Annotated in this window: 99 protein-coding genes and 1 pseudogene (2 of these 100 only partly in view); 53 read left to right on the top strand and 47 right to left on the bottom strand. The window is 59.0% G+C overall.

All coding sequences use genetic code 11. The annotated features are described in order from the left end of the window. The 3 genes in view from pqqD to ACYZT6_RS29965 are tightly spaced (at most 4 nt apart) and all read left to right on the top strand, a layout consistent with a single transcriptional unit that may run on beyond the window. Positions 1 to 53, top strand: the end of a protein-coding gene (gene pqqD / locus ACYZT6_RS29975) for a pyrroloquinoline quinone biosynthesis peptide chaperone PqqD (protein ID WP_462029763.1). 223 nt of this gene lie to the left of the window's left edge; the window shows 53 of its 276 coding nt (coding positions 224-276); its start codon lies beyond the left edge, outside the window; its stop codon occupies positions 51 to 53. A gap of 4 nt (positions 54 to 57) precedes the next feature. Further along, positions 58 to 1,200, top strand: coding sequence for a pyrroloquinoline quinone biosynthesis protein PqqE (gene pqqE / locus ACYZT6_RS29970; RefSeq protein ID WP_462030035.1), 1,143 nt, complete (start codon positions 58 to 60; stop codon positions 1,198 to 1,200). After that, a complete protein-coding gene (locus ACYZT6_RS29965) occupies positions 1,166 to 2,992 on the top strand; it encodes a S9 family peptidase (RefSeq protein WP_462029762.1) in 1,827 nt (608 codons plus the stop codon). The genes pqqE and ACYZT6_RS29965 overlap by 35 nt, the downstream gene beginning before the upstream one ends. Positions 2,993 to 3,098: 106 nt before the next feature. On the opposite strand, the gene ACYZT6_RS29960 is transcribed toward ACYZT6_RS29965, so the two are convergent. The 4 genes from ACYZT6_RS29960 to ACYZT6_RS29945 form a co-directional block, all read right to left on the bottom strand. Further along, positions 3,099 to 3,257 (bottom strand): YqaE/Pmp3 family membrane protein, encoded by a 159-nt coding sequence (locus ACYZT6_RS29960; RefSeq protein WP_003211049.1) that lies wholly within the window; start codon positions 3,255 to 3,257, stop codon positions 3,099 to 3,101. Between the two features lie 83 nt (positions 3,258 to 3,340). Then, complete coding sequence (locus ACYZT6_RS29955; RefSeq protein ID WP_462029761.1) at positions 3,341 to 3,661, bottom strand: helix-turn-helix domain-containing protein; 321 nt, start codon at positions 3,659 to 3,661, stop codon at positions 3,341 to 3,343. After that, positions 3,658 to 4,011 (bottom strand): type II toxin-antitoxin system RelE/ParE family toxin, encoded by a 354-nt coding sequence (locus ACYZT6_RS29950; protein ID WP_462030034.1) that lies wholly within the window; start codon positions 4,009 to 4,011, stop codon positions 3,658 to 3,660. Before ACYZT6_RS29950 ends, ACYZT6_RS29955 begins: the two co-directional genes overlap by 4 nt. 253 nt (positions 4,012 to 4,264) lie before the next feature. After that, complete coding sequence (locus tag ACYZT6_RS29945; RefSeq protein ID WP_462029760.1) at positions 4,265 to 5,506, bottom strand: aspartate aminotransferase family protein; 1,242 nt, start codon at positions 5,504 to 5,506, stop codon at positions 4,265 to 4,267. Between the two features lie 169 nt (positions 5,507 to 5,675). Between ACYZT6_RS29945 and ACYZT6_RS29940 the strand changes: the two genes are divergently transcribed. Continuing rightward, complete coding sequence (locus tag ACYZT6_RS29940; RefSeq protein WP_462029759.1) at positions 5,676 to 6,590, top strand: LysR family transcriptional regulator; 915 nt, start codon at positions 5,676 to 5,678, stop codon at positions 6,588 to 6,590. Between the two features lie 232 nt (positions 6,591 to 6,822). On the opposite strand, the gene ACYZT6_RS29935 is transcribed toward ACYZT6_RS29940, so the two are convergent. From ACYZT6_RS29935 to bioB, 10 genes are all read right to left on the bottom strand, one after another. Further along, entirely contained in the window at positions 6,823 to 8,601 is a 1,779-nt protein-coding gene (locus tag ACYZT6_RS29935; protein WP_462029758.1) for an acyl-CoA dehydrogenase C-terminal domain-containing protein, read from the bottom strand. Between the two features lie 267 nt (positions 8,602 to 8,868). Further along, complete coding sequence (locus ACYZT6_RS29930; protein WP_462029757.1) at positions 8,869 to 10,665, bottom strand: acyl-CoA dehydrogenase C-terminal domain-containing protein; 1,797 nt, start codon at positions 10,663 to 10,665, stop codon at positions 8,869 to 8,871. A 90-nt stretch (positions 10,666 to 10,755) separates the two neighbouring features. Then, entirely contained in the window at positions 10,756 to 12,045 is a 1,290-nt protein-coding gene (locus ACYZT6_RS29925; protein ID WP_462029756.1) for a GGDEF domain-containing protein, read from the bottom strand. Positions 12,046 to 12,286: 241 nt separating this feature from the next. Continuing rightward, positions 12,287 to 14,092: a phenylacyl-CoA dehydrogenase gene (locus ACYZT6_RS29920; protein WP_462029755.1), complete on the bottom strand. Its 1,806-nt coding sequence runs from the start codon at positions 14,090 to 14,092 to the stop codon at positions 12,287 to 12,289. A gap of 279 nt (positions 14,093 to 14,371) precedes the next feature. Beyond that, entirely contained in the window at positions 14,372 to 14,668 is a 297-nt protein-coding gene (locus ACYZT6_RS29915) for a pyrroloquinoline quinone biosynthesis protein PqqE (RefSeq protein WP_461956011.1), read from the bottom strand. A 107-nt stretch (positions 14,669 to 14,775) separates the two neighbouring features. Next, positions 14,776 to 15,456 carry a dethiobiotin synthase gene (bioD, locus tag ACYZT6_RS29910; RefSeq protein WP_462029754.1) on the bottom strand — a complete coding sequence of 227 codons (681 nt, stop codon included), beginning with the start codon at positions 15,454 to 15,456 and terminating at the stop codon, positions 14,776 to 14,778. Next, the gene (gene bioC / locus ACYZT6_RS29905) at positions 15,453 to 16,265 is read right to left on the bottom strand and encodes a malonyl-ACP O-methyltransferase BioC (RefSeq protein ID WP_462029753.1); all 813 of its coding nucleotides are present in this window, start codon (positions 16,263 to 16,265) and stop codon (positions 15,453 to 15,455) included. The genes bioD and bioC overlap by 4 nt, the downstream gene beginning before the upstream one ends. After that, positions 16,258 to 16,989 (bottom strand): alpha/beta fold hydrolase, encoded by a 732-nt coding sequence (locus ACYZT6_RS29900; RefSeq protein ID WP_462029752.1) that lies wholly within the window; start codon positions 16,987 to 16,989, stop codon positions 16,258 to 16,260. Before ACYZT6_RS29900 ends, bioC begins: the two co-directional genes overlap by 8 nt. Then, positions 16,982 to 18,160: an 8-amino-7-oxononanoate synthase gene (gene bioF / locus ACYZT6_RS29895; protein ID WP_462029751.1), complete on the bottom strand. Its 1,179-nt coding sequence runs from the start codon at positions 18,158 to 18,160 to the stop codon at positions 16,982 to 16,984. The genes ACYZT6_RS29900 and bioF overlap by 8 nt, the downstream gene beginning before the upstream one ends. A gap of 137 nt (positions 18,161 to 18,297) precedes the next feature. Continuing rightward, the gene (gene bioB / locus ACYZT6_RS29890; RefSeq protein WP_462029750.1) at positions 18,298 to 19,353 is read right to left on the bottom strand and encodes a biotin synthase BioB; all 1,056 of its coding nucleotides are present in this window, start codon (positions 19,351 to 19,353) and stop codon (positions 18,298 to 18,300) included. Positions 19,354 to 19,445: 92 nt separating this feature from the next. Between bioB and ACYZT6_RS29885 the strand changes: the two genes are divergently transcribed. The 5 genes from ACYZT6_RS29885 to rarD all read left to right on the top strand — a co-directional run bounded on the left by ACYZT6_RS29885 (position 19,446) and on the right by rarD (position 25,305). Continuing rightward, positions 19,446 to 20,186, top strand: a complete 741-nt coding sequence (locus tag ACYZT6_RS29885) for a ComF family protein (protein WP_462029749.1) — start codon at positions 19,446 to 19,448, stop codon at positions 20,184 to 20,186. A gap of 187 nt (positions 20,187 to 20,373) precedes the next feature. After that, positions 20,374 to 21,138, top strand: coding sequence for a TOBE domain-containing protein (locus ACYZT6_RS29880; protein WP_462029748.1), 765 nt, complete (start codon positions 20,374 to 20,376; stop codon positions 21,136 to 21,138). 58 nt (positions 21,139 to 21,196) lie between these two features. Beyond that, positions 21,197 to 23,098 carry a PhoX family protein gene (locus ACYZT6_RS29875; RefSeq protein ID WP_462029747.1) on the top strand — a complete coding sequence of 634 codons (1,902 nt, stop codon included), beginning with the start codon at positions 21,197 to 21,199 and terminating at the stop codon, positions 23,096 to 23,098. Between the two features lie 181 nt (positions 23,099 to 23,279). Continuing rightward, entirely contained in the window at positions 23,280 to 24,254 is a 975-nt protein-coding gene (locus ACYZT6_RS29870; RefSeq protein WP_462029746.1) for a serine/threonine protein kinase, read from the top strand. Between the two features lie 163 nt (positions 24,255 to 24,417). Then, on the top strand, positions 24,418 to 25,305 hold the full coding sequence (rarD, locus tag ACYZT6_RS29865) for an EamA family transporter RarD (protein ID WP_462029745.1): 888 nt from the start codon (positions 24,418 to 24,420) through the stop codon (positions 25,303 to 25,305). Between the two features lie 215 nt (positions 25,306 to 25,520). Here rarD and ACYZT6_RS29860 read toward each other — a convergent pair whose 3' ends face one another. Then, on the bottom strand, positions 25,521 to 26,039 hold the full coding sequence (locus ACYZT6_RS29860) for a glycine cleavage system transcriptional repressor (RefSeq protein ID WP_462029744.1): 519 nt from the start codon (positions 26,037 to 26,039) through the stop codon (positions 25,521 to 25,523). Between the two features lie 602 nt (positions 26,040 to 26,641). Between ACYZT6_RS29860 and ACYZT6_RS29855 the strand changes: the two genes are divergently transcribed. Next, a complete protein-coding gene (locus ACYZT6_RS29855; RefSeq protein WP_462029743.1) occupies positions 26,642 to 28,834 on the top strand; it encodes a malate synthase G in 2,193 nt (730 codons plus the stop codon). A gap of 190 nt (positions 28,835 to 29,024) precedes the next feature. On the opposite strand, the gene ACYZT6_RS29850 is transcribed toward ACYZT6_RS29855, so the two are convergent. Beyond that, positions 29,025 to 29,471, bottom strand: a complete 447-nt coding sequence (locus ACYZT6_RS29850; RefSeq protein WP_462029742.1) for a response regulator — start codon at positions 29,469 to 29,471, stop codon at positions 29,025 to 29,027. 254 nt (positions 29,472 to 29,725) lie between these two features. Here ACYZT6_RS29850 and ACYZT6_RS29845 point away from each other — a divergent pair, with 254 nt between their 5' ends. The 8 genes from ACYZT6_RS29845 (at position 29,726) to ACYZT6_RS29810 (ending at position 39,145) form a co-directional block, all read left to right on the top strand. Further along, positions 29,726 to 31,666, top strand: coding sequence for a putative nucleotidyltransferase substrate binding domain-containing protein (locus ACYZT6_RS29845; protein ID WP_462030033.1), 1,941 nt, complete (start codon positions 29,726 to 29,728; stop codon positions 31,664 to 31,666). Further along, a complete protein-coding gene (locus ACYZT6_RS29840) occupies positions 31,663 to 32,370 on the top strand; it encodes a 3'-5' exonuclease (protein WP_462029741.1) in 708 nt (235 codons plus the stop codon). Before ACYZT6_RS29845 ends, ACYZT6_RS29840 begins: the two co-directional genes overlap by 4 nt. A gap of 241 nt (positions 32,371 to 32,611) precedes the next feature. Then, positions 32,612 to 33,130 (top strand): RNA polymerase sigma factor, encoded by a 519-nt coding sequence (locus tag ACYZT6_RS29835; RefSeq protein ID WP_462029740.1) that lies wholly within the window; start codon positions 32,612 to 32,614, stop codon positions 33,128 to 33,130. Further along, the gene (locus tag ACYZT6_RS29830; protein WP_462029739.1) at positions 33,127 to 34,098 is read left to right on the top strand and encodes a FecR domain-containing protein; all 972 of its coding nucleotides are present in this window, start codon (positions 33,127 to 33,129) and stop codon (positions 34,096 to 34,098) included. The genes ACYZT6_RS29835 and ACYZT6_RS29830 overlap by 4 nt, the downstream gene beginning before the upstream one ends. 249 nt (positions 34,099 to 34,347) lie before the next feature. Continuing rightward, positions 34,348 to 36,774, top strand: a complete 2,427-nt coding sequence (locus ACYZT6_RS29825) for a TonB-dependent siderophore receptor (RefSeq protein ID WP_462029738.1) — start codon at positions 34,348 to 34,350, stop codon at positions 36,772 to 36,774. Positions 36,775 to 36,846: 72 nt separating this feature from the next. Beyond that, the gene (locus tag ACYZT6_RS29820; protein WP_462029737.1) at positions 36,847 to 37,977 is read left to right on the top strand and encodes a PepSY-associated TM helix domain-containing protein; all 1,131 of its coding nucleotides are present in this window, start codon (positions 36,847 to 36,849) and stop codon (positions 37,975 to 37,977) included. After that, positions 37,974 to 38,153 carry a hypothetical protein gene (locus ACYZT6_RS29815; protein WP_462029736.1) on the top strand — a complete coding sequence of 60 codons (180 nt, stop codon included), beginning with the start codon at positions 37,974 to 37,976 and terminating at the stop codon, positions 38,151 to 38,153. The genes ACYZT6_RS29820 and ACYZT6_RS29815 overlap by 4 nt, the downstream gene beginning before the upstream one ends. Before the next feature lie 362 nt (positions 38,154 to 38,515). Further along, positions 38,516 to 39,145: a glutathione S-transferase gene (locus ACYZT6_RS29810; protein WP_462029735.1), complete on the top strand. Its 630-nt coding sequence runs from the start codon at positions 38,516 to 38,518 to the stop codon at positions 39,143 to 39,145. A gap of 210 nt (positions 39,146 to 39,355) precedes the next feature. Here the strand turns inward: ACYZT6_RS29810 and creD are convergent, their stop codons facing one another. From creD to rloA2, 4 genes are all read right to left on the bottom strand, one after another. Then, a complete protein-coding gene (creD, locus tag ACYZT6_RS29805; RefSeq protein WP_462029734.1) occupies positions 39,356 to 40,726 on the bottom strand; it encodes a cell envelope integrity protein CreD in 1,371 nt (456 codons plus the stop codon). 218 nt (positions 40,727 to 40,944) lie between these two features. Then, positions 40,945 to 42,363, bottom strand: a complete 1,419-nt coding sequence (gene creC, locus ACYZT6_RS29800; protein ID WP_462029733.1) for a two-component system sensor histidine kinase CreC — start codon at positions 42,361 to 42,363, stop codon at positions 40,945 to 40,947. Next, positions 42,363 to 43,043, bottom strand: a complete 681-nt coding sequence (creB, locus tag ACYZT6_RS29795) for a two-component system response regulator CreB (RefSeq protein WP_462029732.1) — start codon at positions 43,041 to 43,043, stop codon at positions 42,363 to 42,365. The genes creC and creB overlap by 1 nt, the downstream gene beginning before the upstream one ends. A 59-nt stretch (positions 43,044 to 43,102) precedes the next feature. After that, entirely contained in the window at positions 43,103 to 43,609 is a 507-nt protein-coding gene (gene rloA2, locus ACYZT6_RS29790) for a retropepsin-like aspartic peptidase RloA2 (RefSeq protein WP_165557454.1), read from the bottom strand. A 316-nt stretch (positions 43,610 to 43,925) separates the two neighbouring features. Here rloA2 and ACYZT6_RS29785 point away from each other — a divergent pair, with 316 nt between their 5' ends. After that, the gene (locus ACYZT6_RS29785; RefSeq protein ID WP_462029731.1) at positions 43,926 to 44,813 is read left to right on the top strand and encodes an acyltransferase; all 888 of its coding nucleotides are present in this window, start codon (positions 43,926 to 43,928) and stop codon (positions 44,811 to 44,813) included. 1 nt (position 44,814) lies between these two features. On the opposite strand, the gene ACYZT6_RS29780 is transcribed toward ACYZT6_RS29785, so the two are convergent. After that, entirely contained in the window at positions 44,815 to 45,372 is a 558-nt protein-coding gene (locus tag ACYZT6_RS29780) for a DUF2780 domain-containing protein (protein WP_131060664.1), read from the bottom strand. Between the two features lie 325 nt (positions 45,373 to 45,697). Between ACYZT6_RS29780 and ACYZT6_RS29775 the strand changes: the two genes are divergently transcribed. Further along, positions 45,698 to 45,907 carry a cold-shock protein gene (locus ACYZT6_RS29775; protein ID WP_462029730.1) on the top strand — a complete coding sequence of 70 codons (210 nt, stop codon included), beginning with the start codon at positions 45,698 to 45,700 and terminating at the stop codon, positions 45,905 to 45,907. Between the two features lie 159 nt (positions 45,908 to 46,066). Further along, positions 46,067 to 46,594, top strand: a complete 528-nt coding sequence (locus ACYZT6_RS29770) for a hypothetical protein (RefSeq protein ID WP_462029729.1) — start codon at positions 46,067 to 46,069, stop codon at positions 46,592 to 46,594. Between the two features lie 55 nt (positions 46,595 to 46,649). Here ACYZT6_RS29770 and ACYZT6_RS29765 read toward each other — a convergent pair. Next, a pseudogene (locus ACYZT6_RS29765) lies at positions 46,650 to 46,820 on the bottom strand (formaldehyde dehydrogenase, glutathione-independent); the annotation flags it as partial. A gap of 198 nt (positions 46,821 to 47,018) precedes the next feature. Here ACYZT6_RS29765 and ACYZT6_RS29760 point away from each other — a divergent pair. After that, a complete protein-coding gene (locus ACYZT6_RS29760; protein ID WP_462029728.1) occupies positions 47,019 to 47,369 on the top strand; it encodes a hypothetical protein in 351 nt (116 codons plus the stop codon). Positions 47,370 to 47,428: 59 nt separating this feature from the next. Here the strand turns inward: ACYZT6_RS29760 and fdhA are convergent, their stop codons facing one another. The 8 genes from fdhA to ACYZT6_RS29720 form a co-directional block, all read right to left on the bottom strand. After that, positions 47,429 to 48,628, bottom strand: coding sequence for a formaldehyde dehydrogenase, glutathione-independent (gene fdhA, locus ACYZT6_RS29755; RefSeq protein ID WP_007947729.1), 1,200 nt, complete (start codon positions 48,626 to 48,628; stop codon positions 47,429 to 47,431). Between the two features lie 203 nt (positions 48,629 to 48,831). Then, complete coding sequence (gene purU / locus ACYZT6_RS29750; protein WP_462029727.1) at positions 48,832 to 49,689, bottom strand: formyltetrahydrofolate deformylase; 858 nt, start codon at positions 49,687 to 49,689, stop codon at positions 48,832 to 48,834. Between the two features lie 139 nt (positions 49,690 to 49,828). Beyond that, positions 49,829 to 50,461 (bottom strand): sarcosine oxidase subunit gamma, encoded by a 633-nt coding sequence (locus ACYZT6_RS29745; RefSeq protein ID WP_462029726.1) that lies wholly within the window; start codon positions 50,459 to 50,461, stop codon positions 49,829 to 49,831. 145 nt (positions 50,462 to 50,606) lie between these two features. Further along, positions 50,607 to 53,624, bottom strand: coding sequence for a sarcosine oxidase subunit alpha (locus tag ACYZT6_RS29740; protein WP_462029725.1), 3,018 nt, complete (start codon positions 53,622 to 53,624; stop codon positions 50,607 to 50,609). Further along, the gene (locus tag ACYZT6_RS29735; RefSeq protein ID WP_109635425.1) at positions 53,621 to 53,950 is read right to left on the bottom strand and encodes a sarcosine oxidase subunit delta; all 330 of its coding nucleotides are present in this window, start codon (positions 53,948 to 53,950) and stop codon (positions 53,621 to 53,623) included. The genes ACYZT6_RS29740 and ACYZT6_RS29735 overlap by 4 nt, the downstream gene beginning before the upstream one ends. Before the next feature lie 14 nt (positions 53,951 to 53,964). Next, a complete protein-coding gene (locus ACYZT6_RS29730) occupies positions 53,965 to 55,215 on the bottom strand; it encodes a sarcosine oxidase subunit beta (RefSeq protein WP_007947735.1) in 1,251 nt (416 codons plus the stop codon). A 23-nt stretch (positions 55,216 to 55,238) separates the two neighbouring features. Further along, positions 55,239 to 56,492 carry a serine hydroxymethyltransferase gene (gene glyA / locus ACYZT6_RS29725; RefSeq protein ID WP_462029724.1) on the bottom strand — a complete coding sequence of 418 codons (1,254 nt, stop codon included), beginning with the start codon at positions 56,490 to 56,492 and terminating at the stop codon, positions 55,239 to 55,241. 282 nt (positions 56,493 to 56,774) lie between these two features. Further along, positions 56,775 to 57,491 carry a TraX family protein gene (locus tag ACYZT6_RS29720; protein ID WP_462029723.1) on the bottom strand — a complete coding sequence of 239 codons (717 nt, stop codon included), beginning with the start codon at positions 57,489 to 57,491 and terminating at the stop codon, positions 56,775 to 56,777. Between the two features lie 133 nt (positions 57,492 to 57,624). Between ACYZT6_RS29720 and ACYZT6_RS29715 the strand changes: the two genes are divergently transcribed. Together ACYZT6_RS29715 and ACYZT6_RS29710 are read left to right on the top strand one after the other, a co-directional pair. Beyond that, complete coding sequence (locus tag ACYZT6_RS29715) at positions 57,625 to 58,665, top strand: threonine aldolase family protein (RefSeq protein WP_462029722.1); 1,041 nt, start codon at positions 57,625 to 57,627, stop codon at positions 58,663 to 58,665. Positions 58,666 to 58,906: 241 nt separating this feature from the next. Continuing rightward, positions 58,907 to 59,731, top strand: coding sequence for an SDR family oxidoreductase (locus tag ACYZT6_RS29710; RefSeq protein WP_462029721.1), 825 nt, complete (start codon positions 58,907 to 58,909; stop codon positions 59,729 to 59,731). A gap of 127 nt (positions 59,732 to 59,858) precedes the next feature. Here the strand turns inward: ACYZT6_RS29710 and gbcB are convergent, their stop codons facing one another. Next, positions 59,859 to 60,959 (bottom strand): glycine-betaine demethylase subunit GbcB, encoded by a 1,101-nt coding sequence (gbcB, locus tag ACYZT6_RS29705; protein WP_462029720.1) that lies wholly within the window; start codon positions 60,957 to 60,959, stop codon positions 59,859 to 59,861. 283 nt (positions 60,960 to 61,242) lie between these two features. Here gbcB and gbcA point away from each other — a divergent pair, with 283 nt between their 5' ends. Next, entirely contained in the window at positions 61,243 to 62,538 is a 1,296-nt protein-coding gene (gbcA, locus tag ACYZT6_RS29700; RefSeq protein WP_462029719.1) for a glycine-betaine demethylase subunit GbcA, read from the top strand. 786 nt (positions 62,539 to 63,324) lie between these two features. On the opposite strand, the gene ACYZT6_RS29695 is transcribed toward gbcA, so the two are convergent. The 8 genes from ACYZT6_RS29695 to ACYZT6_RS29660 all read right to left on the bottom strand — a co-directional run bounded on the left by ACYZT6_RS29695 (position 63,325) and on the right by ACYZT6_RS29660 (position 73,178). Further along, positions 63,325 to 64,497, bottom strand: a complete 1,173-nt coding sequence (locus ACYZT6_RS29695) for a retroviral-like aspartic protease family protein (RefSeq protein WP_462029718.1) — start codon at positions 64,495 to 64,497, stop codon at positions 63,325 to 63,327. A 79-nt stretch (positions 64,498 to 64,576) separates the two neighbouring features. After that, positions 64,577 to 65,143, bottom strand: a complete 567-nt coding sequence (locus ACYZT6_RS29690; RefSeq protein WP_462029717.1) for a GNAT family N-acetyltransferase — start codon at positions 65,141 to 65,143, stop codon at positions 64,577 to 64,579. 152 nt (positions 65,144 to 65,295) lie between these two features. Next, a complete protein-coding gene (gene etfB, locus ACYZT6_RS29685; RefSeq protein ID WP_462029716.1) occupies positions 65,296 to 66,066 on the bottom strand; it encodes an electron transfer flavoprotein subunit beta in 771 nt (256 codons plus the stop codon). Positions 66,067 to 66,081: 15 nt separating this feature from the next. Next, positions 66,082 to 67,302 carry an electron transfer flavoprotein subunit alpha gene (etfA, locus tag ACYZT6_RS29680; protein WP_462029715.1) on the bottom strand — a complete coding sequence of 407 codons (1,221 nt, stop codon included), beginning with the start codon at positions 67,300 to 67,302 and terminating at the stop codon, positions 66,082 to 66,084. Beyond that, positions 67,302 to 69,251, bottom strand: coding sequence for a dimethylglycine demethylation protein DgcB (gene dgcB, locus ACYZT6_RS29675; RefSeq protein WP_462029714.1), 1,950 nt, complete (start codon positions 69,249 to 69,251; stop codon positions 67,302 to 67,304). The genes etfA and dgcB overlap by 1 nt, the downstream gene beginning before the upstream one ends. A gap of 175 nt (positions 69,252 to 69,426) precedes the next feature. Then, complete coding sequence (gene dgcA, locus ACYZT6_RS29670) at positions 69,427 to 71,487, bottom strand: dimethylglycine demethylation protein DgcA (protein WP_309675375.1); 2,061 nt, start codon at positions 71,485 to 71,487, stop codon at positions 69,427 to 69,429. Positions 71,488 to 71,502: 15 nt separating this feature from the next. After that, positions 71,503 to 72,033: a DUF5943 domain-containing protein gene (locus ACYZT6_RS29665; protein WP_007947752.1), complete on the bottom strand. Its 531-nt coding sequence runs from the start codon at positions 72,031 to 72,033 to the stop codon at positions 71,503 to 71,505. A 167-nt stretch (positions 72,034 to 72,200) separates the two neighbouring features. Beyond that, positions 72,201 to 73,178, bottom strand: a complete 978-nt coding sequence (locus ACYZT6_RS29660) for a dipeptidase (protein WP_008033250.1) — start codon at positions 73,176 to 73,178, stop codon at positions 72,201 to 72,203. Between the two features lie 236 nt (positions 73,179 to 73,414). Between ACYZT6_RS29660 and ACYZT6_RS29655 the strand changes: the two genes are divergently transcribed. The 4 genes from ACYZT6_RS29655 to ACYZT6_RS29640 all read left to right on the top strand — a co-directional run bounded on the left by ACYZT6_RS29655 (position 73,415) and on the right by ACYZT6_RS29640 (position 76,833). After that, positions 73,415 to 73,816 (top strand): lysozyme inhibitor LprI family protein, encoded by a 402-nt coding sequence (locus tag ACYZT6_RS29655; protein ID WP_462029713.1) that lies wholly within the window; start codon positions 73,415 to 73,417, stop codon positions 73,814 to 73,816. A gap of 37 nt (positions 73,817 to 73,853) precedes the next feature. Beyond that, positions 73,854 to 75,344: an AAA family ATPase gene (locus ACYZT6_RS29650; RefSeq protein WP_462029712.1), complete on the top strand. Its 1,491-nt coding sequence runs from the start codon at positions 73,854 to 73,856 to the stop codon at positions 75,342 to 75,344. Beyond that, positions 75,334 to 76,311, top strand: coding sequence for a hypothetical protein (locus ACYZT6_RS29645; protein ID WP_462029711.1), 978 nt, complete (start codon positions 75,334 to 75,336; stop codon positions 76,309 to 76,311). Before ACYZT6_RS29650 ends, ACYZT6_RS29645 begins: the two co-directional genes overlap by 11 nt. A 105-nt stretch (positions 76,312 to 76,416) precedes the next feature. Beyond that, entirely contained in the window at positions 76,417 to 76,833 is a 417-nt protein-coding gene (locus ACYZT6_RS29640; protein ID WP_462030032.1) for a DUF3010 family protein, read from the top strand. A 132-nt stretch (positions 76,834 to 76,965) separates the two neighbouring features. Here the strand turns inward: ACYZT6_RS29640 and ACYZT6_RS29635 are convergent, their stop codons facing one another. Then, entirely contained in the window at positions 76,966 to 77,910 is a 945-nt protein-coding gene (locus ACYZT6_RS29635) for a GlxA family transcriptional regulator (protein WP_461977382.1), read from the bottom strand. 209 nt (positions 77,911 to 78,119) lie between these two features. Here ACYZT6_RS29635 and choX point away from each other — a divergent pair, with 209 nt between their 5' ends. The 6 genes from choX to ACYZT6_RS29605 all read left to right on the top strand — a co-directional run bounded on the left by choX (position 78,120) and on the right by ACYZT6_RS29605 (position 83,557). Beyond that, the gene (gene choX / locus ACYZT6_RS29630) at positions 78,120 to 79,064 is read left to right on the top strand and encodes a choline ABC transporter substrate-binding protein (protein WP_462029710.1); all 945 of its coding nucleotides are present in this window, start codon (positions 78,120 to 78,122) and stop codon (positions 79,062 to 79,064) included. A 75-nt stretch (positions 79,065 to 79,139) separates the two neighbouring features. Then, on the top strand, positions 79,140 to 80,027 hold the full coding sequence (locus tag ACYZT6_RS29625; RefSeq protein WP_462029709.1) for a beta-keto acid cleavage family enzyme: 888 nt from the start codon (positions 79,140 to 79,142) through the stop codon (positions 80,025 to 80,027). 142 nt (positions 80,028 to 80,169) lie between these two features. Beyond that, on the top strand, positions 80,170 to 81,135 hold the full coding sequence (locus tag ACYZT6_RS29620; protein WP_462029708.1) for an L-carnitine dehydrogenase: 966 nt from the start codon (positions 80,170 to 80,172) through the stop codon (positions 81,133 to 81,135). A gap of 134 nt (positions 81,136 to 81,269) precedes the next feature. Next, positions 81,270 to 81,746 (top strand): thioesterase family protein, encoded by a 477-nt coding sequence (locus tag ACYZT6_RS29615; protein WP_462029707.1) that lies wholly within the window; start codon positions 81,270 to 81,272, stop codon positions 81,744 to 81,746. Positions 81,747 to 81,760: 14 nt separating this feature from the next. Beyond that, on the top strand, positions 81,761 to 82,921 hold the full coding sequence (locus ACYZT6_RS29610) for a gamma-butyrobetaine dioxygenase (protein WP_462029706.1): 1,161 nt from the start codon (positions 81,761 to 81,763) through the stop codon (positions 82,919 to 82,921). A gap of 372 nt (positions 82,922 to 83,293) precedes the next feature. After that, a complete protein-coding gene (locus tag ACYZT6_RS29605; RefSeq protein WP_462029705.1) occupies positions 83,294 to 83,557 on the top strand; it encodes a hypothetical protein in 264 nt (87 codons plus the stop codon). A 97-nt stretch (positions 83,558 to 83,654) separates the two neighbouring features. Here ACYZT6_RS29605 and gbdR read toward each other — a convergent pair whose 3' ends face one another. Both gbdR and ACYZT6_RS29595 read right to left on the bottom strand, forming a co-directional pair. After that, complete coding sequence (gene gbdR, locus ACYZT6_RS29600; RefSeq protein ID WP_109635472.1) at positions 83,655 to 84,758, bottom strand: choline metabolism transcriptional regulator GbdR; 1,104 nt, start codon at positions 84,756 to 84,758, stop codon at positions 83,655 to 83,657. A gap of 540 nt (positions 84,759 to 85,298) precedes the next feature. Continuing rightward, on the bottom strand, positions 85,299 to 86,675 hold the full coding sequence (locus ACYZT6_RS29595; RefSeq protein ID WP_462029704.1) for an L-serine ammonia-lyase: 1,377 nt from the start codon (positions 86,673 to 86,675) through the stop codon (positions 85,299 to 85,301). 435 nt (positions 86,676 to 87,110) lie between these two features. Here ACYZT6_RS29595 and ACYZT6_RS29590 point away from each other — a divergent pair, with 435 nt between their 5' ends. The 3 genes from ACYZT6_RS29590 to choV all read left to right on the top strand — a co-directional run bounded on the left by ACYZT6_RS29590 (position 87,111) and on the right by choV (position 90,159). Beyond that, positions 87,111 to 88,061 carry a choline ABC transporter substrate-binding protein gene (locus ACYZT6_RS29590; protein ID WP_462029703.1) on the top strand — a complete coding sequence of 317 codons (951 nt, stop codon included), beginning with the start codon at positions 87,111 to 87,113 and terminating at the stop codon, positions 88,059 to 88,061. Between the two features lie 77 nt (positions 88,062 to 88,138). Further along, positions 88,139 to 88,984: a choline ABC transporter permease subunit gene (choW, locus tag ACYZT6_RS29585; RefSeq protein WP_133835662.1), complete on the top strand. Its 846-nt coding sequence runs from the start codon at positions 88,139 to 88,141 to the stop codon at positions 88,982 to 88,984. Then, complete coding sequence (choV, locus tag ACYZT6_RS29580) at positions 88,981 to 90,159, top strand: choline ABC transporter ATP-binding protein (RefSeq protein WP_462029702.1); 1,179 nt, start codon at positions 88,981 to 88,983, stop codon at positions 90,157 to 90,159. Before choW ends, choV begins: the two co-directional genes overlap by 4 nt. 197 nt (positions 90,160 to 90,356) lie before the next feature. Here choV and ACYZT6_RS29575 read toward each other — a convergent pair whose 3' ends face one another. After that, positions 90,357 to 92,306 (bottom strand): BCCT family transporter, encoded by a 1,950-nt coding sequence (locus ACYZT6_RS29575; RefSeq protein WP_462030031.1) that lies wholly within the window; start codon positions 92,304 to 92,306, stop codon positions 90,357 to 90,359. A gap of 379 nt (positions 92,307 to 92,685) precedes the next feature. On the opposite strand from ACYZT6_RS29575, the gene betI reads away from it, so the two are divergent. From betI to yccS, 9 genes are all read left to right on the top strand, one after another. Then, on the top strand, positions 92,686 to 93,279 hold the full coding sequence (gene betI / locus ACYZT6_RS29570) for a transcriptional regulator BetI (protein WP_462029701.1): 594 nt from the start codon (positions 92,686 to 92,688) through the stop codon (positions 93,277 to 93,279). A 108-nt stretch (positions 93,280 to 93,387) separates the two neighbouring features. Further along, complete coding sequence (gene betB / locus ACYZT6_RS29565; protein WP_462029700.1) at positions 93,388 to 94,860, top strand: betaine-aldehyde dehydrogenase; 1,473 nt, start codon at positions 93,388 to 93,390, stop codon at positions 94,858 to 94,860. Positions 94,861 to 95,016: 156 nt separating this feature from the next. Beyond that, positions 95,017 to 96,720: a choline dehydrogenase gene (betA, locus tag ACYZT6_RS29560; RefSeq protein ID WP_462029699.1), complete on the top strand. Its 1,704-nt coding sequence runs from the start codon at positions 95,017 to 95,019 to the stop codon at positions 96,718 to 96,720. Positions 96,721 to 96,967: 247 nt separating this feature from the next. After that, positions 96,968 to 98,410 carry a TldD/PmbA family protein gene (locus ACYZT6_RS29555; protein WP_462029698.1) on the top strand — a complete coding sequence of 481 codons (1,443 nt, stop codon included), beginning with the start codon at positions 96,968 to 96,970 and terminating at the stop codon, positions 98,408 to 98,410. Then, entirely contained in the window at positions 98,410 to 99,747 is a 1,338-nt protein-coding gene (locus ACYZT6_RS29550; protein ID WP_462029697.1) for a TldD/PmbA family protein, read from the top strand. The genes ACYZT6_RS29555 and ACYZT6_RS29550 overlap by 1 nt, the downstream gene beginning before the upstream one ends. A gap of 159 nt (positions 99,748 to 99,906) precedes the next feature. Beyond that, positions 99,907 to 101,334, top strand: a complete 1,428-nt coding sequence (gene mdtD, locus ACYZT6_RS29545; RefSeq protein ID WP_462029696.1) for a multidrug transporter subunit MdtD — start codon at positions 99,907 to 99,909, stop codon at positions 101,332 to 101,334. A gap of 191 nt (positions 101,335 to 101,525) precedes the next feature. Further along, the gene (dbpA, locus tag ACYZT6_RS29540; protein ID WP_462029695.1) at positions 101,526 to 102,911 is read left to right on the top strand and encodes an ATP-dependent RNA helicase DbpA; all 1,386 of its coding nucleotides are present in this window, start codon (positions 101,526 to 101,528) and stop codon (positions 102,909 to 102,911) included. A 145-nt stretch (positions 102,912 to 103,056) separates the two neighbouring features. Then, a complete protein-coding gene (locus ACYZT6_RS29535; RefSeq protein WP_462029694.1) occupies positions 103,057 to 104,235 on the top strand; it encodes a BaiN/RdsA family NAD(P)/FAD-dependent oxidoreductase in 1,179 nt (392 codons plus the stop codon). A 243-nt stretch (positions 104,236 to 104,478) separates the two neighbouring features. Further along, positions 104,479 to 106,662, top strand: coding sequence for a YccS family putative transporter (yccS, locus tag ACYZT6_RS29530; RefSeq protein WP_462029693.1), 2,184 nt, complete (start codon positions 104,479 to 104,481; stop codon positions 106,660 to 106,662). A 123-nt stretch (positions 106,663 to 106,785) separates the two neighbouring features. Here yccS and ACYZT6_RS29525 read toward each other — a convergent pair whose 3' ends face one another. Continuing rightward, positions 106,786 to 107,523, bottom strand: a complete 738-nt coding sequence (locus ACYZT6_RS29525; RefSeq protein ID WP_462029692.1) for a substrate-binding periplasmic protein — start codon at positions 107,521 to 107,523, stop codon at positions 106,786 to 106,788. A gap of 257 nt (positions 107,524 to 107,780) precedes the next feature. Here ACYZT6_RS29525 and ACYZT6_RS29520 point away from each other — a divergent pair, with 257 nt between their 5' ends. Next, positions 107,781 to 108,233, top strand: a complete 453-nt coding sequence (locus ACYZT6_RS29520) for a GNAT family N-acetyltransferase (RefSeq protein ID WP_462029691.1) — start codon at positions 107,781 to 107,783, stop codon at positions 108,231 to 108,233. A gap of 98 nt (positions 108,234 to 108,331) precedes the next feature. Here the strand turns inward: ACYZT6_RS29520 and ACYZT6_RS29515 are convergent, their stop codons facing one another. Genes ACYZT6_RS29515 through ACYZT6_RS29505 form a run of 3 tightly spaced genes read right to left on the bottom strand, consistent with a single transcriptional unit; the run spans position 108,332 to position 111,311 of the window. Beyond that, entirely contained in the window at positions 108,332 to 108,628 is a 297-nt protein-coding gene (locus ACYZT6_RS29515; protein ID WP_462029690.1) for a winged helix-turn-helix domain-containing protein, read from the bottom strand. Positions 108,629 to 108,648: 20 nt separating this feature from the next. Further along, positions 108,649 to 109,140, bottom strand: coding sequence for a M48 metallopeptidase family protein (locus tag ACYZT6_RS29510; protein ID WP_462029689.1), 492 nt, complete (start codon positions 109,138 to 109,140; stop codon positions 108,649 to 108,651). A gap of 47 nt (positions 109,141 to 109,187) precedes the next feature. Next, a complete protein-coding gene (locus ACYZT6_RS29505) occupies positions 109,188 to 111,311 on the bottom strand; it encodes a putative bifunctional diguanylate cyclase/phosphodiesterase (protein ID WP_462029688.1) in 2,124 nt (707 codons plus the stop codon). Positions 111,312 to 111,634: 323 nt separating this feature from the next. On the opposite strand from ACYZT6_RS29505, the gene ACYZT6_RS29500 reads away from it, so the two are divergent. From ACYZT6_RS29500 to ACYZT6_RS29480, 5 genes are all read left to right on the top strand, one after another. Then, a complete protein-coding gene (locus tag ACYZT6_RS29500) occupies positions 111,635 to 112,303 on the top strand; it encodes a polysaccharide lyase family 7 protein (protein WP_462029687.1) in 669 nt (222 codons plus the stop codon). A 714-nt stretch (positions 112,304 to 113,017) separates the two neighbouring features. Next, positions 113,018 to 113,305, top strand: a complete 288-nt coding sequence (locus tag ACYZT6_RS29495) for a fructose-bisphosphate aldolase (RefSeq protein ID WP_462029686.1) — start codon at positions 113,018 to 113,020, stop codon at positions 113,303 to 113,305. A 235-nt stretch (positions 113,306 to 113,540) separates the two neighbouring features. Then, the gene (locus ACYZT6_RS29490) at positions 113,541 to 113,801 is read left to right on the top strand and encodes a hypothetical protein (protein ID WP_462029685.1); all 261 of its coding nucleotides are present in this window, start codon (positions 113,541 to 113,543) and stop codon (positions 113,799 to 113,801) included. Positions 113,802 to 113,809: 8 nt separating this feature from the next. Next, the gene (locus ACYZT6_RS29485; protein ID WP_462029684.1) at positions 113,810 to 114,508 is read left to right on the top strand and encodes a transposase; all 699 of its coding nucleotides are present in this window, start codon (positions 113,810 to 113,812) and stop codon (positions 114,506 to 114,508) included. A gap of 501 nt (positions 114,509 to 115,009) precedes the next feature. Continuing rightward, positions 115,010 to 115,343: the 5' portion of a hypothetical protein gene (locus ACYZT6_RS29480; RefSeq protein ID WP_462029683.1), read on the top strand. 11 nt of this gene lie beyond the right edge of the window; the window shows 334 of its 345 coding nt (coding positions 1-334); the start codon lies at positions 115,010 to 115,012; the stop codon falls past the right edge of the window.

Below are 115,343 nucleotides of genomic sequence, written 5' to 3'. Positions count from 1 at the left end.
TCGAGCAGTTCATGGAGGTTGCCCGTGCTCAGCACTGGATCGAACTTGCCTGATTCCGTGTCAGACAAGTTACCGCCCAAACCGGAAATCGGCCTGCCGCTGTGGCTGCTGGCCGAGCTGACGTATCGCTGCCCGCTGCAATGCCCGTACTGCTCCAATCCGCTGGACTTTGCCGAGCAAGGCAAAGAACTGAGCACCGAACAGTGGATCAAAGTGTTCCGCGAAGCGCGAGAAATGGGCGCTGCGCAGTTGGGCTTTTCCGGTGGTGAGCCGCTGGTGCGCCAGGACCTCGCCGAGCTGATCACCGAGGCGCGCAAGTTGGGTTTTTACACCAATCTGATCACCTCCGGCATTGGCCTCACCGAGCAGAAAATCAGCGACTTCAAGAAGGCCGGTCTGGACCACATCCAGATCAGTTTTCAGGCCAGCGACGAGCAAGTGAATAACTTGTTGGCCGGTTCGAAAAAGGCCTTTGCGCAGAAGCTTGAAATGGCTCGCGCGGTGAAAGCCCACGGTTATCCGATGGTGCTGAACTTCGTGACCCATCGGCACAACATCGACAAGATCGACCGGATCATCGAGTTGTGCATCGCCCTGGAGGCTGACTTCGTCGAACTCGCGACGTGTCAGTTTTACGGTTGGGCGCAGCTCAATCGGGTCGGTTTGTTGCCGACCAGGGAACAACTGGTCCGTGCCGAACGCATCACCAATGAATACCGCGCCAAACTGGAAGCCGAAGGGCATCCATGCAAGCTGATTTTCGTCACGCCGGACTACTACGAAGAACGCCCGAAAGCCTGCATGAACGGCTGGGGCAGCATTTTTCTTACGGTCACGCCGGACGGAACCGCACTGCCCTGTCACGGCGCCCGACAGATGCAGGTGCAATTTCCCAACGTGCGCGACCACAGCATGCAGCACATCTGGTATGACTCGTTCGGCTTCAACCGTTTTCGCGGTTACGACTGGATGCCCGAGCCGTGCCGCTCCTGCGACGAGAAAGAAAAAGACTTCGGCGGCTGCCGCTGCCAGGCGTTCATGCTCACGGGTGACGCGAGCAATGCCGACCCTGTGTGCAGCAAGTCGGAACATCACGGCGTGATTCTCAAGGCCCGCGAAGAAGCCGAGCACGCAACCCAGACCATCGAACAACTGGCCTTTCGCAATGAACGAAATTCACGACTCATCGCTAAAAGCTGAACCCTTCAGCGCCTCCCGAGCCGTCGCGGCCGGTATCGACTTCGCCGAGTTGCTGGTCGGCAAGCATGGCCTGTTCTGGAACGAATACCGACCCGAGGATGCCGCCTGCAGGATCTGGCATTGGCGCGACGACCAGGCCCGTTGTCTGACGCCGGCAGGTTTCAGCGTGCGCAGCCGAGTGTACGAATATGGCGGTGGGGCGTTTTGTCTGATCGATGACGGGATTGTTTTCGTCAACGAAGCGGACCAACAGCTCTATCGGCAATCGCTGGCGGGCGGGACGCCTGAGGTGCTGACCTCAGGCGAATGCCGTTACGGCGATCTGCAGTTTGCCAATGGCCAGGTGCTCGCGGTTGAAGAGAACCGCGACCGACATCGTCTGGTTGCCATCGATGTGGCTGACGGCAAGCGTCATCTGTTGGCTGAAGGCGCCGATTTCTATGCCGCGCCGACGTTGAGTCCTGACTCGCAACGACTGGCGTGGATCGAATGGAGCCGCCCGGATCAGCCCTGGACCGCGACTCGCCTGATGGTTACCGAACGCCAGAGCGATGGAGGCTTTGCTCGACCGCGTTGTGTGGCGGGTGAGGATGTTCAGGAGTCGCTGCAACAACCTCGTTTCGATGGCGACGGCCATCTGTTTTGCCTGACGGACCGCGGCGGCTACTGGCAGCCTTGGGTGGAATCCGCAGAGGGCCTGAGCCCGTTGCCGAGCGCCGCCGCTGATCACGGGCCGGCGCCGTGGCAGCTGGGTGGCAGCACCTGGTTGCCGCTGAGCGAAGGCAGCTACCTGGCCAGTTGGACCGAAGGCGGGTTTGGCAAGTTGGGACTCTGTGGTGACGCCGCTGAAGATTTCACCGGTGATTACAGCCGTTTTCGCCATCTCGCACTGGATGAGCAATTTATCTACTGCATCGCGGCATCTCCCGTCAGTTCTTCGGCAGTAATCGCGATCGAGCGTGATACCCGGCAAGTCAAAATCCTCGCCGGCGGTATTGCCCCGCTACCCGCCGAGCACATCAGCGTCCCGCAAACACTGCGCTACCCGAGCGGTTCGGGCGAGGCCCATGGTTTCTTTTATCCGGCGATGACCGGTGAGGCGAAACCGCCGCTGGTGGTGTTCATCCACGGCGGCCCGACTTCGGCCTGCTACCCGATGCTTGATCCACGCATTCAATACTGGGCGCAACGCGGCTTCGCCGTGGCCGATCTCAACTACCGCGGCAGCAGTGGTTATGGCCGGGCCTATCGCCAGGCGCTACATTTGAGTTGGGGTGAAGTCGACGTGAAGGACGCCTGCGCAGTCGTCGCGCATCTCGCCGAACGGGGCTTGATCGATGGCGACAAGGCGTTTATTCGCGGTGGCAGTGCCGGTGGTTACACCACCCTTTGTGCGCTGGCCTTCCACCAGGTCTTCCGCGCCGGCGCCAGCCTTTACGGTGTCAGCGATCCCATTGCACTGGGCCGGGCGACCCATAAGTTCGAAGGCGATTATCTGGATTGGCTGATTGGCGATCCGCTACAAGACGCCGATCGCTACGCCGCGCGCACACCGTTGCTGCATGCGAGCAACATCAGTGTTCCGGTGATTTTCTTTCAGGGCGAGCTGGATGCCGTGGTGGTGCCGCAACAGACTCGCGACATGGTCAAGGCGCTACAGGACAACGGCATTCTGGTCGACGCGCATTACTACGCGGACGAACGTCATGGCTTTCGCAAGGCCGGTAACCAGGCCCATGCGCTGGAGCAGGAGTGGTTGTTTTATCGGCGGGTGATGGAGCTCGCCAGCTGAAACCGCGTCGCACCCTTCGCGGGCAAGCCTCGCTCCTACAGGTACGGTGTTATCCCCGTAGGAGCGAGGCTTGCCCGCGAAAGGGATTTATCTGACGCCGCAGAACTCAGCGCTTGGCGATGATGTACACCGCATGCACGATCCCCGGAATGTAACCGCACAACGTCAGCAGAATATTCAGCCAGAACGCGCCGGCAAAACCGACTTGCAGAAACACACCCAGTGGCGGCAACAGAATGGCAATGATGATGCGAATGATATCCATGGGGCAGCTCCTGATTTGAAGTGGACTCGTGTGAGCCTACAGTTAATCGACCCGCGCCGTTCGTCAGGGTTCAGCGCGGTTCTTCAAGTCAGTATCTCTAAACCGTGTTTCTGTACGATGCTCAGCAACTTGAGCGCCATGCCGCTGGGATGTTTGTCACCGGCCTCCCATTTTTTAACCGTCGAAGCGCTGGTGTTCAGATAACGCGCGAAAACCGGTTGGCTGACATTGTTGCGCTCACGCAGCTGTTTGATCTGCTCCGCATGAATGGCCACCGGTACAGGAGCCAGACAAAGTTCCTCGAACTCGCGCAAGGTAGTCTTGCTAATTGCACCGATTGAAAACAAGGCACTGGCAGACTCGTATACAGATTCCGATGCCTCACTTCTAAATTTCTTACTCATAGGGGGATCTCCACAAACTCCTTGATATCCAGGAAGTACTGGACTTGCACATCCGACAGTCCTTCGTAGGTCTTCGCCATTTTCCGAAAAGCGATCAGGTCTGTCTGACAAATATTGCTTTGGTCCTTCTTCGCATAGAGAAACTGATAAACCCAGTAACTGGCCCCTCTAGCCAAGACAATGGAACGATGGCGATTGGCATTCAAACGCTTCTTCCAAACCCCTCCTCCGAGATTTGTAGCTTGGCCATCGAGCATCTCAGTAAATGCCTCCCGAAGCTCTTCGTCACTGATCCACGCTTTTGCAGCCTGCATCGCAAAGCGTTTTGCCTTGAACAACCTTGGTGACATCGGCATCCCTTCCAAAAAACATACCACTCAGTGGTATAGATTTCAAAGCCAGTTATCCAACAATGTTGTTTCTCTGGCACCGGCACTCCTTGCCGGCTCGCTCTAAAAAGCCACTGATCCAGCAGTCGCTCAAGCGCTGATTGCATTTGGCAAAACGCAGAGACAAAAAAACGCCCCACGCGAAAAGAATCAAACGTGGGGCGATGCGTTATTACCGCGAGACGGTTCTGGAATTCGTGCGGGAAAGGTCTGATCAGACCGCAATCCCTTTGCGGCACTGCAGTTGTGCGGTGCGTACGCGGGAAAAGGCGCGGGACAGGCGCAGGAGCATTTCGTCGATGTTGGCTTTGCTGACGGTGAGCGCCGGAGTAAAGCGCAGGCAATCGGGTTGTGGGGCGTTGAGCAGCAAGCCTTCGTACAACGCTGATTTGACGACGGCATCAGCCGAATCGTCGGACAGGGTCAGTCCCCAGAGCAGCCCTTGTCCGCGCAACTCGCCGTGGCCATAGCGATGGGTCAAACGACTCAGGCCTTCGCGCAGGTACTGGCCGGTTTCGCCCACATGCTCGAGAAAACCCTTGTCCTGAATAGTGTTGAGCACGGCAAGACCGGCAGCCGTCATCAGCGCATTGCCGTGATGAGTTCCCGTCAGTTCACCCACCTCGAAACAGCAGGCCTTGCCTCGCGCCAACAACGCGGCCAATGGCACGCCACCGCCGAGCCCTTTGCCGAGGACGACGATATCGGCTCGAACGCCACTGGACTGTTCGGCAAGCAAGGTGCCGCAGCGACCGATGCCGGTTTGCACTTCGTCAAGGATCAACAAAATGCCCAGTTCCCGGCACAGGCGTTCGACACCCTTGAGGTAGGACTCGGTGGCCGGAATCACCCCGGCTTCGCTCTGGATCGGCTCAAGCATGATTGCCACGGTCCGGGCATCGACTGATGCGTGCATCGCTGCAAGATCATTGAAGGGAACGTGGTGGAAGTCCGACATTGAATTCGTCCCAAGACTACGGCCATGGCAGCCGTTACTTGCAACGATGATCCGTGAAGCCCCGCCGCGATGTCGGTGCCCCCATTTACGAGCCAGTTTGATCGCTGCTTCACAAGCTTCGGTGCCACTGTTGAGCAGGTACGCCTGATCACTGCCGGTGCTGGTGCTGAGCCGCTCGGCAAGGTTGAGCATCCCGCGGTTATGCAGACCAAAACCGGAGTTGATCAGCGACTGAGCCTGTTCCGAGATCGCATTGACCAGCACCGAAGGGCTGTGGCCGAGGCTATTGGCGCCGCCACCCTGTGAGAAATCCAGGTAAGCGCGGTCATCGCTGTCCCATAACCATGAACCTTGGCCGCGGACGAAAATCTGTTTCGGCCGCTCGACACTGGGCATCAGGCACTCACTGGAAAGGTTGTCGCTTCTGGACGGCTGCAAAGTGTCCACGGCCAAGTCATCGAAGCTCGGTGGATTACGACGCAAGTTGAACAAATTCATCGGGACAAACCTCGTTTGAGGTTTTTTGCCTTACCTATGTAAACAGCATCGACGTAAACGGTATTCATCGCGAGCTCTGGCCCTGTAAGCCTTGTGAATGCGGTTAGACTAGGCTCAGGCAAGGCGTTGAGCCATTTCGATTTCCCAGCATTTTCGATAAGCGCACCTTATGGATTTCAAGCAACTGCGTTATTTCGTCGCGGTCTACGAAGAAGGCCATGTAGGCCGGGCAGCCGAGCGACTGTCAATCTCCCAACCGGCACTGTCCCAGCAGATCCGCCAGCTCGAACAAAACCTCGATGTGAGCCTGTTCGAACGCAGCAGTAAACGCCTGCTGCCCACTCTGGCCGCCCACACTTTGTACAACCACGCCCTGCTCTTGCTCGATGGCCTGCAACGGGCACGCGAGGCGTTGGGTAACTTCAAGGGCCAGGCTTTACGCACCCTGGCCATTGGCGTGTTGCAGACGGTTCACACCAGCCTGGTGCCTCAGATGCTTGAGCGCGTGCGCAAGGCGCAGCCGCACCTGGTGGTGCAGATCTATGAACTGACCGGCCTGGAAATCGAACGACGGCTGCTCAATGGTTCACTCGACATCGGCATCAGCTACTTGCCGCCCCGTCAGCCCGGTTTGCATGGCGTCATGCTGTACGAAGATGAACTGACCCTGGTCATCCCGGCGGACCATCCGTTGCGTGAATTCAAGAAAGTCTCGATGAGTCAGGCCGCCGAGTTGCCCATGCTGTTGCTGGGTGAAGAATTCCAGGTACGGCAGATCTGGCAGACGCAACTGGCCAATCTGGGACGACGCCCGCAGGTGCAGGCGGAACTGAACAACATGGCGGGGATTCTCGACAGCCTGCCTCACACCCGGCTGGCCACTGTCTTGCCCGGGCGCTCGCAAAAGGCGCTCGACAACAATGAATTGCTTTGGAAACCGCTGACCGAACCGCGAGTGCCGCTGAAAGTCGGGTTGGTGTGCCGGGATGTGCAACGGCAACAAGCCTCGCTGGCCTTGTTACGCACGCTGTTGGAAGAAGTGATGAGCAGGCCGGACGACCGCTTGAACAGCTCGACGGTCTGAGCTGAATACTTTTCTCGAGGCAAAAGAAAACCCCGCCGAAGCGGGGCTTTGCAGACTGTTTCCCTGACATCCATTTCACTCCGCCGTCCTGGCAGAATCCTACGTGTCCGTGTTGTTGCTTTGCGCTTCCTGCGCGACGTCCATGTGAAGTAGATTAGCTCTGGATCCAATCGACGCCTATGGGAAAACAGCAGCACGTCATGTAAGAGAATGCTTACATGACGCGACTTCGTCAGAACTGTGCAGCGTCCAGCAGGAACAGCGACTCGCTACCCGCCTTCACCGACGCACTCAACGAGTGAATACGCGGCAGCAGACGGGCGAAATAGAACCGCGCCGTGCCCAACTTGCTCGCGTAGAAATCGTCCTGCGCTTCTTTGCCGAACGCTGCCTTGGCCATCAGTGCCCACATGTAGGCGTACGCCACGTAACCGAAGGCTTGCAGATACTCGACCGAGGCAGCGCCGATTTCGTTCGGGTTGTTTTTCGCCCGGTCCAGCAGCCACGAGGTCAGTTCGTCGAGGGTGGTGACGGCATCGTTCAGCGGCTTGGTGAACTCCGCCAGGTCAGCACTGGCGGTCGCGGTGAATTGACGGATCTCGTCAGCGAACAGGTTGTAGAACGCGCCGCCAGTACCGACGATTTTGCGGCCTACAAGGTCCAGCGCCTGAATACCGTTGGTGCCTTCGTAGATCTGGGTGATGCGCACATCGCGAACCAGTTGCTCCTGACCCCACTCACGGATGTAACCGTGGCCACCGAAAATCTGCTGACCGTGAACGGTGGTTTCCAGACCGAGGTCGGTCAGGAAGGCCTTGGCCACTGGGGTCAGCAAGGCAACCAGATCTTCCGCACGTTTGCGGGTGGTCGCGTCTTCGCTGAACTTGGCGGTGTCCAGTTGCATCGCCACGTACGTGGAGAATGCTCGGCCGCCTTCGTTCGAGGCTTTCATGGTCAGCAGCATACGACGCACGTCCGGGTGGACGATGATCGGATCGGCAACCTTGTCCTTGTTCTGCGCGCCGGTCGGCGAACGGCTTTGCAGGCGGTCGCGGGCGTATTCGACGGCATTCTGGTACGAGCGCTCGCCGGTGGCCAGGCCTTGGATACCGACGCCCAGACGCTCGTAGTTCATCATGGTGAACATCGCCGCCAGGCCTTTGTTCGGCTCGCCGACCAGGTAACCCACGGCTTCGTCGAAGTTCATCACGCACGTCGCGGACGCCTGGATGCCCATTTTGTGTTCGATCGAACCGCAGTTGGCCGGGTTGCGCGCGCCCAGGCTGCCATCGGCATTGACCATGAACTTCGGCACCAGGAACAACGAAATGCCTTTCGGCCCAGCCGGCGCGTCCGGCAGTTTGGCCAGCACCAAGTGGATGATGTTCTCGGTCAGGTCGTGTTCGCCGCCGGTGATGAAGATCTTGGTGCCGCTGACCTTGTAGGAACCGTCGGCCTGAGGGTCGGCCTTGGTGCGGATGATCCCCAGGTCCGTACCGGCGTGGGGCTCGGTCAGGCACATGGAACCGGCCCAGACCCCGGCGTACATGTTTGGCAGGTACGCGGCTTTCAGCTCTTCGCTGGCATGGGCGTTGATCGACAGGCAGGCGCCGGCGGTCAGCATCGGGTACAGACCGAACGACAGGCTGGCGGAGTTGACCATTTCTTCGACTTGCGCCGAAACGGCCTTGGGCATGCCCATGCCGCCGTAGGTCGGATCGCCACCGACACCGACCCAACCGCCTTCGGCGTAAGTCTGATAAGCCTGTGGGAAACCTGTCGGCGTGGTGACAGCACCGTCCGCCCAATGGCAACCTTCTTCGTCAGCCGCACGGCTCAGGGGCGCGATGCTTTTGCTGGTGACTTTGCCGGCCTCTTCGAGAATGGCTTCGACCGTTTCCGCATCGACGGTCTCGGCCAGCGCAGGCAGCTCGGCCCAGAGTTTGGCGACCTCGAACACTTCATTGAGGACGAAGCGCATATCGCGCAGGGGCGCTTTGTAGTCAGCCATGGCAAACCTCGCAGATCTAAACAGGTGATTCGTGGGAATGGTGTTTTCGTTGGGTTCGAGTGTAACCCAACAACTTTTACGACACATAGGGTCAGCTCATGACCCTTTTGTAATTTTTAGTCATCAGAATTTCAGCTGAGATAGTTCTCGCCTGCCAGAACGCATTCGCGGGCAAGCCTCGCTCCTACAGGCCGGTGTCGATCACGCAAATTGCGGATGGCGATGACCTGTAGGAGCGAGGCTTGCCCGCGAAGCTTTTAACAATCGTCAGAGCGCAAACAGTTCCGCCGGCAGCTGCATCAAGCAATCACTACCCGCTTCGATAGCCGACCGATGAGCGGCAGTGCGCGGCAACAATCGCTTGAAGTAAAACTCGCTGGTTGCCAGTTTGCCCCGGCAGTAATCAGCATCGCCGCTGCCTGCGTCGAGTTGCGCCTGGGCCACCAACGCCATGCGCAGCCACAGATAGGCGAGGATGATGTAGCCGCTGTACATCAAGTAATCGACCGACGCAGCACCGACTTCATCCGGATTCTTCATCGCGGCCATGCCGACCTTGGCGGTCAACTCGCCCCACTGCTGATTCAGGCCATTGAGTTGCGCTACGTAGCTGGCAAGTTGTGGGTGCTCGGCATTCGCCGCGCAGAATTTGTGGACGATTTTGGTGAAGCCACGCAGCAGTTTGCCCTGGCTGCCAAGCACTTTGCGCCCGAGCAAATCCAGCGCCTGAATGCCATTGGTGCCTTCGTAGATCGGCGCGATCCGGCAGTCGCGAACCAGCTGTTCCATGCCCCATTCACGGATGAAGCCGTGACCGCCAAACACCTGCATCCCGTGGTTGGTGACTTCCAGACCGGTGTCGGTCATGAAGGCTTTGCAGATCGGCGTCAGGAACGCCAGCAGGTCTTCGGCGTCCTGGCGCGCCGTTTCATCCGGGCTCAGATGCGCCACGTCCAGCAGCTGCGCGGTGAAGTACGTCAGCGCGCGGTTGCCTTCGTTGAAGGCTTTCATAGTCAGCAACATCCGGCGCACGTCAGGATGAACGATGATCGGGTCGGCAGCTTTTTCCGGCGCTTTCGGGCCAGTGAGCGAACGCATTTGCAGGCGATCGTTGGCGTATTTAATCGCGCCCTGGAAGCTTGCCTCCCCCAGACATAAACCCTGCATGCCGGTGCCGAGCCGCGCGTGGTTCATCATGGTGAACATGCAGTTCAAGCCCTTGTTCGGCTCGCCGATCAAGAAGCCTTTGGCCTCGTCGAAGTTCAGCACGCAGGTGGCCGAGGCCTTGATGCCCATTTTGTGTTCGATCGAGCCGCAGGAAACGCCGTTGCGCTCGCCGGCTTCACCCTCGGTATCGGGTAGGAACTTGGGAACGATGAACAGGGAAATACCGCGAGTGCCTGCCGGAGCGTCCGGCAGTTTCGCCAACACCAAATGAATGATGTTGTCGCTCATGTCGTGTTCGCCGGCCGAGATGAAGATCTTGCTGCCGGAAATCGCGTAGCTGCCATCAGCTGAAGGCACGGCGCGGGTTTTGATGATGCCCAGGTCAGTGCCGCAATGAGCCTCGGTCAGGCACATGGTGCCGGTCCATTGGCCGGCCGTCAGTTTGCTCAGGTAGGTATTCTTCTGCGCCTCGGTGCCGTGGGCGTGGATGGCCGACATCGCGCCGTGGGTCAGGCCTGGGTACATGCCCCACGAAGTATTGCTGGAACCGACCATTTCACCGATGACCAGGCCCAGGGAACTTGGCAAACCCTGGCCGCCGTAAACCGGATCAGCGGCCAGACCATGCCAGCCGCCTTCCACGTATTGTGCGAAGGCCTGCTTGAAGCCTGTAGGCGTTGTCACCACGCCATTGTCGAAATGGCAGCCCTCTTCGTCACCGCTGCGATTCAACGGTGCCAGAACGTTCTCACAGAACTTCGCGCCTTCTTCGAGGATCGCATTGACCATGTCCGGGCTGGCATCGGTGGCGCCCAGTGCGGCGTAGTTGGCGTGGAAGTCGAAGACGTGGTCGATCAGAAAGCGCATGTCGCGCAGGGGGGCTTTGTACTCGGGCATGGTCGTTTCTCCGTCAGCAGATCGTTCAAACCTACTGCCGCCCACCCTGGCTCACAATCACAGTCCAGACGCTGAATGCGCCATCATCACTCAACCCGCAGCGCCGTCCATACGCACCGCGCCACGGCGAGTCTGACCGAATGCCACCACACAATTTCGCCCGGCGCCCTTGGCGCTGTAGAGCGCTTCGTCGGCGGACTTGAGCACTTTTTCAGGGGTTCGCTGCTCCACACGTTCGGCGACGCCGATGCTCACGGTAACCGACACACTTGAAGCGCCCGGCCCCGCGCGCCGCTGGCGGCCTTGCTGGTCATCCTGTGGGCGACTGTCCTGATTGCGCAGCTGAATGCTGTAAGTGGCAATGGATTCACGCATGACTTCCAGGTGCGGCATGCACTCTTCGAGGGTCTTGCCCGCAAACACCAGGGCAAATTCCTCACCGCCGTAGCGATACGCCCTACCGCCTCCGCCAATTTTCGACAGCTTGCTGGCGACCAGTCGCAGTACCTGGTCGCCGACATCGTGTCCGTGGGTGTCGTTGAATTTCTTGAAGTGATCGACGTCGCTCATGGCCAGTACGTAATTGCGCCCCAAGCGTTGCATCCGCTCGTTCAAGGCGCGGCGTCCCGGCAGACCGGTGAGCTCGTCGCGGAAAGCCATTTGATAGGCCTCGTGGGCGACCGCTGCAGCAATCATCAACATCACCTGACTGCACATTATGTTCAGGGTGAACGGCAGGATGAAAGTTTTCGGCAATGCCCAGAACAACCCGAGCAAACCCACCAGTTGTGCGGCGTGCAAAGGTCTCGGGTTACGCCAGTATTGCCAGCTCAGCAGCAGGAACGAGGCGATGAATACCGGATAGGACAGCTGGATCAGGCTCATCCAGGCGCCATGCAGCGCCGGCCAGCGAATTTCTGACAGCCACATCAGCAAGGCCTGTGGGTAACTTTGCTCCAGCCCCAACGCGACACTGCCGACGGCCAGCAACACCGCGAAGCGCGCCACCATGTCTTGAAACAAGTGCGTGCGTTCCTGCCACGCAGCGAACACGCCGAACAACAGCGGCAGCAACAGGCAACACAGATGGAAAACCACTGCCGCGTCATCGCGGACCTTGCCGTTGTCGCGGTAATAGTCGGTCTGGGTATCGAGCAAAAAGTAGGCGATGTACACCGTCACCATCAGAAACAGCTCACGCTGACGTCGGTAAACCGCGCAATACGCGCCGCCGAGCAACAGCACCAAAGTTGGCAGCACGTTGAACAGCGAGGTGAAGAAGACGTTGAGTTCCTTGATGTAGGCGGCCGCAAGCCCCGCAAGTAAAAGCAGTAACGACGGTAGGAAATGGCTGAAACGTACAGCGGAAGAACGCGGCAAGGGTAAAGCTCCGACCGTCATGACAATAGATGGCATTGTGCCCACCTACTGTAACGGCAGAAAAGTCGACTTACTGAGTCAATTGTCAGGTTTTTTTAGCGGGTGCATCAGTGGCCGCAGACCGGGCGGGCAGAGTCTGGCTCCCATCAACGATCGCGGGCGACTGTTTTTACTTTTCCCAAGAACAAAAAAACCGCTACCCCCGAAGGGATAGCGGCTTTGTGAAGAACTGCGTTAAGGCTTAGTAGCCCAGCGCGAAGTTCTCTTCTTTCATGTCCATCAAGTTATTGGCACCCGACAGCATGGTTGCGACGTGAGTGCGGGTACGCGGCAGGATGCGCTGGAAGTAGAAGCGCGCAGTCTGCAACTTGGCGGTGTAGAACGCCTCTTCGGAAGTACCGGCAGCCAGTTTCTCGGCAGCCAGGCGCGCCATGTCAGCCCAGAAGTAGGCCAGGCAGGCGTAGCCGGAGTACATCAGGTAGTCCACCGACGCCGCGCCGACTTCTTCGCGATCCTTCATGGCAGCCATACCGACCTTCATGGTCAACTCGCCCCACTCTTTGTTCAGCGCAGCCAATGGCTCGACGAACTCTTTGACGGCTTCGTTGCCTTCGTTGGTCTGGCAGAACTTGTGGACGATCTTGGTGAAGCCTTTCAGGGCTTCGCCTTGAGTCATCAGCACTTTACGGCCCAGCAGGTCGAGTGCCTGAATACCGGTGGTGCCTTCGTACAGCATCGAAATGCGGCTGTCGCGAACGTTCTGCTCCATGCCCCACTCGGCGATGAAGCCGTGGCCTCCGTAGATTTGCACGCCGTGGTTAGCGGATTCGAAGCCGACTTCAGTCATGAAGGCTTTGGCGATTGGGGTCATGAAGGCCAGCAGTGCGTCGGCTTTCTTCTTCTCTTCTTCGTCCACGCCGTATTTCACGACGTCAACTTGCTTGGCGGTGAAGTAAACCATCGCGCGGTTGCCTTCGGCGAACGCTTTCATGGTCAACAGCATGCGACGTACGTCAGGGTGAACGATGATCGGGTCAGCGGCTTTTTCCGGCGCTTTCGGGCCAGTCAGCGAACGCATTTGCAGACGATCGCGAGCGTATTTCAGGCCGCCCTGGAAGCCGATCTCGGCGTGGGCCAGACCTTGCAGCGCAGTACCCAGACGTGCGGTGTTCATAAAGGTGAACATGCAGTTCAGGCCTTTGTTCGCCGGACCGATCAGGTAACCGGTGGCCGCGTCGAAGTTCATCACGCAGGTGGCGTTACCGTGGATGCCCATTTTGTGTTCCAGGGAACCACAGGTCACAGCGTTGCGAGCGCCAATCGAACCGTCAGCGTTCGGCATGAACTTGGGAACAATAAACAGCGAAATACCTTTGGTGCCGGCCGGCGCATCCGGCAGACGTGCCAGCACGATGTGGACGATGTTGTCGGCCATGTCGTGTTCACCGGCCGAGATGAAGATCTTGGTGCCGGAGACTTTGTAGGAACCGTCGGCCTGAGGTTCGGCCTTGGTGCGCAGCATGCCCAGGTCGGTGCCGCAGTGCGGTTCGGTCAGGCACATGGTGCCGGTCCATTCGCCGGACACCAGTTTGGTCAGGTAAGCCTCTTGTTGCTCAGGCGTGCCGTGCTCGGAAATGGTGTTCATCGCGCCGTGCGACAGGCCCGGGTACATGCCCCACGACCAGTTGGCTTCGCCAACCATTTCGCTGACCGCCAGACCCAGGGACTCCGGCAGGCCTTGGCCGCCGTGCTCTACGTCGTGGGCCAGGCTTGGCCAGCCGCCTTCAACGAATTGCTTGTAGGCTTCTTTGAAGCCAGTCGGGGTTTTAACGCCGGACTCGCTCCAGGTGCAGCCTTCGGTGTCACCCACGCGGTTCAGCGGAGCCAGCACCTGCTCACAAAACTTGGCGCCTTCTTCGAGAATGGCGTCAACCATGTCTGGAGTTGCGTCTGCACAAGCCGGAAGGCTCTGATAGTGCGCTTCGTAACCGAGCAGTTCGTCACGAACGAAGCGAATATCACGCAAGGGGGCCTTGTAGTCAGGCATAGCGATAAACCTCTGCTGATGTAACCGGGAATGAACGACCGTGTTGATTTGTTGTGACGGTCAAACAGTTGTTTGAAACATACGTTTACGACCAAATCTTGTCAAGCGCCGATCTTTTGCCGTTCGTCATCACGACACGCAAATGCCAGACACGCAGCCGCGCTGCCACCGTTGACAACGCAACAGGCCATGCAGGAAAGATTAGTTGAGGGAGAAGGACTTACACACAAAAACGCCGCGATAATCGCGGCGTCTTGGTGATGCGGATTCAGCGAGGGATCAAGCGAAAGTATCGATCAACGTTCCCAGCATTTCATCGGAAGCCTTGGCGACTTTAGCGCCGGCCTCAACCTGAAACTTGCCCTGCGCCATCTCGACCATATTGCTGGCGAGGTCAGATTGCTGACTGCGGTCGACCGAACGCAGGCGGTCCACTTGGAACTCTGAAGACTGACTGGTCACCGAACGCTCGATGGTGCTGCTGGCAATCTGGCTGGAAGCCTGATCGACACGGTTCTGCCCTGTCTGAATAGTGCTCAGACCGGCATAGAAAGCGGTGTTTCCTGAGATTTCCATAGGGGAACTCGTCCTGCAAGGGATCAATGGCGGCCATTGAAGCAGACCTGATGGCAAAAGGCCCGACAAAAACTCTAATGGCACAGTGCCTTGTCATAGGCAAAATCTCAATCCAGTAAATCCAGTTGCAAATATTCCGCCACCGCTTCTGCGCTCACCAATTTGAGTTTCGGCACTCGCCCAAGGCAAGGCGCGGGAATCCGCTCGGCAAGGGTCGCGAGGTTTTCTTCCAGCCGCGAGGTCTTCGGATCGATGATATTGGCCACCCACCCCGCCAGCTGCAAGCCGTCCTGAGCAATCGCTTCGGCGGTCAGCAGCGCATGATTGATGCAACCCAACCGCACGCCGACCACCAGGATCACCGGCAAATCCAAAGCCATCGCCAGGTCCGACAGATTGTCCTGATCCGCCAACGGCACGCGCCAGCCGCCGGCGCCTTCGATCAAGGTGAAATCCGCCTGCATGTCGAGAATCTCGAGCATCGGCGTCAACAGTGATTGCACCGTCAGCGCCACGCCCGCCTCCCGTGCAGCCAGGTGCGGTGCGATCGGCGGTTCGAATGCCACCGGGTTGACCTGTGCATAAGTCAAAGGCACCGAGCATTCAGCCAGCAGCGCCAGTGCATCGGAATTGCGCAAACCCTTGGGCGTCACATCACAGCCAGACGCGACCGGCTTGCCCGCCGCCGTACTCATGCCCGCCGACCGCGCGGCATGCAACAAGCCCGCGGCAATGGTGGTCTTGCCGACATCAGTGTCCGTGCCGGTGATGAAATAGGCTGCGCTCATACGGGTTTCTCCAACACGGCGTAGACCACCTGATAAGTCGCCGGCAATCCTTCTGCCTGACGAAACTGCTCATAAGCCTCGATCAAGCCGAGGATCCGCGCGCGACCGGTCAAACCTCCCGGCCGACCGGGGTTCAAGTTGTGCGCGCCCAACGCCTTGAGTTCATGCGTCAGGCTGCGCACGTCCGGGTAATGCAACACATGGGGACGGGTTTGCAGGCTGACAACCTTCAAGCCGCTGGACGCGCACAGCTGTTGATAAACACCCAACTCGCGGAAGCGATTGACGTGCACCATGCCATCCACCTGACGCCAGCTGTCACGCAACTCAAACAACGTCCCTACACAGAGACTAGCAAACGCGAAAATCCCACCCGGTTTCAGGGCCCGATACGCCTCACTGAGCACCGACTCGAAATCCGCGCACCACTGCACCGCCAGGCTGGAGAAGATCAAATCACAGGTCGAATTCTGCAGCGGCAAACGCTCCGCATCCCCGGCGATGAAATGGGTGGCGCCACCCAATGGCCGAGCGTGATTGAGCATGCCTTCAGCGATGTCCATTGCCAGCCCGCTACCTGCAGGAAATCGCTCGCCCAATCCCCGGCTGAAATGCCCGGTGCCGCACCCCAGGTCCAGCCACACACCCGGCACAAAGTCCCCCGGCAAACGGCTCAACAACTGGCTGCCGACATCGCGCTGCAGTTCGGCCACGCTGTCGTAGCTCGCTGCCGCGCGGGAAAAGGAGGCCGCCACCTGGCGCTTGTCCGGCAAACCGCCGGGCAAATTGGGAAGGGATAAATCAGTCATCACCGGACTCGTGCAAAAAGGCCTGGATCGCCCCCGCCACACCGTGGGGGTCTTCCAGAAGAAACGCATGGCTGGCCTGTTCAATCAGGCCGATTTCGACATCCGGCAGCAAGGCCAGAAGTTCTCCCGCTGCTTCGGCTGGGACCAGGCCGTCAAGCCCGGCAAACAAATGTAATTGCGGACCACGAAATGCCTGCAACGCCTGGCGAGTATCCAGTTGTGCGAGCACTTCCAGACCGCTCATCAGCACTGCTTCAGAGGTATGCGGCGCCCCACCGAGCAATAACCGCGACAGCCCGCGAGGATCCTCCGAGCCTTGGGCGCAAAGGAGTGAAAAGCGCTTCAGCGTCATCCGCGGATCGGCCTTGCAACCGGCCAGAAACGCGTCGAAGGTTTCGCCGGGCATCGCGCTCGGCCACTGCTCATGGGCGACAAAAGAAGGATTACTGGCCAGGGTCAGCAAACCGCAGCAACGATCACCACGCCGCGCCGCCAACTCAGACGCCAACATGCCGCCGAGGGACCAGCCTCCGAGCCAGGCGTCTTGCGGGATCGTCGAATCCAGCTCATCGAGCCATTCCTCAAGATCGCTCGATTGCAGTTCCGGCAACGGCTCGATCTCGACCCGCAGATGCTCATCCAGCCCCTGCAAGGCGGCCGCTAACGGTTCCAGCGGCGAGATTCCGAGGCCCCAACCGGGTAGCAGAATCAGTCGATCACGCATGGCTTGGCTCCGGTCCAAGTTGTCGGAAACAATCGGCCAGTCCATCCAACAATAGCTGCACCTGCGCCTCGCTGTGGGCGGCGGTCAGGGTCACGCGCAGACGGGCGCTGCCGGCGGGGACGGTCGGCGGACGAATCGCCGTGACCATCAGACCGCGCTCGCGCAGCATCTGCGACACTCGCACCGCACGTTCGGCATCGCCAATCATGATCGGCTGGATGGGTGTGAAGCTGTCCATCAATTCCAGGCCGATTTGCTCGGCACCATGACGGAACTGGCGGATCAGCGTCTTCAGGTGATCCCGTCGCCAATGTTCAGTGCGCAGCAGTTCAAGGCTTTTCAGGGTCGCGCAAGCCAGGGCCGGCGGTTGGCTGGTGGTGTAAATGTAGGGGCGGGCAAACTGGATCAGGCTTTCGATCAGCTCTTCGCTGCCGGCCACAAACGCACCCGCCGTACCGAACGCCTTGCCGAGGGTGCCGACCAAGACCGGCACGTCTTCCTGGCTCAGGCCGAAATGCTCGACGATCCCACCGCCATTGGCGCCCAGCGGACCGAAGCCATGGGCGTCATCGACCATCAACCACGCGCCTTTGGCCTTGGCTTCGCGGGCCAGCGCCGGCAAGTCGGCGATATCGCCGTCCATGCTGAACACGCCGTCGGTGACCACCAGCGTATTGCCGGTCGCCTTCTGAAGACGCTTGGCCAGGCTTGCCGCGTCGTTGTGCAGATAACGATTGAAACGCGCGCCGGACAGCAATCCGGCATCCAGCAACGAGGCATGATTGAGGCGGTCTTCCAGCACGGTATCGCCCTGCCCGATCAGCGCAGTGACCGCGCCAAGGTTGGCCATGTAACCGGTGGTGAACAGCAACGCGCGCGGGCGACCGGTCAGGTCGGCCAAGGCTTCTTCCAGCGCGTGATGCGGCGTGCTGTGGCCGATGACCAAGTGCGACGCCCCGCCACCGACGCCCCAGCGAGCAGCACCGGCGCGCCAGGCTTCGATCACTTGCGGGTGATTGGCCAGGCCCAGGTAGTCGTTGTTGCAGAACGCCAGCAACGGCTGACCGTCGACCACCACTTCCGGGCCTTGAGGGCTTTCGAGCAGGGGGCGCTGGCGGTAGAGGCTTTCGGCACGACGGGCAGCAAGGCGTGCGGCGAGATCGAAAGACATGCAGGCCTCGCGAGTAGGAAAAACACACATTCCCTGTAGGAGCGAGGCTTGCCCGCGAAGGGAGCACTGCGGTCATTCAGATTGACCGAGGCGCTTCATTCGCGGGCAAGCCTCGCTCCTACAGGGTTCAGCGTCGATTAAACAGCGGCGTTGTAGAACTGCTCGCTGCTTTTCTGCTCAACCAGCGCTTGTTCGATCGCGGCCTGATGCACTTCGTCCGCGTGCTCTTCGCGCGCTTCCGGCAGGATCCCCAGGCGCGAGAACAGTTGCATGTCCTTGTCGGCCTGCGGGTTGGCGGTGGTCAGCAGCTTGTCGCCGTAGAAAATCGAGTTGGCGCCGGCGAAGAACGCCAGGGCCTGCATCTGCTCGTTCATCGCTTCGCGGCCGGCGGACAGGCGCACGTGGGATTGCGGCATCAGGATGCGCGCGACGGCGAGCATGCGGATGAAATCGAACGGGTCGATGTCTTCGGCATTTTCCAGCGGCGTACCGGCGACTTTCACCAGCATGTTGATCGGCACCGACTCCGGGTGCTCCGGCAGGTTGGCCAGCTGGATCAGCAGATTGGCGCGGTCATCCAGCGACTCGCCCATGCCGAGGATGCCGCCGGAGCAGATCTTCATCCCCGAATCACGCACGTAGGCCAGGGTTTGCAGGCGCTCGCCGTACGTGCGGGTGGTGATGATGCTGCCGTAGAACTCCGGCGAGGTGTCGAGGTTGTGGTTGTAATAATCGAGACCGGCCTGGGCCAGCGCTTCGGTCTGGTCCTGATCGAGGCGACCCAGGGTCATGCAGGTTTCCAGGCCCATGGCTTTCACGCCTTTGACCATCTGCAGCACGTACGGCATGTCTTTGGCCGACGGGTGTTTCCACGCCGCGCCCATGCAGAAACGGGTCGAACCGATGGCCTTGGCGCGAGCGGCCTCTTCGAGGACCTTCTGCACTTCCATCAGTTTTTCTTTTTCCAGGCCGGTGTTGTAGTGACCGGACTGCGGACAATATTTGCAATCTTCCGGGCACGCGCCGGTTTTGATCGACAGCAGGGTGGAAACCTGAACGCGGTTGGCGTCGAAATGCGCACGGTGCACCGTCTGTGCCTGGAACAACAAGTCGTTGAATGGCTGTACGAAGAGTGCTTTGACTTCGGCCAAAGACCAGTCATGACGCAGGGTTGCAGAGGTGCTGGCGCTCATGGGTGCTTCCTTTGTTTTATGCTTTGCATGCGGCAGGGGAATGGAATACCCACAGACGCAACACGGATGTTCGGCATATTTAAGGAAGAGCGATGCGCTGTCAACCTCGATACGTAGGACCGGTTTACATCTGGTTAAACAATAACCAACATTGCTTACTCTGTAGCGAAGCCACCGAAGAAGTCAGGCCCATCTGCATGGCCTGCGAAACCGACCTGCCCTGGCTGGGCGATCACTGCCAGACGTGCGCCCTGCCCTTGCCTGTGGCGGGCCTGACATGTGGCCAATGTTTAAAGCGGCCACCGACCTTCGAACGGGTCGCCGCGCCCTGGATTTACAGCTTCCCCGTGGACACGTTGATCACGCGTTTCAAGCACGGCGCCAAGTGGCCGTTTGGCCGCCTGCTCGGCGAACTTCTCGCTCAGTTCCTGCAACATCGCTTCGATGAGGATCTTGATCGTCCCGACGCTCTGGTCCCTGTTCCGCTGGCCGCCAAACGCCTGCGTCAACGGGGTTTCAACCAGGCAGCAATGCTTGCGCGCTGGCTCAGCGACAGCCTCGACATTCCTTGCGATGAAAAACTGCTGCTGAGGATTCAGGACACCAGCGCACAACAGGACCTGAATGCCGACGCGCGCAAAAAGAACCTGCGCAACGCCTTTGCCCTGGTGCCCGCTGCAACGATCAAGGGCCGGCATTTGGCGATCGTGGACGACGTGCTGACCACCGGCGCCACCGCTCAGGCCGTGGCCCGGCTGTTAATGGACGCCGGCGCCGCGCGGGTCGACGTGTACTGCCTTGCCCGAACCCCCAAACCCGGCGACGCGGTCTGACTAAAACCACACACAAAACCTGTGGGAGCGAACCTGCTCGCGATGGCGGAGTGTCAGTCGACATTTTTGTTATCTGACACGCCGCCATCGCGAGCAGGCTCGCTCCCACAGGGATTGCGCATGACTTGACTCCCAGGTCCCAAGCCGCCAACGTCTTCACCATTGTCACCACCCAAAGCGCCTCGCCATGTCCTTGCCCACCTTGTTGTCCCAGCACATTGTCCGTCGCCCGCAGCGCATCGCGTTGCTGCAGCACATCGCCGAACAGGGCTCGATCACCCGCGCCGCGAAAAGTGCGGGGCTGAGTTACAAGGCGGCGTGGGACGCCATTGATGAGCTGAACAATCTCGCGCAGAAACCTCTGGTGGAACGCAGCGTCGGCGGCAAGGGCGGCGGTGGCGCCAAGCTCTCCGAAGAAGGCTTGCGCGTGCTACGCCTGTATCAAAAGCTGCAAACCTTGCAGGCCCAGGTGCTGGAAGCCGCCGAAGATGCCAGCGACCTGAACTTGCTCGGTCGACTGATGCTCAGAACCAGCGCGCGCAATCAATTGCATGGCAAAGTCGTGGCGATCGACAACCAGGGGCACAACGATCGAGTACGCCTTGAACTGGCCGAAGGCTTGACCCTCAATGCGCAAATCACTCATGACAGCACCCTGCGCCTGGACCTGGACACTGGCACCGAAGTCGTGGCCCTGATCAAGGCCGGTTGGCTGGAATTGCTGGGCATCGACCAACAAGCAACACCCGGCAACAACTGCCTCAAGGGCATGATCGAAGCCATTCTCGACGCCGAAGACGGCCCCAGCGAAGTGCGCATCGGCCTTCCCAACGGCCAGACTCTCTGCGCGTTGGCCGAGCCGCTGCACTTGCAAACCCTGGGTCTTGCCGCTGACAACCCGGTGCTGGTGCAGTTCGCGCCGTCCAACGTTTTGCTCGGGACTCCGCTCTGAAACAAAAGCTTCATCGACGCTCTTTAAGGTGGCTGCAAAAACCAGCAGGGAGCCCGATGTGAGCCTATTAGAAGAAAACCAGTCCACCGACCTCGAGAAAATGGTCGGCCTCAGCCGTCGTGGCTTCATCAGCGCCGGCGCCCTCTGCGGTGCGGCGATGTTCCTCGGCGGTAACCTGCTGAGCCGCAGCGTACTGGCCGCGAGTGTCAGCGCAGGCTCCAGCAAACTGTTGGGTTTTGACAGCATCCCTGCCGCCACCAGCGACGCCATCACGCTGCCGCCAGGCTACAAGTCCTCGGTGCTGATCAGTTGGGGCCAGCCGTTGCAGAAAAACGGCCCGGCGTTCGACCCGACTGGTAACGGCACCGCCGCGCAGCAGGAAGTCCAGTTTGGCGACAACAACGACGGCATGAGCCTGTTCGAATTCCCCGGCGAAAAAGACCGGGCGCTGATGGCGATCAACAACGAATACACCAACTATCGCTACCTCTACCCGCACGGTGGCATGCCGCAATCCGCCGATGATGTACACAAAGCCTTGGCTTGCGAAGGCGTGTCGGTGATCGAAGTGCAGCGCAAGAACGGGCAGTGGCAATTCGTCCAGGGCTCGCGTTACAACCGTCGCATTCATGGCAACGCGCCGATCAGCCTCAGCGGCCCGGCCGCCGGTCACGCCTTGGTGAAAACCGGCGCCGACCCTCACGGCAAGAATGTGCTCGGCACCTTTCAGAACTGCGCCAACGGCAAGACGCCGTGGGGCACTTACCTGACCTGCGAAGAGAACTTCACCGACTGCTTCGGCAGCAACAATGCCGAGCAGAAGTTCGATGCCGCGCAGAAGCGCTACGGCGCAGTGGCGACCAGCAAAGAGATCAACTGGCATCAACACGATGAGCGGTTTGACTTGGCGAAGAATCCGAACGAGCTCAACCGTCACGGCTGGGTTGTGGAAATCGACCCGTTCGATCCGCAATCGACGCCCGTCAAACGCACGGCGCTGGGTCGTTTCAAACATGAAAACGCTGCCCTGGCCGAAACCAAAGACGGCCACGCCGTGGTGTACATGGGCGACGATGAGCGCGGCGAATTCATTTACAAGTTCGTCAGCCGCGACAAGATCAATCACAAAAACCCCAAGGCCAACCGCGACCTGCTGGACCACGGCACCTTGTACGTGGCGCGCTTCGATGCGGGCGACAGCAACGCCGATCACCCGAAAGGCCAGGGCGAATGGATCGAACTGACCCACGGTAAAAACGGCATCGACGCCAGTAGCGGCTTTGCCGATCAGGCCGAAGTACTGATCCACGCGCGCCTCGCGGCGAGCGTGGTGAAGGCCACGCGCATGGACCGTCCGGAATGGATCGTCGTCAGCCCAATGGACGGCCAGGTCTATTGCACACTGACTAACAATGCCAAACGCGGCGAAGACGGCCAACCCGTGGGCGGGCCGAACCCGCGAGAGAAGAACGTCTACGGGCAAATTCTGCGCTGGCGCACCGACCGAGACGATCACGGCTCGAAAAGCTTTGCCTGGGATCTGTTTGTGGTCGCCGGCAACCCGGGCGTCCACGCCGGCACGCCGAAAAGCGGCTCGTCGAATATCACGCCGCAGAACATGTTTAACAGCCCGGATGGCCTGGGCTTCGATAACGCCGGGCGGTTGTGGATTCTCACCGATGGCGATTCGAGCAACGCCGGCGACTTCGCGGGCATGGGTAATAACCAGATGCTGTGTGCCGACCCCGTGAGCGGGGAGATACGCCGGTTCATGGTTGGGCCGGTGGGTTGCGAAGTGACGGGGATCAGCTTTTCACCGGATCAGAAGACCTTGTTTGTCGGGATTCAGCATCCGGGGGAAAACGGTGGATCGACGTTCCCCGAGCATCTGCCGAATGGCAAGCCACGGTCTTCGGTGATGGCGATTTCCCGTGAGGATGGCGGGATCGTCGGCGCCTGATCGGGCCCCATCGCTAGCAGGCTAGCTCCCACAGGGGATTTGCGGTGTGTCGCAGATCCAGTGTGGGAGCTAGCCTGCTAGCGATGGCAACACCACTATCTCAAGCCTTAACACTAAAGTAAGCCCGTCTGCGCTACCATGCTTGGCCGGACGCGGCAGCCTGCTGCGCGCAGGAGTCAGCATGGCCCACCCGTTTGCAACCCTCACCCCAGACCTCGTGCTCGATGCCGTCGAAAGCATCGGCTTTCTCAGCGACGCGCGCATTCTGGCGCTCAACAGCTACGAGAACCGTGTCTACCAAGTCGGCATCGAAGACTCCGAGCCGCTGATCGCCAAGTTCTACCGTCCGCAGCGCTGGACCAACGAAGCGATTCTCGAAGAACACCAATTCACCTTCGAACTCGCCGAGTGCGACGTGCCGGTGGTCGCGCCGATGATTCACAACGGCGCCAGCCTGCACGAACATGCCGGTTTCCGTTTCACCCTGTTTCCTCGCCGTGGCGGACGTGCGCCGGAGCCGGGCAATCTCGACCAGTTGTATCGCCTGGGCCAATTGCTCGGCCGCCTGCACGCCGTCGGTGCGACCAAACCGTTCGAACACCGTGAAGCGCTGGGCGTGAAGAATTTCGGTCACGATTCCCTGAACACCTTGCTTGAAGGCAATTTCGTACCCAAAAGCCTGTTGCCGGCCTACGAGTCCGTGGCCCGCGACCTGCTCAAGCGGGTGGAAGAGGTCTACAAGGCCACGCCGCACCAGAACATCCGCATGCACGGCGATTGCCACCCCGGCAACATGATGTGTCGCGACGAGATGTTCCACATCGTCGACCTCGACGACTGTCGCATGGGCCCGGCGGTGCAGGACATCTGGATGATGCTGGCGGGGGATCGTCAGGAATGTCTCGGTCAGTTGTCGGAATTGATGGACGGCTACAACGAGTTCCACGACTTCGACCCGAGGGAATTGGCGCTGATCGAACCGCTGCGCGCCTTGCGCCTGATGCACTACAGCGCCTGGCTCGCCCGCCGCTGGGACGACCCGGCGTTCCCGCACAGTTTCCCGTGGTTCGGCAGTGAACGGTATTGGGGTGATCAGGTGTTGGCGTTGCGCGAGCAACTTGCTGCGCTCAACGAAGAACCCCTGAAGCTTTTCTAACACCGCAATCCCCTGTAGGAGCGAGGCTTGCCCGCGAAGAACGATAACGCGGTGTATCAGGAAAACCGCGTTATCGTTCTTCGCGGGCAAGCCTCGCTCCTACAAAAAATACAACACATCTATACAATCCCCACTTTGTTAGCTGCCTAAGCAAGGATTCTGCATGCAAGCTGCCAACCCGCGTCGCGGGTACATCTTGGGCCTGAGTGCCTACATCATCTGGGGACTTTTCCCGCTCTACTTCAAAGCTATCGCCAGCGTGCCCGCCGTGGAGATCATCATCCACCGTGTGCTCTGGTCCGCGCTGTTCGGCGCGTTGCTGCTACTGGTGTGGAAGCATCCCGGCTGGTGGCGCGAGCTGAGGGAGAACCCGCGCCGGCTGGCGATTCTGGCCCTGAGCGGCACGCTGATTGCGGCCAACTGGCTGACCTACGTCTGGTCGGTGAACAACGGGCGCATGCTCGAGGCCAGCCTCGGTTACTACATCAACCCACTGATAAACGTGCTGCTGGGGATGTTGATCCTCGGCGAACGGCTGAGGCGCATGCAGTGGCTCGCGGTGGGTCTGGCGGCGGTCGGCGTGGCACAGCAGGTTTGGCAGGTCGGCAGTCTGCCGTGGGTGTCGCTGGTGCTGGCGCTGACGTTTGGCTTCTACGGCCTGATCCGCAAGCAAGCACCTGTCAAAGCGCTGCCCGGCCTGGTGGTGGAAACCTGGATGCTGGTGCCGATTGCCATTGCATGGCTGCTTTTCAATCAGACGGCCACAAGCGCACAGCCTGAATTCTGGACCACATCCGAAGCCTGGTGGCTGGTGGCGGCCGGGCCGGTGACGCTGGTGCCGCTGGTGTGTTTCAACGCCGCCGCACGGCATTTACCCTACACGACACTGGGATTTCTCCAGTACCTGGCGCCGACGCTGGTGCTGTTGCAAGCCGTTCTGCTGTTTGGCGAGCATTTGTCTTCCAGCACGTTGGTCGCATTCATCTTTATCTGGGCGGGCCTGGCGGTTTACAGCGTTGATGCGTGGATAAGTTTGCGCCGCCGCAGCTGATCAGAAAACGCACAACACCCTGCAGGCCACGTATTTCGTGGCCTGCATTGATCCTTCCCAAGGTTATCCACAGCGTGATCCCCGCCGTTTGTGCGCAACTTGTTGAAACTGATGGTTTTTTGATCAGATCCTGAAGAAGCCCGGCCAGCGTGGGCTGGCGGGCTGTCTCTACAGGTTATCCACAGGCAGGTGCACGTATAACTTGGATAACCCTGTCAGGGCTCGCTGCGCAGTACCAATTCGACCATCAGATCATCGGCCAGGGTTTCCAGCCGTGACTGCAGCACGTCCAGAGACAAGGTGAGTGGCACCGCCAGAATCGCTTCGGCATGGAACAGCGGTTCGCTGCTCATCGGCGCCGGACGCACTTCGGTCACCAGACGCTCCAGGTTCACCCCTTGTTCAGTCAGCAGGCGAGTGATGTCACGAACGATCCCCGGGCGGTCATTGCCCACCAATTCCATGGCAATCGGTTTCCAGGTGCAGGATTGCTCGATGCCGCTTTCGGCGATCAACACGCGAATACCGTGGGCGGACAACGCCTTCAGGGCATCGACCAACTCATCGTAGGCCTCGGCCGGCACGCCCACCCGAAGAATCCCGGCGAACTGACCCGCCATGCGCGACATGCGGCTTTCCAGCCAGTTGCCGCCGTGCTCGGCAATGCATTGGGCAATGCGCTCGACCTGCCCTGGCTTGTCCGGAGCGAAAACAGTGAGTACGAGGTGGTCCATGGCGCAGCCCTCTAGTCATGACTTTTGTTATAGAAAAACAAGTATAGGCAAGGGACCGGAATCAGCCCTGCACTGCTTTTTTGTGGCGAGGGAGCTTGCTCCCGCTCGGCTGCGAAGCAGTCGTAAAATCAGCCAATGGGGTTTGTCTGAATAATGCAGGGGGCCGCTCCGCGCCCCAGCGGGAGCAAGCTCCCTCGCCACAAAAACCACAGTCCATAGCAGTGCATGAAAGATTATGTGTACAACTTCTTATATTTAACTGGAACAATCTCATACTTTTTTGAGAACATCCCTATCCCCGACGTGACCGCAATGCGTCATGGGGTCGCAGAACGACGTAATTAGTCTAATTTTCACAAGCGCAATTCATCATGTAGTATGCCGCAGCGCGCACTACATAACGTTGGATCGATGTCTGCCACAGGCATAGTCGCAGCCCTGAAAGCCCTATCAGCAAGGCCTCAACGCCGTTGATCGGTTCCATTCCAGCCGCCCGAAATGGCATGTACTGGTGGAAGGGGTTTGTGGTTTAAATAGCCAGAGGCTTCATTGTTAATTTGAAGAGCTGAAAAGCGAAATAGCTGAGCAGAGTGAGGCAAGCAATGACTGAACACGTTCAAGTCGGTGGCCTGCAGGTCGCCAAAGTCCTGTTCGACTTCGTGAACAACGAAGCCATTCCCGGTACCGGCCTCACCGCCGATAAGTTCTGGGCCGGTGCCGACAAGGTCATTCATGACCTGGCGCCGAAGAACAAAGCCCTACTCGCCAAACGCGATGATTTCCAGGCTCGTATCGATGGCTGGCACCAATCCCGTGCCGGTCAACCACACGACGCCGTGGCTTATAAAGCCTTCTTGCAAGACATCGGTTATCTGCTGCAAGAAGCGGCCGATTTCCAGGCAACGACGCAAAACGTCGATGACGAAATCGCCCGCATGGCCGGCCCACAACTCGTGGTGCCGGTGATGAATGCCCGCTTCGCGCTCAACGCCTCGAACGCCCGCTGGGGTTCGTTGTACGACGCGCTCTACGGCACCGACGCCATCAGCGAAGCCGACGGCGCGGAAAAAGGCAAAGGCTACAACAAGGTCCGTGGTGACAAGGTCATTGCCTTCGCCCGCGCCTTTCTCGACGAAGCCGCGCCATTGGCGGCCGGCTCCCATGTCGACTCCACCGGCTACAAGATCGCTGACGGCAAACTGGTGGTCGCCCTTAAAGGCGGGAGCAGCTCGGATTTGAAGAGCACGGGCCTGCGTAACGACGCTCAGCTGATCGGTTTCCACGGCGATGCGGCTGCACCGACCGCGATCCTGCTGAAAAACAACGGCCTGCACTTCGAAATCCAGGTCGACGCCAGCACCCCGGTCGGTCAGACCGACGCCGCCGGTATCAAAGACATCCTGATGGAAGCCGCGCTGACCACCATCATGGACTGCGAAGACTCCGTCGCCGCCGTCGATGCCGATGACAAAGTGGTGATCTACCGCAACTGGCTCGGCCTGATGAAGGGCGACCTGTCGGAAGAAGTCTCCAAGGGCGGTCAGACCTTTACCCGCACCATGAACGCCGACCGCATCTATACCGGTGTCGACGGTAAAGAACTGAGCTTGCACGGTCGTTCGTTATTGTTCGTGCGCAACGTCGGTCACCTGATGACCATCGACGCGATCGTCGATAAAGACGGCAACGAAGTGCCGGAAGGCATTCTCGACGGCCTGATCACCAGCCTTGCGGCGATCCACAGCCTCAACGGCAACAGCTCGCGCAAGAACAGCCGCACCGGCTCGGTCTACATCGTGAAGCCGAAAATGCACGGCCCGGAAGAAGCCGCGTTCACCAACGAGCTGTTCGGTCGCATCGAAGAAGTGCTCGGTCTGCCGCGCAACACGCTGAAAGTCGGGATCATGGACGAGGAGCGCCGGACCACGGTCAACCTCAAGGCCTGCATCAAGGCGGCCAGCGAGCGCGTGGTGTTCATCAACACCGGTTTCCTCGACCGCACGGGCGATGAAATTCACACCTCCATGGAAGCCGGCCCGATGGTGCGCAAGGCGGACATGAAGGCCGAGAAGTGGATCGGCGCCTACGAAAACTGGAACGTCGATATCGGCCTGAGCACCGGCCTGCAAGGTCGTGCGCAGATCGGTAAAGGCATGTGGGCGATGCCCGACCTGATGGCAGCGATGCTCGAACAGAAAATTGCTCACCCGCTGGCCGGCGCCAACACCGCCTGGGTTCCATCGCCGACTGCCGCCGCGTTGCACGCGCTGCATTACCACAAGGTCGATGTGTTCGCCCGTCAGGCCGAGCTGGCCAAACGTACTCGCGCTTCGGTGGACGACATCCTGACCATCCCGTTGGCGGTAAACCCGAGCTGGACCGCGGAACAGATCAAGAACGAACTGGACAACAACGCCCAGGGCATTCTCGGTTACGTGGTGCGCTGGATCGACCAGGGCGTCGGTTGCTCGAAAGTGCCGGACATCAACGATGTCGGCCTGATGGAAGACCGTGCGACGCTGCGTATTTCCAGCCAGCACATCGCGAACTGGTTGCGTCATGGCATCGTCACCGAAGAGCAAGTGATGGAAAGCCTCAAGCGCATGGCGCCGGTGGTTGACCGTCAGAACGCCAATGACGCGCTGTACCGTCCGCTGGCACCGAACTTCGACCGCAACATCGCCTTCCAGGCGGCGGTCGAACTGGTGGTCGAAGGCACCAAGCAGCCGAACGGCTACACCGAGCCGGTCCTGCACCGTCGTCGTCGCGAGTTCAAGGCTGCCAATGGCCTGTAACTGAGCGTTTGCGCCAGATGTCAAAAAGCCCTGATCTTTCGATCAGGGCTTTTTTATTGGCGAATGAGATCCCCTGTGGGAGCGAGCCTGCTCGCGATGGCGGCGTATCTGTCACATCGATGTTGGCTGTAATGGCCTCATCGCGAGCGAGCTCGCTCCCACAGGGAATGTGCAGGGAAGACAGGTTTAACTAAGGCTCCATCCCCAACTCATGCTTGACCAACGCCAACAGTTTGCCGGTATCGATGGGTTTGAGCAGGAAGTCGACCACGCTCAGATGCATGGCAGCGATGGCGTCTTTAACGTCGGCATCGCCGGTAACTATGATCATCGGCAGCTCCGCCCGTTCCGATTCACGCACCTTGCGGATCAGTTCCAGGCCATCAATGTGGCCCATGCGCAGATCAGTAATCACCAGGCCAATCGAAGGTTTTTCGCTCAACATCTTGAGTGCAGTTTCACCACTGGCAGCCGTCATACAACGAATACCGTCCAGCGCCAGAATCTCCGACAGCAACTCGCGCGCGTCTTTATCGTCATCGACGATCAGCACCCTCTGCGGTGGCAGGTCAGGTTCCAGCATGACGGCACTCAGCGCCTCGCGCTCGGCGTCACTCAAAATATCGTGGTCGGACATGGCTTTCTCTACGTTTTCATTTCAATTCCCTAGCACATCCGTCAGACATCGCTAAGCAGACCTACAATGTGCCCTTCGTCGGAAAGTTTTCCTATAGCCAATGTAGGAGGTTTTTCCCGCATTTGCGTCAGACATTTCCTAACTTCCGACGCCTGCAACGCCCGACCTAGACTTACGTCCAATGGGCACCCTGCCCGCAGGGGCCGACCATGGGTAAGTCATCCGACAACAACAATTCAAAAAAGACTGCGGTCATGGTTATGAGTAAAGCGGACGCCTTCACACAGGCAGGGAAAACCGCGGTGTTGCAGAACATCCAGGGCACTTTGCAATTCCTCCAGCGCTTCCCGCCCTTCAATCAAATGGAACACGCGCACCTGGCGTACCTGGTCGAACAATGTCAGATGCGTTTCTACGCCCCCGGCGAGAGCATCATCAAACCTGCCGATGGGCCGGTTGAGCATTTCTACATCGTCAAACAAGGCCGGGTCGTGGGTGAACGCCCGCATACGGCCAAGGGCGGCACCGAAACCACCTTCGAAATCACCACCGGCGAGTGTTTCCCCCTCGCCGCGCTGCTGGGCGAGCGCGCGACTCGCACCGAACACCTGGCCGCCGAAGACACCTTTTGCCTACAGCTGAACAAGCTGGCGTTCATCAAACTGTTCGCACTTTCCACCACGTTTCGCGACTTTGCCCTACGCGGTGTCAGCAGCCTGCTGGATCAGGTCAATCAGCAAGTCCAGCAAAAAGCCGTAGAAACCCTTGGTACTCAATATTCGTTGAATACGCGACTGGGCGAATTGGCCATGCGCCATCCGGTGACGTGCAGCCCCGCCACGCCGTTGCGTGAAGCCGTGACCCAGATGCACGAGCAGCAGGTCGGCAGCATCGTGATTGTCGACGAGCTTAAAGCCCCTCTGGGCATTTTCACCCTGCGCGACTTGCGCCATGTGGTGGCCGAGGGCACTAACGACTTCAACGAAGCGATCGAGCGCCACATGACCCAGGCGCCGTTTTTCCTGTCGCCGGACCACAGCGCCTTTGATGCGGCGATCGCCATGACCCAGCGACACATCGCCCACGTCTGCCTGGTGAAAGACCATCGCCTGTGCGGCGTGGTGTCCGAGCGGGATCTGTTTTCGTTGCAACGGGTCGACCTGGTGCACCTGGCGCGGACCATTCGCAGCGCGCAGAAACTGGAAAACCTGGTGGCGATGCGCGGCGAGATCGGCCAACTGGTCGAACGCATGCTGGCGCACGGCGCCTCTTCGACCCAGATCACCCACATCATCACGCTGCTCAACGATCACACCGTGTGCCGGGTGATCGAACTGACCCTCGCCGAGAAAGGTGACCCCGGCATTCCATTCAGTTGGCTGTGCTTCGGTAGCGAAGGCCGTCGCGAACAGACGCTGCACACCGATCAGGACAACGGCATTCTGTTCGAAGCCCGAGACGCGGCGCATGCCGCCGAAATTCGCGGCAAACTGCTGCCCATTGCCCAGCAGATCAACCAGAGCCTGGCGCTCTGCGGCTTCACGCTATGCAAGGGCAACATCATGGCCGGCAACCCCGAACTGTGTTTGTCCCGGGCCGAATGGGCGCGGCGCTTTGCGGCGTTTATTCGTGAGGCGACGCCGGAGAATCTGTTGGGTTCGAGCATCTATTTCGACCTGCGTGTGGTCTGGGGCGACGAGCAAGGCTGCGATCAGCTGCGTCAGGGCATTCTCGACCAGGTGAATGACAACCGGCTGTTCCAACGGATGATGGCCGAGAACGCCTTGCGCAACCGTCCGCCCGTAGGACGTTTTCGTGAATTCGTGCTGGCGCGCAAGAATGGCGAGAAAGCCACGCTGGATCTGAAGGTCCAGGGGCTGACGCCGTTCGTTGACGGCGCGCGGTTGCTGGCCCTGGTCCATGGCATTGAGGCCAACAATACCCTGGAGCGCTTCCGTGAATTGGTGGCCAAAGAGGTCATTGAACGGCTGGACGGCGCCGCGTACGAAGAGGCTTATCACTTCATCCAGCAAACCCGCATGCAGCAACATCAGCTACAGACCCGGGAGAACTTGCCCTACTCCAACCGGGTCGATCCGGACAGCCTCAACCATCTGGACCGACGGATCCTGCGTGAATCCCTGCGCCAGGCTCAACGCCTGCAAAGTAGCCTGGCCCTGCGGTATCAGCTATGAGCCTGTTTTCATGGCTGCGCCCGGCAGGTCCGAGCCTTCCCGGCGAACTTCAACAACGTCTGCAATGCTTGCCTGCTATTGCCGAGCTGAGTGAATGCAGCCTGCGCGAACAGCGCTGGGTGGTGCTCGACCTGGAAACCACCGGGCTGAACCTGAACAAGGATCGGGTGTTGTCCATCGGAGCGGTGGTGATCGAGGACGGAGCGATTGATTTCAGCCAGCAGTTCGAACGCACGATGCAATGCGTCGATATGAAGGTGGGGCCCAGCGTATTGATTCATGGTCTGGGACCGAGTGCGATTGCCGCCGGCAGCGATCCGGGACTGGCGCTGCTCGAGCTTATGGAGTTCGTGGGCGACAGTCCGGTGCTGGCGTTCCATGCGCCGTTCGATCAACACATGCTTGGGCGTTCGCTGAAAGACCATTTGGGCTACAAATTGCAGCATCCGTTTCTGGACGTGGCGGACATCGCACCGCTGCTGTGTCCGCAGGCGCACATTCGCGATGCCGGGCTGGATGAGTGGATCGACTGGTTCAAGCTTGAAGTCTTCGAACGACACAATGCCAGTGCTGATGCGTTGGCGACGGCGGAGCTGGCGCTGATACTGTTCAGCCGGGCGCGGCAGCAGCAGATTCATAGCCCGTTGAATTTGCAGCAGCGGTTGAGCCAGTGGAAACGCAGGCAGCGCGCGCCGTCCTTTTAGATTTGCAGTGCCTGTTCTGGCCTCTTCGCGGGCAAGCCTCGCTCCTACGGGTCATCGTCAATTCTGGAATTGCGCATAACCTGTAGGAGCGAGGCTTGCCCGCGAAGAACGATAACGCGGTCCGACTGAAGCCCTCCCCATCAAAAACCACCTGACCAGTGGCCAATTGCTTACCTCCCCCGCCTCTGCCACAATCGCGAACAATTCTCGTTAGTTAACACTTCCCAATCGGTGATGCTGCGTGTCGTCAGTCCAAAGCCCCCAAAGTGAGCTCGTTGGTGCGTTGTATCGCGACCATCGCGGTTGGCTATTGGCTTGGCTGCGTCGCAATGTGGCCTGTCCGCAACGGGCCGAAGACCTCAGTCAGGACACCTTCGTGCGGTTGCTCGGCCGTGATGAGCTGAAGGAGCCTCGCGAACCTCGGGCGTTTCTGGTGGCGATCGCCAAGGGCTTGCTGTTCGACTATTTCCGTCGCGCAGCGCTGGAACAGGCCTACCTCACCGAATTGATGCTGATCCCCGAAGGTGAACAACCGTCAGTGGAAGAACAGCAGTTGATCCTCGAAGACCTGAAAAACATCGACCGACTGCTCGGCAAGCTCTCAAGCAAGGCCCGGGCAGCGTTTCTCTATAGCCGTCTCGACGGCCTCGGCCATGCGGAAATCGCCGAGCGCCTGAGCGTGTCGGTGCCCCGGGTTCGCCAATACCTGGCCCAAGGCATTCGTCAGTGCTACATCGCGCTGTACGGTGAGCCGGTATGAGCCCGGTCAGCTCCAAACCGGTGTCGGCCCATGTATTGGATGCCGCGATTGCCTGGCAATTATCCCTGGATTCCAGCAACCCGGTGGAGCGCGAAGAATTTGCCAAATGGCACGCCGCCCACGAGGAACATGCCCGAGCCTGGCGCCAACTGGGCATGCTCGACCAGCGTTTCAGCGTCGCCAGCGGCCCGGCTCGCACGGCGTTACTGCAATCGCGCGAAAGCATCCGTCGTCGGGTACGCAAGCTTGGCAGCGGCCTGGCCAGCATCGTCGCAGTGATCGGGCTGGCACTGTTCGCCGGTGATCGTTATCTGCCCATCGACTATTGGCTGGCCGACCAGCGCACCGCCACCGGCGAGCAGCGCACCCTGCGCCTCACCGACGGCACGCAGATCAACCTCAACACCCACAGCGCCGTGGACGTGCGCTTCGATGAGAAGCAGCGGCTGATCATCCTTCAGGAAGGGGAAATTCTCGTCGAAACCGGTCATGGCGATACCCGGCCGTTCATCGTCGAAACCCGTGAAGGCAGCATGCGCGCGCTGGGCACGCGGTTCCTGGTCAAGCGCGAGGATGAGGGCACGCGACTGAGCGTGTTGCAGTCCGCGGTGGCCGCCCATCCGCTGTCGAGTCCTGAAGAGCAGATCCTGCGTGAAGGCCAGCAAGTGCTGATGCGCAGCAACGGCCTGGGCCCCATCGTCGCGATGAACCTCGGCGCCGATGCCTGGACTCGCGGCATGCTGGTGGTGGACAACGCACGACTGGAAGATCTTGTGCACGAACTCGGTCGTTATCGACGCGGGCACTTGGGCGTTGCACCGGAGATCGCTGACCTGCGGATCACCGGCAGCTTCCCGCTGCACGACACCGACAAGGCCCTGAGCGCGCTGCTGCCGACGCTGCCGGTGCAGATTGAACAGCACACGCCGTGGTGGGTGACGGTGGCGAAGGCTGAAACCAGGCCCTGAGAAGGTTGCCGTCTGAGCGGACGCCATCGCGGGCAAGCCACGCTCCCACAGGGTTTTGTGTCATTTACAGATTTCCTGCTGGACACAAAACCTGTGGGAGCGTGGCTTGCCCGCGATGGGGCCATCCGCCTCACCCTAGAAATTCATCTTGTTTACTGAATAGAAATTATTTTCATCCAGCCCTATCACTTTTGGATTCTCGTTCGGCACCTAGGCAATTGAGAAATATTTCCATTCAGGAGCCGCTGTATGTCCCGTTCGCTAGACACCTTGTTGCGCCCCAGCTTGCTGGCAGTCGCCATTGCCCTTTGCACGCCCTTGGCCAGCACTCAGCTCATCGCCGCTGAACAGGCGTCCAGCGTTCGCGCCTACAACCTGCCGGCCGCGCCACTGGCCAGCACTTTGAACCAGATCGCCAGCCAGGCGGGCCTCACGCTGTCGTTGAATCCGTCCCTGGCCGCTGGTAAAACCTCGGCTCCGGTCAAGGGTCAGTTCGACGCCGCCAGCGCCCTGCGTGAAGCCTTGCGCGGCACCGGCCTGCAACTGGAACAGAGCAGCGCCGGCACCTACAGCCTGGTCGCCATTCCCGAGGGCACGCTGGCCCTGCCGGAAACCGCCGTCATCGGTGTCGAAAATACTGAAAGCGCCTGGGGCCCGGTGGAAGGCTACGTCGCCACGCGCACCGCAGCCGGCACCAAGACCGACACCGCGCTGGTCGAAGCACCGCGCTCGATTTCGGTCGCGACCCGCCAGCAAATGGAAGATCGCAATGTGCAGAATCTCGATGACGCCGTGCGCTACATGCCCGGCATCGTCGCCAGCAGCTACGGCAGCGACACCCGCGCTGACTGGCTGCGGGTACGGGGTTTCGAACCGACCCAGTTCCTCGATGGCCTGCCTCTGCCAAAAGGCACGTACGCCAACCCGAAACAGGAAACCTGGAACCTCGATCGCCTCGCCCTGCTGCGCGGCCCGGCGTCGTCGGTTTACGGCCAAACCCCGCCGGGCGGCCTGCTGGACATGGTCAGCCGCCGTCCCACCGCCGAAGACAGCCATGAGATCCAGCTGCAATACGGCAGCGACAACCAGCGCCAGATCAACTTCGCCAGCACCGGCAAGATCGATGACGAAGGCCAGTTCCTCTACAGCCTGAGCGGCGTGGTGCGCGACAGCGGCACGCAGATCGACCACGTCGACAACAAGCGCTACAACATTGCGCCGAGCCTGACCTGGAACATCGACGAAGACACCAGGTTCACCTTGCTCACGCAATTCACCCGTGACGATACCGGCATCACCAGCCAGTTCCTGCCGGTGCAAGGCACCAAGATCGACATGCCGTTCGGCAAGGTGTCCCATCACAAGAACCTCGGCGACCCGGATTGGGAATACTACGACCGCACCTACTACGCGCTGGGCTATGCGTTCGAACATCGCTTGAACGACGTCTGGCAGTTCAAGCAGAACCTGCGTTACACCAAATCCGATCTGTCGTTCCAGGGACTCACCGTCGGTTCGTATCCGTTCACCCAAGTGGATAACGAAGGCAACGTCGGGCGCACCAGCACCACCGTCGATGAGGACATCAGCCAGTTCGCCGTGGATAACAATTTCCAGGTCGACTTCGCCACCGGCGATGTCCGTCACACCCTGCTGTTGGGTCTCGACCACCAGCGCAGCAACACCAACTACACCTCGATTTTCGGCGACGGGCTGACCACCAACGTCAACAACCCGATCTATGGCCAGCCGATCGTTCGTCCGCCGCGCTCCACCGCGTTCTACGACTACAACCAGAAGACCTACCAGACCGGCCTGTACGTGCAGGATCAAATGGCCCTCGACCAATGGCGCCTGACCGTCGGCGGACGCGAGGATTGGGTCCACACCAGCACCGAGTTCTTCAACAAGGGCGACGCCACCAACACCGAGCGCGACAAGGCCTTCAGCGGCAACGCGGCGATCAGCTACGTCTTCGACTCGGGCTTTGTGCCGTACCTGTCGTACGCCGAATCCTTCCAGCCGACGACTGGCGCATCAGCCTCCAGCACCGAATCGTTCAAGCCGACCGAAGGCAAGCAGTGGGAATTGGGCATCAAGTATCAGCCGCCGGGCAGCAACACCCTGCTCAGTGCGGCGGTGTATGACTTGACCCAGAAAAACGTCTCGGTCACCACCACTGTCGGCGCCACACCGATCACCAGCCAGACCGGCGAAGTGAAGGTCAAGGGCCTGGAGCTGGAAGCGGTGTCCGACGTCACCGAAAACTTGAAGATCATCGCTGCCTACACCCTGGCCAAATCCGAAGTGCAGAAAGGCGACAACAAGGGCAACCGCCTGCAATTGATGCCTAACCAACAGGCTTCGCTGTGGGCCGATTACACCTGGCACGCAGGCGTGCTCGACGGTTTCGGCATTGGTGCCGGCGCTCGCTACACCGGCAACACCTACGGCGATCAGGGCAACACCTGGCTGGGCAAGGCCGATGCCTATACCGTGTTCGACGCGGCGGTCCATTACGACCTCGGCCGTCTGGACAACAGCCTCAAAGGCGCGTCGCTGGCACTGAACGCCACTAACCTGCTGGACAAGGATTACATTTCCACCTGTGACAGCTTCTACTGCTACTACGGCGACCAGCGCAGCGTCGTCGCCAGTGCAACGTACAAGTGGTAATTGCCTAGCTGAAACGCTCCAAAACCCAAGCCGTCCTTCGAGGACGGCTTTGGTATTTCTAAAGGCCATGAAATGAAAAGCAAAACAATTCGCCGCTGGTCCTTTGTCCACACCTGGACCAGCCTGATCTGCACGGTGTTTCTGCTGATGCTGGCATTGACCGGCCTGCCGTTGATCTTTCACCACGAGATCGACCACCTGCTGGGCGATGCCGCCGAGTTGAAGCAAATGCCGGCGGAGACCCCGCAACTGAATTTGCAGCAGTTGGTGCAGGCGGCGGAAAAACATCGCCCCGGTGAAGTCATGCAGTATTTCGGCTTTGACGAGGAAGAGCCCAACGCGGCGATCGCCATCATGGCGGCCACCGCCGGTACCGAACCCAATTCGTCCCACACCTTCATGCTCGACGCCCGCACCGGCGAAGCACTGGAAATGCCGTCAGCCAACGGCGGCTTCATGATGGTGATGCTGCGCCTGCACGTGGACATGTTCGCCGGCCTGCCTGGCAAATTGTTGCTGGCGTTCATGGGGCTGATGTTTGTCGCGGCCATTGTTTCCGGGACGGTGCTTTACCTGCCGTTCATGCGCCGCTTGAAATTCGCCACCGTGCGCCAGGACAAATCCACCCGCCTGCGCTGGCTCGATCTGCATAACCTGATCGGCGTGGTCACCCTGACCTGGGCGCTGGTGGTCGGTGTGACCGGCGTGATCAGTGCCTGCGCCGACCTGCTGATCGCCGCCTGGCGCAACGACGCCCTGAGCGCGATGATCGCGCCGTATCGCGATGCGCCACCGCTGACGCACCTGGCGCCCGCGACCCGTCTGCTCGACATCGCCAAGGAAGTCGCCCCGGGCATGCAACCCGATTTCATTGCGTTCCCCGGCACACGGTTTTCCAGCGAACACCATTACGCCGTGTTCATGAAAGGCAGCACCCACCTGACATCGCACTTGCTGACCCCAGTGCTGATCGACGCCAGTACCCTGCACGTCACGGCGGTGGCCGAACGACCGTGGTACATGGACGCCATGGGCATGTCGCAACCCTTGCACTTCGGTGATTACGGCGGCATGCCGATGAAAATCCTCTGGGCGACCCTGGATGTGCTGACCATCATCGTGCTGGGCAGTGGGGTTTATCTGTGGGTGGTGCGGCGCAAGGCAGCGAAACCTGTACTCGAACAAGCGGAGGCGCAAGCATGAGGCCGCGACAGTCGAACTTCTGGAAGGTCTTTGCCACGCCTACCGTGATTGCCCTCCTCAGTGCCGCAGGGTTGTTCGCCGCGTTGCTGGGTGATGGCGTATGGGATGGCTTGAGCTGGCTTGGCTTGGGCGTCCCCGCCGTGCTTGCCTTGCGTGGCCTTCTGCAACGCCGCTGATTTACATCGCTTCGCGGACCACCGCTGCTTCAAAGAAATTCGCAAATTCTTGTAGCAGCTGTCGAGCCCCAGCGAGGCTGCGTTCGGTCGCGCAGCGGCCGCAGTCCGGCAAACGCGGTGCGCCTGAAAGATCACTGTTGCAGGATTTACGACTGCTTCGCCCGAACGCGGACCGAGCCGGACGCAGCCTCGCTGGGGCTCGACAGCTGCTACAGAACTCCGACCAACACGGCAGTTATACGACAACACGCAGCCAACTGCCTGAACCTGCTCCCACAGGTTTTTGAACCTTCGCTGGTCATCTTGAGCTATTGCTTCAACACGCTATGCTGCCCAGCACTGCCCAATACCGAGACGCTGCCATGTCCGCCCCCAGCATGACCCTGTTCCACAATTCGCTATCGCCCTTCGTTCGCAAAGTCATGGTGCTGCTGCACGAAACCGGTCAGACCGACCGCGTGGCGCTGCAAGACTGCGTGCTCACGCCGGTAAGCCCGGACCAGACCCTCAACGAAGACAACCCACTGGGCAAGATCCCGGCCCTGCGCCTGGCCGACGGCAATGTCATCCATGACAGCCGGGTGATCCTCGATTACCTCGACCATCAACACGTCGGCAACCCGCTGATACCCCGCGAAGGCTCGGCCCGCTGGCGCCGTTTGACCCTGGCTTCCCTGGCCGACGGGATCATGGACGCTTCGGTGATGGTTCGGTATGAAGTGGCTCTGCGCGCCCCGGAGAAACACTGGGACGCATGGCTCGATGGCCAGCGCGACAAGATTCGTCGCGCCCTGGCGCTGTTGGAGAAGGATGCGATTGCCGAGCTGACCAGCCATTTTGATGTGGCGGCTATCAGCGTGGCGTGTGCGTTGGGTTACCTCGACTTGCGCCATCCGGATCTGAAATGGCGCGAGGCGAATCCGCAGCTGGCGGCCTGGTATTTCGAGGTGAGTCAGCGGCCTTCGATGGTGGCGACGATGCCGAAGGTTTAAGTCTTCGCTGAATGTTCCGACCTCATCGCGAGCAGGCTCGCTCCCACAGTTGGTTATTGGTGTTCACAGGATTTGTGTTCACTGGAGATCCCTTGTGGGAGCGAGCCTGCTCGCGATGGCACCACACCGGATCAACTGGAAATAACCGCAATATCAGCGTCGCCAACACCTCCCCTTCCCGCTGATCCTCGCGCAACCCCAGCGACCGGCTCATTCCACCGCCCCGATAACAAACGCCAACGGCTTGGCCGATTTTTGCCCGATCCCGTACCAATCCAGCTTGCGGGTCAGCACCATGAACACACCGAGCAAACCGAACAGCAACAACGAGCCCATCAACAGCGCGTAATCCTCGGCACTCAACAAGCCGTAGAGCAAGCCATACAAAGCCGCCAACCCCGCCGAAAAGCTCAAGCCGTGACGCACGCTGCGCAGCACATGGCAGACATAAAACCCGATCAACAATACGCAGCCACCCGCCGACAACAGATAGGCCAGGGCAAAACCGATGTGCTCCGACAGCGACAGCAGCAACAGGTAGAAGAACGCCAGCGCCACGCCCACCAATGCATATTGCACCGGGTGCACCGCGAGGCTTTTCAGCACTTCGAAGAGGAAGAATCCGGCGAAGGTCAGGACGATGAACAGCAGCGCATATTTGATTGCCCGATCGCTCTTCAGGTACTGGTCCACCGGGTCGATGAAACTCACGCCAAAGCTGCGGCCGTTGTACGCCTCGCAACCACCACCGGACACACAACTGCTCAGCGCTTCTTGCAGATTGGTGGAGAAAAACGAGGTCTGCCAGTTGGCGGTGAAACCCTGATCGGTGACTTCACGCTGGGCCGGCAGGTAATTGCCGATGAAGCTTGGATGCGGCCAGTTGGCGCTCAACGACACTTTGCTGGTCTTACCCACTGGAAGGATCTGCAACTGACCGGTGCCTTGCAGCCGCAGGTCGAAACCGAAGGTCAATTCCGTCGCTTGTCTGGCATCCAGCGCCGGCAGCGTCACGTGTACACCTTCGCCTAGCCAGCCCACCTGAGTGCCCGGAACAAAGTCCAGACGCTGGTCGTTGAGTTCGAGTTTCAGGGCGTTCTCGATACCGCGAATATCGCTGATGCCGACGGCCAGAAACGGTTGATCGAACTGGTAATCGGCGAAGTCTTCCTTGATGCCCAGTTGCGCCGGGACCGAGAAATGCCCACTGATGCGGTTATCGGCGTGGAACAGCCGCGCCTCATAAATGCCTCGGGAACGCAGTTCGGTCTGCACCTGGCCGTCGAGCTCGAAACGCTCCGGGAGGAAATACAGACGCCCGCGCTCTTCACCGACTTCCTGGTAGCGCTCGTTGGTTTTTTCGTTGAGTTTCCAGGTGCGCACCACTTTGCGGTACGGCACCACCATCAGCGGCCCGCTCAATTGCTGGCTGTAGCTGGAACTGCGGGCAATGTCTTCGAGCACACCGTCGCGCAGTTGCTGGCGGTCCTGGATGACGCCGTTGATCATCAGCAACGGGATGAGCAATAACAGAATCAGAAGGGCAATGGCCCCGAGTTTTATGGTCAGGCTGCGGTTCATGGGACTCTCCCTGTTTGGATGGGGGAGAGTCTGGAATGGGTGTGTGGGGGATTTATGGGGGGAATATGGAGATTATGTGGAGACTGGACCGGCCCCATCGTCGGAACGCCGCCCGGAGCAAGCTCACTCCTACACTGGATCTGCAGTGTTTGCAGATTTTGTGTCCTCCATAGATCACCTGTGGGAGCGAGCCTGCTCGCGATGGCCGCGACTCGGTCCTAAGCCAGGCGCAACCTGACTTCGACACCGCCCTCGACATTGCCAATGCTCAACGACCCACCATGCAACTTGACCACTTCTTCCACAAAGTTAAGCCCCAACCCTGTGCTCTTGCGCCCACTGTCCGGTCGCGGCAGCGAGTAAAAACGCTCACTCAAACGCGGCAACGCATAGTCGGGAATCGCTTCGGCCTGGTTGAACAGCCTGAATTCGATCTGCTCCCCGACACGCCCGGCGCTGAATCGCAGCACACCTTCGGCAGGGGTGAAATCCAACGCATTCTCCAGCAGATTCCCCAACGCCTGACGCAACAGAAACGGCTCGCCATGCAGGTTCATGTCCGGCGCAATCTGCTGTTCCACGCGCAACTTCTTGCCTTCGATCCGCGCAGCCTGGGCGTTGAGCAACTCATCGACCAAAACCGCCAACGGCACCGCCACCCGCTCTTCCAGCCCTTGGCGCTGTTCAACCTGGGCCAGGTTCAGCAGCCGTTCGATCAACTGCTGCATCCGCACACTTTCGCTGTCGATGTTGCTGACGAAACGCTGCTGCTGAGCCAACGGCATTTCACCTTGCAGCAATTCCGCCGCACCCCGAATCGCCGCCAGTGGGCTTTTCAATTCGTGAGTCAGGGTGTGCACGTAACGCTCGACGTAGGCTTTGCCTTCCAGCTGCGTTCGCATCTGTTCCACCGCCGTCGCCAGTTGCTCCAGCTCCCCGCCACGATAATGCGGCACCTCGACGCGCCGGCCTTCACTCACTGCCTGCGCATAAGCGGTCAACCGCCGTAGCGCCGCGCTCAACCACCACGACAACAACGCGCCGAACAGCAGACCCAGGCCGATCAGCCCCGCGCCATAGGCGAGCAATCGACGTTCGGTGCGATCCACGTAAGGCTGCAACGAACTGTTGGGCTTGGCCACGGTGACCACGCCGATAATCTGGCCGTTGTCGCGAATCGGTGCGCCGACGTGCATCACGGAGGAGTTCGCATCGTTCGGATCGCTGCGGGTGGAACGCGCGCCGTATTCACCGCGCAACGTCAGGTAGACGTCGTTCCAGCGCGAGTAATCCTGCCCCACCGCCGTGCCACTGGAGTCCAGCACCACGATGCCTTTGGCGTCGGTGACGTAGATGCGGTGGTTGACCTGGTTCTTCGGCAAGCCCCAGATGCTCGCCTTCGGCTGCCGCTCGCCGTAAGCCTTGAGCAGCTCGGGCCAGCGGTTCTGGTTGAGGGTGCCGGCCTTGAAGTCGTCACGCAGGATCTCGGCCATCAGGTTGGCGGTGTCCACCAGGGTTTCTTCAGTGGACTGGCGCACCCCGGGGCGGATTTCTTCCATCACGGTGTTGAGCACGAAGTAACCGGTCAGGCCGATGAACAGCACGTAGACCAGGAAAATCCGGATCCCCAGCGGCATCAGCTGTGCCCCGGGCTGTAGCTGTAACCGAGGCCGCGATGAGTCTGGATCGGCTCGGCGTCAGCCTTCACCAGACGCAATTTGGCGCGCACGCTTTTAATGTGGCTGTCGATGCTGCGCTCGTAACCGGCATCGGCGGCGACACCCAGCGCATCGAGCAATTGCTCGCGACTGAAGACCCGTTCGGGTTGTTCCAACAGGCATTGCAGCAGGCGGAATTCGTGCCGTGTGAGGCTCAAGGGTTGATTGCGATAGCTGATCTGTACCCGTTCGCTGTCGATCCGAAACAGCGTCGATGAGACTTCAGCCACCGGTCGCGGCGCCATGCGCTTGAGAATCGCCCGGACCCGCGCCGCGACCTCCCGGGGGCTGAACGGCTTGACCACGTAGTCGTCGGCGCCGATTTCCAGGCCCACCACGCGGTCGATTTCCGCATCACGGGCGCTGAGGAAGATCACCGGCACTTCGCTGAAACGCCGCAGTTGCTTGCAGGTCTCGAAGCCACTGATGTCCGGCAGGCCAATGTCGAGAATGATCAGGTCGGCCGGGGTCTGGCGCTGATGCTCCAGTGCAGCCGCGCCGAGGCTCAACCAGGTGGTGGTGAACCCCTCGCCCTGCAACGCGAATATCAGGGTGTCGGCAATCGCCGCTTCGTCTTCGACTATCAGGATATGAGGCATGGCGTCCGAGCCCGGCAGTTAAGTGGGCGAACGGTGCCCCAAGCCTCACATTCCGTCAATCAGCAGTCGGGTTTGTCGGCCGTGAAACGCCGCGCCGGGTTTACCGCCGCGTTGAATTCACGCAAGGCCTTGGCACCGATCAACAACGGGTAATTGAAGCTGCTGCGGTCGGTGAGGTTGACCTCCACGGTGCGCTTGACGTTGCCCAGGCACAGTTCCAGATCGACCACCGGACGCTTGGTGGGCTCGATAGCTTCCTTGTCATCCTCGTCTTCTTCGGAGCGGGTCTTGATCTTGCTGATCCGCGCGACCTTGTGCTCGTAGACCTTGTTGCTCGCGTCTTTGGTGGCGAGGCGGAAACGCACCCACTCGTCGCCGTCGCGGGTGAAGGTTTCGATGTCCTTGGCCGACAGCGACGCCGTCAGGGCACCGGTGTCCATTTTGGCTTTAAGGACTTCGCCGCCGATTTCCGGCAGCGCAATGTATTCGTAACGCCCGTACAGCGTCGGCTCAGCGGCCAGGACCGGCAGGGCCACGAGGGAAAGCAGTGCAAGGAGGGATTTCACGTAATGGGCATCCATAAGGGAGTGGGCAGCGAGATTTTAGACCGTCAGTGAGCAATTCGTTCGTTCCTGAAATCGCATCGCGGGCAAGCCACGCTCCCACAGGATTTTGGGTTCACTACAAATAGGTGACCAGCACAGATTTTCTGTAGGAGCGAGGCTTGCCCGCGAAGAGGCCGGATCAATCACCACAACAGCCTGACCTGTTCAAATTCGTTCAAGCATACCGCCGAAAAGGTGAAACATTTGTCACCGCCGATTTGGCCTGTCGCCCGAAGCTGCTTATCATTGCGCGCCCAAATGCTTTCAAGTGTTACTTATGCGCCGCCTGCTCACCGGCTGTTTCGTTACCCTGCTGCTGTTGCTCAACACCTTGGTCCTGTTCGGGCCGCTGATGGTGTTTGCCCTGCTCAAACTGATCCTGCCCGGGCGTTTTCGCGACTACGCCTCGTCGGCGGTGATGTGGATCGCCGAAACCTGGGCCGAAATCGACAAGCTGATCTTCCGTCTGTGCATCCCCACCCAATGGGACATCCGTGGCGGCGATGACCTGCGCCGCGACACCTCGTACCTGGTGATCAGCAACCATCAATCCTGGGTCGATATCCCGGCGCTGATCCAGACCCTGAATCGCCGCACGCCGTTCTTCAAGTTCTTCCTCAAGAAAGAACTGATCTGGGTACCGTTTCTGGGCCTGGCATGGTGGGCCTTGGACTATCCGTTCATGAAGCGCTACACCAAGGCATTCCTGGCGAAGCACCCTGAGCTGGCCGGCAAGGATCTGGAAATCACCAAGGCAGCGTGCGAGCTGTACAAGCGTCAACCGGTGACCGTGGTCAATTATCTGGAAGGCACCCGATACACCGGGGAGAAAAGCGCTCAGCAGCAATCACCGTTCACTCACTTGCTCAAGCCCAAGGCTGGCGGCGTGGCGTTTGTACTGGCGGCGATGGGCGAACAGCTGGACGCCGTTCTCGATGTGACGGTGGTGTATCCGCAGCAGCAGAGCCCAGGGTTTTGGGACTTGATCAGCGGCAACGTGCCGAGGGTCATCATCGACATCAAGACCCGCGAACTCGACCCGGCGCTGTGGCAAGGCGACTACGAAAACGATCCGCAGTTTCGCGAAACGATCCAGAACTGGGTCAACCAGCTCTGGATCGAGAAGGATCAACGCATCGACGCTTTACGCGCCGGGTATCGCTAGATCAACTACCGGTGCCGGCGCCCCAGATCCCGCCCAGGCTTTCCAGCAGCGAACCGCCGACGCCCTGCTGACCGAGGTACTGCAGAAGCACCGGGGCAAACTGGCCGATCATGCCGCTGTCCATCCCCAATGCGCTGAAAGCATTGTTCAGATCGTTGGTGTTCTTTACGGCGCCCAACGCGTTTTCCAGACCGGCCGATTTACCAGACGATCCGAGCAATCCAGCGAGGGCACCCAGTTGACCGCCGCCGGACAGCTTGTCGATACCCGGTACGCTTTTCGCCAATTCCGAATAGTCAGTCGAACTCAACTGATTCTTGGCCAGCCCCAACATCGCCGCGGTGCCACCGACGGCTTGCTCGGGTTTTACATTCAACTGCGACGTCAGCGCGCCAAGCAGCCCGGCGGTTTCCTGTGTCGGAGCGGCGGCAGTGGCTGCGTTACCGCCCTGCATGCTCGAGGCCGCTTTGGTGACATCTTCCAGGCTGAAACCGGCGAAGACCGGGCTGGCCGCGAGGGTCATCAGAGAGGCCAGTGCAAAACCGCGTGAAATCTTCATCCAGACATCCTCTTGCGCCATGAAAACCGCCCGTTGAGCGGACGGGAAAACTGCCGGTTTGACCGGGGTTTGGGTTCGTCGTTCCTTATAGCGGCAGGCATTTTTACCTCCGAAACGAAGTAGATGTATCGCTCGGAATAAAAAAGCTTACATGGCGCTATTAAAAAAATTTTCGTTACATCGAACTAATCTAATACCTGTCAGATCTGACAGTTGCAACCCATCCAGAGCCCAACTTAAGCTTAATTCGTGACAACACAACTGAGTATTGGCCGCTACATAGTTGCTAGCCCATCTTCGCTTCAAATACGTAGGAAGCATCAATATGTCGAACAGACAAACGGGTACCGTTAAGTGGTTCAACGACGAAAAGGGCTTCGGATTTATCACCCCTCAATCAGGTGACGATCTATTTGTTCATTCCAAAGAAATACAAAGCGAAGGTATAAAAACCCTGAAAGAGGGACAACAAGTGTCATTTATAGCAATACTGCGGCAAAAGGGAATGCAGGCAGAACAAGTGAAAATAATATGAGTTAAAGGTGAACTATTCCCCCCGTCCTCGACAATGCCACCTCGATAACCTTGCACTCCCCGGGCGTTCCGGCGATCAAGGAAGTTTTGACAGAGAGGAGTGAAGCAAAACTGAACTGCAGGGAGAAAAGTTACGTCGGGAAGAAAGAGCTTTAAGGCAGTGGCTGAGTCGAGTGGCCCGTTATGGTTTCAAGACGCGCTGATGGTGTTTTCACCAAAAGGCATTAAAAAATACGCACCCACAACTAAAAACTCTAAAAAACTGTCAAATCTTACAGTAGGCAACACCTTCAAAAATCCTCATTCTGAGTGCTCGAACAACACAACAGGGTGTAATTCAATGCGTAATATTATCGGAATGGCGTTTTTGGCTTTTGGTGTAATGACAGGTAATGCATATGCTGCGGGTACAGACACTTGTCCCAAAGTAAGCGAAATTAAATCATCGGCCTTTAAAAGCGACGATGAAAATATTCCCGACGCTTTCAGGGAAGGTTACAAGTACATCGCGAACGTTGATGGCAAAACATGGACAGGCGTTACTATCGCTACTAATGACGACTATCTTGACAAAAAATACAACCTTAAAGCCGAAAGCTTTGATGGCTCTATCTGCAGCTACGGTGGCACTAAGGTAGTTGAGAACGGTGTGACTGCGGTCCCTTACCTGAAGCTCAAGGCAAGCTAACGCAAAGTGATTTGATTAAAACAAAACGGGCGACTCAAGAGTCGCCCGTTTTTATTTACGCCGCACTAAACAACTTATGCGGATCAATCACAAACTTCTTCGGCACACCCGCATCGAACTCGCCATACCCACGTGGTGCGTCATCCAGGCTGATGTCTTCCACGCCAACAATGTCGGCAATGTGAATGCGATCCCACATGATCGCCTGCATCAGCTGGCGGTTGTGTAGCCTGTGAAATAATAACTCGGCAACCCAATGGTTATAGTGCACAACTGTAAATCTGAACAAATCGTTATTCATACAGCTTCTAAAAGACCACAAACCAATAATAAAATATTATAAAAACCTGTCAGATCTGACAGTAGGCGACACCTGCGAAAATATTCATTCTGAGCGTTCCAACAACACAACAGGATGTAACTCATGCGCAAGTTTATCGGAATGGCGTTTTTGGTTTTTGGTGCAATGACAGGCAATGCTTACGCTGCTGCTGGCACGGAAGTTTGTCCCAAAGTAAGCGAGATCAAATCTTCGCGTTTTACAACCAGCGACCCGAAAATGATCCCCCCTTTCAATCAGGGTTACGAATACACCTCTGCCGCCAATGGCAAAAAGTGGAAAGGTTTCGCAATGGGTACCAACGACGATTTTCTGTCCGATGAGTACAATCTGAAAGCCGAAAGCTATGACGGCTCCACCTGCAGCTACGGCGGCACAACGATCGTAGAGAACGGTGAAACGTCGAGACCCTACCTGAAACTCCATGCAAGCTAACGCAAGTGATTTGATTTGATTTAAACAAAACGGGCGACTCAAGAGTCGCCCGTTTTTATTTACGCCGCACTAAACAACTTATGCGGATCAATCACAAACTTCTTCGGCACACCCGCATCGAACTCGCCATACCCACGTGGTGCGTCATCCAGGCTGATGACTTCCACGCCAACAATGTCGGCAATGTGAATGCGATCCCACATGATCGCCTGCATCAGCTGGCGGTTGTACTTCATCACTGGGGTTTGGCCGGTGTGGAAGCTGTGGGATTTGGCCCAGCCCAAGCCGAAGCGGATGCTCAGGCTGCCCATTTTTGCGGCGGCGTCGACTGCACCTGGATCTTCGGTCACATACAGGCCCGGGATACCGATTTTGCCGGCAACCCGCACTACGCCCATCAGCGAGTTGAGCACGGTGGCCGGGGCCTCGTGTTTCACGCCGTCATGGCCGTGGCCGCGCGCTTCGAAGCCTACGGCGTCGACGGCGCAATCCACTTCTGGCTCGCCCAGCAGTGCAGCGATTTGTTCGTGCAGCGGGGTGTCCAGGGACAGGTCGGCGATTTCGAAACCCTGGGCCTTGGCGTGTGCCAGGCGGACGGTGTTGACGTCGCCGATGATCACCACCGCCGCGCCCAGCAGGCGAGCGGAAGCGGCAGCGGCCAGGCCGACCGGACCGGCACCTGCGATGTACACAGTGCTGCCTGGGCCAACGCCGGCCGTCACTGCGCCGTGGTAACCGGTGGGCAGGATGTCGGAGAGGCAGGTCAGGTCGCGGATTTTTTCCATCGCGCGATCGCGATCAGGCAGTTTCAGCAAGTTGAAGTCAGCGTACGGCACCATTGCGTATTCGGCCTGGCCGCCGGTCCAGTCGCCCATGTCGACATAACCGTAAGCACCGCCCGGACGCGCCGGGTTCACGCTGAGGCAGACACCAGTGTGCATTTCCTTGCAGGAACGGCAGCGCCCGCAAGCCACGTTGAACGGTACGGAAACCAGATCGCCGATCTGCAGGTTCTCGACGTCGCTGCCCTTCTCGATCACTTCACCGGTGATTTCGTGGCCCAGTACCAAACCGGTCTGAGCGGTGGTACGACCGCGCACCATGTGCTGGTCGGAACCACAGATGTTGGTGGAAACCACGCGCAGGATGACAGCATGGTTAATCTTCCTGCCGCGCGGGTCCTGCATTTTCGGATAGTCGATTTTCTGTATTTCGACTTTGCCATTGCCGAGATACACCACACCACGATTGCCAGACATGCTTTCACCTCGCTGTTGTTTTTATGTAGCGGTCGCGTCGCCATGGAGCGGCGGCGCGTTGATTGCTCGGGTACAGATGCTGTTTATGTGTTGCTTGTAATGGCCTCATCGCTAGCAGGCTAGCTCCCACAGTGATTCGGGTGAGCACAGGATTTGTGAACAACCCAAAACCCTGTGGGAGCTAGCCTGCTAGCGATGGCAATCTAAAGAACGACGGTTCTGTTCGCGTTCAAAAACACCCTTCTCTCAATGTGATACCCAACCGCCCGCGCCAACGTCAGCCCTTCAATATCCCGTCCCTTGGCGATCAGATCTTCCGGGTAATGACTGTGATCCACGACCTCTACGCCCTGGGCTATGATCGGGCCTTCGTCCAGGTCGTTGTTGATGTAGTGCGCCGTCGCGCCAACCAGTTTCACGCCCTTGTTGTAGGCCTGGTGATAAGGCTTGGCGCCCTTGAAACCCGGCAGCAGGGAGTGATGGATGTTGATCGCTTTACCGTCGAGTTTGCGGCACAGCTCGGGCGACAGGACTTGCATGTAACGGGCAAGAATCACCAGTTCGGCGCCGGACTCTTCGATCACCTGCAACACCTGGCGCTCCTGAGACGGCTTGTCGTTCGGGTCCAGCGGGAAGTGGTAATACGGAATCTGGTGCCAGTCAGCCAACGGCTTGAGGTCCGGGTGGTTGGAGACCACGGCGGCCACGTCCATCGACAATTGGCCGATGCGCTGGCGGTAGAGCAAATCGTTGAGGCAGTGATCGGCCTTGGAGACCATGATCACCACTTTTGGCCGGTAGTTCGGCGCGGTCAGTTCGAAGATCATGCCGAAGGCTTGGCCACGCTCTTCCAGGCCTGCGCGGAAGGCTCGTTCGTCAAAGCCGTCGGGTTGACGGAATTCCACGCGAATGAAGAAACGGCCCGAGAGCCGGTCATCGAAGGAATGGTGCTCGGTGACGTAGCAGCCCTGCTCGAACAGAAAGCGGGTCACCGCGTCCACGGTGCCGAGGACGCTTGGGCAGTCGGCGGTCAGAATCCATGTGTCTGGGGCGCGGCTCATAGTGCGGTGACTCCTGTTTTTAAGGGCAACCGCTTCGCGGTTGTTCGCGGGCAAGCCTCGCTCCTACAGTTTCGCGTCGTTCGCGGAAAACTCGCACAACTCGATTCTGTAGGAGCGAGGCTTGCCCGCGAAGGCAATCTCAAGCCTGAACGCTCAACCCGTATTCAGCCGCCGCATCCTGCAACCACAACCACCAGTAATCCGAGAAGCTGCGACGAATCAGCAGTTCCCAGGTGTCTTCGGCGGTATGGCGGATCACCAGTTGCGACTTGGCGAACACGGTGCCGACAGCCTTGCCCACCGGGAAGCTGTTGGGGTGCACATCGTAGCTGGTGGACTTCATCAGCACCTGGCGCACGTTCGGGCCGCTCAGTTCGAGGAGTTGCTGGCCTCCGCTGACATTGGTGATCGCGATGTGCAGATCGCCCAGCGCTTCTCGCAGTTTTTGCTCAGCGGCAAATTCTTCACCGGTCGGTACGATCAGCAGCCATTCATCCGGCCCCATCCATTGCAGGCTGGTTTCGCCTTTGACCACGACGGTCAACGCAGCCGGCAATTCGATGCCGAGGGCCTTGTGCACGCCAGCGGCGAAGGCCGCATCGTGGCCATCGCCACGAATGGTCAGGTGGCCGAGGAGTTTTTTCTCACGCACGATCACGCCGGCGCTTTTGCGGCCCTTTCCCACCAGGCTGGCGAGGTCGGCATGATGCAGCGACGACTCGGCCTTGGCCCCGGTGGTTGGGCGTTGTTGGTAAACATTGGCTGTGGTCATAAAGCACCTGTTCCTGAATTCTGTTGGTTCTTGTGGTGGCTGCACTGCCGTCATCGCCAGCAGGCTAGCTCCCACATTCAACCGCGTTCCCCTGTGGGAGCTAGCCTGCTAGCGATTGGTAGCCCGCCCACAGATCTCGAGACCATCAAATGTTCTGGCGATCCCCTTTCGGATCGAAGAACACCGAAGAAACGATTTCCGCCTCGATCACACTGCCATCCGCCAGCGGTGCGAACACACGCTCGCCGATGCGCTTCAAACCGCCCTTCACCACGCCCATGGCAAACGAATAGCCGAGGGAGTTGTGCAGGTAGCTGGAGGTGACGTGACCGACCATGGTCATCGGGATCGTCTGCTTGGTGTTGAACACCAGTTGCGCACCTTCCGGCAGCCATTTGGTCGGATCGATCGGCTTCAGGCCCACCAGCTGTTTGCGCTGATCACGCACGCAGTCTTCACGGTTCATGCCACGCTGGCCGATCCACGAGAACGGTTTGGTGCGACCGACACACCAGCCCATGTTCAGGTCGTCCGGGGTCATCGAGCCGTCGGTGTCCTGACCGACGATGATGAAGCCCTTCTCCGCCCGCAGAATGTGCATGGTTTCAGTGCCGTACGGCGTCAGGTTGTACTGCTTGCCAGCCTCGACGATTTTCTCCAGCACACCCATGGCGTAGTCGGCTTGCACGTTGACTTCGTACGACAGCTCACCGGTAAACGAAATCCGGAACACCCGCGCCGGCACACCGCCGACCAGGCCTTCTTTCCAGGTCATGAACGGGAACGCTTCGTTGCTCAGGTCGATGTCGGTGACTTCGCTGAGCAGCTTGCGGCTGTTCGGCCCGGACAGAGTCATGGTTGCCCAGTGATCCGTCACGGACGTGAAGTACACCTTCAGCTCTGGCCATTCGGTCTGCGAGTAGATTTCCAGCCATTGCAGCACACGTGCCGCGCCGCCCGTGGTGGTGGTCATGACGAAGTGGTTGTCAGCGAGGCAAGCGGTGACGCCGTCGTCGAACACCATGCCGTCTTCTTTGCACATCAGGCCGTAACGGGCCTTGCCCACGTCGAGCTTGGTCCAGGCGTTGGTGTAGATGCGGTTGAGGAACTCGCGCGCATCCGGGCCTTGAATGTCGATCTTGCCGAGCGTCGATGCGTCCAGCAGGCCAACGCTGTCGCGCACGGCTTTGCATTCGCGTTTGACGGCGGTGTGAATGTCTTCACCGTTTTTCGGGAAGTACCAAGGACGCTTCCACTGACCGACGTCTTCGAACTCGGCGCCGTTCTTCACGTGCCAGTGATGCAGCGCGGTGTGACGCACAGGTTCGAAAATGTGCCCACAGTGACGGCCGGCCACGGCGCCGAAAGTCACCGGCGTGTAGTTCGGACGGAACATCGTGGTGCCCATCTGCGGGATGGTCACGTTCAACGAACGGGCGGCAATGGCCAGACCGTTGACATTGCCGAGCTTGCCCTGGTCGGTGCCGAAGCCCAGTGCGGTGTAGCGTTTGACGTGTTCGACCGACTCGAAGCCTTCGCGGGTCGCCAGTTCGATGCCGGCCGCAGTGACGTCGTTCTGCAGATCGACGAATTGCTTCGGTCCGCGTGTCGTGCCTTTTTCGTGTGGCACCTGGAACAGCGCCAAGGTTGGCTCTTCGAGACGGCTCAGGGCCTTTGGCAACGTGCCTTCGACCACACTGAAACCGGCTTCGCTGGCTGCGCGAGCGCCGCCTTCAAAACCATCGGCCAGGGAATCGCCGAGGCCATAGACGCCGTTGATGCCACCGACGCACACGCGTTTCTGCGGTGCTTCGCCCGGTACGAAACCGAGGATGTCCTCACGCCAGATCGGCTTGCCGCCCAAGTGCGAAGCCAGGTGAACCACTGGGCTGTAACCGCCAGAAGTGGCGACCAGGTCGCAATCAAGCCACTCGCCAGGACTGGTCACGGCGTGTGCCTTGACATCGATCGCGGCCACGCGAGCGGCAGTCACGTGCTTGCTGCCACGGGCCTCGATCACGGCGCTGCCGGTCAGGATGCGGATGCCTTTGGCACGGGCTTCTTCAACCAGCGCACCGCGCGGATTGCTGCGGGCGTCGGCGATGGCCACGACTTGCAGGCTGGCGTCGAGCCAATCCAGCGCAACGCGGTAGGCGTGATCGTTGTTGGTCGACAGCACCAGTTTTTTGCCCGGTGCCACGCCGTAACGACGCACGTAAGTCGACACAGCGCCGGCGAGCATGTTGCCCGGCACGTCGTTGTTGCCGTAAACCAGTGGACGCTCGTGAGCGCCGGTCGCCAGCACCACACGCTTGGCGCGAACCCGGTGGATGCGCTGACGCACTTGGCCAATCGGTGCGCGGTCGCCGAGGTGATCGGTCAGGCGCTCGTGAATGGTCAGGAAGTTATGGTCGTGGTAACCGTTGACCGTGGCGCGCGGCAACAGCAGCACGTCCGGGGTGTCTTTCAATTCGGCGATGACGCTGGCGACCCACTCGGCCGCTGGCTTGCCGTCGAGGCTTTCGCGGGAGTCGAGCAGGCTGCCGCCGAACTCTTCCTGCTCATCGGCCAGGATCACCCGGGCACCGCTGCGCGCAGCCGCCAATGCAGCGGCCAAGCCAGCAGGGCCACCGCCGACGATCAGCACGTCGCAGTGCTGGTTCATGTAATCGTAGGTGTCCGGATCGTTCTCGGTCGGCGAACGGCCAAGGCCGGCGGCCTTACGAATGTACTTCTCGTAAGTCATCCAGAACGATTGCGGGTACATGAAGGTTTTGTAGTAGAAGCCCGGCGGCATCAGCTTGCCGCCGACCTTGCCGAGAATCCCCATCATGTCGTTGTTCACGCTCGGCCAGCCGTTGGTGCTGGTGGCGACCAACCCTTGATACAGCGCTTGTTGTGTGGCGCGGACGTTCGGGATCTGCGTGGCTTCGGTCGCGCCGATCTGCAGCACGGCGTTCGGCTCTTCAGCGCCAGCAGCAAAGATGCCGCGAGGACGGGAATACTTGAAGCTGCGACCGATGATGTCGACGCCGTTGGCCAGCAGGGCGGCGGCCAGCGAATCGCCTTCAAAGCCTTTGTAGACCTGGCCGTTGAAGGTGAAGCTCAGCACTTTGTTGCGGTCGATCCGTCCGCCGTTGGACAGGCGATTGATCTGGCTCATACCTTCTCTCCCAGAGCCGTCGTGGCCGCTTTCGGGCTATCGGTCTTGTCGGTGAACTGCGGCTTGGCGCCGATCTTGTAGGTCTCGAGAATCTCGTAGGTCACGGTGTCGCGAGTGGCGTTGAAGTACTGACGGCAACCGGCGACGTGATCCCATAGCTCGTGGTGCAGACCGCGAGGGTTATCGCGGAAGAACATGTAGTCGCCCCACTCCTCGTCGGTGCAGTTGGTCGGATCCAGAGGGCGCGGGATGTGCGCCTGACCGGATGCGTGGAATTCCTCTTCGGAGCGCAGTTCGCCGCAGTGAGGACAGAAGATATGCAACATGGGGATTTCTCCTGTTAGTGGGCAACCGCAGCAGCGCCGTGTTCATCGATCAACGCACCGTTGTGGAAACGGTCGATGGAGAAAGGTGCGGCCAATGGGTGCATTTCACCCTTGGCCAGGCTTGCGGCAAACACGTTGCCCGAGCCAGGTGTTGCCTTGAAGCCACCGGTGCCCCAACCGCAGTTGAAGAACATGTTCGGGACCGGGGTTTTCGAGATGATCGGGCACGCGTCCGGCGTGGTGTCGACGATGCCGCCCCACTGCCGGTTCATGCGTACGCGGGACAACACCGGGAACATCTCGACGATGGCCTGGATGGTGTGTTCGATCACCGGGTACGAACCACGCTGGCCGTAGCCGTTGTAGCCGTCGATACCGGCGCCGATCACCAGGTCGCCCTTGTCGGACTGGCTGATGTAACCGTGTACGGCGTTGGACATGATCACGCTGTCGATAATCGGCTTGATCGGCTCGGACACCAGCGCTTGCAGCGGGTGGGATTCGATCGGCAGGCGGAAACCGGCGAGTTTGGCCATGTGCCCGGAGTTACCGGCAGTGACCACACCAACGCGTTTCGCGCCGATGAAGCCTTTGTTGGTTTCAACGCCGATGCACACACCGTTTTCCTTGCGGAAACCGATCACTTCGGTCTGTTGAATCAAATCCACACCCAGTGCGTCAGCGGCACGGGCAAAGCCCCAGGCCACGGCATCGTGACGGGCCACGCCGCCGCGACGCTGGACGGTAGCGCCCATTACCGGGTAGCGGGTGTTCTTGGAGCAGTCGAGGTACGGAATCTCGTCGGCAACCTGTTTGGCATCGAGCAGTTCGCCGTCCACGCCGTTGAGGCGGTTGGCGCTGACCCGACGCTCGGAATCACGGATGTCCTGCAGGGTGTGGCACAGGTTGTAGACGCCACGCTGGGAGAACATCACGTTGTAGTTCAGGTCCTGGGACAGGCCTTCCCACAGTTTCATCGCGTGTTCGTACAGGTGCGCCGATTCGTCCCACAGGTAGTTGGAGCGAACGATGGTGGTGTTGCGCGCGGTGTTACCGCCGCCCAGCCAGCCTTTCTCGACCACGGCCACGTTGGTGATGCCGTGCTCTTTGGCCAGGTAGTAGGCGGTCGCCAGGCCATGCCCGCCACCGCCGACGATGACCACGTCATAGACCTTTTTAGGGGTCGGCGTGCGCCACATTTTCTGCCAGTTTTCGTGATGGCTGAGGGAGTGTTTGAAGAGGCCGAAGCCCGAGTAGCGTTGCATAGTCATTTACTCCAAAACCGCGCTCAGCGATAAACCGGGAAGTCCGCGCACAGTGCCGACACTTGCTGCGCGACATTGGCCTCGACGTCGGCGTCGCCGAGGTTGTCGAGGATGTCGCAGATCCAGCCGGCCAGCGTGACGCACTGGCTGACCTTGAAGCCGCGCGTGGTCACCGCCGGGGTGCCGATGCGCAGGCCGGAGGTCACGAACGGCGACTGTGGATCGTTCGGGACAGCATTCTTGTTCACCGTGATGTGCGAGCGACCGAGTGCTGCATCCGCCTCTTTGCCGGTGAGGCCCTGACGGATCAGGCTGACCAGGAACAGGTGGTTATCGGTGCCGCCGGACACTACATCGTAGCCGCGTTTGATAAACACGCCGGCCATGGCCTGGGCGTTGTCGATCACTTGTTGTTGGTAAGCCTTGAAACCAGGCTCCAGCGCTTCCTTGAAGCACACGGCCTTACCGGCGATCACGTGCATCAGCGGGCCGCCTTGGGCACCCGGGAAGACTGCCGAGTTGAGCTTCTTCTCGATTTCTTCGTTGGACTTGCACAGGATCAGGCCGCCACGCGGACCGCGCAGGGTCTTATGGGTGGTGGTGGTGACCACATCGGCGTACGGCAGCGGGTTCGGGTACAGGCCGGCAGCGACTAAACCTGCGACGTGAGCCATGTCGACGAACAGCAGCGCACCGACCTTGTCGGCGATCTGACGGAAGCGTGGAAAGTCGAGGGTCTTGGAGTAAGCCGAGAAGCCAGCAACGATCATCTTCGGCTTGCATTCGACGGCCAGACGCTCGACCTCGTCGTAGTCGATCAGCCCGGTCTTGGTGTCAATGCCGTACTGCACGGCGTTGTACAGCTTGCCCGAGGACGACACTTTGGCACCGTGGGTCAGGTGACCACCGTGGGCCAGGCTCATGCCGAGAATGGTGTCGCCGGCTTGCAGCAGGGCCAGGTAAACGGCGCTGTTGGCCGACGATCCAGAGTGCGGTTGGACGTTGGCGTAATCGGCGCCGAACAGCTGCTTGGCGCGTTCGATGGCCAGGGCTTCAACCTTGTCGACGTGTTCGCAGCCACCGTAGTAGCGCTTGCCCGGATAGCCTTCGGCGTATTTGTTGGTCAGGCCGCTGCCTTGCGCTTCCATTACGCGTTTGCTGGTGTAGTTCTCGGACGCGATCAGCTCGATGTGATCTTCCTGGCGTTGCTCCTCGGCATTCATCGCCGCCAGCAGTGCATCGTCGTAACCCTGGATCTGGTCTTGCTTGCTGAACATCGCGTCTCTCCCAGCGGCATCTATGCGCCATTCGTCTCGGTAAGGCACTGGTGTTTCGACAGTGCCCTTTGATGCGATGGTATGACCGGCGCAGACAGGCCAAATGCCTACGGACGCCACGCAAAGGTGCGTTTACGACATGGCGGGAAATGACAGGCCAAGCCCCGTTCTCAAATCAGCGAGAAACCCTGTGGGAGCTGGCTTGCCAGCGATGACGGCATCACATACAGCATTGATGGCGGCTGGCCCATCGCTATCGCTGGCAAGCCAGCTCCCACAGGGTTATGCGGCGATCTGGCGGACGAGTAACAGCAGCAGGAAATGCAGGGGATAGAGTGCATACGCCCAACGGCGCATCGGCGGTGGCTTGAGATGTTTGACATGTCGCAACAAGACCAATCCCAGCAATGGCGCGATCAGACAAGTGGTAATACCGAGGATGGCGGCACCATTCCCAAACCGGGCCGAGTGATACAGCACCTCCCATTGATTGGCCGCCAGGCACACCAGCCCCGGCAACAGGCTGAAGTACCAGGGCCGCTTGATCACCACCAAAATCGCCAGCGGCAGCAGCACCCCGAAAAAGCCAAACATCAGCCACGCAGGAAACAGCGCCGCCAGCGTCAAGGCGCCGACCGCAAGCAGTCGCGATTGCAGCGTATTGCGCTGCCAGCCACGTGCCACCAACAAACCCAGGGCCAACGTGGGCATCACGTTCAAGGTACCGGGGTCTGGAATGTAAATCCGGTAGGGAATTTCGCTGATGGCGCTAAACAACAGCAACCAGCCCAAATATCGCCACTGGCCGTCGGTCGTCACTTCACGGGCCCGCGCCAGGTTGGCCGCCATCGCCAGACAGAACCACGGAAACGCCAGTCGCCCCGGCACATACAGCAGATCGACGGAATAACCGATATATCGCAGGTGATCGAGCACCATGCTCAATAGCGCCAGCCACTTGAGCAGATCCAGTGCCCCATCCCTTTGCGTCATGTGCATAATTGCCCGTCGTCTTTGTATTGTTCTGTCAGACGCATCCCGTGTGCTCCCCGGATGATCTTCGGTAAAGTGCGCACCATCATTGACCACGAGACGCTTCACCATAAGCGTCCCGACCACGGAAAGCAGGGCCATGACCGATAAGAGCCAACAATTCGCCAGCGACAACTATTCCGGTATCTGCCCTGAAGCCTGGGCGGCCATGGAACATGCCAACCACGGCCACCAGCGCGCTTACGGCGACGATGAATGGACCGCTCGCGCGTCCGATGATTTCCGCAAACTGTTCGAAACCGACTGCGAAGTGTTTTTCGCCTTCAACGGCACTGCCGCCAACTCACTGGCCCTGTCGTCGCTGTGCCAGAGTTACCACAGCGTGATCTGCTCGGAAACCGCCCACGTCGAAACCGACGAATGCGGCGCACCGGAATTCTTCTCCAACGGTTCCAAGCTGCTCATTGCCCGCACCGAAAACGGCAAGCTGACCCCGGAATCGATTCGCGAAGTCGCCCTCAAGCGCCAGGACATCCACTACCCGAAACCCCGCGTCGTGACCCTGACCCAGGCCACCGAAGTCGGCAGCGTCTACACCCCGGAAGAAATCCGCGCCATCAGCGTCACCTGCAAAGAGCTGGGCCTGAACCTGCACATGGACGGCGCGCGTTTCTCCAACGCTTGCGCGTTCCTCGGCTGCTCCCCGGCCGACCTGACCTGGAAAGCCGGCGTCGACGTGCTGTGCTTCGGCGGCACGAAAAACGGCATGGCGGTGGGTGAGGCGATTCTGTTCTTCAACCACAAACTGGCCGAAGACTTCGACTACCGTTGCAAACAGGCCGGGCAGCTGGCGTCAAAGATGCGCTTCCTCTCAGCCCCTTGGGTCGGGATCCTGGAAAACGACGCCTGGCTCAAATACGCCCGCCACGCCAACCACTGCGCGCAACTGCTGGCTGAATTGGTCAGCGACATCAAGGGCGTGGAACTGATGTTCCCGGTACAGGCCAACGGCGTATTCCTGCAACTCTCGGAACCGGCCATCGCCGCACTGACCGCCAAGGGCTGGCGCTTCTACACCTTCATCGGCAACGGCGGCGCACGCTTCATGTGCTCGTGGGACACCGAAGAAGAACGCGTCCGTGAACTCGCGGCGGATATCCGCGAAGTCATGTCCCACTAGCCGCAACCCGATCCCCTGTGGCGAGGGAGCTTGCTCCCGCTCGGCTGCGCAGCAGTCGTAAAACCAGCCAATGCGGTCTGCCTGACAGACCGCATCCTCAGTATTTTGGGCCGCTTCGCAGCCCAGCGGGAGCAAGCTCCCTCGCCACAAAAGCTCCCTCGCCACTCATCACAGCGTCTTGGTCTACATTGTCCTGCGAGCCGCTCTATCCGCTCAGACAACAATAACCAGGAGCGTACGCATGTCATTACAAGGTAAAACCCTGTTCATCACCGGCGCCAGCCGTGGGATTGGTCGCGAGATCGCGCTGCGGGCCGCGCGGGACGGGGCCAATATTGTGATTGCCGCGAAAAGCGCCGAACCCCATCCCAAGCTACCCGGTACGATTTTCAGCGTGGCGCAGGAAGTTGAAGCCGCAGGCGGCAAGGCGCTGGCTTTGCAGGTGGATGTACGCGATGAGGTCGCGGTGCGTGACGCATTGGCCCAGGCCAACGAGCATTTCGGCGGTATCGATGCATTGATCAACAATGCCGGGGCGATCAAGTTGACCGGGGTGCAACACATTGAGCTCAAACGCTTCGACCTGATGCACCAGATCAACACCCGCGCCGTGTTGCTGTGCAGCCAGGCGGCGTTGCCTTACTTGAAGAAGAGCAGCGGCCACATCCTCAACCTGTCGCCGCCGCTGAATCTGGCGACCCAGTGGTTTGCCCAGTACAGCCCTTACACCGTGACCAAATACGGCATGAGCATGCTGACGGTGGGCATGAGCGAGGAATTCAAGAACTACGGCATCAGCGTCAATTCGCTGTGGCCGCAGACGATGATTGCGACCGCCGCTATCGAGTTTCAACTGGGGTCACGGGAGTCTTTCAAGCATGCGCGCACGCCTGCAATCATGGCGGATGCCGCCCACGTCATTCTGGACAGCAGCGGTCGCAGCATTACGGGGCGGTTGCTGATTGATGAGGAAATTCTGCGGGAGCACGGCGTGACCGAGTTCGATCATTACCGCTTCGAGCCCGGCAGCAGCGACAAGCTGATGCCAGACTTGTTTATCGATTGAGATATCCACAACCTTTGTAGCAGCTGTCGAGTGAAACGAGGCTGCGATCTTTTGACCTTGAAATTTGAAGTCAAAAGATCGCAGCCTCGTTTCACTCGACAGCTGCTACAAGGTCATCGTGCAGCCATTAAAACTCGATCCGCACGTCCCCCTTCGGCACGCTGCAGCACGACAGGATGTAGCCCTCGGCTTCGTCTTCCTCGGTAATCCCGCCGTTGTGTTCCATCTCGACCTCGCCCCCCAGCTTCAGCACCTTGCACGTGCCGCAGATGCCCATCCCGCAGGCCTTCGGAATCAGCAGGCCGAGCTTGGCCGCCGCCGCATGCACGGTCTCACCTGGGGCCACGCGAATGCTCTTGCCGGAGGAGATAAATTCGACTTGATGCAGGTCCGCCAAATCGATGTCCGGTGCGTCGGCAGCAATTTCGGCCTGTTCCACCGCATCCGCACGGGCTTCCGGCGGCGTGGCGCCGAACGACTCCTCGTGATAACGCGACATGTCGAAGCCGACCGCTTCGAGCATGCGCTTGACCGCGTTCATGTACGGCGTCGGGCCGCAGCAGAACACTTCACGCTCGAGGAAGTCCGGCGCCATCAGTTCGAGCATTTTGTGGTTCAGGTAACCGCGATAACCGGCCCACGGCTCGCCCAAGCCATGCTTCTCGCAGATCAGGTGCAGGCTGAAGTTATCGATCCGCGATGCCATGTGTTCCAGTTCGCGGTGGTAAATGATGTCCTTGGGCGAGCGGGCGCTGTGGATAAACACCATGTCGACGTTGCCGTTGGTGTCGTAGAACCAGCGGGCCATGGACATGACCGGCGTAATGCCGACGCCGCCGCTGAGGTACAACACCTTCGGCGCGGTGAAGTCCATGGCGTTGAACAGCCCGACCGGCCCGTGTACCGCCAGCTCCTGACCTTCATGCAGGGTGTCGTGCAGCCAGTTCGACACCTTGCCGCCCGGCACACGCTTGATCGTTACCGAAAAGCTGTACGGCACCGACGGCGAGCTGGAAATGGTGTAGGAGCGCATGATCGGCACACCTTCGATTTCCAGCTCAAGGGTGACGAACTGTCCCGGTTTAAAGAAGAACAGAATCGGCTGGTCGGCCATAAAGCAGAAGGTGCGCACATCCCAGGTTTCCTGGATGACTTTGACGCAACGGACGATGTGTCGACCGTTGGCCCAGGTCTGGGTGGTTACCGGATTCAGGAAGCTGTTGGACATGCTGTTCTCCACCGCCGATGGTCGGCCTTATGTTGGCGATTCTGCGTATAGCGCGAGCCACCCATTTACCTATCTGCGACATTCACATACTTATCGCGACCAGCCCCCAACTACCGGGGGTTGCGCGTCGGGAACAGATTGGGCCATGTCGCCCATGGATAAGGTTCTGGCCAGCGCGGGCCCCACACTCGCTCCATACCAATACATATTCCTTACACCTTGCGTAGTAACCCTGATTAGCCACTTTCGCCGGCCTCACAGAAAGGCCTTGAGGATCACATCGATGGACGTCACCGCAAAAATCAGCCTGGGCGATCCGCTGGAACCCGCACGCAAGGCCACCGCGCAGATGCTGCAAGAGCGCGAGCGTACTTTCTCGCTGCCGCAGCCGTTTTACTCTGACGAGCGGCTGTTTGATATCGACATGCAGGAAATCTTCCAGAAAGAGTGGTTGATCGCTGGCATGGCCTGCGAAATCCCGACCAAGGGCAACTACCTGACCCTGCAAGTCGGCAAGAACCCGATCATCGTGATTCGTGGCGCTGAAGGCGTGATTCACGCGTTCCACAACGTCTGCCGTCACCGCGGTTCGCGTCTGTGCACCAGTGAAAAAGGCAAGGTTGCCAAGCTGGTTTGCCATTACCACCAGTGGACCTACGAGCTGGACGGTCGCCTGCTTTTCGCCGGTACCGAAATGGGCGCCGACTTCGACATGAAGGAGTACGGCCTCAAACCGGTGAACGTGAAGACCGCCGGCGGCTACATCTTCATCAGCCTCTCGGAAAACCCGCCGGCCATTGATGACTTCCTGTCGACGCTGAACCATTACATGGAACCGTACGACATGGAGAACACCAAGGTGGCGATCACCACCACCTTGATGGAAAAGGCCAACTGGAAACTGGTGCTGGAAAACAACCGCGAGTGCTACCACTGCAACGCGTCGCACCCGGAACTGTTGAAAACCCTGCTGGAATGGGACGACGTCACCGACCCGCGTGCCGACCAGGCCTTCAAGGACCACGTCGCCGCCTCCGCCGCTTCCTGGGAAGCCGAAAAGATTCCTTACGCCCACGCAAGTTTCGGCCTGCGTAACCGCATCGTGCGCATGCCGCTGCTCAAGGGCACCGTGTCGATGACCATCGACGGCAAACAGGGCTGCGCCAAACTCATGGGCCGCATCAAGAACCCGGACCTGGGCTCGATGCGCATCCTGCACCTGCCACACTCGTGGAACCACTGCATGGGCGACCACATTATCGTCTTCACGGTGTGGCCGATCAGCGCTCAGGAAACCATGGTCACCACCAAGTGGATCGTGCACAAAGACGCGGTTGAAGGTGTGGACTACGACGTGGACCGCATGCGTCAGGTCTGGGATGCGACCAACGACCAGGACCGTCGCCTGGCCGAAGAAAACCAGCGCGGCATCAACTCCACGGCGTACCAGCCAGGGCCTTACTCCAAGACCTATGAGTTTGGTGTGGTGAACTTTGTGGATTGGTACAGCGAGCGTCTGCTGAACAACCTGGGCGCGGAACCTGCGCCGTACCTTAAAGGCGTGCCGGTTCAGGGCTAACAGCAAAAGCATCGCGGGCAAGCCCGCTCCCACAAGGATCGGCGGCGTACACACAACTTGTGAACACCCCAATCACTGTGGGAGCGGGCTTGCCCGCGATTGCGTTCTCCAAGACACCGCATCCCTTACTGCAAAACTCCTCTCATCTTAGAACTGTACGAAATATGATCTATTACGTTCAGGCCTATGCGCAACGTGGCTCCCAGCCTTCCGCAAACAACTTATCCACACCTCCACCCACAGCTATTGGGGACAAGTGGGGATTGCTCGAAAATTTCTCTTCATAAAGTGAATAAAAACCGTGACTTATCCAGAAGCAGGGTTTTGAACAACGATTGGTTGTTTTTTGATCTACAGCTTGTGAGGCACGTTCCACGTGGCTTGCAGCGGATGGCGAACACCTTATCCACAGAAGCGCCAACAGACTTTGGGGGCAACTTTCACGAATCTGTGGAAAACCCTCGAAAACCGCGAAAAATCAGGGTTTGCGAGCGGTTTACCATCCAAAACCGTTGATTTGATCGTTTTTTAATCACCCATCGGATAAGCCCGGTTTATATAGCCTGTAGAGGACAGCGAACATCTTATCCACAGATGCGCTAACAGAGATTGGGGGCAAGTATTGGCGCGCGGGCAAAGTTATCCTCTGGAAAAAGCTCGAAAAAACCGTGAGTTAGCCTGGTTGTTTTTTGTACGAAGGGTTGCAGGGCTTGGTTTGTATGGGGTGTAGCGAGGGGTGAACATGTTATCCACAGAAGCGCTAACAGGGATTGTGGGTAAAACTGATCAGAGCCTGTTGAAACACGATCGGCCAGAGTCGATGTCCAGATTGAGCTCAAAGTCATCGAATGCGCGCCACCCGAACAGAATCGAAGGCACGTACCGCCCCGCCAACAACGACGGCGGAATCGTAAAGCTCGGGTAGTGTTTATAAGTGACCGTTGCGGTATGCCCTGACAGATTCAACTCGCCCTGGAAGGTTTGGGAGTGGGGCTTGGCGGCGACGTGAACGGGTGAGCTGCCCGGCAAGGCGGACGTCAAGTAATCAACGTTGCCGGTGTCGATAATCCCCAGGGTTGCCCGACGATCCAGCCGTGCGGCAATGGTCAATCGTTGATTGATGTCCATGCGCGTATACGTGATCTGTGAATCACATCGGGCGGGAGGTTGGGCATTAAGTTCCAGGGTGTTCTTCGTTATTTTCAGGCGCCCCAACTTACCGATCAGGTCCAGCCCCAACAGGTTGTCCCGGTCACTGACAAACACCAGCACATTCCTGAATTCACTGGCGCCGATCTTTAACGACTTGAGGATCCCGAGTTTGGCCGACAGGTCACGTTCACCGTAAAACGTGCTGTAGCCATAGTGAGAGTCGGTTAACAGCTTGATCCCCATCCGCTTCGCAGTGTCGGCGTTGACCCGGGTTTGAGGCGCTCCGGTGTCCAGAATGAAGCGTGACGAAAAGCCATTGGCCGCTGTGACATCGATATAGGGCAGCACCTCGTCAATCACGTACTCGTCACTGGCGTAAGGGTAAATCGCCAGGACTTCGTGACGCTTCGTTCTCTCCACGGAAAAATCCGCGACCGTGCGCAAAGTCGCGATCGACTGGCTGCCGAACATGGAAAACAACACGTTGAGTTCGGGGTCGATCGCGATTGCCCGGGCATGACGACGATTGATCGCCAGATAGTAGTCGGGAAGTTGGTTGGCGGCTTTGGTCTCGAAGATTCGGGCGAACACGGACACTGAACAATTGAGGTTTTCATCAGCAGCCGCCACCTTGTCGCACTGCTGCTGCATCTGCGCCAGGGAGGCTGTTTGTCCCTGTTTCGACGCTAGCCATTGGTAAAAATCTGGTTCTTCTTGGCTGGAACCCGCCGTCGAACCCGTGGACACACTCAGAAGCACCATCACGGCACCGATCAGACATGTATCACGGCGACTGACCGCGTTCATGGTCAACCCATTGTTGAAAACGAGTTTTATGAATTAGCGCTGCTGCCGCGTTGGGCAACTCATAGTGAAATGTAGCTCACTAGGGCCGATACATCAGGTAGGCCTCGCCCGTGACCCGAATCATCGGATGGGGTGTGATCTGGCAGGTGTCGACGATACGAAAGCCATGGCGCTCGTAAAACCGACGGGCGCCGGTGTTGGCGGCGTAGTCGATCAGGCTCAAGCCATTGAGCCCGAGCTGGTTGGCACGGTCGTAGGCGTAGGCGAGGAATTGCTTGCCCAGGCCCAGGTTCCGCCAACCCTCGTGCAGCGCCAGGCTGGAGATGTAGAGGGTGTCGGGGATTTCCATCTTCGCGTAAGGCGCCAGGACCGGATCGGTCGTCGGCTCTGCCAGCGGATCGTGACGCATCACGTAGCTGTGCAGCATGCCGATGACGTTGCCATCGGACTCGGCAATCAGGCAGTTCTGGTAGGAAAAATCCACGTCGTCACGGGCGTAACGAATGGCACCTACGTCCAGCAGATCCTGACCGGGCTGTGCCAGTTGGCTCCAGATGTAATCGGCAGCACCCTCCGATGTGATTTGAAACAGACGCGCAATCTCACGCGCATCCGCGCGCACTGCCGAACGAAATTCAACTGCCATTTTTCCCCCTGTGGGAGCGAGCCGGCTCCGGGCGGCGTTCCGACGATAGCGGTGAGTCAGTCAACATCCCAGGCGGCTGAACCACCGCTATCGTCGGAACGCCGCCCGGAGCAGGCTCGCTCCCACATTATTAGTTCTGCGCTGATTTTCGGTTAGCGGACCACGCCTTCTTCGATCAGCAAATTGAGAATCGCCTCAGCCCCCGCCTCGGCGCTCAACCCCTTGAGCACCTGCCCACCGCCGCCACTGGCCTTGGCCGTTGCCGCTTTCATCCGGTCCGCACCGCTCTTGGCCTTGATTACCTTCAAGCGTTTAGGCCGTGGCTTGGCTGGTTGCAACGTGGCGACGGCCAGCAATTCATCGTCGATCACTTCGACTTCATCCGCCTGCAGTACCCCACGCCGCGCCGGGCCATAGGCGCTCTGCCGAGGCTTCGGTGCCGCGTTATCCACAGTGGCAAGAAACGGCAGACGAACCTTCAAACGCCGACGCTGACCACGGGGCAAAGCTTGCAAAACCAGCGCCGAACTGCCATCGATGGATTCCACCTGAGCCAGCCCGACCACCAGCGGCCAGCCGAGGTTTTCCGCCAGCAGGAACGGCAACATGCCCGAGCCCTCACCGGTTTCCGCCTGGCTGCCGGTCAGCACCACCTGAGCTCCGGTGTCACGCAAATACGCAGTCAATGCCGGCAATGCATCGGCACCTTCGGGCTGCTCCAGCACATGCAATTGCTCCAGGCCCATGCCCAGATACGCGCGCAGCGCCGGTTCCGCGACGTCGCCGGCATGCAGCACTTGCAGGTTATCCCCAGCCAGTTGCAGACCCAGTTCCACCGCGCGCGCATCCTGCTCCGCACGACGTGGCCGGCCGGAGGTCGGGTGGGCGCCGATGGACACCAGGCTGATGATTTTCGTGCTCATAACCCTTTCCTTTCCTTAAGCCGCATCGCGCTTGGCTTCGTTGCGGTAAGCCTCTACCGCTGCGATCAAGGCTTGAAGAATCTCGGCGCTTTCGCCGATCACCGACAGGTCGGCCCGTTTGATCATGTCGCAGCCAGGGTCGAGGTTGATCGCCACCACCTTGTCGCAGGCACCGATGCCTTGCAGGTGCTGGATCGCCCCGGAAATCCCCACCGCCACGTAAACCCGCGCGGTGACCCAGGTGCCGGACGCGCCAACCTGACGGTCGCGGGCCATGAAACCATCGTCCACTGCCACACGAGATGCGCCTTCGGTGGCGCCGAGGGCTTCGGCGGCCCTGTGGAAAAGTCCCCAGTCCTTGACGCCGTTGCCGCCGGAGAAGATGAACTCGGCCTCGGCCATCGGAATCGCCGCCGGATCCACTGCCACGGCGCCCAGATCCTCGATCCGCGACAAGCTGCGTGCGACGGCTGTGGATAACTCCACCAGCAAGGCTTCGTGCCGGGTTTCGCTGACCGGTTCGGCGCATTCGACGGCGGCCAGAATCAACCGGGCAACCGGGCGCGCAAGGTCTTGTAACCCGGCGCCGGCGCGGCCGATGCATTCCTCATCCTTGACCTGCCAGACCCTCGTGGCCGGGCGTTCGCCCAGCGCAGCGGCAAAGCGACGACCCAGTTCACCACCACCGCTGCGGCTATCGGGCAGCAGCCAATGACGCGGGTTGAACTGGTTATCCACAGCCCGCAGGCCCTGGACCCTTTGCTCCGGTGCATAACCGCTGAATTCGTCGCCATCCAGCACCAGCAAGCGATCGACGCCTGCGGTGGCGAAGGCGTTTTCCTTGTGTTCGCCGAAGACCACGACCAGTACCGCGCCGTCGTTGCCGGCCAATTGATGGGCCAGGCCTAGCAAATCGCGGTCGTGGCTGCTCAAGCGGCCGCCGACCATGTCTGGCACCACGCTGATGTAAAACGCAGGTGCAGGCACTTGGTGCAACGGCAGTTGCACTTCAACCGCGGCCGAGCGTTTGCTCGCCCCGCCCTGTTGAGCGCCGCTGCGGTCGATCCGTTTGATGCCATTGGGGCCGATAAAACCGATGCCATGGGGATTCTTGCGGATGACGCCATTAGGCCCCATCCAACTGTGTTGCGCCGGCTGCATGGCCGCGTGCAGCGGGTGCAGGCGGTTGCGGGCGATCCATTCGGCGCGTGGGTCGCGGCGGATAATGTCGCTCATCAGTGGGCCTCCGCAGGTTCACGTTGGGCCGGTTTCGTCGGCTTGCTCGGGGCAGCGTCTTCGAGCAACGCGTCCGCCACCAGTTCGGCGATGTCCTTGATCAGCGGACGCGGTTCGACCACGCCTTCAAGCATCGCGGTGCATTGTGGACAACCCACGGCCACCAGTTCGGCGCCGGTTTCGCGGATGTCTTCCATGCGCATGTCAGGGATCCGCTGCTTGCCCGGAATGTCGGTGATCGGCGCACCGCCGCCACCGCCGCAGCAGCGCGAGCGGAAACCGGAGCGTTGCATTTCCTTGATCTCGATTCCGAGGGCACGCAGCACTTCACGCGGCGCCTCGTATTCGCCGTTGTAGCGGCCGAGGTAGCACGGGTCGTGATAAGTCACGCTGCTGCCTTTGTGCTGGCCGAGGTTCAGGGCGCCAGCGCCGATGATTTCGGCCATGTAGGTGCTGTGGTGCTGCACGAGGTAGTTGCCGTCGAAGGCACCGTATTCGTTTTTCAGCACGTGGAAGCTGTGCGGATCGCAGGTGACGATGCGGTTGAAGCTGTATTTCGCCAGGGTCTGGATGTTGCGTTTGGCCAACAGCTGGAAGGTCGCTTCGTCGCCCAGACGTCGGGCTACGTCACCGCTGTCGCGTTCTTCAAGGCCCAGCACGGCGAAGTCGACCTTGGCCGCTTTCAGCACTTTGACGAAGGCGCGCAGGGTGCGCTGGTTGCGCATGTCGAAGGCGCCGTCGCCAACCCAGAACAGCACGTCGACCGACTTCTTCTCGCTCATCAGATTGAGGTTCAAGTCCGCCGCCCAGTTCATCCGCCCGCCCGGCGCGAAGCCGCCTGGGTTGTCGGTGGCGATCAGGTTTTCCAGGACTTCGGCGCCCTTGTTCGGTGTTGCGCCTTTTTCCAGGGTCAGATGGCGGCGCATGTCGACGATGGCGTCAACGTGCTCGATCATCATCGGGCATTCCTCGACGCAGGCACGGCAGGTAGTGCAGGACCACAAGGTTTCAGCGTCGACCAGACCGTTGACGATCGGTTGATGCGGATTCCCGGCGTGTTCGCCGATGGCTTTACCCGGATACGGGCTGCCGGCGAATTTGGCGTCGGTGCCACCGGCGAGGCCGACGACCATGTCTTGAATCAGTTTTTTCGGGTTCAACGGCTGACCGGCGGCGAACGCCGGGCACGCAGCTTCGCATTTACCACACTGCACGCAGGCGTCGAAGCCGAGCAGTTGGTTCCAGGTGAAATCCTTGGGTTTTTCCACGCCCAGTGGCGCGTTTGGATCGTTCAAGTCCAGCGGTTTCAAACCGGTGGAACGGCCACCGCCAAAACGCTCGGCGCGACGGTGCCAGGCCAGGTGCAGGGCACCGGCGAAGGCATGCTTCATTGGCCCGCCCCAGGTCATGCCGAAGAACAGTTCGCTGACGCCCCACAGCACACCGACGAAGAGGATCGCCGCCACTACCCAGCCACCGAAGTTTTCCGGAAGGATGCCGGCGACTGGCAGGGTCAACAGGAAGAAACTCGCGGAGAACGCCAACAGGCTTTTCGGCAGGCGCATCCACGACCCTTTGGACAGGCGAGCCGGTGGGTTGCGACGACGCAGGTACACAAAGATCGCACCGACGAACATCACCACGGTCATCAACAACAGCGCGTAACCGAGAATGCGGTTATGCAGGCCAAACCCGTGAACCAGAATCGCCAGCACGATAGACGCCACTGCGCCACCGGCCGTGGCCACGTGGGTGTTGGCGATGTATTTGTCCCGCGCCACGACGTGGTGCAAATCGACCATGTAGCGCTTGGGCATGGCGAACAGGCCGCCGATCAGGTCGACTTTCGACGCCCGGCCTCGACGCCACATAGCCACCCGCCGCAACGCGCCGAGGGCAGCGAGGCCCAGGGCAGCGAACAACAGGATTGGAAGAAGGGTGTTCAACATGGTGGAGCTCCCAAAGACCTCGGGGTCTTGCAGGCCAAACTACCTGGATGCCTTGCTCGATTCCCTGTAGGAGCGAGGCTTGCCCGCGAAGGCGATGGATCAGCCGACATCAATGTTGAATGTCAGGACGCCTTCGCGGGCAAGCCTCGCTCCTACAAGGGTTATCCACAAGCTCTTAGAAATCCTTGCACAACCGCAGGGCGTCGTAGATCGCCGCGTGGGTGTTGCGCTGCGCCACGCAGTCGCCGATGCGGAACAGCAAGTAGCCGTCGCCCGCCTGGCTCAGCGAAGGTTGTGGCTTGATCGCGAACAGGGCTTCGATGTCCATCTGGCCTTTGTTGCGCGAGCCTTCCTTCAGGGCGTAGTAGATTTCTTCGTCCGGACGCACGCCGTTTTCGACGACCACCTGGTCCACCACCCGCTCCTCTTTGGCGCCGGTGTATTCGTTCTCCAGCACCGCCACCAGCTTGTCGCCTTCGCGGTAGACCTTCTCCAGCATCATGTCGCCGGTCATGATCACTTCTTTGGGGTACATGCTGCGGTAGTACGTCGGGAACGAGGTGCCGCCAATCGCTACGCCCGGTTTAATGTCGTCGGTGACAATCTCGACCTGGCTGCCCTTGTCGGCGAGGAAGTCGGCGGTCGACATCCCGGTGAACTCGCAAATGGTGTCGTAGACCAGCACGTTCTTGCCCGGAGCGACCTTGCCGTCGAGGATGTCCCAGCTGCTGACCACCAGGCCTTCAGCCGCGCCCCAGTGTTCGTTCTGCTCCAGAAACGGATGACCGCCGACCGCGAGTACCACTACGTCCGGACGCAGGTCGAGAATGGTCGCTGCATCCGCCGCCACGCCCAGGCGCAGGTCGACTTTCAGACGCGCCAGTTCCAGCTGGAACCAGCGCGTGATACCGGCAATCTGGTCCCGCTGCGGGGCTTTCGAAGCGGTGGTGATCTGCCCGCCGATGAATTCTTTCTTCTCGAACAGGGTCACGTCGTGGCCACGTTCGGCCGACACGCGAGCGGCTTCCATCCCGGCGGGGCCGGCACCGACCACCACAACTTTGCGCTTCACACCAGTCGATTTCTCGATGATGTGCGGCACGCCCATGTATTCACGGGACGTCGCGGCGTTCTGGATGCACAGCACGTCCAGGCCTTGATACTGACGGTCGATGCAGTAGTTGGCGCCGACGCATTGCTTGATCTGGTCAACCTGACCCATCTTGATCTTGGCGATCAGGTGCGGGTCGGCGATGTGGGCGCGGGTCATGCCGACCATATCCACGTAGCCGCCTTCCAGAATGCGGGTCGCCTGGTTCGGGTCCTTGATGTTCTGCGCGTGCAAAACAGGGGCCTTGACCACTTCTTTGATACCGGCGGCCAAATGCAGGAACGGCTCCGGTGGATAACTCATGTTGGGGATAACGTTGGCCAGGGTGTTGTGGGTGTCGCACCCCGAACCCACCACGCCGATGAAGTCGATCATGCCGGTGTCGTCGTAGTACTTGGCGATCTGCTTCATGTCCTCGTGGGACAAGCCGTCCGGGTGGAATTCATCACCGCACAGACGGATGCCGACGCAGAAGTCCGGACCAACTTCAGCCCGCACAGCCTTGATCACCTCCAGGCCAAAACGCATGCGATTTTCGAAGCTGCCGCCCCATTCGTCGGTACGTTTGTTGACCCGTGGGCTCCAGAACTGGTCGATCATGTGCTGGTGCACGGCCGACAGTTCGACGCCGTCCAGGCCACCGGCCTTGGCGCGGCCAGCCGCAGTGGCGTAGTTGCCGATTACCCGCCAGATTTCTTCCGGCTCGATGGTTTTGCAGGTCGCACGGTGTACCGGTTCACGGATGCCCGACGGCGACAGCAGGGTTGGCCAATGCTCGCCGTCCCAACGCGAGCGTCGGCCCATGTGAGTAATCTGGATCATGATCTTGGCGCCATGCTTGTGCATGGCATCCGCCAGGTTCTGGAAGTGCGGAATGATCCGGTCGTCGGCCAGGTTGACCGACTTCCACCAGCCTTGCGGGCTGTCGATGGCCACGCTGGAGGAACCGCCGCAAATCGCCAGGCCGATCCCGCCCTTGGCTTTCTCTTCGTAATACTTGACGTACCGGTCGGTGGTCATGCCGCCGTCGGTGGCATAGACCTCGGCGTGCGCGGTGCTAAGCACACGGTTGCGGATGGTCAGTTTGCCGATCTGGATCGGCTGGAACATTGCTTCGAAAGCCATGGCGGGTTCCTCGACTTACAACGGCTTGACGGTGAACAAACCGTCGTCGTGGCCTTCTTCGGAGCCACCGTAAACCTGTTCGGCAACGGTGCGGATCTTGCTGCCGCGAGCTTGCAGAATCTGGTCCATGGCACCGGCAAACCAGCCCGTGAACATGTAGTCGACCTTACGCCCGACCTTGCCGTACACGTAGACGAACGCCGAGTGTTCGAGCTTGACGCTGGCGGTGCCTTTGTCGAGGTCGATGTCCTGAATCTTGAACAGGCCCCAGCCGCGCTGCGACAGGCGCTTCATGTAGTGCTCAAATACCGCAACGCCTTCCAGGCCGTGGCATTCAGCTTCTTTTTCACACCAGTGCCAGGCGGATTTGTAGCCAGCCTTGTAGAGGATCTCGGCGTAGGCTTCGGCACCCAGCACTTCCTCGATGCCCATGTGGTTGTTGACGAAGAAATGACGCGGCACGTACAGCATTGGCAGGGCGTCGGAGGTCCAGACACCGGTTTCGCTGTCGACTTCGATTGGCAATTGCGGGGCGATCTTGGCCATGCTTAAAACTCCGGAATTCATAATGTTGAGGCGATAGGTAGCCGTAGCAGCTGTCGAGCCTGCGAGGCTGCGTTGGGCTGCGAAGCGGCCCCCGAGGGCGGTCCTGCGGACCGCAACGCAGCCTCGTGCCTCGGCAGCTGCTACAGGAATCGTTGTTTTAAGGGGTTTTATTCGCCCCAGACGTCCTTGAGGACGTTGACCCAGTTCTCGCCCATGATCTTGCGGACCACGCGCTCGGAGTGGCCGCGCTTGAGCAGGGTTTCGGTCAGGTTCGGGAACTCGCCGACGGTGCGGATGCCCAGCGGGTTGATGATCTTGCCGAAGCTGGTCAGGCGGCGGGCGTAGCCCTTGTCATGGGTCAGGTATTCGAAGAAGTCCTGGCCATGGCCCTGGGTGAAGTCGGTGCCGATGCCGATGGCGTCTTCGCCAACGATGTTCATGGTGTATTCGATGGCTTCGGCGTAATCGTCGATGGTCGAATCGATGCCCTTGGCCAGGAATGGCGCAAACATGGTCACGCCGACGAAACCGCCGTGATCGGCGATGAACTTCAGCTCTTCATCGGATTTGTTGCGCGGGTGAATTTTCAGACCCGACGGCAGGCAGTGGGAGTAGCAAACCGGCTTCTTGGATTCGAGGATGACTTCTTCGGAAGTCTTCGAACCGACGTGGGACAGGTCGCACATGACGCCGACACGGTTCATCTCGGCGACGATCTCACGACCGAAACCCGACAGGCCGCCATCACGCTCGTAGCAGCCGGTACCCACCAGATTCTGGGTGTTGTAGCACATCTGCACGATACCGACGCCCAGCTGCTTGAACACCTCGACATAGCCTATCTGGTCTTCAAAGGCGTGAGCATTCTGGAAGCCGAAGAGGATGCCGGTCTTGCCCTGCTCCTTGGCCTTGCGGATATCGGCGGTGGTGCGAACCGGAATCACCAGGTCGCTGTTCTCGCGGATCAGCTTCTGGCTGGCGGCGATGTTGTTGACGGTGGCCTGGAAGCCCTCCCACACCGAAACGGTGCAGTTGGCCGCAGTCAGACCGCCCTTGCGCATGTCTTCGAACAGCTCACGGTTCCACTTGGCAATAATCAGCCCGTCGATAACGATGCTGTCGGCGTGCAATTCGGCTGGGCTCATCAGGCTGTCCCCTATTGGCGATTCATGCGCCGAATCGTGTGCCGGCGCTTTGGGGCCAGCATATGCCTGAGGGACGGGGTAGCCGGGTGCAAAAACGACAGGGGGTTTGCCGAAAGCGTCAATCCGCGACAAAGGGTCGTTGATGGACGCAATCGCCCACCTGTTCAAGGGCCTCTGCTTGGGCCAGAATTCGCTGCATTACTGAATAGGCACTGAAAAATAGGGGCTGCGTCGCAATGAGAACGATCTTCCTGGCTTTGGCACTGATAGCGACCGGCGTACACGCGGCTGAAGAGGCCGACGACAACCCCTGCGACAAAGTCGAAAACGACGTCCAGACCCTGGAATGCTCCGCCTACAGCAGAACCACCGCCGAAGACCTGCTCAAAGACAACTACCAAAGCCTGAACGAGCGCATGCAAACGGCCTACGGCAAGAACCCGGCGCAACTGACCGACATCACCGCCAAGCTCAAGGCTGCGCAACAGCAGTGGCTGAAGACCCGGGATGCGGATTGCGCGGTTGAGGCGTTTCCGGCGACCAGTGGTAGCAAGGCGTTTACGATTGCACAGAATGATTGCGTGGCGCGGATGAGTGATGAGCGGTCGGAGTTTTTGGAGTCGATAGAAACAGAGTGATTTTTATTGATAACGCACACGCAAAGGATAGCCCTCGATGTTAAATAGAATTCAAACGGACGAATACAATATCGTACTGAGAAATCACTCCCCCAACATATTTGATATTGACTCCGTATCATTATTGATTGGAAAGAATGGCTCAGGAAAAACCGTCACACTTAAGAGCATAATCAACGCATTCAACACCAGCAGAAAAGACCCGCTAAAGGATAACTGCCAACTGCACTTTGAAGGAAGCTTCCGGCAAAGCCCAACCCAATTAATGTCATGGGGAGTCATTTATTACACCCCTGCTCAAAATAGACCAAAGCTTCGCAGTAACAATAATTTCATCGACGCTTCCAAGCGTCAAATAAAAAACATGCTTAAAATTGAGCAACATAAGGAGGTTCTTTCCGCTTTCGGCCTAAATCTAGAACTTACAGCCACCCTTACCGTCGATTATAAAAAAATAGGTAACTACCTAGCGGAAAACCTTATTAGCAAAAAGTCATCAAGCGCATCAAAAACCAACAACCTGTTTGATTTCGAACAGGCACGACTACTACGGAGAAAGCTGGTCACATTTTCAGATATTGAATCAAGCCAAGAAGACCATGACCGTATAAATGAATCTTACCTTGAACAGGTTTCAAAACTTTCAGACATCATACTAAACCATTTATCAGCAACTGAAAAAATAGATGCGACACGCACTTTTATTTGCTTTGCCACTATAAACCATATGATTAGCTTAAGAAGTGTCTCCACAGCTACAATCATTGAGTTTGCAAGATGCTTCCTCGAAACTGCTCTATTCGTTCCTGCAAAAGTAACATTTCGACAACTTGAACCATTTCTAGCTCAAGCATCAGGCGCCCTTAGAATTGTTACGGATGAAATACTTACCAAGAGTCGTACAAACAAATATACTTTTTCACGCACCTTGACATCACCAGATGAGAGATCCTACTTCGAAGGCAACCCCGGACTGGTTCTATTTGATGTCGGATTCCCAGAAGTCAGTTCAGGCCAATGGGCGATCATGAGACAAACAATTGCCATTTATGAAGCACTTATAGAACTCTCTGAAAGATCAAACATAACTAATATTTTATTGCTTATCGACGAAGGCGATGCTTTTTTACATCTGGACTGGCAACGCCGATACATACTTCAACTGAATTCGTTTCTGATGCGCTGCAAACAAGAGCTGAAAATAAAAAATTTGCAACTGATAATAGCCACCCACTCTCCAATTCTAGCGACAGATATGCCTAGGGAGTTCGTTTGCGCAATGGACAGAAGCGAGTATGCATCTCTATATCCATCGTTTGCAGCCCCCCTGCAATCAATACTAAATCGATCATTCAGCTCAAGAACGATTGGAGAGTTCGCAACACGCGAAATAAACAACACGATACACAAAATAAACAAAATTCCGCTAACTGAAAAAGACCATTACATCATTTCCATGATCGACGACCCGATCATAAAAAATGAAATTGAGCGCACAATTAAATCTGAGGCGCGATATGATAATTAATATATCTCACACTTGGGAAAAAGCAAAAGCAGCTCACAACACCTACCTGGAAAACAAGATTGATAAATTCTTAAACCACAAGGGCCCCATAGCGAAATCAAAACACTCAAAAAATCTTGTAAAATGGCTAAAACCATACTTAATATCCGACAAACAAAACAGTTTAATACACGCCATAGAAAAAATAAAAAAACAACGAAAATACTTAAGTTCGGCTGAATTACTCCTATTGAATTTAGATTTTGAAGCAATATTTGACTATCATAACTTTATTACAAAGACCGTATCTTGGGATGCTTATCAGCTTTGCGGTCTTTCCACATCAAAGACTTGCCCGTATTGCCACTATAACTATACACATACCGTTGTAGCAGAAGATGGTAGCTACCGCCCTCCTCTTGATCACTTCTACCCTAAAAAAAAGTACCCATTTTTAGCTCTGACATTGATCAACTTAATTCCGAGCTGCCATACTTGCAATAGTTCCCTAAAAAAAGACTCCGACTTCAAGACGCACCCGCACCTCCACCCATTCTTCGATGATGAAACTATAAATTTCCACTGTAAAAAAGACAACCTTACCATACTTGATATAATCAGTAATTTTGAAAAAATAAAAAACGATCTTGAGATAAATCTTAGGCACCCACCAACCTGCGAAAAAACTAGAAACTCAATAACTACTTTCATCCTTAAAGACAGCTACAAAAAATTCACTCAAGACGCTATAGAGTTCATTGATTCCAAAACACTTTTAGACAACATTCCAGGGTTATTAGAGCAATTCGGCCTAGGACCTCAACTTCCAGGAACTGCTCTGCACCTAGATACGGACGCAAGAAAAATTCTTGATCGAAAGCTTCGATTTGACCGCCAAAAATATAAGGAAAAAACTCTCGGTAAAATGTATGCCGATTTATACGATCAGTTCGACAGAAATACTATTTTCGCTTCTACGCCCCCTTAAGCTTTGTACAACTTACACATCCAAAGCACCATCGCGAGTACCACCTCGTTCAATTGAGTATTCTCACCAACCAATCCTATTAATCAGGTCTTTATAAATATGCTCTTGAAAATCTGCGGCATCGAAATCAAAGGCAGCGAAGCGATCATCGCCGTGGCCTCTCTCGACGGTCAGGTGCTGAGTCACGTCGCTCTAGCCACCAAGAAAATCGCCCTCGACGATGACGATGAAGCCGCGAATGTCAAAGTCTTTGCCGCTCAGGTGGCGTCGTTTGTGCGCGAGTACTCGATCGACCGTATCGCGATCAAGAAACGCAGCAAGAAAGGTGAATTTGCCGGTGGGCCGACCACGTTCAAGATCGAGGGCGTTTTTCAGTTGCTGGAGAGTTGCGAGGTCACGTTGTTGTCGCCGCAGACGATTAATGCGCAGAGCAAGAAGTTTGACTTTGCACTGCCGGAGACGCTGAACAAATATCAGCATGAGGCTTACAAGGCAGCGTGTTCGGCGCTGATGAAGAAGTAACTCAATTACCGCCAACACATAGAACCTGTGGGAGCCGGGCTTGCCCGCGATTGCGGTGTGTCAGTCAACATCAATGTTGAAAGTGCCGGCCTCATCGCGGGCAAGCCCGGCTCCCACAGGTTTCTCTGCTGTTCATGCTTTCGCAGTACGCCGATCTTCCCTTGGACACCGTTCAAACCGTGCCCGATAGCTCCGGGTGAAATACGACGGCGATTCAAACCCGCACGCAATGCTCACTTCCAGCACGCTCATGTCGGTCTGCCGCAGCAACTGCCGGGCCTTTTCCAGCCGTAATCGCAGGTAGAAATTGCTCGGCGTGTCGTTCAGGTGCAAGCGAAACAAGCGCTCCAGCTGCCGCCGTGTCACCTTGATCGATTCCGCCAGTTCCAGCGTGCTCAGCGGCGGTTCGCTGTGTTGTTCCATCTCGCCAATCACGTGAACGAGTTTCTTGTTGCTGATGCCATACCGCGTGGCGACTTCCATGCGTTGGTGGTCTTTGCGTGGGCGGATGCGGCCGAGCACGAATTGTTCGCTGACCTGGATCGCCAGTTCCGGGCCGTGGGCCTGGGCGATGAGGTCGAGCATCAGGTCGATGGATGCCGTGCCGCCCGCAGACGTGATACGGCGGCGGTCGATTTCGAACAGCTCCTGGGTAACGCTGAGCTGTGGATAAGACTCCTTGAACGCGTCGATGGCTTCCCAGTGCAGGGTCAGGCGATGGCCGTCGAGCAGGCCGGCTTCGGCGAGGACGAAGCTGCCGGTGTCGATGGCGCCGAGGGTCACTCCTTCGTTGTCCAGCCGACGCAGCCAGTGTTCCAGCGCCGGCGTGGCAAACTTCAGCGGTTCGAAACCGGCGACTACCAGCAGGGTTGCACCTTTCTTCAGCGGTTCCAGTGCCGCATCGGCGTTGACCGACATGCCGTTGCTGGCCAGCACCGCCCCGCCGTCCGCGCTCAGCACATGCCAGCGATACAACTCGCCGCGAAAGCGATTGGCGACCCGCAGCGGCTCGATGGCCGAGATAAAGCCGATGGCCGAGAAACCCGGCATCAACATGAAGTAGAAATCCTGGGACATGGAGCGCACTCGATGGCAGGTAGCGAGAGGACGGGAGCGTGTGGACGTTGATACGCCACTTGCCGACGGCATTCAAGGGGACAGGTCGCTGCAGTGCAAGAGCTGGTCGCCGTAGTGCGCTTTGACGGGCCTCAAGCTGCGTAACTTGGGCATCACCGGCGCACGAAGACGACCGGACCCACAATAACGAACTGCCGAGGAAACCTGAGATGAAACGACTGATCAGCAGCTGTGTTCTTGCACTCAGCGGTACCGCTTTCCTGAGCGCCAGCGTCATGGCCGCCGAACCTGCCTCCTGCCAGAACGTGCGCATGGGTGTAGTGAACTGGACCGACGTAATCGCCACCAGCGCCATGACCCAGGTCCTGCTCGATGGCCTCGGCTACAACACCAAACAAACCAGCGCTTCCCAGCAAATCATCTTCGCCGGGATCCGCGACCAGCGCCTGGACCTGTTCCTGGGCTACTGGAACCCGCTGATGACCCAGACCATCACACCGTTTGTCGATGGCAAGCAGGTCAAAGTCCTTGAAGCGCCAAGCCTGAAAGACGCTCGCGCCACTCTCGCCGTACCGACTTACCTCGCCGACAAGGGCCTGAAAACCTTCGCCGACATCGCCAAGTTCGAAAAAGAACTGGGCGGCAAGATTTACGGCATCGAGCCAGGCTCGGGCGCCAACACCCAGATCAAGGCGATGATCGCCAAGAACCAGTTTGGCCTCGGCAAATTCCAGCTGGTCGAGTCCAGCGAAGCCGGCATGCTCGCGGCGGTGGATCGTGCGGTGCGCCGCAAAGAGGCCGTGGTGTTCTTCGGCTGGGCGCCGCACCCGATGAACGTCAACGTGCAGATGACTTATCTCACTGGCAGCGAAGACGCGCTCGGCCCGAACGAAGGCATGGCCACGGTCTGGACCGTCACCTCGCCGAACTACGCGCAGCAATGCCCGAATATTGGCAAGTTGCTGAGCAACCTGACCTACACCGCCGAAGACGAGAGCCGGATGATGCAGCCGCTGCTCGATCACAAGGACGCCTTCGAATCGGCCAAGCAATGGCTCAACGATCACCCGCAAGACAAGCAACGCTGGCTCGAAGGCGTGACCACCTTCGATGGCAAACCGGCTGCTGAAAATCTGAAACTGACCAGCAAATAAACCCCGATTGAACCACCGACTCGCAGCCCGACCGGGCTGCGAACGGAACCATCACGCCTGCAAGGAAATCGCCTCATGAACCACGACGTCATCATCACCTGCGCACTTACCGGTGCTGGCGACACGACCAGCAAGAGCCCACATGTGCCAGTCACCCCGAAACAAATCGCTGCCGCCGCGGTAGAAGCCGCAAAAGCGGGCGCCACGGTTGTTCACTGCCACGTGCGCAACCCTGAAACCGGCAAGTTCAGCCGTGACGTGGCGCTGTACCGCGAAGTAATGGAGCGCATCCGCGAGGCCGATGTCGACATCATCGTCAACCTCACCGCCGGCATGGGCGGTGACCTGGAAATCGGCGCGGGCGAGAACCCGATGGAGTTCGGTCCGAACACCGATCTGGTCGGCCCGCTGACCCGTCTGGCCCACGTTGAAGCACTGCTGCCGGAAATCTGCACCCTCGATTGCGGCACCCTGAACTTCGGCGACGGCGACACCATTTACGTGTCCACCCCGGCGCAGCTGCGGGCTGGCGCCAAACGCATTCAAGAGCTGGGTGTGAAGGCCGAGCTGGAAATCTTCGACACCGGTCACCTGTGGTTCGCCAAACAGCTGATCAAGGAAGGCCTGCTCGACGACCCGCTGTTCCAACTGTGCCTGGGCATCCCGTGGGGCGCACCGGCCGACACCACCACCATGAAAGCCATGGTCGACAACCTGCCCGCGAATGCGGTGTGGGCCGGCTTCGGCATCGGTCGCATGCAAATGCCGATGGCGGCGCAAGCGGTGCTGCTCGGCGGCAACGTGCGGGTCGGTCTGGAAGACAACATCTGGCTGGACAAGGGCGTGCTGGCGACGAATGGCCAGCTGGTTGAACGCGCCTCGGAAATCCTCATCCGCCTCGGCGCCCGTGTCCTGACCCCGGCAGAAGGCCGGGCAAAAATGGGCCTGACCAAGCGCGGCTGACCCGAACGACACCTTCCCCCTGTGGGAGCGAGCCTGCTCGCGATGGCGGTATTCCTGCCGCAGATGATGCATCGGATGTACCGACGCCATCGCGAGCAGGCTCGCTCCCACAGTTTTTCCGAGCCAAATTCAGGAAATCGCCATGAGCTTTATCACCGAAATCAAAACCTTCGCAGCGTTAGGCAGCGGTGTCATCGGCAGCGGCTGGGTATCTCGCGCCCTCGCCCACGGCCTCGACGTTGTCGCCTGGGACCCGGCGCCCGGTGCCGAAGCCGCGTTGCGCAAACGCGTCGCCAATGCCTGGGATGCGCTGGAGCAACAAGGCCTGGCGCCTGGCGCCTCGCAGGATCGGCTGCGCTTCGTCGCGACAATTGAAGAGTGCGTTCGCGACGCGGATTTCATTCAGGAAAGCGCCCCGGAACGCCTCGATCTGAAACTGGAACTGCACAGCAAAATCAGCGCGGCGGCCAAGCCCAATGCCTTGATCGGCTCCAGCACTTCGGGCCTGTTGCCGAGCGAGTTTTACGAGAGCGCGACCCACCCGGAACGCTGCGTCGTTGGCCACCCGTTCAACCCGGTTTACCTGCTACCGCTGGTGGAAGTGGTCGGTGGCAAAAATACGGCGCCTGAAGCGGTTCAAGCGGCAATGAAAGTGTATGAATCCCTGGGGATGCGTCCGCTGCATGTGCGTAAAGAAGTGCCGGGGTTTATCGCCGACCGTTTGCTCGAAGCGCTTTGGCGTGAAGCGCTGCACCTGGTCAACGACGGCGTGGCGACCACTGGCGAGATTGACGATGCGATCCGCTTTGGCGCGGGTTTGCGCTGGTCGTTCATGGGCACGTTCCTGACCTACACCCTGGCGGGTGGCGATGCGGGGATGCGGCACTTCATGGCGCAATTCGGCCCGGCGTTGCAGTTGCCGTGGACATACCTGCCAGCCCCGGAACTGACCGACAAGTTGATCGATGACGTGGTGGACGGGACCAGTGATCAGCTGGGCAAGCACAGCATTTCCGCGCTGGAGCGCTATCGTGATGATTGCTTGCTGGCGGTGCTTGAAGCGGTGAAGACCACCAAAGAGAAGCATGGGATGGCCTTCGCCGACTAAACCCCACCACTACCTGTAGGAGCGAGGCTTGCCCGCGAAGAGGCCGGTACATCCGACGGATCTCTTGCGGCAGGAATAACGCCTTCGCGGGCAAGCCTCGCTCACAGGTTTCAACCACTTCCGGATGTGACGACATGCCCGCACTGACCACCTACCAAACCAGAATCATCCCCGACTGGGTCGACTACAACGGCCACCTGCGCGATGCCTTCTACCTGCTGATTTTCAGCTACGCCACCGACGCGCTGATGGATCGGCTGGGCATGGACAGCAACAACCGCGAAGCCAGCGGCAATTCGCTGTTCACCCTCGAACTGCATCTCAATTACCTGCACGAAGTGAAGCTCGACGCCGACGTCGAAGTGCGCACCCAAATTATCGGCCACGACAGCAAACGCCTGCACCTCTATCACAGCCTGCATCTAGTGGGCGATGACAAGGAACTGGCGGGCAACGAGCAAATGCTGCTACATGTCGACCTCGCCGGGCCAAGCTCCGCACCGTTCAGCGAACAAACCCTGGGCAAGCTGCAAGCCATCGTCGCCGAGCAAGCCGACCTGCCAACCCCCGCCTACATTGGCCGAGTGATCGCATTACCCCCTAAAAAATAACAAGGAGATCGCCATTGAACACCGCCGCTTTTGCCGACTTCCGTACCTACCCGTTGATCAGCGCGTTGACCGCCGTGCACACCCTGGCGGATCGAATTCAAGTGAAATGGGCCGACGGTCGGGTCAGTCCCTTTCATCATCAATGGCTGCGGGACAACTGCCCGTGCCCGCAATGCGTCTACACGGTGACCCGCGAGCAAGTGCTGGAAATCGTCGACGTCGCAGAGGACCTGATGCCAACAGCGGCAAACGTCGATGCCGAAGGTTGCCTCAGTGTCCAATGGCAGGACGGCCATCTCAGCCGCTTCGATCCGGGCTGGCTGCGGGCTCACGCCTATGACGATGAATCCCGCGCCGAACGCCGGGCTGGCAAACCAAAATCCAAACTGTGGAAAAGCGACTTGCAGCTGCCGGTATTCGAATACCAGGCGCTGATGAACGACAACGATGCCTTGCTGCAATGGCTGCTGGCGGTGCGCGATATCGGCCTGACTCAAGTGCGCGGCGTGCCCACCGAACCCGGTTCGCTGAAGCTGATCGCCCAGCGGATTTCCTTCATCCGCGAGAGCAATTTTGGCGTGTTGTTCAACGTGCAATCCAAGGCCGATGCCGACAGCAATGCCTACACCGCTTTCAACCTGCCGCTGCACAGCGACTTGCCGACCCGAGAGTTGCAACCGGGGCTGCAATTTTTGCATTGCCTGGTCAATGACGCCGACGGTGGCGAGAGTATTTTCGTCGACGGCTTTGCCATCGCCCACGCGTTACGCGAAGAGGATCCCGAGTCATTCAAGGCTTTGTGTGAAATCCCCGTGGAGTTTCGCAACAAGGACCGCCACAGCGACTACCGCTGCCTGGCGCCGATCATCGCCCTGGATGCCTTGGGGCAGGTGTCGGAGATCCGCATGGCGAACTTTCTGCGTGGACCGTTTGATGCGTCGATCGAGGACATGCCCAAGCTATACCGGGCTTATCGCCGCTTTATTGCCATGACCCGCGAATCGCGGTTTCGGGTGATGACACGGCTCAATCCCGGCGAGCTGTGGTGCTTCGACAACCGCCGCACCCTCCACGCCCGCAACGCCTTCGACCCCGCCAGTGGCGCCCGGCATTTCCAGGGGTGCTATGTCGATCGGGATGAATTGTTGTCGCGGATTCTCGTTTTACAGCGTTAAACCGAGTCATCGTTCATCGCGGGCAAGCCTCGCTCCTACAGGGGATCGTATACCTCTGTAGGAGCGAGGCTTGCCCGCGAAGGCGTCAGTCCAAACACTCCATCCCTTCCTGATTCACAGGCAAAAAAAACCCCGATCAAGCCGTGACAAGATCGGAGCTGAGGAGGGTACTGTTGAGGAGCCGTTGCGCGAGGGTGACCAAACCTTCGTGAAGCCAGCTGAATCCAGTGTGCCCACTCTCGCCTTTCGCAAGTTAGCCGAAAACGACCTGTTCATAGGTATCGCGGCCATTGCGACAAATCGCCCTTGCCGCCACCCCCTCCCCCTATGAGAATCGAACCACGACACCGTTCCCTGAAGAAGGATTGCGTCATGATGTACGCCGATTTGATTGACCAGGAAGACTTGTTGGGCCAGCTGAAATCGTTGGGCTTTCAAGTACCGAGCGGCTCCACCGCCGATCAGGCTTGCGAGTGCGCGGTGAGAGGATTGAACGACGAACGGGCAATAGTGCTGCGCACCATGGTCAAGCAGATGTACACCAGCAGCGCGACCATCCTGCCGGCTGTGCGCCAGGCGATCGACAAGCAATTGTTACCGGCGTTGGCGGAGTACCAGCAGAGCCGTAGCGCCTGACAGATCCAATCGCGAGCAGGCTCGCTCCCACACTGGATCTGCGTCGTTCACAGATCCAATGTGGGAGCGAGCCTGCTCGCGATGAAGGCGCCTCGGTTTAGAGCCTTACGCTGGCAAACGTCGACTCATTACGAGCCTGACTCAACGCCGACAACGGCCCGGACAACGGCGACAGCACCAACGCTTGCGGCAGCGGCATCATTGCAACCTGTTGCGTGGTGTTGGAACCTACGCGCTCGTCACGCGGCGGAATGCCGAAGTATTCGCGGTAGCACTTGGAGAAGTGCGGCGTGGACACGAAGCCACAGACCGACGCCACTTCGATGATCGACATCGGCGTTTGCTTGAGCAGCTGCCGGGCACGGATCAGGCGCAGTTTGAGGTAGTAACGCGACGGCGAGCAGTGCAGATACTTCTGGAACAGGCGCTCCAGCTGACGACGCGAAACAGCGACATACACCGCCAGTTCGTCGAGGTCGATCGGCTCTTCCAGGTTGGCTTCCATCAGCGCGACGATTTCCTGCAGCTTCGGCTGGTTGGTGCCCAGCATGTGCTTGAGCGGCACGCGCTGGTGATCCTGTTCGTTGCGGATGCGCTCGTAGACGAACATTTCCGAGATCGCGGCGGACAGTTCACGGCCGTGATCGCGGCTGATCAGGTGCAGCATCATGTCCAGTGGCGCGGTGCCGCCGGAACTGGTGAAACGGTTACGGTCGAGGGTGAACAAGCGTGTGCTCATGGCCACACGCGGGAACGCTTCCTGCATCGAGGCCAGGCATTCCCAGTGCACGCTGCAATCGAAACCATCCAGCAGGCCGGCGCAGGCCAGGGCCCAGCTGCCGGTGCAGACCGCACCGAGACGGCGGGACTGACGCGCCTGGCTTTGCAGCCACGACACGTGTTCGCGGGTCACCGTGCGCTGAATGCCGATGCCACCGCAAACAATGATGGTGTCCAGAGGGGGCGCTTTGTGCATGGAGCAATCGGGGGTGATCTGCAGACCGTCACTGGCCCAGACTTGACCGCCGTCGACGGTGAGGGTGGTCCAGCGATACAGCTCGCGACCGGACAATTGGTTGGCCATGCGCAGGGGTTCGACTGCGGAGGCCAGAGAAATAAGCGTGAAATTGTCCAGCAGCAAAAAGCCGATGGATTGAGGCGCACGGTTCTGGGGTTGGGCCCCGGAGTTGAACGTCGTCATCGCGGTATCTCCTCACACAAAGCGGGTGATGGCCTCAGGCGGAGGCTCTTGTTATTGCCATCGTTCTCGCGTGGGAGACGGGCTTTGTAATGACAGAGCAATTGCCATGCCTAAAGTTGAATGGTCATTCAATAACTCCTGAAAACGACGTCGGGATGTGTCTATATATGACCGCGCAGAGTGGGGGGATATAAGTGCCATCAATGGCAGCAAGCGCTCTGTCCCGTTGCGTGTGAGCAAATCGGTAGCACTTGTGGGAACAGGGCTGCGCAGGCTCGGGAAAGAGTGTCACCGCAAGCACGGGTGACGGGCGGTCAGGGGTGGTTTGGATCCCTGGTCTGGGTGAAGTCGCTTATCTGTAAGCGACGCGCCAAAACGTGGCGCGTTTCGATTCGGGTGTTCACTTACCGCGCAGTTTTGACTGGTCTGACGCCATCGCGGGCAAGCCCACTCCCACAGGTTTTGTCGTGTAGTAGAGATCTGATGCACACCGCAGATCCCTGTGGGAGCGGGCTTGCCCGCGATGGGGTCAACCCGGTCTCAGCACTCGACCGCGCTTACCGCCAACCCACCCCGCGATGTCTCCTTATATTTGTCATGCATATCGGCGCCGGTATCGCGCATGGTGCGGATCACCCGATCCAGTGAGATAAAGTGCTGACCATCGCCGCGCAACGCCATCTGCGCCGCGTTGATGGCTTTCACTGCGGCAATCGCATTGCGCTCGATGCACGGCACTTGAACCAGCCCGCCCACCGGGTCGCAGGTCAGGCCGAGGTTGTGTTCCAGGCCGATTTCCGCCGCGTTGCACAGTTGCTCCGGCGTGGCACCAAGGATCTCCGCCAAGCCAGCCGCCGCCATCGCGCAGGCTGAACCGACTTCGCCCTGGCAACCAACCTCCGCACCGGAAATCGAAGCGTTCTTCTTGCACAGAATCCCCACCGCTGCGGCGCTGAGGAAATAGTCGACGACATTGGCCTCCGTCACCACCTCGCTGAACTTCATAAAGTAGTGCAACACCGCCGGAATGATCCCCGCCGCGCCGTTGGTCGGCGCCGTGACCATGCGCCCGCCGGCCGCGTTCTCTTCGTTGACCGCCAGGGCGAACAGGTTGACCCACTCCATGGCGCTCAAGGTCGAGCCGATAACGTTGGGTTTGCCCAGCTCTTGCAGGCTGCGGTGCAGCTTGGCCGCACGACGGCGCACATTAAGGCCGCCGGGCAGGATGCCTTCATGTTTGAGGCCCTGGTCGACGCAATCCTGCATGGCGCGCCAGAGTGTCATCAGGCCGCTGCGGATTTCTTCCTCGCTGCGCCAGACCTTCTCGTTGGCCATCATCAATTCAGCGACGCGCAGGTTGTGCTTCTGGCACAGGCTCAGCAGTTCGACGGCGCTGGAGAAATCGTACGGCAACACCGTGCGATCCAAATCGACCACGCCGCTGGAAGCCTGTGCTTCATCCACGACAAAACCGCCGCCGATAGAATAGTAGGTGTCGCGATGCAGCTCACCGTCATCGCCTTCGGCGATCAAGGTCATGGCGTTGGGGTGGAATGGCAGGTTTTCGTCGATCAGGCGCATGTCGCGAGCCCAGATAAACGGCACCGACAGGCGACCGTCGAGCAACAGCGTGTGGGTCTCGCGCAGGGTTTCGATACGGATGCCGATTTGCGACGGATCGATCGCGTCCGGCCACTCGCCCATCAGCCCCATGATCACCGCGTTGTCGCTGCCGTGACCGATGCCGGTGGCCGACAGCGACCCATAAAGCTGAACTTCGACGCGCCGCACTTGTTCCAAAAGACCCTGTTCACGCAAACCTTGCACGAACAGCGCGGCGGCCCGCATCGGTCCCACGGTGTGCGAACTGGAAGGGCCGATGCCGATTTTGAACAGGTCGAAAACACTGATAGCCATTACTGCCGAACTCCTGGATGTGCCAACTCCAGGCGCAAAAGCGCCCAGTGACGGAGCTGCTACGCTCAAGCTGCAATCCGCCGAGATGGCCGCATCATCAGGCTTTTGCCGTGTCGTTCGACGTCTCACACCGACGCACTCATGCCCACCAACGCCGCGGGCGTTTTACGCTGCGTTTTCGCCGGTTTTTTGCGGATCAGAGGGGTAAAGGGGGCTGAAAAAAGCTGTAAACGACGTCACCGACACTGGATGCGACCATCCCTGTACTGGTTACGACGCACCCTGTAGGCGTCAGATTTTCACTGGTACATGATCGTATCGACTCGATTGCAAGGCGCCGTGGTAGAGCTGTCTCCAAAACGCCATCCAACCGCAACCTATAAGTGCGGTGGTCCAGTCGGAACACTGCCAAAAAAAACACCAAGGAGTCCATCCATGAAAGGTTCCCCGTCGTTGTTGTTGGCCGCCATGCTGAGTCTGCCGTTACTGGCTCAAGCCGCAGAACCCGCTCAGTGCAGCACCGTAAACTTCTCCGATGTCGGCTGGACCGACATTACCGCGACAACCGCCACCACCAGCGTCGTCCTCGATGCTTTGGGCTACAAGACCAAAACCACCATGATTTCCGTGCCGGTGACCTACAAGTCCCTGGCCGACGGCAAGAACATGGACGTTTTCCTCGGTAACTGGATGCCGACCATGGAAAACGACATCAAGGCCTACCGCGATGCCGGCACCGTGGATGTCGTGCGCACCAACCTCACCGGCGCCAAGTACACCCTCGCCGTGCCGCAAGCGCTGTACGACAAAGGGCTGCATGACTTCGCCGACATCGCCAAATTCAAGAAAGAACTCGACGGCAAGATCTACGGCATCGAGCCGGGTAACGACGGCAACCGTCTGATCCAGAGTATGATCGACAAGAACGCCTTCGGCCTGAAAGACGCCGGTTTCAAGATTGTCGAATCCAGCGAAGCCGGCATGCTGTCGCAGGTCGACCGCGCGCAGAAACGCGACACCGCTGTGGTGTTCCTTGGCTGGGCGCCGCACCCGATGAACAAGCGTTTCAAGATTCAATACCTGACCGGTGGCGATGACTTCTTCGGCCCCGACTTCGGTGCCGCCACCGTGGCAACCAATACCCGCAAGGGGTACGTCCAGGAATGCAGCAACGTTGGCACCTTGCTGAAAAACCTGGAGTTCACTGTCGACATGGAAAGCTCACTGATGGGCAACATCCTGGACGACAAGATGAAGCCTGACGCGGCCGCCAAGGCCTGGCTCAAAAAGAACCCACAGGTGCTCGATACCTGGCTCGCTGGCGTGACCACCATTGACGGTAAACCAGGCCTGGAGGCCGTGAAAGCCAAGCTCGCGCAGCCTTGAATTAAGAAGCATCGCTTACGCCGGACGACTTCGGTCGTCCGGGCTGTTTATTTCCTTGCATGCGGACGTTCACTACCATGCTGATTGATCAGAAAATACCTCTAGGCCAGTACATCGCGGGCTTCGTTGAGTGGTTGACGCAACACGGCGCCAACACCTTCGACGCGATCGCCGTGACACTGGAAACGATGATCCACGGCGTGACTTTTGCGCTGACCTGGTTCAACCCGCTGGCATTGATCGGCCTCATCGCGCTACTGGCACACTTCATTCAACGAAAGTGGGGGCTGACCGTTTTCGTCATTGCCTCCTTTCTGCTGATCCTCAATCTGGGGTACTGGCAGGAAACCATGGAAACCCTCGCCCAGGTGTTGTTCGCCACCCTGGTCTGCGTGGTCATCGGCGTGCCACTGGGCATCGTCGCCGCGCACAAACCGATGTTCTACACACTGATGCGGCCGGTGCTCGATCTTATGCAGACCGTGCCGACCTTCGTGTACCTCATTCCTACCCTGACCCTCTTCGGGCTGGGTGTGGTCCCGGGTTTGATCTCGACGGTAGTGTTCGCGATTGCCGCGCCTATCCGCCTGACCTACCTGGGTATCCGTGATGTTCCCGCTGAATTGATGGACGCCGGCAAAGCCTTCGGCTGCTCGCGCCGTCAACTGCTCGCACGCATCGAACTGCCCTACGCCATGCCAAGCATCGCGGCCGGCATCACCCAGTGCATCATGCTGTCGTTGTCGATGGTGGTGATCGCGGCACTGGTGGGCGCCGACGGCCTGGGCAAACCCGTGGTCAACGCACTGAACACTGCTGATATCGCCCTGGGCTTCGAAGCCGGCCTGGCGATCGTATTGCTGGCGATCATGCTCGACCGTATCTGCAAACAACCCGACGCTAAAGTAGGGGGTGACGCATGAGCATTATTCGCTTCGAAGACGTCGACGTAATCTTTTCCAAAGATCCGCGTGAGGCGCTCAAGCTTCTCGACCAGGGCATGACCCGCGACCAGATCCTGAAAAAGACCGGCCAGATTGTTGGCGTTGAAAAAGCCAGCCTGGACGTCGAAAAAGGTGAAATCTGCGTATTGATGGGCCTGTCCGGCTCCGGTAAATCGAGCCTGCTGCGCTGCATCAACGGACTCAACACCGTCAGCCGCGGCAAGCTGTTTGTCGAGCACGAAGGCCGGCAGATCGACATTGCTTCCTGCACCCCGGTGGAACTGAAAATGATGCGCACCAAGCGTATCGCGATGGTGTTCCAGAAATTCGCCCTGATGCCTTGGCTGACGGTGCGTGAGAACATCAGTTTCGGTCTGGAAATGCAGGGTCGCCCGGAAAAAGAACGACGCAAACTGGTGGACGACAAGCTTGAGCTGGTGGGTCTGACCCAGTGGCGCAACAAGAAACCCGACGAGCTCTCCGGCGGTATGCAGCAACGTGTGGGCCTGGCCCGTGCGCTGGCGATGGACGCGGACATTCTGCTGATGGACGAACCGTTCTCGGCACTCGACCCGCTGATCCGCCAGGGCCTGCAAGACGAACTGCTGGAACTGCAAAGCAAGCTGAACAAAACCATCGTGTTCGTAAGCCACGACCTCGATGAAGCCCTGAAGCTGGGCAGCCGTATCGCGATCATGAAAGACGGTCGGATCGTTCAGTACAGCAAGCCGGAAGAGATCGTGTTGAACCCGGCGGACGACTACGTGCGGACCTTCGTCGCGCACACCAATCCACTGAACGTTCTGTGTGGTCGCAGCCTGATGCGCACCCTGGACAACTGCAAACGCATCAACGGTTCGGTGTGCCTCGATCCGGGCGGCGATTCGTGGCTGGACCTGGCCGAAGGCAACACCATCAAAGGCGCCCGCCAGAACGGCGCGAGCCTGGACCTGCAAAACTGGATTCCAGGGCAAGCGGTTGAAGGTCTGGGTCGTCGGCCAACGCTGGTGGACTCCAACATCGGCATGCGCGATGCATTGCAGATTCGTTATCAGACGGGCAACAAGCTGGTGCTGCACGACAACAACAAGGTGGTCGGGATTCTGGGCGACAGCGAGTTGTACCACGCGCTGCTTGGCAAGAACCTGGGGTAAGGCAGCAGACACAAAAACGCCGCGAGAGGATCGCGGCGTTTTTGTTTATGGGATATCGGGTGATGCAGTGTTGAAGTTGAAGCCCCCATCGCCAGCAGGCTGGCTCCCACATTGGAATGCATTCTCTTGTGGGAGCCAGCCTGCTGGCGATGAAGCCGACGCGGTGCTTCAGACCGAAACAACGCGTCCTTGATTACTTAGCTATAAACCCGGCCAAGGAGCTGCCGATGGCTTTCAAACTGATCGAGCACGTCACGGGTGATCTGATCCTGAGTGAAGCCCATCAAGTCATAATCCTGGCTGCCGTTGTGCAGGTACACTTCGGCGCGGTAGTAGCGCGCCCGCGGCTCATCAGCGCTTTCAGCCGAGACCGTGTCGCTCGCCGCCGCCAGATAGCCATCCAGGCTCACTTCGTAGACAAAAGGGTTGCCCTCTTCCATCTCGATGCGCACGCCCATGCAACGCTTGGATTTACCCAGCAACGTTTGCACTTCCAGGCCTTGACCACGCAGTTGCACCGCTGCCTCTTCCAGCGCCGGGCTGACTTGCTTGTCCATGAAACGCTGAACGATCGACTGGTTCGGTTGCAGGTCCAACTGCGTCAAACGCTCGCTGAAACCACGACGACCGCGCGCGGCGAGCTCCGCTTGCTCTTGTTCGATCTGCACGTCCTGGCGCATGGCCTTGTGCAAGCCGAACATGAAGAACACCAGCACCACCGAGAACGGCAGACCGGCCAGCACCACCATGGTTTGCATGGCTTCGAAGTTACCGGCGAACAGCAGGCCGATGGTCACCAGCGTGATCACCGCCGACCAGAAGATCCGCAGCCAGTGCGGAGCGTCTTCGTCGACGTTACCGCCCTTGCACGAAAGGTTGGCCATCATCACCGCGCCGGAATCCGCCGGGGTCAGGAACAGCACGAAACCGACAAAGATCGACACGCCGATCACAATTTTCGACGCCGGGTAGTGCTCAAGCAGTTGGTAGATCGCCATCGACGGCTGTTCGAGCGCCGTCTTCCCGAGCTCCACCGCCCCATGGTTCATCACCAGGTCCAGGGCCGAGTTACCGAAGATCGACAGCCATGCCAGGGTGAAACCCAGCGGAATCAGCAGCACGCCGGCCACCAGTTCACGCACGGTGCGACCACGGGAAATACGCGCGATGAACATGCCTACGAATGGGGCCCAGGAAATCCACCAGGCCCAATAGAACAGGGTCCAGAGGCCCATCCAGCGCTCAGACTTCTCGCCGCTGCCTTCGTACACATACAGGTCGAAGGTTTTCAGCACGATGCCGTTCAGGTAGTCGCCGATGTTCTGCACGAAGCCGTTGAGCAGGTGCAGGGTCGGGCCGAACAGCAGCACAAAAATCAGCAGACCGCTGAACAGCACGATGTTCAGGTTGGACAGACGGCGGATGCCGTTTTCCACGCCGGACACGGCAGCGATGGTCGCTACGGTGCTCATCACGATGATAACGATCAGCAGATTGGTGTTGCTGTGTTCCATGCCAAACAGGTTTTCAAGGCCCGACGACACTTGCAGCGAACCAATCCCCAGGTTCGTCACCAGACCCAGCAGGGTCACGAACATGCCGAAGCCGTCCACCGCGTGACCGGCCGCGCCTTTGACCCAACGCTCGCCGACCAGCGGATACAGCGCCGAACGCAACGCCAGCGGCTGGTTATGACGGTAAGCAAAGTAAGCCACGGCCAGGCCGACCAAGGCGTAGATCGCCCAGCCATGCAGGCCCCAGTGCAGGAACGTCAGCTGTACCGCCTGACGTGCAGCGAGGTTGCTGCCGGCCACGCCTTCCGGCGGATTGAAGTAGTGGTCCAGCGGCTCGGAGGCACCGAAGTACAACAGCGAGATGCCGATACCCGACGAGAACAGCATCCCCGCCCAGGCGCCGTAGCTGAAGTCCGGCGTGTCGTCCTTGCTGCCCAGCTTGAGTTTGCCGTAGGACGAAAACGCCAGGCCAACGACGAATACCGGATAGGCGGCAATCACCACCATGTAGTACCAGCCGAAGCTGCGGGACAACCAGGCCTGGGCGATGCCGAGCAATCTGCCGGCCTCTTGCGGGGCGATGATCAGAATGGCGGTCAACAACAGAATCAACGCGGTAGAGGTGTAGAACACCCAACCGTTGACCGTCACCTTCTCGGGTGGGGTCTTTATTAGAGAGGCAGAACTCATGGCACAGATGCTCCAGGCAGTGCGAGAGAAGAACACAAGGCAACGCGGTACCCGACTAATCGGTTAGTTGGCAGCCGACCGACGGGTGATATAAAGACACCCCGAAAAAAGCCCGAAGCCCGGGAGCGCCATTGCGCGTGGGTTTCGAGCGATTTCGGATGTCGTTTTTCCGCCCACTACACGTAGGAAAAACCTGTAGGCAGCGACGATTTGTCGCAGATCTTATTCTTTGTTGATTGAACGTTCAATCAAAACAAAATAGACTGGCCCTCAATCCGATAGACGTTTGACGCCCATCGGAAGGCCTAAGGAGATGTGCAAGATGCCCAAGGTCGGTATGCAACCCATCCGCCGCCAGCAATTGATCGAAGCCACATTGCAGGCCGTCGATCAGGTCGGAATGGGGGACGCCAGCATTGCGCTGATCGCCCGTTTGGCCGGTGTCTCGAATGGCATCATCAGTCACTATTTTCAGGACAAGAACGGCCTGATCGCCGCCACGGCGCAGTACCTGATGAGTGTCCTCAGCGAGAACGTCACCGCGCGCCGTCAGGCGCTGCTGGATGACAGCCCACGGGCGCATCTGCAGGTGATCATCGAAGGCAACTTCGACGCCAGCCAGGTCAATGGCCCGGCAATGAAAACCTGGCTGGCCTTCTGGGCCACCAGCATGCACCACCCGTCATTGCACAGGTTGCAGCGGATCAACGATCACCGCCTGTATTCCAACCTGTGCTGCCAGTTCCGCCGCGTATTGCCGCTCGATGACGCGCGCAGTGCAGCCCGGGGCCTGGCAGCCCTCATTGACGGTTTGTGGTTGCGCGGCGCGCTGTCGGGAGATGCTTTCGACACTGAGCAAGCGCACCAGATCGCTTACGAATACATGGATTTTCAACTGGCAAAGCAGGTGAGTTAGAGCACACATAACCGCTCAACCCCTGAACCGCCACTGATCAGCGTTGCCCAAAGCTATAAGGCACGCCCAGTGGTCAACGCCAACCACTTATGCACTTGCGAGGACTTTATGGCCCGTTTCGAACTGCAAAAACTCTACATCGATGGCGGCTACTCCGACGCCAGCAGCGACGCCACTTTCGAAGCCATCAACCCGGCTAACGGTGAAGTCCTCGCAAAAGTACAACGTGCGACCAAAGAAGACGTTGAGCGCGCCGTTGTCAGTGCCGAAAAAGGCCAGAAAATCTGGGCCGCGATGACTGCCATGGAGCGTTCGCGCATCCTGCGTCGTGCCGTGGACATCCTGCGCGAGCGCAACGATGAACTGGCCGCTTTGGAAACCCTGGACACCGGCAAGTCGTTCTCCGAAACCAAGTATGTCGACATCGTTACCGGTGCTGACGTGCTGGAATACTACGCAGGCCTGGTGCCCGCCATCGAAGGCGAGCAAATCCCGCTGCGCACTACTTCGTTCGTTTACACCCGTCGCGAACCGCTGGGCGTCGTGGCCGGTATCGGCGCATGGAACTACCCGATCCAGATCGCCCTGTGGAAATCCGCCCCTGCCCTGGCAGCCGGTAACGCGATGATCTTCAAGCCAAGCGAAGTCACTTCCCTGACCACGCTGAAACTGGCCGAGATCTACACTGAAGCAGGCCTGCCTGCCGGCGTGTTCAACGTCCTGACCGGCAGCGGCCGTGAAGTCGGCACCTGGCTGACCGAGCACCCGCGCATCGAGAAAATCTCCTTCACCGGCGGCACGGACACCGGCAAGAAGGTCATGGCCAGCGCTTCCGCTTCGTCGCTGAAAGACGTGACCATGGAACTGGGCGGCAAATCACCGCTGATCATTTTCGACGACGCCGACCTCGATCGCGCCGCCGACACCGCGATGATGGCCAACTTCTACAGCTCTGGTCAGGTCTGCACCAACGGCACTCGCGTGTTCGTACCGACTCACCTGAAAGCGGCTTTCGAAGCCAAGATCGCTGAGCGCGTTGCACGCATCCGCATCGGCAACCCGGAAGACGAGAACACCAACTTCGGCCCACTGGTCAGCTTCGCCCACATGGAAAGCGTGCTGGGTTACATCGCCAAAGGTAAGGAAGAAGGCGCTCGCGTACTGTGCGGCGGCAGCCGTCTGACCGAAGGCGAATTTGCCAAAGGCGCATTCGTGGCACCGACCGTGTTCACTGACTGCACCGACGAGATGACCATCGTTCGCGAAGAAATCTTCGGCCCGGTGATGGCGATCCTGACTTTCGACACCGAAGAAGAAGTGATCCGTCGTGCCAACGACACCGACTTCGGCCTGGCCGCCGGTATCGTCACCAAGGACCTGAACCGCGCTCACCGCGTGATTCATCAGCTGGAAGCCGGTATCTGCTGGATCAACGCCTGGGGCGAATCCGACGCCAAGATGCCGGTCGGCGGCTACAAGCAGTCGGGCGTGGGTCGTGAGAACGGCATCAGCTCGCTGAACAACTTCACACGCATCAAATCGGTACAGGTCGAACTGGGCGATTACGCCTCGGTGTTCTAAGGAACGCCCGCACAACCTGTAGCAGCTGTCGAGGCACGAGGCTGCGTTGCGCGTCCGCAGGACCGCCCTTGGGGGGTCGCTGCGCAACCCAACGCAGCCTCGTGCCTCGGCAGCTGCTACAGGCGACCTGAACCAACTTCAAAGAGGGTGCATTCAATGTCCCAAGAATTCGATTACATCATCATCGGTGCCGGCTCGGCCGGTAACACCCTGGCGACCCGTCTGACTGAAGACGAAGGCGTCACCGTCCTGCTGCTCGAAGCAGGCGGTCCGGACTACCGTCTGGACTTCCGCACGCAAATGCCGGCCGCCCTGGCGTTCCCGCTGCAAGGTCGTCGCTACAACTGGGCCTACGAAACCGATCCAGAGCCACACATGGACGGTCGCCGGATGGAATGCGGTCGCGGCAAGGGCCTGGGCGGTTCTTCGCTGATCAACGGCATGTGCTACATCCGCGGCAACGCCATGGACTACGACAACTGGGCCAAACTGCCAGGTCTTGAAGACTGGGATTACCTGAACTGCCTGCCGTATTTCCGCAAGGCCGAAACCCGCGACATCGGCGCGAACGACTACCACGGTGGTGACGGTCCGGTCAGCGTGACCACCCCGAAAGCGGGCAACAACCCGCTGTTCCACGCGATGGTTGAAGCAGGCGTGCAAGCCGGTTACCCGCGCACCGAAGACTTGAACGGTTACCAGCAAGAAGGCTTCGGCCCGATGGACCGTACCGTGACGCCGAACGGCCGTCGCGCCAGCACCGCTCGCGGCTACCTGGACACGGCCAAGAAGCGTTCGACCCTGACCATCGTCACTCACGCCCTGACCGACAAGATCCTGTTCGAAGGCAAGCGTGCAGTCGGTGTGCGTTACTTGATTGGCGCGGCCGAAGAGCGTGTTGAAGCCCGCGCCCGCAAAGAAGTGCTGCTGTGCTCCGGCGCCATCGCGTCGCCGCAGATTCTGCAACGCTCCGGTGTCGGCCCGGCCGAACTGCTGAACAAACTCGACATCCCGGTGGTCCATGACCTGCCAGGCGTCGGCGAAAACCTGCAGGATCACCTCGAGTTGTACCTGCAATACGCCTGCACGCAACCGGTCTCGTTGTACCCGTCGCTGCTCTGGTACAACCAGCCAGCCATCGGTGCCGAGTGGCTGTTCAACGGCACCGGCATCGGCGCCAGCAACCAGTTCGAAGCCGGCGGTTTTATCCGTACCCGCGAAGAATTCGATTGGCCGAACATCCAGTACCACTTCCTGCCGGTCGCAATTAACTACAACGGCAGCAACGGCGTGAAAGAGCACGGCTTCCAGGCGCACATGGGTTCCATGCGTTCGCCGAGCCGTGGTCGCATCCAGGCCAAGTCCAAGGATCCGCGCGAGTACCCGAGCATCCTGTTCAACTACATGGCCACCGAGCAGGACTGGCAGGAGTTCCGCGACGGCATCCGCCTGACCCGTGAAATCATGCAACAGCCGGCTCTGGACCAGTACCGTGGCCGCGAAATCAGCCCGGGCATCGACGTGCAAACCGATGAGCAGCTGGACAAGTTCATCCGCGAACACGCCGAAACCGCGTTCCACCCGTCTTGCTCGTGCAAGATGGGCACCGACGAAATGGCCGTGGTCGATGGCGAAGGTCGTGTGCATGGCATGCAGAGTCTGCGTGTGGTCGATGCCTCGATCATGCCGATCATCACCACCGGCAACCTGAACGCGCCAACGATCATGATCGCCGAGAAAATCGCCGACAAGATCCGTGGTCGGCAGCCGTTGCCGCGTAGCACGGCTGATTACTTCGTGGCCGGCGATGCGCCGGTGCGTGGCAAGCCGATGCGGGATGTGAGCCTCACCGCTCAGTAAGTCGTAACACCGAGGCGCGCCCTTCGCGGGCAAGCCTCGCTCCTACAGGAGAACGCAATTCCTTGTAGGAGCGAGGCTTGCCCGCGAAGACACCCGACCAAGCACCACACCTCCCGAAGTAATCCTTTCCTACACCGATCCAAGCTTGATCCTACCCCCCGCCCAGGCCTAATCTAGCGCCACGCAAACGTTTCACCCCCCTTCGCAACACCGCTACACCGCCACTCCATACCAAGGAGGTTCCCGAATGTTCGATTTCCACCCCCAGCTCAAGCAGCGCTTCGCTGCCTTGAGCACGGGCGCTGAATTCTTTTCGCTGCGTTATGTGCGCGAGTCCGGCCAGTACCTGTCGGTGCGCAAGAATGTCGCCGAACCTCCCAGCCTGAGCCGTGACGAAGGCGCGATGCTGACCGTGCGCGTCAACGGCGTCGAAGCCTACGCCGCGACCAACGACCTGTCGCAACAAGGCCTGCAAGCGGCCCTTGAGCGCGCCGAGCAACAAGCTCGCCGACTCAAGCCCCACGCATTGCTCGATCTGAGCGAGCAAGCCGTCTCCAGCGACCGCGCCGATTACTTCTCGCCGAACTTCGACCAGCCCTTCCCGTCCCTGAGCGATTGCTATCAACTGCTCGGCGCCGAATCCGCGTCCGTGCCCAAGGACGAGCGCCTGGTGAACTGGCAGGTGAGCATCGGCATCACTAACGTCGAGCAGATCTACCTCAACAGTGCCGGCGCGGAACTGCGCCAGGCCCAGCGTTTTGTCTACCCAAGTCTGGAAGTCACCGCCTATGACGGCAGCGACAGCCAGACCCGCACCCTCGGCCGCGAGAACTTCGGCCAGCAGGGTGGCTTTGATGTGATCAGTCGCTGCGGCCTGGTGGGTGCCGGCCCGAAAATCGCCGATCAAGCGCTGCAATTGCTGTTGGCACCCAACACCCCACAAGGTCCGCGCGACCTGCTGCTGATGCCCGACCAGATGATGCTGCAGATCCACGAATCCATCGGTCACCCGCTGGAACTGGACCGCATCCTCGGTGATGAACGCAATTACGCCGGCACCAGTTTCGTCAAGGCAGAAGACTTCGGCAGCCTGCAATACGGCTCGAAACTGCTGAACGTGACCTTCGATCCCGATATTCCCGAGCAGCTCGCCAGCTACGGCCATGACGACGACGGCAGCGCCGCAAGCAAGCAATTTCTGATTAAAGAAGGCCTGCTGCTGCGTCCATTGGGCGGCGCGCTGTCGCAATTCCGAGCCGGCATGGACGGCGTCGCCAACAGCCGCGCCTGTGGCTGGAATCGTCCGCCGATCGACCGCATGGCCAACTTGAACATCGAGCCGGGCGATCAGCCGCTGGAACAACTGATCGGCGACATCGAAAACGGCATCCTGATGAGCACCAACCGCTCGTGGTCCATCGACGATGCCCGCAACAAATTCCAGTTCGGTTGCGAATGGGCGCAGTTGATCGAAAACGGCGAGCTCAAAGGTGTGGTGAAAAACCCGAACTACCGGGCGATTTCCGCGCATTTCTGGAAGAGCCTCAGCGCCGTCGGCGACGCCAGCACCTCCAAGGTCCTGGGCACGCCGAACTGCGGCAAGGGCGAACCGAATCAGGTGATCCGCGTCGGCCACGCCTCGCCGGCCTGCGTGTTCAGCAACGTGGATGTATTTGGGGGAGACGCCTGATGAGTACTTCAAACAATCAGGCCGAGTCGTTCAAGGCTTTGGTCAACTGGCTGCGCGATGCGATTCGCGAGCCGGAACAGTTCACCCTCAGCTACGCCGCTGAGTCCTCGGCTTTCGTGCGTTTCAACCACGCCAAGGTGCGACAGGCCGGTCAGGTGCAGCAAGCGAGCGTCGGTTTCAAACTGATCAACGACGGTCGGCATGCCGACCTGAACATTACCCTTTCCGGTGATGCGCAAGTCGACGTTCAGCGGCTGGCCGAAGGTCTGCAACAGCTGCGCGAAACCTTGCCGCTGCTACCGCAGGATCCGTACCTGCTGCTCAACCACAATGGCTGGCAGAGCAAGAACGTGCAGGATCATCCGCTGCCGGACACCGAGCAGGTGGTGGCCGAAATCACCCAGGCGGCCGAAGGGCTGGATCTGGTGGGTTTCTATGCCGCCGGGCCGATCAGCCGTGGTTTCGCCAGTTCCTCGGGCGCGTTCGGCTGGCATCAGGCTAACAGCTTCAATTTCGATTTCAGCCTGTTCCACGACAATGGCCAAGCGGTGAAGGCCAGCTACGCCGGGCACGACTGGAACAGCGAAGGATTTGCCAAACGCTTTGCGCAGGCGCGTGAACAGTTAGCATTCCTGGGCAGACCGCAACGCACCCTGGCGCCGGGTCAGTACCGCGCCTACCTCGCGCCGGCAGCCCTGGGAGAAATCATGGACATGCTCGGCTGGGGCGGTTTCTCGGCGCAGTCGATTGCCAGCAAAAACAGTCCGCTGCAGAAGCTGTATGCGGGCGACAGTTCGTTCAGCTCGCTGGTGTCGGTCGATGAAAAAGTCAGCGGCTCGTTGAGCCCGGCGTTTTCCGGCGAAGGTTATCCGCGCAGCGATCTTGGCTTGATCGTCGAAGGCAAGGCGGGCGCGCAGATGGTCAGCTCACGCAGTGCCGCCGAGTACGGCCTGACCGCCAACGGCGCCAGCGGCGGTGAAATGCCGAGTGCAGTGAACATGGCAGCCGGTACGTTGCCTGACGCAGAGATTCTCAAGCAACTGGGCACCGGTTTGTACATCAGCAACTTGTGGTACCTGAACTACTCGGACCAACCGGCGGCGCGCCTGACCGGCATGACCCGGTTCGCGACCTTCTGGGTCGAGAACGGCGAGATTCAGGCGCCGGTGAGTACCATGCGGTTTGATGACAGTGCCTACAGCTTGCTGGGTTCGCAGCTGGAAGCGTTGACCGAGGAGCGCGAGCTGATGTTGTCGGCCAGCACGTACAGCCAGCGGGCCACAGCGTCGGCGTTGTTGCCGGGGGCGCTGGTCAGCCGACTCACTTTAACGCTGTAAACACCCTGTAGCAGCTGCCGAGGCACGAGGCTGCGTTGCGTGTCCGCAGGACCGCCCTCGGGGGCTACTTCGTAGCCCAACGCAGCCTCGTGCCTCGGCAGCTGCTACAGGGTTTCATCGTTCTGCAGTTCGTGTCACTTCACACTGCCAAGAGGTCCCATGCCCAACCGCCTGCCTCTCGACGCTGTCACCGCCCGCTGGGTGCCGTGGGTCGTCGCCATCGCTTTCTTCATGCAATCCCTCGACGGGACCATCCTCAACACCGCCCTGCCCGCCATGGCCCGTGACCTCGCCGAAGATCCGCTGCGCATGCAGGGCGTGATCATCGCCTACATGCTCACCGTCGCCTTGCTGATCCCCGCCTCCGGCTGGATCGCCGACCGTTTCGGCACCAAGAAAATCTTCTTCGGCGCGATCCTGCTGTTCAGCCTCGGCTCGTTGCTCTGCGCCTTGTCGAGCACCCTGAGCATGTTGATCGGTGCTCGGGTGATCCAAGGCCTGGGCGGCGCGCTGATGTTGCCGGTCGGGCGATTGGTGGTGCTGCGCGCCTACCCGCGCTCGGAACTGGTGCGGATCATGGGGTTCATCACCATTCCCGGCCTGCTCGGCCCGTTGATCGGCCCGACCATGGGCGGCTGGATGGTCGAATACCTGACCTGGCACTGGATCTTCCTGATCAACCTGCCGGTGGGCGCTATCGGTTGTTACGCGGTGTGGAAGTTCATCCCCGACCTGCGTGGCAGCGAACGCACGCGTTTCGACAGCCTCGGCTTTTTGCTGTTTGGCGCGGCGATGGTGCTGATCACCATCGCCATGGAAGGCCTCGGCGAATTGCACCTGCCGCACTTGCGCGTGATGTTGCTGCTGTTCGGTGGCATGGCGTGTCTGGCGGCGTATTGGTTGCGGGCCGGGCACATCGATAATCCGCTGTTCGCGCCTTCGCTGTTCAAGACCCGAACGTTTGCCGTGGGCATCCTAGGCAACCTGTTCGCCCGTTTGGGCAGCGGCGCCTTGCCGTTCCTCGTGCCGTTGCTGCTGCAAGTGGCGCTGGGTTACTCGCCGTCCCAGGCCGGGATGAGCATGTTGCCGCTGGCGGCTGCGGCGATGGTCGCCAAGTCGGTGGCGCGGCCGCTAATCGAGCGCCTGGGCTATCGCATCGTGCTTACCGGTAACACCTTGGCGCTGGGACTCATGCTGGCGAGCATGGGCCTGGTCAGCGAACAGACGCCGTACTGGCTGCTGCTGGGTATGCTGGCGATTCTCGGCGCGATCAACTCCTTGCAGTTCACCGCAATGAACACCGTGACCCTGATCGACCTTGACGACGCCAGCGCCAGCAGCGGCAACAGCCTGCTGTCGGTGGTCGCGCAATTGTCCCTGAGCCTCGGCGTTGCCTGCGCCGGCGCCTTGCTCGGCGGCTTTACCGCAGAGATCGGCAACGACGGTGTGGACACGGTTCTAGGCGCGTTCCAGCTGACGTTTGTGACGGTCGGAATCATGGCGATGCTGGCCGCAACGATCTTCTCGCAGCTTTCACCGAAGGATGGCCGACGGACGGTCAGCCGCGAGCACGATATAGAGCACTGACTTGTAGCAGCTGCCGAGGTACGAGGCTGCGTTGCGTGTCCGCAGGACCGCCCGGGGTCCTCGGGGGCCGCTTCGCAGCCCGACGCAGCCTCGTGCCTCGGCAGCTGCTACAGGGTTACTCGTCCAGAAGTTGCAGGTGGGGAGCGCGGGACTGATACACTGCGCGACATTTTGTTTTGCAGGCCAGTCCCGTGACCACCATCGCCACCGCTTTTAATACTTTGCCGCTGTCCGCCGCCATGCTGGCTAACCTCGACTCCCTCGGTTATGCCCAGATGACGCCGATCCAGGCGCAAAGCTTGCCGGTGATCCTCAAGGGGATGGACCTGATCGCCCAGGCCAAGACCGGCAGCGGCAAGACCGCCGCCTTCGGTATCGGCCTGTTGAACCCGATCAATCCGCGCTTCTTCGGTTGCCAGGCGCTGGTCATTTGCCCGACTCGCGAGTTGGCTGACCAGGTCGCCAAGGAACTCCGTCGCCTGGCTCGCGCCGAAGACAACATCAAGATCCTGACCCTGTGCGGCGGCGTGTCCTTCGGCCCACAGATCGGCTCGCTGGAACACGGCGCGCACATCATCGTCGGCACCCCGGGCCGCCTGCAGCAACATTTGCGCAAAGGTTCGCTGGTGCTCCATGGCCTGAACACGCTGATCCTCGACGAAGCCGACCGCATGCTCGACATGGGTTTCTACGATTCCATCGAAGAAATCATCGCCCAGTGCCCGGAGCGTCGCCAGACCCTGCTGTTCTCCGCCACGTACCCGACGGGCATCAAGCAGTTGGCCGCGAAGTTCATGCGCAACCCTCAGATTGTGAAGGCCGAGGCGTTCCATGACGACACGCAGATCGAGCAGCGTTTCTACGAAATTTCCCCGGAAGAACGCATGAGCGCCGTGACCAAGGTCCTCGGCCACTTCCGCCCGGCGTCCACCGTCGCCTTCTGCTTCACCAAGCAGCAGGTCCAGGAAACCGTTGATCACCTGACCTCCAAAGGCATCTCCGCCGTCGGCCTGCACGGCGATCTGGAACAGCGTGACCGCGACCAGGTGTTGGCGATGTTCTCCAACCGCAGTACTTCGGTACTGGTCGCCACCGACGTCGCCGCTCGCGGTCTCGATATCGATGCGCTAGACATGGTGATCAACGTCGAACTGGCCCGTGACTCGGAAATCCACATCCACCGTGTTGGCCGAACTGGCCGCGCCGGCGAGAAAGGCATCGCGATCAGCCTCGTCGCCCCGTCCGAAGCGCACCGCGCCCAGGCCATCGAGAAGCTGCAGCAGTCGCCGTTGAGCTGGGATCAAATCGACAACCTCACCTCCCAGGGCGGCGCACCGCTGCTGCCGGTGATGAGCACGCTGGTCATCGGCGCAGGCCGTAAAGACAAGGTGCGTCCGGGTGACATTCTCGGCGCACTGACAGGCGATGCCGGTATTCCGGGCGCTCAGGTCGGCAAGATTGCGATCTTCGACTTCCAGGCGTATGTGGCTGTTGAACGCGGAATCGCCAAGCAAGCCTTGCAGCGCCTGAACGACGGCAAGATCAAGGGCCGTTCGCTGCGCGTTCGTATCCTGTAAGAACACCACCACCCCCTGTGGGAGCTGGCCTGCCAGCGATGGCATCGACTCGGTCTGACTGGTAAACCGAGTCGATGCCATCGCCGGCAGGCCAGCTCCCACATTTGATTGCATTCCAGATCAGCTCTTGTGTGAGGACACCGTTTTGCGCTCTACCGAAGTCGTGATCATTGGCGCTGGCGCCGCAGGGTTGATGTGTGCGCTGACCGCCGCCGGGCGTGGGCGCAAGGTGATGTTGCTCGACCATGCGAACAAGGCTGGCAAGAAAATCCTGATGTCGGGCGGTGGCCGCTGCAATTTCACCAACATGTACACCGAACCGGGCAATTTTCTCTCGCAGAACGAGCACTTTTGCAAATCCGCACTGGCGCGCTACACCCAGTGGGATTTCATCGGCATGGTCGCCAAACACGGCGTGCCGTACCACGAGAAGAAACTCGGCCAGTTGTTCTGCGATAACAAGTCCAGCGACATCCTGGAGATGCTGCTCAATGAGTGCGATCAGGTCGGCGTGAGCTTGCACCTGGACACGTCGATCCAGACCATCGAGAAGCTCGAAAGCGGTTATCTGCTGGACACTACGCTGGGCCAGGTCACCTGCGAATCGCTGGTGATCGCCACGGGCGGTCTGTCTATCCCGACCTTGGGCGCCACCGGTTTCGGTTATCAAGTGGCCAAGCAGTTCGGCCACGACTTGCTGCCGACCCGCGCCGGCCTGGTGCCGTTCACCATCACCGATCAGCTCAAGGAGCTTTGCACCGAGCTGTCCGGTACGTCGGTGGATTGCTTGGTCAGCTGCAACGACCAGAGTTTCCGCGAGAACATCCTGTTCACCCATCGCGGCCTCAGCGGGCCGGCGATTTTGCAGATTTCCTCGTTCTGGGAATCCGGCGACACGGTTGAGATCAACCTGATGCCGGACCACGATGTGCCGACCTGGCTGCAACAGCAGCAAGCCGAACGCCCGAACAGCGAGTTGAAAACCCTGCTGGGGGAAATCTTCACAAAGAAGATGGCCAACCTGTTGGCGGACAACTGGTTCGTCTCCAAACCGATGAAGCAATACACCCACGCGGAAATCGCCGACATCGCCGAAAAACTGGCGAGCTGGAAAGTGGTTCCTGCCGGCACCGAAGGTTATCGCACGGCCGAAGTAACTTTGGGCGGTGTGGATACCAACGAGGTGTCGTCCAAAACCATGGAATCCCTGAAAAGCCCTGGCTTGTATTTCATCGGCGAAGTGCTCGACGTGACCGGACACTTGGGCGGCTTCAACTTCCAATGGGCCTGGGCCTCCGGCTACGCCGCCGCGCAATTCGTCTGATATACCTCGTCATCGTTCTTCGCGGGCAAGCCTCGCTCCTACAGGTTTTGCACCATTTGAAAACTGGCACATCACCTGTAGGAGCGAGCGGTGCGGCGATCCGACTTGCCCGCGAAGGCGTCCGAACAGACAACACTGAACAATCAAGGAACAGATTTTGCTGTCAGATGTGATCGGCGCCATTGCGTCGGCGTCATTACTGGCTCAATTTAGCGGCATTGCCTCGGAAGGCCTTCGCACTTCATGTCATCGACCTCATTTCGTCAGTCTCTGCGCCGTCTCTGGGCGCTGGATAAATTCAGCTACAGCGTGCGGGTGTTCATCGCCCTGACCGGCAGCATGGCCGTCTGTTGGTATCAGGATGAAATGGGGCTGTTGATCCCGTTGTTCCTGGGCATCATTGCCAGCGCCCTGGCCGAGACCGACGACAGTTGGCAGGGCCGCCTCAACGCGCTGGCCGTGACGCTGGTGTGTTTTCTGGTCGCCGCGCTATCGGTCGAGCTGCTGTTCCCTTATCCCGTCTTTTTCATCATCGCCTTCGCCCTCGCCGCCTTCTGCCTGACCATGCTCGGCGCATTGGGTGAACGCTATGGCGCGATTGCCTCGGCGACGCTGATTCTGTCGGTCTACACCATGATCGGCGTGGACCAGCGTGGCGGCGCGGTCACCGACTTCTGGCACGAACCGGTGCTGCTGGTGGCCGGCGCAGCCTGGTACGGCTTGCTGTCGGTGCTGTGGCAGGCGATGTTTTCTAACCAGCCGGTGCAGCAGAGCCTGGCGCGGTTGTTTCGTGAATTGGGTTATTACCTGAAACTCAAAGCGTCGCTGTTCGAACCGATCCGGCAGATGGACGTGGAAGCGCGCCGGCTGGAATTGGCCCAACAAAACGGTCGAGTGGTGGCGGCGCTCAACGCGGCCAAGGAAATCATCCTGCACCGGGTCGGCAACGGTCGGCCGGGCTCGAAAGTCAGTCGTTACCTCAAGCTGTACTTCCTCGCTCAAGACATCCACGAGCGCGCCAGCTCTTCGCACTACCCTTACAACGCGCTGGCCGAGGCGTTCTTCCACAGCGACGTGCTGTTCCGCTGTCAGCGCCTGCTGCGTCAACAAGGCAAGGCTTGCCGGGCGCTGGCCGAGTCGATCCAGATGCGTCAGCCGTTCATCTATGACGCCAGCTTCGCCGAAGCGTTGAGCGACCTGCACGCCTCCATCGAACACCTGCGCACCCAAAGCAACCCGGCCTGGCGTGGCTTGCTGCGTTCCTTGCGCGCACTGGCGGCCAACCTCGGCACCCTCGACCGCTTGCTCAGCGATGCCAGCAACCCCGACGCTCTGGCCGACGCCACCGACAGCAGCCTGCTCGACCGCTCCCCGCGCAGCCTCAAGGATGTTTGGATTCGCCTGCGCACGCAGCTGACGCCGACGTCGCTGCTGTTCCGTCATGCACTGCGTCTGCCCCTGGCGCTGAGCATCGGCTACGGCATGGTGCATTTGATTCACCCGTCGCAGGGTTACTGGATCATCCTCACCACGCTGTTTGTCTGCCAGCCGAACTACGGCGCCACTCGGCGAAAACTCGGGCAGCGGATCATCGGAACCGCGATTGGCCTGACGGTGGCCTGGGCGCTGTTCGACCTGTTCCCCAATCCGCTGGTCCAGTCGTGCTTCGCGATCGCTGCCGGGGTGGTGTTCTTTATCAACCGCACCACCCGTTACACACTGGCTACCGCCGCGATCACCCTGATGGTGCTGTTTTGCTTCAATCAAGTCGGGGATGGTTATGGGCTGTTCCTCCCGCGGCTGTTCGATACCTTGCTCGGCAGCCTGATCGCCGGCCTCGCGGTGTTCCTGTTCCTGCCGGACTGGCAGGGCCGACGCCTGAACAAAGTGCTGGCGAACACCCTGACCTGCAACAGCATTTACCTGCGCCAGATCATGCAGCAATACGCCGCCGGCAAAAGCGATGACCTGGCTTATCGCCTGGCCCGACGCAACGCGCACAACGCTGACGCGGCACTGTCGACGACGCTGGCCAACATGCTCATGGAGCCGGGGCATTTCCGTAAGGAAGCGGACGTCGGGTTTCGCTTCCTGGTGCTGTCGCACACCTTGCTCAGCTACCTCTCGGGATTGGGTGCGCACCGTGAAACCCAACTACCGCCAGATGTTCGCGAGTACTTGATCGACGGCGCGGGCGTGAGCCTGGCGGCCAGCATTGATGAAATAGCCCAAGGCCTGGCGAGCAAACAGCCGATTGCGATTCAGAGCGATGCGGAAGAGGCGCTGGCCAATGAACTGGAGCAGATGCCGGATGAAATCGATGAAGGGCAGCGGTTGGTGCAAACGCAGTTGGCGTTGATCTGCCGGCAGTTGGGGGCGTTGCGGACGTTGGCGGCGCATCTCATCAAGGACACCCGCGAGGCCTGAGATCTGTGGTGGCTGGGCGGGCCTCTTCGCGGGCAAGCCTCGCTCCTACAGGACTTACGCGATCTCTGTAGGAGCGAGGCTTGCCCGCGAAGGGGCCATCAGCCTCACCACAAAAACCAATCCTCACATCCCATGCTGCTTCATCAACCGCTCATAACTCCCATCAGCCTTCATCTCGGCAATCTCGCGATCGAAACTGGCGACGATTTGCTTGTGTTGCGGATTCTTCAGGCTAACCAAGATATGCAGGCTGTTCTCGCTCAACGCCTTGGGCAGGAACTCCACGGCATTGCGCACCTTGGAGGATTCGCGCGCCAGGTAATAACGGGCGACGTATTCGTCTTCCAGCGTCAACTTCACCCGGTCCGCCGCGACCATGCGCACGGCCATGGCGAAGTTATGCACAGGGACTTTCTGCAGCGACACGTCTTCGTCAAATTCCGATGAATAGGCATAACCGCGCACCACCGCAATCGGATAGGTGTGCAGTTGCTGCAGATTGTTGAACTCGATCGGCGCGTCCTTGCGCTTGAGAAAGCGCACGCGGTTGAGCAGATATTCGCCGGAGAACTGGCCCAGCTTGGTGCGTTCATCGGTGTACCAGGCGTTGACCAGCACGTCGTAACGGCCTTCGCCGACACCGAGCAACGCTCGCGCCCAAGGCACCTGTTCGAAATCACTGGCATAACCGGCCCGGGCCAGCGCGGTGCTGACAATGTCGGTGGCCAAACCACCGTTGACCAGCGTGGCGTCGGTAAAGGGTGGCCAGGCGTCGGCGACCAGACGCAGCCTTTCCGCTGCCGCGCTCTGGGCCAGCAACAGCAATCCAATCAAAGCAAACGCTCGATGCAATCGCGGCATGCTAGAAAATCCTTAGCGGGCGGGCTGCCCGGCGTATTTTTCTGCCATAACTCCAAGACTCATGTACCGGCACTCAGGTACTCAACATTAGCTCATTGGAGCCACTGCACAGCGCTTCATCGCAGATTACACAAAGAAGACAGCGCCGCGCGAAATGAATGATGGCATTTTGGCCTTTGTCACAGATTTCTCCGCCATACAGACATATTTCGTCGGGGCGCTTAGTATCGGAACGACGTTGCTCAAGGAAAGTGAAGATGACAATCGATTGGGTCTGCAAACACCACAGCGATCTGGGGAAAGAGCAGCTGTACGCCATTCTGCAGTTGCGTGCGGAGGTGTTCGTCGTCGAACAGAAATGCGCTTACCAGGATGTCGATGGCCAGGATCTGGAAGGTGACACCTGCCATTTGATGGCGTGGGACGAGGATCGGCTGGTGGCTTATCTGCGCTTGCTCGACCCTGAGCTACAGGGCGGCGACGTAGTGATTGGACGAGTGATTATTGCACCCGGCGCGCGTGGCGCCGGGCTTGGGCATGAGTTGATGGCGCAGGCGTTGAAGCAGGCAGGGAAACGCTGGCCTGAGGTGCCGATCTATCTCTCGGCGCAATCCCATTTACAGGGGTATTACGGGCGTTACGGGTTTGTTGTGACGGGTGAGGAATACCTTGAGGATGACATTCCGCATATCGGGATGCGTCGTCCTTGAGGCCCTCTTCGCGGGCAAGCCTCGCTCCTACAGGTACGGTGAAATCCCTGTAGGAGCGAGGCTTGCCCGCGAAGACGTCAGCCGCAACAGCGAAAATCTTACGGATATTCCAGCACCGCTTTTATCTGCCGTAAATTCCGCTCGATCCACCCCCGATCAATCGCCCCCCACTCGCGAATCCGATAGCGCCCCGCATGGTTGCGCGCGCCCTCTTCCTGCTCGAACTCGCAAATAATGTCCAGATCCGCTAACGCCGCAATCGTGTCCTGAGCCGTGCGCCGGGGCATGCCGGTCACTTCGGTCAGGGCCGGGACGCTAATCGCCAACCCGCTGTCGATCAGGTACGCCACGTATAAGCGGCGATAGAAACTGGTCTTGGTCTTGCTCACATCCACCTGTGCGCTCCTTGTTCTTTTTATTGCATATCCCGCCACGTCAGGTACACCCGCAGATCAAACTCCACCTGGTGATACCCCGGCAACATGTGTTCGCAAAACTTGTAGAACGCCTTGTTGTGATCCGACTCTTTAAAGTGTGCCAGTTCATGCACCACGATCATTTTCAGAAACTCGGAGGGCGCCTCCTTGAACAACGAGGCCACGCGGATTTCCTTCTTGGACTTGAGCTTGCCGCCCTGAACCCGCGAGATCGTCGTGTGCAGGCCTAGGGCGCGATGGGTCAGGTCCAGGCGGTTGTCGAATAAAACCTTGTCGATGGCCGGAGCGTTGCGCAGGTATTCCTGCTTGAGGTCCAGCGCAAAGGTGTACAGCGCCTTGTCGCTCTGCACGGCGTGCTTTTCCGGGTAGCGCTTGCTCAGGTAGTCGCCCAGCCTACCGTCGGCGATCAACTGGCGAACCTGGTCCTGCAACGCAGCGGGATAGGCCTGGAGGTATTTCAACGCGGTCATTGGAGGCGGCAACACGAATCACGAAAAAGGTCGCCAGTGTAGCGAATTCAGCGGGTCAGCGCGCTCCAGTCAAACGGCGCCACAAAGTCGCCGGCGTCCTCGGCCATCAGCGGCCGCCCCACCAGAAAACCTTGCACGTACTGGCAACCATTGGCTTGCAGCCATTCATATTGCGCAACGGTTTCCACCCCTTCGGCAATCACCAGCATCCCGTATTGCTTGCACAGGTCGATCACATTGCGCACGAGCGCCGCATCCCGTTCGGACTCTGGCAATCGGGCGATCAGATGCCGATCGAGCTTGAGCGTGTCCAGTTCCAGGTCACGCAGATGCGCCAGCGAGCACGGTCCGGAGCCGAAGTCATCCAGCGCCACCCGCACCCCGAGATTGCGCAGCAAGCGCAGCGTCTTGCGGGTTTCTTCAGGGTTTTGCATCAACGCTTCTTCCGTCACTTCGACTTCCAGATAACGCGGTTGCAAGCTGTGACGTTCCAGCACCTGGCGCAATTCGGTGACCAGGTTGGGCATGCCGAACTGAGTGCTGCTCAAACTGACGCCCAGCACCAGATCCTCGGCAAACAAGGTTTCCCAGGCTTTACGCTGGCCGGCGCCGCGATGGTAAATCCAGCTACCCAGACGACTGATCAGCCGCGCCTCTTCCAGCAACGGCAAAAACAGCCCCGGCGGTACGTCACCGACGCTTGGGTGCTGCCAGCGCAGCAGCGCTTCAAAACCACGAATCTGCCCGCTGCTGATAGCCACCTGCGGCTGATACACGAGGTTGAAGTCACGGTTTTCAATGGCCGTGCGCACGCTCTCTTCGAGCATCAGCCGCGAGCGCGCCCGCCCATTCATGTCGTGATCGTAGAAACGGTACTGCTGCCGGCCGGCACGTTTGGCTTCGTACATCGCAATGTCCGACGCACGCAGCAAACCATCGAGATTCGAACCACAATCCGGATAAGTGGCGATGCCAATGCTGGCGCCCAACGCGATGTCCAGACCATCAATCTGCTGACAGATCGACACCCGCTCAATGAGCTTCTCGGCAATCTTCGCCGCCTGCTCAGGGAATTCCAGATCCAGCAGCGCCGTGAATTCGTCGCCGCCCATGCGCGCCAGAATGTCGAAGGGCCGCAGACAGGCTTTCAATTGCTCCGACACCCAGCGCAGCACCCGGTCGCCGGCATCGTGACCGAGGGAATCGTTGACGCGTTTGAAGCCGTCGAGGTCCAGGTACAGCAACACCCAGGCGCCATCGGAGCGTTCGCCGCGCAGCAGCAGATTTTCAACCGTCTGGTAAAAGCCGCGGCGGTTGAGCAGCCCGGTCAGCGGATCGGTCACCGCCTGGAATTCCAGTTGCTGATGCAGATGGCGCACCACCGACATGTCCAGCACCGTCACCACCATCGCATGTTGTTCACTGGGCAACGGCGCGCAGGACAGCGCCACCGGCACTTGTTGGCCGGGCGCCGTTCGCAGCAGCGCGTCGTGCAGGCGCAGGGTTTCGCCGCGTTTGTAACCGGTATAAAAATCGGAGTCCGCCCAAACCGGGATATGCGGCTTTTGCAGAAAATCCAGAAACTCCCTGCCTTGAAGGTCTTTCACCGTGGCATTGAGCAGCCGCGACATCGCCGGGTTAGCAAAACGGATCAGACCGTCCTCACCCACCACCAGGATACCTTCGGCGGCGTTGTCCAGCACCGAGGCATTGAACGCGCGAGCGACCTCCAGATCGTGGCTCAGGCGCTGCAACGCACGGCGATTGCGTTGATGCTCGAGCAAGGCTTGAACTTTGGGCTTGAGAATTTGCGGGTCGAACGGCTTGAACAGGTAATCCACGGCACCACTGGCGTAGCCCTTGATCACGGCGTCCTGGGACTGTTCGTTGGCGGTGAGGAAAATAATCGGTGTAAGGCGGGTTCGCTGACTGCCGCGCATCAGGCGGGCCACTTCAAAACCGTCCATGCCCGGCATCTGCACGTCCAGCAGCACCAGGTCGACATCGTGTTCGAGTAACAGACTGAGGGCTTCAAAACCGGAAGCCGCGGTAATGACCTGCCAATCCTGGCGCTGGAGCAACGCGCGCATGCTGATCAGGTTTTCAGGGTAATCATCGACGATTAAAAGGATCGAGCTGCCTTCAGCTGGCGTGGGTTGCGCGCATTCCATGCTGCTTCTCTTATTCGGGGCGTCAGGCCGGTTTCTCGTGAAAACCGGACAAATACTGAGACTTCACTCTAGACCGGGATCCGCAAAAGCAGAAGCTATCAGTGAGCCATCATTTAACCATCACGTACATTTGCCGACTAACGGTCGCTTCTACAGCCCCCTGAAACCGGGAAAGATGGCCTTTTAACAGGATTTTGACGCCATCCGTTTGTCATTTACGCATTAACAAATTGAACTTCTGCGCTTATAAGGATTGCCCCCAAGGCGCGTGCCAGAGCTTCTGGCACGCGCGTGCAGTAAAAAATTCGTGGAAGCTTTTGTCTATGATCGATCTCGCAACCTGGAACCTGAGCGTTCCTGTCGGCAATCCGCCGTACACCGTTGACACCCCAAAACTGGTGAACGGCTTCAAGGATCAATACTTCCACTCCGACACCGGCACCCTGTTTTTCTGGGCACCGGTCACCGGCTCCAAAACTCAAAACGCAAAATACCCCCGCACCGAACTGCGCGAAACTTACAGCAACGGCACCCTGAAAAACTGGCTCTACCCGGACGCCGACAATTCCCTGCGCGCGACCCTCGCGGTCAACCAGGTTCCGAGTTCAGGCAAAATCGTCATCGGTCAGATCCACGCCTATGAAAGCCAGAAACCCATGGTGAAACTCGAGTATCAGTACAAGACCAGTACGCAGTCGGGCAACATCGTCGCCAAGGTACGCATGCATCCGGATGACGGCGAAGGTCGGGTCATCACCATCGCCACCGGGGTGAAACTCGACCGAGAGTTTTCCTACCTCATCCACCTGAGCCCGGGCGGCGCGCTGGGCATCAGCGCGGCGGGATATCAGTGGGACACCGACATCAGCGCGACCTGGCGCGACAAGCCGCTGTACTTCAAGGCCGGGGTGTATGTGCAAGACCACACCGGGTACACCAGCGAAGGCGGAAAAGTGACGTTCAGCAAGCTGGATATTGATCACGATAAGTAAGCCCCACCCCGATCGTTCCCACGCTCCCGCGTGGTAACGCATCCCGGGACGCTCCGCGCCCCAACCCTCTCTAGAACACCAAATCCCCTGTAGCAGCTGCCGAGCAACGCGAGGCTGCGTCCGAGGACGAAGTCCTCGCAAGCCCGATGAACCCGGTCTACCTGAATAAATGCGTTGTCTGATTTACGACTGCTCCGCAGCCGAACGCCGCCTCGCGCTGCTCGACAGCTGCTACGAACTACCAGGCCCACATAATTTGTAGGACGCCTCCCATTGTGGCGAGGGGGTTTACCCCCGTTGGGATGCGAAGCATCCCCAAAGCCTGCCACCTCATTCCTACAGACACACCCAAGCGCCCAATTCACGACGGCTACGCCCGCCGAACGGGAGCAAGCTCCCTAGCCACAATGACCGCGCTACGATCCTACACCCCGGTTGCAGCCATCAAAGTCGCCGCTTATAGTTCGCCCCGTCGCTGACAGCAGTCAGCGATAGGGTTTCGCAGCCCTTACGGCACAAATAGTAACCAAGCATCCATAATAACGAGGGTCGCATCAGCGACCGTAGTCCGTTTTATGGTGGCTGTGTGTGGGAGACCTTCGGGTCTGCCGGGTTCCTTGTGCCTCGGTCTGCGAACCCGCACACAGCTACCACCCAATTCGTTTCGCAGCGAACGGTAGTAGCTCTTCTTTTTATGCACAGGAAGATTTACTTATGAATATGGAAAAACCGCCCCGCCGCTTCACCCCCATGTCCCAATTCGCCACCGACTACCCCGTCCTGCTCATCGACAGCGACGCCCCGCTACGCGAACTACACAACTGCGTCAGCGAACGCCTCAATGCAGTCCTCAAATATTTGAATCTGATGGCCTGCACGAGCCTGCCGGATTACGCCGAGAACGACATCAACACCGTCACCAACATCGCCCGGATCATGGTGCAAGACATCGCCGATGTTTTTGGGGTGATTGAGCAACGTGGGTTTGATACACACAAATAACAAACAATTTAAGTAATAAAAAGCCCGCTTTCATGCGGGTTTTTCATTCGTAAAATTCCTCTTTATTATTAACACAAGTCACATCACTTATAGCAAAACGATATTAAAAACTGTCAGATATCACAGGTGACGGCATTCGCCGATCACACTAACCTAGTCCACGGAGTATAAAACAAACAGCATATAAAGGCTCACTGCCTTATAAACTTATCTTCCAGAGAAAAGGACTCCCACAATGAAGATTTCAGTAGTTTATCTAATGCCTTTGGCAATGATGACTTTTTCTACGGTTGCCCAGGCTGAAACAATCTTAAAAGACCCAATAGAACGCTGTAAATCCAATATTGCTTCTTCCAAAACTACCGGCAACGAAATTGTTGTTCCAAAGAGTGAATTTGAGAAATTTGATGCATGCATATTTGACAAAGCAAAAAGGGGACAGATTTATTTAATCGATTGCTGCTGCTATGCTTCGCCCATCACTACAAGGACGTAGGAGGCTATATGCCCAGAATGGGACGAGTTGTTTTACCCAATTATCCGCATCATGTCGTGCAACGAGGCCACAACAAACAGGTGGTGTTCGCCGAGCCTGGCGACTACCAGCGCTATCTCGAAGATCTGCGTGAGCTCAAAACGCTATACGACGTCAAAGTCTATGCCTTCTGCTTGATGACTAATCATGTCCATCTACTACTCGCACCAGGAAACTCCGTTGCGAGTCTCGGACAATTGATGAAAGGCTTGGCAGGCCGCATGACGCGCTATCGCAACAAGCTGGAAGGACGCTCCGGTACCTTGTGGGAGAGCCGATACAAATCCAGCGTGGTTCAAACCGACACCTACTTGCTGGCTTGTAGTCGATACATCGAGCTAAATCCGGTGCGAGCGCAAATGGTTCAGCATGCACAGGATTACCCTTGGTCGAGCTTGCACCTTCGCCTCAACGAAACAGCTGAAAATCATTGGCTGGATGAAGATCTTTGTTTCACCGAACTCGGTAAAACTCACAACGAACGCCTTGCTCGCTATACCTCATTCATGGAACAGACGATCACATCTACAGAGTTACAGCTGATCAGAGGTGCCCTTCAACGTGGACAATTGACGGGTAACCCTCGGTTCACCGATGAGATTGAAAAAATCACTGGATTGCGAATATCACATCGAGCGCGAGGCAGGCCTGCGAAACAACTTCAATAGAAGCACTAGGGGACGATTAAATAAATCTGTCCCCTTTTTTGCCACCTTTTTTGCCCTTTTTTGCCTAGACCAAGACCAGCCCTTCTTTATTTTTTGCTTTCAGCAAAGGTGGTTAGCTGCTAAGTAAGTGCCATTCGAGACGGATTTATTTGTGTATGTCCCATATCTCATCGAGCGCGAGCGAGGCCTGCGAAACAACTCGAATAGAAGCACTAGGGAACGATTAAATAAATGCTCCCCCTTTTAGTTTCTTTAGCTCCAAAAAAACCTGCTTCTATATAGCGAAAAGATATAAAAAACTGTCATTTATTACAGGTGTCCACGCCCTCTCACAGGACTAGCCTTATCTACGAAACACAGAAAAGAAGGAACGGGTCACGAAATAAATCCGTCCCCTTTTCTAGTACTTTTCTAGAAAACCTAGGGAAACGGACAATTAACCCCGTCCACTTTTCTATTTACTTTGTCGCTTCCCATCTTCTTACATACAGGAGCATAAAAATGGGTCAAGTAACCCCGAATGGAATCTATGAGAGTAAGACCGGCGAAGTTCGCCTGACAATTGAACGTTCAAATTCAGACAACGGAGAGCATTTTGGAAACCTTGAACAAAACGGACGGAAATACGATGTCAGAGGGAACTATTTCTATATGAAAACTCCAGAGGACAAAAGCTCCGTTACATTTGAAGTAAGGGCCACCTCTGACATTGATGACAAGCGACCTGACTATATTAAATTTGATTTATTCTCAACTAGCCGAGAGTATAACGTTTTGAAAGGCGAATACCGGATGATCGGTGGTGATCGAACGCCAATTAAAATCGAGCTCTATA

The organism is Pseudomonas sp. RT6P73, from assembly GCF_054897715.1.
Note: the sequence above shows the minus strand (reverse complement) of the source record. Positions and strands in the feature narration are given on the sequence as shown.

What these genes read in the sequence shown, in the direction of transcription:
- ACYZT6_RS29775 (WP_462029730.1), top strand. Translation starts at nt 45,698, where the DNA reads ATGTCGAACAGACAAACGGGTACCGTTAAGTGGTTCAACGACGAAAAG.
- ACYZT6_RS29510 (WP_462029689.1), bottom strand. Translation starts at nt 109,140, where the DNA reads ATGACCGCGTTGAAATACCTCCAGGCCTATCCCGCTGCGTTGCAGGAC.
- ACYZT6_RS29785 (WP_462029731.1), top strand. Translation starts at nt 43,926, where the DNA reads ATGCGCCGCCTGCTCACCGGCTGTTTCGTTACCCTGCTGCTGTTGCTC.
- ACYZT6_RS29900 (WP_462029752.1), bottom strand. Translation starts at nt 16,989, where the DNA reads ATGCGTGATCGACTGATTCTGCTACCCGGTTGGGGCCTCGGAATCTCG.
- ACYZT6_RS29490 (WP_462029685.1), top strand. Translation starts at nt 113,541, where the DNA reads ATGAAGATTTCAGTAGTTTATCTAATGCCTTTGGCAATGATGACTTTT.
- ACYZT6_RS29710 (WP_462029721.1), top strand. Translation starts at nt 58,907, where the DNA reads ATGTCATTACAAGGTAAAACCCTGTTCATCACCGGCGCCAGCCGTGGG.
- ACYZT6_RS29760 (WP_462029728.1), top strand. Translation starts at nt 47,019, where the DNA reads ATGCGCAAGTTTATCGGAATGGCGTTTTTGGTTTTTGGTGCAATGACA.
- purU (WP_462029727.1), bottom strand. Translation starts at nt 49,689, where the DNA reads ATGAGCCGCGCCCCAGACACATGGATTCTGACCGCCGACTGCCCAAGC.
- ACYZT6_RS29615 (WP_462029707.1), top strand. Translation starts at nt 81,270, where the DNA reads ATGCCCGCACTGACCACCTACCAAACCAGAATCATCCCCGACTGGGTC.
- ACYZT6_RS29495 (WP_462029686.1), top strand. Translation starts at nt 113,018, where the DNA reads ATGAATATGGAAAAACCGCCCCGCCGCTTCACCCCCATGTCCCAATTC.
- ACYZT6_RS29660 (WP_008033250.1), bottom strand. Translation starts at nt 73,178, where the DNA reads ATGAGCCCAGCCGAATTGCACGCCGACAGCATCGTTATCGACGGGCTG.
- ACYZT6_RS29720 (WP_462029723.1), bottom strand. Translation starts at nt 57,491, where the DNA reads ATGCACATGACGCAAAGGGATGGGGCACTGGATCTGCTCAAGTGGCTG.
- dgcB (WP_462029714.1), bottom strand. Translation starts at nt 69,251, where the DNA reads ATGTTGAACACCCTTCTTCCAATCCTGTTGTTCGCTGCCCTGGGCCTC.
- ACYZT6_RS29855 (WP_462029743.1), top strand. Translation starts at nt 26,642, where the DNA reads ATGACTGAACACGTTCAAGTCGGTGGCCTGCAGGTCGCCAAAGTCCTG.
- ACYZT6_RS29860 (WP_462029744.1), bottom strand. Translation starts at nt 26,039, where the DNA reads ATGGACCACCTCGTACTCACTGTTTTCGCTCCGGACAAGCCAGGGCAG.
- etfA (WP_462029715.1), bottom strand. Translation starts at nt 67,302, where the DNA reads ATGAGCGACATTATCCGCCGCGACCCACGCGCCGAATGGATCGCCCGC.
- ACYZT6_RS29550 (WP_462029697.1), top strand. Translation starts at nt 98,410, where the DNA reads ATGAGTACTTCAAACAATCAGGCCGAGTCGTTCAAGGCTTTGGTCAAC.
- ACYZT6_RS29810 (WP_462029735.1), top strand. Translation starts at nt 38,516, where the DNA reads ATGTCCGCCCCCAGCATGACCCTGTTCCACAATTCGCTATCGCCCTTC.
- bioB (WP_462029750.1), bottom strand. Translation starts at nt 19,353, where the DNA reads ATGAGCGCCAGCACCTCTGCAACCCTGCGTCATGACTGGTCTTTGGCC.
- ACYZT6_RS29715 (WP_462029722.1), top strand. Translation starts at nt 57,625, where the DNA reads ATGACCGATAAGAGCCAACAATTCGCCAGCGACAACTATTCCGGTATC.
- bioC (WP_462029753.1), bottom strand. Translation starts at nt 16,265, where the DNA reads ATGACTGATTTATCCCTTCCCAATTTGCCCGGCGGTTTGCCGGACAAG.
- gbdR (WP_109635472.1), bottom strand. Translation starts at nt 84,758, where the DNA reads ATGACGACGTTCAACTCCGGGGCCCAACCCCAGAACCGTGCGCCTCAA.
- creD (WP_462029734.1), bottom strand. Translation starts at nt 40,726, where the DNA reads ATGAACCGCAGCCTGACCATAAAACTCGGGGCCATTGCCCTTCTGATT.
- ACYZT6_RS29590 (WP_462029703.1), top strand. Translation starts at nt 87,111, where the DNA reads ATGAAAGGTTCCCCGTCGTTGTTGTTGGCCGCCATGCTGAGTCTGCCG.
- choW (WP_133835662.1), top strand. Translation starts at nt 88,139, where the DNA reads ATGCTGATTGATCAGAAAATACCTCTAGGCCAGTACATCGCGGGCTTC.
- ACYZT6_RS29525 (WP_462029692.1), bottom strand. Translation starts at nt 107,523, where the DNA reads ATGCCGCGATTGCATCGAGCGTTTGCTTTGATTGGATTGCTGTTGCTG.
- ACYZT6_RS29940 (WP_462029759.1), top strand. Translation starts at nt 5,676, where the DNA reads ATGGATTTCAAGCAACTGCGTTATTTCGTCGCGGTCTACGAAGAAGGC.
- ACYZT6_RS29655 (WP_462029713.1), top strand. Translation starts at nt 73,415, where the DNA reads ATGAGAACGATCTTCCTGGCTTTGGCACTGATAGCGACCGGCGTACAC.
- ACYZT6_RS29815 (WP_462029736.1), top strand. Translation starts at nt 37,974, where the DNA reads ATGAGGCCGCGACAGTCGAACTTCTGGAAGGTCTTTGCCACGCCTACC.
- ACYZT6_RS29695 (WP_462029718.1), bottom strand. Translation starts at nt 64,497, where the DNA reads ATGAACGCGGTCAGTCGCCGTGATACATGTCTGATCGGTGCCGTGATG.
- ACYZT6_RS29950 (WP_462030034.1), bottom strand. Translation starts at nt 4,011, where the DNA reads ATGTCACCAAGGTTGTTCAAGGCAAAACGCTTTGCGATGCAGGCTGCA.
- glyA (WP_462029724.1), bottom strand. Translation starts at nt 56,492, where the DNA reads ATGTTCAGCAAGCAAGACCAGATCCAGGGTTACGACGATGCACTGCTG.
- ACYZT6_RS29595 (WP_462029704.1), bottom strand. Translation starts at nt 86,675, where the DNA reads ATGGCTATCAGTGTTTTCGACCTGTTCAAAATCGGCATCGGCCCTTCC.
- ACYZT6_RS29960 (WP_003211049.1), bottom strand. Translation starts at nt 3,257, where the DNA reads ATGGATATCATTCGCATCATCATTGCCATTCTGTTGCCGCCACTGGGT.
- yccS (WP_462029693.1), top strand. Translation starts at nt 104,479, where the DNA reads ATGTCATCGACCTCATTTCGTCAGTCTCTGCGCCGTCTCTGGGCGCTG.
- ACYZT6_RS29830 (WP_462029739.1), top strand. Translation starts at nt 33,127, where the DNA reads ATGAGCCCGGTCAGCTCCAAACCGGTGTCGGCCCATGTATTGGATGCC.
- bioF (WP_462029751.1), bottom strand. Translation starts at nt 18,160, where the DNA reads ATGTCTTTCGATCTCGCCGCACGCCTTGCTGCCCGTCGTGCCGAAAGC.
- choV (WP_462029702.1), top strand. Translation starts at nt 88,981, where the DNA reads ATGAGCATTATTCGCTTCGAAGACGTCGACGTAATCTTTTCCAAAGAT.
- fdhA (WP_007947729.1), bottom strand. Translation starts at nt 48,628, where the DNA reads ATGTCTGGCAATCGTGGTGTGGTGTATCTCGGCAATGGCAAAGTCGAA.
- ACYZT6_RS29845 (WP_462030033.1), top strand. Translation starts at nt 29,726, where the DNA reads ATGGTTATGAGTAAAGCGGACGCCTTCACACAGGCAGGGAAAACCGCG.
- creB (WP_462029732.1), bottom strand. Translation starts at nt 43,043, where the DNA reads ATGCCTCATATCCTGATAGTCGAAGACGAAGCGGCGATTGCCGACACC.
- ACYZT6_RS29745 (WP_462029726.1), bottom strand. Translation starts at nt 50,461, where the DNA reads ATGACCACAGCCAATGTTTACCAACAACGCCCAACCACCGGGGCCAAG.
- ACYZT6_RS29665 (WP_007947752.1), bottom strand. Translation starts at nt 72,033, where the DNA reads ATGGCCAAGATCGCCCCGCAATTGCCAATCGAAGTCGACAGCGAAACC.
- ACYZT6_RS29885 (WP_462029749.1), top strand. Translation starts at nt 19,446, where the DNA reads ATGCGCTGTCAACCTCGATACGTAGGACCGGTTTACATCTGGTTAAAC.
- ACYZT6_RS29915 (WP_461956011.1), bottom strand. Translation starts at nt 14,668, where the DNA reads ATGGAAATCTCAGGAAACACCGCTTTCTATGCCGGTCTGAGCACTATT.
- ACYZT6_RS29650 (WP_462029712.1), top strand. Translation starts at nt 73,854, where the DNA reads ATGTTAAATAGAATTCAAACGGACGAATACAATATCGTACTGAGAAAT.
- ACYZT6_RS29505 (WP_462029688.1), bottom strand. Translation starts at nt 111,311, where the DNA reads ATGGAATGCGCGCAACCCACGCCAGCTGAAGGCAGCTCGATCCTTTTA.
- ACYZT6_RS29780 (WP_131060664.1), bottom strand. Translation starts at nt 45,372, where the DNA reads ATGAAGATTTCACGCGGTTTTGCACTGGCCTCTCTGATGACCCTCGCG.
- betA (WP_462029699.1), top strand. Translation starts at nt 95,017, where the DNA reads ATGTCCCAAGAATTCGATTACATCATCATCGGTGCCGGCTCGGCCGGT.
- ACYZT6_RS29840 (WP_462029741.1), top strand. Translation starts at nt 31,663, where the DNA reads ATGAGCCTGTTTTCATGGCTGCGCCCGGCAGGTCCGAGCCTTCCCGGC.
- ACYZT6_RS29500 (WP_462029687.1), top strand. Translation starts at nt 111,635, where the DNA reads ATGATCGATCTCGCAACCTGGAACCTGAGCGTTCCTGTCGGCAATCCG.
- ACYZT6_RS29945 (WP_462029760.1), bottom strand. Translation starts at nt 5,506, where the DNA reads ATGAATTTGTTCAACTTGCGTCGTAATCCACCGAGCTTCGATGACTTG.
- ACYZT6_RS29645 (WP_462029711.1), top strand. Translation starts at nt 75,334, where the DNA reads ATGATAATTAATATATCTCACACTTGGGAAAAAGCAAAAGCAGCTCAC.
- ACYZT6_RS29850 (WP_462029742.1), bottom strand. Translation starts at nt 29,471, where the DNA reads ATGTCCGACCACGATATTTTGAGTGACGCCGAGCGCGAGGCGCTGAGT.
- etfB (WP_462029716.1), bottom strand. Translation starts at nt 66,066, where the DNA reads ATGAGCACGAAAATCATCAGCCTGGTGTCCATCGGCGCCCACCCGACC.
- ACYZT6_RS29730 (WP_007947735.1), bottom strand. Translation starts at nt 55,215, where the DNA reads ATGCAACGCTACTCGGGCTTCGGCCTCTTCAAACACTCCCTCAGCCAT.
- rarD (WP_462029745.1), top strand. Translation starts at nt 24,418, where the DNA reads ATGCAAGCTGCCAACCCGCGTCGCGGGTACATCTTGGGCCTGAGTGCC.
- dgcA (WP_309675375.1), bottom strand. Translation starts at nt 71,487, where the DNA reads ATGGCTTTCGAAGCAATGTTCCAGCCGATCCAGATCGGCAAACTGACC.
- ACYZT6_RS29930 (WP_462029757.1), bottom strand. Translation starts at nt 10,665, where the DNA reads ATGCCCGAGTACAAAGCCCCCCTGCGCGACATGCGCTTTCTGATCGAC.
- gbcA (WP_462029719.1), top strand. Translation starts at nt 61,243, where the DNA reads ATGGACGTCACCGCAAAAATCAGCCTGGGCGATCCGCTGGAACCCGCA.
- ACYZT6_RS29880 (WP_462029748.1), top strand. Translation starts at nt 20,374, where the DNA reads ATGTCCTTGCCCACCTTGTTGTCCCAGCACATTGTCCGTCGCCCGCAG.
- ACYZT6_RS29740 (WP_462029725.1), bottom strand. Translation starts at nt 53,624, where the DNA reads ATGAGCCAGATCAATCGCCTGTCCAACGGCGGACGGATCGACCGCAAC.
- ACYZT6_RS29870 (WP_462029746.1), top strand. Translation starts at nt 23,280, where the DNA reads ATGGCCCACCCGTTTGCAACCCTCACCCCAGACCTCGTGCTCGATGCC.
- ACYZT6_RS29555 (WP_462029698.1), top strand. Translation starts at nt 96,968, where the DNA reads ATGTTCGATTTCCACCCCCAGCTCAAGCAGCGCTTCGCTGCCTTGAGC.
- betI (WP_462029701.1), top strand. Translation starts at nt 92,686, where the DNA reads ATGCCCAAGGTCGGTATGCAACCCATCCGCCGCCAGCAATTGATCGAA.
- ACYZT6_RS29625 (WP_462029709.1), top strand. Translation starts at nt 79,140, where the DNA reads ATGAACCACGACGTCATCATCACCTGCGCACTTACCGGTGCTGGCGAC.
- ACYZT6_RS29635 (WP_461977382.1), bottom strand. Translation starts at nt 77,910, where the DNA reads ATGTCCCAGGATTTCTACTTCATGTTGATGCCGGGTTTCTCGGCCATC.
- ACYZT6_RS29520 (WP_462029691.1), top strand. Translation starts at nt 107,781, where the DNA reads ATGACAATCGATTGGGTCTGCAAACACCACAGCGATCTGGGGAAAGAG.
- ACYZT6_RS29920 (WP_462029755.1), bottom strand. Translation starts at nt 14,092, where the DNA reads ATGCCTGACTACAAGGCCCCCTTGCGTGATATTCGCTTCGTTCGTGAC.
- ACYZT6_RS29485 (WP_462029684.1), top strand. Translation starts at nt 113,810, where the DNA reads ATGCCCAGAATGGGACGAGTTGTTTTACCCAATTATCCGCATCATGTC.
- ACYZT6_RS29620 (WP_462029708.1), top strand. Translation starts at nt 80,170, where the DNA reads ATGAGCTTTATCACCGAAATCAAAACCTTCGCAGCGTTAGGCAGCGGT.
- ACYZT6_RS29935 (WP_462029758.1), bottom strand. Translation starts at nt 8,601, where the DNA reads ATGGCTGACTACAAAGCGCCCCTGCGCGATATGCGCTTCGTCCTCAAT.
- creC (WP_462029733.1), bottom strand. Translation starts at nt 42,363, where the DNA reads ATGCCGCTGGGGATCCGGATTTTCCTGGTCTACGTGCTGTTCATCGGC.
- gbcB (WP_462029720.1), bottom strand. Translation starts at nt 60,959, where the DNA reads ATGTCCAACAGCTTCCTGAATCCGGTAACCACCCAGACCTGGGCCAAC.
- ACYZT6_RS29690 (WP_462029717.1), bottom strand. Translation starts at nt 65,143, where the DNA reads ATGGCAGTTGAATTTCGTTCGGCAGTGCGCGCGGATGCGCGTGAGATT.
- ACYZT6_RS29955 (WP_462029761.1), bottom strand. Translation starts at nt 3,661, where the DNA reads ATGAGTAAGAAATTTAGAAGTGAGGCATCGGAATCTGTATACGAGTCT.
- ACYZT6_RS29965 (WP_462029762.1), top strand. Translation starts at nt 1,166, where the DNA reads ATGAACGAAATTCACGACTCATCGCTAAAAGCTGAACCCTTCAGCGCC.
- ACYZT6_RS29820 (WP_462029737.1), top strand. Translation starts at nt 36,847, where the DNA reads ATGAAAAGCAAAACAATTCGCCGCTGGTCCTTTGTCCACACCTGGACC.
- ACYZT6_RS29735 (WP_109635425.1), bottom strand. Translation starts at nt 53,950, where the DNA reads ATGTTGCATATCTTCTGTCCTCACTGCGGCGAACTGCGCTCCGAAGAG.
- ACYZT6_RS29605 (WP_462029705.1), top strand. Translation starts at nt 83,294, where the DNA reads ATGATGTACGCCGATTTGATTGACCAGGAAGACTTGTTGGGCCAGCTG.
- bioD (WP_462029754.1), bottom strand. Translation starts at nt 15,456, where the DNA reads ATGAGCGCAGCCTATTTCATCACCGGCACGGACACTGATGTCGGCAAG.
- ACYZT6_RS29825 (WP_462029738.1), top strand. Translation starts at nt 34,348, where the DNA reads ATGTCCCGTTCGCTAGACACCTTGTTGCGCCCCAGCTTGCTGGCAGTC.
- mdtD (WP_462029696.1), top strand. Translation starts at nt 99,907, where the DNA reads ATGCCCAACCGCCTGCCTCTCGACGCTGTCACCGCCCGCTGGGTGCCG.
- betB (WP_462029700.1), top strand. Translation starts at nt 93,388, where the DNA reads ATGGCCCGTTTCGAACTGCAAAAACTCTACATCGATGGCGGCTACTCC.
- choX (WP_462029710.1), top strand. Translation starts at nt 78,120, where the DNA reads ATGAAACGACTGATCAGCAGCTGTGTTCTTGCACTCAGCGGTACCGCT.